The organism is Kitasatospora sp. MAA19 (assembly GCF_029894125.1).
Classification (GTDB): Bacteria; Actinomycetota; Actinomycetes; order Streptomycetales; family Streptomycetaceae; genus Kitasatospora.
The window spans coordinates 57672-170736 of sequence record NZ_JARXYZ010000008.1; the positions used below are offsets into that span (position 1 = coordinate 57672).

Here is a 113065-nt window from a genome sequence, read left to right on the forward strand (position 1 = left end):
TTCCTTGCGGGCGAGGTTCTGCCGCTTCTGCTCCTCGACGGCCTCGATCCGGGAGCGCTCGGCGCGGGCGAAGACGTAGTCGGAGTAGCCGCCCTCGTACTCGTGGACGGCGCCGCCCTGGACGTCCCACATCCGGGTGCAGACCTGGTCGAGGAACCAGCGGTCGTGGGTGACGCAGACCAGCGCGGAGCGGCGCTTCTGCAGGTGCTGGGCGAGCCAGTTGATGCCCTCGACGTCGAGGTGGTTGGTGGGCTCGTCGAGGACGATCAGGTCGGGCGAGCCGAGGAGCAGCTTGGCGAGGGCGATCCGGCGGCGCTCGCCACCGGAGAGCGGGCCGATGACGGTGTCGAGGCCGTCGGCGAAGCCGGGCAGGTCGAGGCCGCCGAAGAGGCCTTCGATGATGTCGCGGATGCGGGCGTCGCCGAGCCACTCGTGGTCGGCCCGGTCGGCGATCACCTCGTGCCGGATGGTGGCCTTGGGGTCGAGCGAGTCGTGCTGGGTGAGGATGGCCATCTCCACCCCGCCGGCGTGGGTGATCCGCCCGCCGTCCGGCTCCTCCAGCTTGGCGAGCATCCGGATCAGGGTGGTCTTGCCGTCGCCGTTGCGTCCGACGACACCGATCCGGTCACCCTCGCTGACACCGAGGCTGACCCCGTCCAGGAGGGCGCGGGTGCCGTAGACCTTCGTGACGGACTCGATGGTGGCGAGGTTGACGGCCACGTGTGCTGCGCTCCTGGGTTGGCGGTCTCGGGGCGGCCCGCCGCTCGCGGCCGGGCGCCCCTGTCGGGGACACCCCGATCTCCCCAGCCTAATGGGCCCGCCGAAGCGCCCTCACCGCCTGCACCGGCGGGGCCCCGGGCGCCCCCACCTGCGGGGGCCCAGCACCGGCGGGAGCCCCCACCTGCGGGGGCCCAGCACCGGCGGGGGCCCTGCACCGGCGGAGGAGCTACGGCACCAGCCCGGCCCCTGGCACCGGCCCGTACGTGGCGTGCGCGGTCCGGCAGGTGCCGGAGGCCCGCAGTGCCTCGGCGACGGCGGCCGCCGCGTCGGCGTCCTTGGCGAGGAACGCGCAGGTCGGCCCGGAGCCGGAGACCAGGGCGCCGAGCGCGCCGGCCTCGGTGCCGGCCCGCAGGGTGGCCGCGAGCGAGGGGCGCAGCGAGAGGGCGGCGGGCTGGAGGTCGTTGGTGAGGGCGGCGGCCAGGGCGACGGCGTCGCCGGCGGCGAGCGCGGCGAGCAGCTCCGGGTCGGCGTCGGGGGTGGGCACCTGCACCTCGCTGGAGCCGGTGCCGGCCTCCTCGCGCAGGCGGTCGCACTCGCGGAAGACGGCGGGGGTGGAGAGGCCGCCGTCGGCGACCGCGAACACCCAGTGGAAGGTGCCCTCGACGGTGAGCGGCTGCAGGATCTCGCCCCGGCCGCGGCCCAGCGCGACGCCACCGAGCAGGGCGAACGGCACGTCGGAGCCGAGTTCGGCGGCCAGCTCCAGGAGCGTGTCGAGGGGGGTGTCGAGCTGCCAGAGCGCGTCACAGGCGACCAGCGCGGCCGCCCCGTCGGCGCTGCCGCCGGCCATGCCGCCGGCGACCGGGATGGCCTTGGCGATGTGCAGGTGCACGCCGGGCTCGGCGATGCCGTGGTGGGCGGCGAGCAGGCGGGCGGCACGGGCGGCGAGGTTGCTCTCGTCGAGCGGTACGGCGTGGGCGTCCGGCCCGGTGCAGGACAGCGTGACGCCCTCCCCGGCCGTGGCCGTGACCTCGTCGCCGAGGGCGACGGCGAAGAACACGTTGGCCAGGTCGTGGAACCCGTCGGCACGCAGTCCGCCCACTCCGAGCTGGACGTTGACCTTGGCCGGAACCCGTACGGTGATCACTCGGACTCGACCTCGTCGCTCTGCTTCGGCCGGTGCCCGCCGGTCGCCTTGGGCTGGTGCCCGCCGGTCGCCTTGGGCTGGTGCCCGCCGGTCGCCTCCGGCCGGTGCCCGGCGGCCGCCTCGGGCTTGTGCTCGGCGATCGCGGCGAACTGCTCCACCGTCAGCATCTCGCCGCGCAGCTTGTGGTCGATCCCGGCGGCGGCGAGCGCCTGCTCGGCCCCGGCCGGGGAGCCGGCCCAGCCGGCCAGGGCGGCCCGCAGGGTCTTGCGCCGCTGGGCGAACGCGGCGTCGACGACGGCGAACACCTCCTGACGGCTGGCGGTGGTCTTCGGCGGCTCGCGGCGGATCAGCGAGACCAGCCCGGAGTCGACGTTCGGCGCGGGCCAGAACACGTTCCGCCCGATGGCGCCGGACCGCTTCACGTCGGCGTACCAGTTGGCCTTGACCGACGGGACGCCGTACACCTTGTTGCCGGGCTTGGCGGCGAGCCGGTCCGCGACCTCGCTCTGCACCATCACCAGGGTCCGCTCGATGCTGGGGAAGGTCGCCAGCATGTGCAGCAGGACGGGCACGGCCACGTTGTACGGGAGGTTGGCGACCAGCGCGGTGGGCGCCGGCCCGGGCAGCTCGGTGACCTCCATGGCGTCGCTGAACACCAGGTCGAAGGCGTCCGCCTTGCCGGGCAGCCGGGCGGCGACGGTGTCCGGCAGGTGCTGCGCGAGCACCGGGTCGATCTCGACCGCGGTCACGTGCCGCGCCACCTCCAGCAGCGCCAGCGTCAGCGACCCGAGCCCGGGCCCGACCTCGACCACGGAGTCCTCGGCCGTCACCCCACCCGCCCGGACGATCCGCCGCACGGTGTTGCCGTCGATGACGAAGTTCTGCCCGCGCTGCTTGGTCGGCTTCACGCCGAACGCGGCCGCCAGCTCCCGGATGTCGGCGGCGCCCAGCAGGTGGCTGTCAGAGGTGGGATCGGTGGTGCTCACGCGCCAAGGATACGGGCGCGGAAGCCACTCAGAGTTCGACGACCGCGGCGAGGTCGATCTCCACGGCGGGCACTCATGCTCACCAGCATCACAGCGCCACGAGAGTGCCGAACCGTTTCCCCGCGATCCGATGTCCGTTCGATCGACTCAGTACCCGAAGGCCCGCGCCGTGTTCGCGGCGATGGCGGCGGACAGCTCGCCCTCGGGCAGCCCCAGGGTGGCGGCCATCGACCGGACCGTGACCGGGATGAGGTACGGGGCGTTGGGGCGGCCCCGGTAAGGGTGGGGGGTGAGGAAGGGGGCGTCGGTCTCGACCAGGATCCGGTCGAGGGGGGTGACGGCGAGGGCGTCGCGCAGCGGCTGGTTGGCCTTGAAGGTGACCGGTCCCGCGAAGGACAGGTACCAGCCGTGCTCGGCGCAGACCTTGGCCATCTCGGCGTCGCCGGAGTAGCAGTGGAAGACGGTCCGCTCGGGGGCGCCTTCCGCCAGCAGCACGGCGATGACGTCCTCGTGGGCGTCGCGGTCGTGGATGACCAGCGCCTTGTCGTGCCGCTTGGCCATCTCGATGTGGCGGCGGAACGACTCCTTCTGGATCTCCACGCCCTCGGGCCCGGTGCGGAAGTAGTCGAGGCCGGTCTCGCCGACGGCGAGGACCTGCGGGAGGGCGGCGAGCCGGTCGATCTCGGCGAGGGCCTCGTCGAGCGCGGCGGCGCCGCCCGCGGCGCGCTGCCGGCCGGACCAGCCGTCGGGGTCGCCGAGGAAGATCCGCGGCGCCTCGTTGGGGTGCAGGGCGACGGCCGCGTGCACCTGCTCGTACTGGGCCGCCAGGTCGGCGGCCCAGCGCGAGCCGGGCACGTCGCAGCCCACCTGGACGACCGTGGTGACCCCGACCGAGGCGGCCCGGGCCAGGCCTTCGGCCGGGGTGCCGGACTGCATGTCGAGGTGGGTGTGCGAGTCCGCCACCGCCACCGCCAGGGGTTCCGGCAGCGGCGGCGGCGTGGCGCGATCGTCCTTGGGAGACATCAGGCGGCGGGCTTCTCTTCGAGGCGCGGGAACAGGATCTCGCCCTTGGTGACGGTGCTGCCGACGGGCAGTCGGCCCCAGTCGGCCGCGGTGGCGACGGTCTGCGCGGCGAGCGCGCCGAGACCGGCCTCGGCCCCGAGCGAGACCCACAGCTTCTCGGCGGTGGACGGCATCACCGGGTTGAGCAGGACGGCGGTGCCGCGCAGCGCCTCGGCGGCGGTGTAGAGGATGGTGGCGAGGCGGGCGCGCCCCTCCTCCGAGTCGTCCTTGGCGACCTTCCACGGCTCCTGCTCGGTGAGGTAGCCGTTGACCTGCTTGACGAACTCGAAGATCGCCGCGAGGCCGCCGGCGAAGTCCAGCTCCTCGCCGATCTTCCGGTCGGCGGTGGCGACGGCGGCGGCGAGGCCGTCGGCGACGGCCTGCTCGGCCTCGCCGTGGGCGGTCGCCTCCGGCAGCGCACCGTCGAAGTACTTGCCGACCATGGCGGCGACCCGGGAGGCCAGGTTGCCGAAGTCGTTGGCGAGTTCGGAGGTGTACCGGGCGGTGAAGTCCTCCCAGGAGAACGAGCCGTCGGTGCCGAACGGGATCGCCCGCAGGAAGTAGTAGCGGTAGGCGTCCACGCCGAAGTGCGAGGTGAGGTCGGTGGGCGCGATGCCGGTCAGGTTGGACTTGGACATCTTCTCGCCGCCGACCATCAGCCAGCCGTTGGCGACGACCCGCTTGGGCAGCGGCAGCCCGGCGGCCATCAGCATGGCGGGCCAGATGACGGCGTGGAAGCGGAGGATGTCCTTGCCGACGAGGTGAACGGAGGCGGGCCACAGCTCGGCGAAGCGCTCCGGGTCGCTGCCGTAGCCGGCCGCGGTGATGTAGTTCTGCAGCGCGTCCACCCACACGTAGAGGACGTGCTTCTCGTCCCAGGGCAGCGGGACGCCCCAGTTGAAGGTGGAGCGGGAGATGGAGAGGTCCTGCAGGCCCTGCTCGACGAAGCGCAGCACCTCGTTGCGGGCGGACTCGGGGGCGATGAAGCCGGGGTTCTCGGCGTAGAACTCCAGCAGCTTCTCGCCGTACGCGGAGAGGCGGAAGAAGTAGTTCTCCTCCTCCAGCCACTCGACGGGCTTCTTGTGGATGGCGCAGAGCTTCTCGTCCTCGGCGGCGCCGTCGAGCAGGTCGGCCGGGAGTTTGTACTCCTCGCAGCCGACGCAGTACGGGCCGGAGTAGCCGCCCTTGTAGATCTCACCCTTGTCGTACAGGTCCTGGACGAACTCCTGCACCCGGTCGGTGTGACGCTGCTGGGTGGTGCGGATGAAGTCGTCGTTGGCGATCTCCAGGTGCTCCCAGAGCGGCTTCCACGCCTCCTCGACCAGCTTGTCGCACCATTCCTGCGGGCTGACGCCGTTGGCCTCGGCGGTCCGCATGATCTTCTGACCGTGCTCGTCGGTGCCGGTCAGGTACCACACCTTCTCGCCGCGCTGGCGGTGCCAGCGGGTGAGGACGTCGCCCGCCACGGTGGTGTACGCGTGGCCCAGGTGCGGGCGATCGTTGACGTAGTAGATCGGGGTGGAAACGTAGTACGCCGGGGTGTTCGCCCCGGTGGTGCTGTGGTCTGCAGTGGCCGCCATGGTCGGAAAGCTTAGTCGGGCCCGAACGCACCCCTCCACCGCGTGACCGCCCGAGCGATCGCGTCACCGACCGGACACGGGTGCCCGTGCACGGACGGCGGGGGCCGCCCGCCGCACTGCTCGCGGCGGGCGGCCCCCGGGTGCGCTCCCGACGTCGACGGTCAGCCCAGCAGCCGCGACCAGAACCGGGCCCAGCGTCCGCGCGGCTTCACGGAGCCGTCCACCGGGGGCGCCCCGGCCGGCTCGGCGTGGGCCGGGTAGCCGGGGGCGTGGTGCCAGGACTGGTCGGCGGTGGCGACCCGGCCCTCGCGCATGATCCGGACGGTGTGTCCACCACACCCCGGGCAGGTCGGCTTGAGCAGCGGGGACGGTACCCGGACACCGTTGGCGTGGTACTCGAAGACGACGTGCCCGTCCTTGCCCACGTGGTGCTCGATGTCGTACGCCTGCTCCCAGCCGTACCCGCACTTCAGGCACGCGAAGGAGTAGGCCTCCCGTACGGTCTCGACGGGAGTGTGCGGCCTTCCGGCCAGGCCGGGGGCGCTCAGCGCGTTGCCACCGAGGGGGCTACCGATCATCTCGCTCATAGCCGTCTCCCAGCGCCCGCCGGGCGCTCGCCCGGCTGGGTCTTTCCATTCCAGGAAATGCCCGGACCGCCTCGGCCGATGCCCTGCTTGTGAAGACTTGGACGCGGATTGGGAAGCCCTATACGAAGGGCCTGGTCCGTTCCGGAAACCGCGGCCGAAGCTTCAGCTCCGTGGGCGTTTACCGGGGCCTTCTCTCCACGGTACGACTCCCCAGGAGTCCCGCAACCCCCCGGAGTACACCCCCGTTCCACGGCCCCGTCCGACCGCGCCCGGGGCTGTCTCCGAACCGGCCGAGCCCTGGTCAGAGCCCTGATCACGGCCCTGACCACGGCCCTGCGCGCCGCCCTACTTCGCAGCCTTCCCGGCCTCGCTCCCGGCCGCGCTCTTGGCCGCCACCACCGCGTCGAACACCTCCCGCTTCGGCAGCGACAGCTCCACCGCGACCGCCGCGATGGCCTCCTTGCGGCGCTCCCCGGCCTCCTCCCGGACGGCCACCAGCCGGGCCAGCTCGGCGGGGGTGAGCTCCTGCGGCGCGGCCGGCGGGGCACCCGCGACGACGACGGTGATCTCGCCCTTGACGCCCTCGGCCGCCCAGCTCGCCAGGTCGCCGAGCGGCCCGCGCTTCACCTCCTCGTACGTCTTGGTGAGCTCGCGGCAAACGGCCGCGGGCCGCTCGGCGCCGAACGCCTCGGCCATCGCGGCGAGCGCCTCGGCGATCCGGTGCGGCGCCTCGAAGAAGACCATGGTGCGCGGCTCGGCCGCGATCGAGGCGAGCTGCCGGGCCCGGTCGCCGGTCTTGCGCGGCAGGAAGCCCTCGAAGGTGAAGCGGTCGACGGGCAGGCCGGACAGCGCGAGCGCGGTGAGCACGGCGGACGGTCCGGGCACCGCGGTGACCTTGACGTCGGCGGCGACGGCGGCGGCGACCAGCCGGTAGCCGGGGTCGGAGACGGAGGGCATGCCGGCGTCGGTGACCAGCAGCACCCGGGCTCCGCCGAGCAGCGCCTCGACCAGTTCGGGGGTGCGGCCGACTTCGTTGCCCTCGAAGTAGGAGACCACCCGCCCGGCCGGGGTCACCCCGAGCGCCTGGGTGAGCCGGCGCAGCCGCCGGGTGTCCTCGGCGGCGATGACGTCCGCCGTGGCGAGTTCGGTGAGCAGCCGGGGCGGGGCGTCCGAGACGTCGCCGATGGGGGTGCCTGCGAGAACGAGTACTCCTGTCACGGGCCCCATCCTTGCAGCTACCGGCCGCCCGGGGCTTTTGGTGACGATTCGGGCAGCTTCCGAGGGAGCGCTCACACGTACGAAGAGCGCCCCTACGATGTGGCGGATGAACGGCGACACGGCGGCTCGGACGCCCACCGGTACAGACCACACCGCGCAGGATGGCGCCGGCGTGGCCGGCCTGCCGACCCCCGCCGTCCCTGGCCCCCGCCCGTCCGAGCCGGCTTCCCTGCCGTCCGAGCAGGCTGCACAGCCCTCCGACGAGGCCCCCCGGCGGCCGTCCGAGCAGGCTCCCCCGCCGTCCGAGCAGGCTTCGCGCAGCTGGCGGGAGCGGCTGGCCGGGTTCGGCTACGCCGCCCGCCCGACGGCCCCGCTGGCCGAGCGCCTGGTCCCGCCGATGCCGGACGGCCGCGGGGTGACCCCGGCGGTGGTGCCCCCGTCGCCGCTGTTGCTGCGGCTGGGCGTGTCCGTGCCGGCCGGCCTGTGGTCGTGGCTGTGCCGCTGGGCCGGCTGGCTGGGCCCGCTGGCGGTGGCGGTGTTCGCCGGGATCCTGCGGTTCACCAACCTCGGCCAGCCGCACGCGATCATCTTCGACGAGACGTACTACGCCAAGGACGCCTACGCGCTCTGGCACGGCGGCTACGAGATCAGCTGGCCGGACGGCGCCAACGACCAGATCATGACGCCGGGCGCGGCGGTCCCCTACCGCTCGGCGGCCTCCTACGTGGTCCACCCGCCGGTGGGCAAGTGGATCATCGGCGCGGGCGAGTGGCTGTTCGGCATGAACCCCTTCGGCTGGCGGTTCGCGGTGGCCCTGCTCGGCACGCTGTCGGTGCTGATGGTGGCCCGGATCGCCCGCCGGCTGTTCCGCTCGACCCTGCTGGGCTGCGTGGCCGGCCTGCTGCTCTCGGTGGACGGCCTGCACCTGGTGCTCAGCCGCGCCGCGCTGCTGGACCTGGTGGTGATGTTCTGGATCCTCGCCGCCTTCGGTTTCCTGCTGCTGGACCGCGACCGCACCCGGGGCCGGCTGGCGGCGAAGCTCGGCGGGGTGCCGGACGCGGTCCTGGCGCAGCGGATGAACCTGGGCTGGCGCCCGTACCGGATCGCGGCCGGCGTCTGCGTCGGCCTGACCTGCGCCACCAAGTGGAGCGGCCTGTACGTGGCGGCGGCCTTCGGCGTGCTGACGGTCCTGTGGGACGTCGGCGCCCGCCGCCTGGCCGGGGCCCCGCGCCCGTACCTGGCGACGCTCGCCCGGGACGTGGTGCCGGCCTTCGTGTCGATCGTGGTGGTGTCGCTGGTCGTCTACCTCACGTCCTGGTGGGGCTGGTTCGCCAGCAGCAACGCCCCCGGGCAGGGCGGCTGGGGCCGGGACTGGGCGGTCGGCCGCTCGACCGACTACCCGTGGATACCCGAGGGGCTGCGCGCCCTGTGGCACTACCACTCGACGGTCTACGACTTCCACACCCACCTGAGCGACCCGCACACCTACCAGTCGAACCCGTGGTCCTGGCTGGTGCTGGGCCGGCCGGTCTCGTTCTTCTACGAGTCCCCCAAGCAGGGCCAGAGCGGCTGCACGGCCGCCGAGTGCGCCCGCGAGGTGCTGGGCATCGGCACCCCGCTGCTGTGGTGGGCGGCCGTGGTGGCACTGGTGTACTGCCTGTGGCGCTGGGTGGCGCGGCGGGACTGGCGGGCCGGCGCGGTGCTGTGCGGCCTGGCCGCCAGCTACCTGCCGTGGTTCGCCTACCAGCAGCGCACGATCTTCCTCTTCTACGCGGTGGTGTTCGTCCCGTTCCTGGTGCTCGCGGTGACGATGCTGGTCGGCGCGCTGATCGGGCCGCCCGGCGCGTCCCGGGACCGCCGGATCATCGGCTCGGCGGCGGCCGGACTGCTGGTGCTGCTGATCGTGTGGAACTTCCTCTTCTTCTTCCCGCTGTTCACCGGGCAGACGATCCCGATGGACGACTGGCGCCAGCGGATGTGGTTCAACAGCTGGATCTGACGTCCACCGTCCATCCCCCAATCGTCCGTATGCGGTGCACGACACGTACCAGATCCGTCACAACTCCCGGGCGTTTCGTCGGCGCACCGATCGGCGCTGCCTAGGGTGGGGGGCGAATAGCGTTTCCGGCCCCGGTCGGTTGCGCCCGGCCGGCAGACCCATGGGGGAGCAGCACCATGCGCAGAGGCGCGAAGATCGGCATCATCACCGGCGTGTCCGTCGCGGTCCTCGCAGGCGGCGGCTACGGGGCGTACAGCCTGATGGGCGGCTCGGACTCCGGGACGTCCTCGGCGAAGAAGCCCCGCACGGTGGTCGCCGAACCGCCCTCGGCCGAGCAGGCGACCAACGGTGCGAAGGACTTCCTGGCGGCCTGGGCGGCCGGGGACCTGGACAAGGCGGCCTCGCTGACCGACGACCCCACCTCGGCCACCACCGCGCTGGCGGCCTTCCGGGACCAGGTCAAGCCGAGCGCGCTGACCCTGACCCCGGCCGGCCCGGCCACCCCGCAGGCCTTCGCCTCGGCCACCGGCACCCCCGCCCCGGCCGCCAAGCCCTCCGCCGGCGCCTCGGCCACGCCGTCGGCGGGCGCGACGCCCGGTGCCACCGACTCCCCGTCGGCCTCCGCCTCGGCCGGGCCCGCCGGCGTGCTGATGGGCTTCAAGGCGCGCGCCGAGTTCGCCGGCACCAACCGGGTCTGGGACTACAACGGCTTCCTGAACGTCGTGAAGATGAGCGACGACACCCCGGCCGTGCACTGGGCTCCGACGGTGATCCACCCGCACCTGTCCGGCAGCGAGACGATCGCCGTCCAGCAGGTCTTCGCCCCGCCGTCCAACGTGGTGGACCGCAACGGCAAGCCGCTGCAGGGCGCCTCGATCACCCCGGCGCTGCTGTCCACCCTGCAGGACAACGCCCACAAGCTGCTGCCGCCGGACCCGAACAAGGACCAGGACGCGGGCAGCGCGGTGGTGATCAGCGACCCGGCCGGCAAGACCGCCGCCGACAAGCTGTTCACGATCGTCGAGCCCAAGCCCGGCAAGCCGTTCAAGGTGACCATCGACAACAACGTCCAGGCCGCGGCCGAGAAGGCGATGACGGACCTGGGCGGCAAGTCCGGGTCGATCGTCGCGATCGAGCCGAGCACCGGCCAGGTGCTGGCCTTCGCCAACGCGCCGACCAACGGCCAGAACCGGGCCTTCACCGGCCTGCTCGCGCCGGGCTCGACGATGAAGATCGTCACCTCGACGGCGCTGCTGGAGGCCGGGGTCAACCCGGACACCGTGGTGGCCTGCCCGGAGAAGAGCAGCAACGCGCAGGCGATCCCGAACTCCTTCCCGGGCGCCTTCCCGAACAACACGCTGCAGCAGGACTTCATGGTGTCCTGCAACACGGCCTTCATCAACCAGGGCCTGACCAGCCTGAAGCCGAACACCCTGTCCAGCACCGCCAAGGACGTCTTCGGCCTCGGCCCGGAGTGGAAGACCGGCCTGCCGAACGCCGACGGCCGGGTGCCGGACCCGGGTGCCAACAAGGACGAGCAGGCGATGAACTACATCGGCCAGGGCAAGGTCCAGATGAACCCGCTGGCCATCGCCTCGGTCACCGCCACGGTGCAGAGCGGCGAGTTCAAGCAGCCGATCCTGGTCGCCGACCTGCCCCAGCAGAAGGCCGCCCGCAACCTCTCCCCCGACGTGGCGGGCAAGCTGAGGGCGATGATGGCGGCCACCGCGCAGGGCGGCACCGCCAAGGACGTGATGGCCGGGATCACCGACAACGCGGGCGCCAAGACCGGCTCCGCCGAGGTGGCCGGGGTGGCCGTGACCAACAGCTGGTTCACCGCCTACCGCGGCAACATCGCGGTCGCCGCCGAGGTGCAGGGCGGCGGCCACGGCGTGGACGCGGCCGGCCCCGCGGTCGCCGCCCTGCTCAAGGCGGCCGCCGGGCGCTGAGCACGGTCGTACGACACGGCCTTCGGACGGAGCCCGCTCAGCCTCGTGGCAGGGCGGGCTCCGCTCTGCCCGGCAGCCGGCGCGGCGGGATCGGGCGCCGGCTGCTCCAGCGCCGGGCCGCCAGCCGGGGCCAGATCACCAGGACGACCGGCAGCGCGAGGTAGCCGAACCGCCCGGCCGGGGCGAGCATGAACGCGATGGCCAGCCCGGCGGCCAGCAGGTCGGCGGCCGCGATCGCGGACACCGGCGGCCGGGCCAGCAGCCAGATGGCCACCCCGACCCCGCCCATGGTCATCAGCGCCAGCGAGATGGAGTGCCCGGTCGGCCCGAAGCCGGCCAGCACCTTGCCGGGCAGCGGGCTGCCGGCCGGGGTGTGGATGGCGGTGAGTCCGAGCGGGAAGCGCACCACCTGTTCGCGCAGCGCGTCCGCCCGGGTCAGCACGGAGGGCAGCAGCACGGCCAGGCCCGTGCCGAGCGCGATCAGCGTGGTCCGGGCGGCGGGCCGGCGACCGTACAGCCGCCACAGCAGCAGCGCGGCGACCGGCAGCGCCGGCCAGGACGTCCACTTGAGGGTGCAGGCGAGGGCGAGCACCAGTCCGGCGGCGACGGTGCGGTCCCGCTCCGCGAGCGCCATGGCGAGGCAGCAGAGACCGATCAGCGGCAGGTCCACCCCGCCGACCACCAGGGCCAGCGCGATCAGCGGCGAGGCGGTGAGCACGGCGAGCGGCAGCAGCGGGGCGCGGTCCCGGGACGGCCGCAGCAGCCGCCAGCTGGCCAGCAGGCAGGCGACGAAGGCCAGCGCGAACCAGATCCGGGCGTCCCCCGCGACCCGGGCGAAGGCGGTGCCGTCGCCGAGCAGTTGGCGCGGCATCCCGAACAGGGTCATGGCCGGCAGGTACGGGTTGTAGTCGGTGACCACCACCGGGTGCGGCAGGTACGGGCTGCCGGTGGTGAGCAGCAGGTGGGCCGAGCGTTCGACCACCATCACCTCGGACTGGTGGCGGCCCTGCAGGGCCAGCAGGGCGAGCGGCGCGAGGACGGCCCCGACGAGGGCGACCGCGGCGGCGGAGCGGGCCGCGAAGCGGCGCGGCAGGGTGAGGCAGAGCAGACCGGCCAGGGCGTAGGCGGGGGCCGCGACGAGGCCCCACAGCCGCTGGTTGGGCAGGTCGGAGACGAGCGGGAAGGCGGCCGCCCAGCCGGCCGCGACCAGGCAGCCGAGCAGTTGGACGGTGCGCATCGAGGCGAGTCCGGCGGGATTCAGCCGATCGGGCGTGGGCGGGAACGTGCTCTCGCCACGCTGGCGGGGGAACGGTCGGGTGGAGTAGCCGACGGGCGGCCGTCCGGGCTCGGACGGCGCCGCGGTGGAGGTCTGCGGGGCCGGCGTTCTGGAACGGCCGGTGAAGCGGCCGCGCGGGCGGGAGAAGCCGGGCGTGCGGGTGCTCACCATGGTGGAAGGTTATGGGTGGGGGCAAGGCCCTGTCGCCATGCCCTGGGACACGGTTCGGGAGCGGACACCCGAGGGGCCGCCGGGTGTCCCGCCCGGCGGCCCCGCGGGGCCGGATGTGCCCGGTTCAACCGGTCTTGCTGTCGGCGGCGTTGTCCGCCGCGGCGGCCTGCGGCTGCTCCAGCTTGGAGTGCTTGATGCTGTACCCGAAGTAGACGACCACGGCGACGGCGACGGCGATCCCGCCGGCCCGGAAGGTGTCGGCGTGCAGGCCGGTGATCAGGTAGACGCAGAAGGCGACGCTGAGCAGCGGCACGACCGGGTAGCCGGGGACCTTGAAGCCGCGCGGCAGGTCGGGCTGGGTGCGGCGCAGGATGATCACACCGATCGAGACGACCGAGAAGGCGATGAGCGTCCCGAGGCTGGTGATGTCGGCCAGGATGTTCAGCGGGGTGAACGCGGCCAGCGCACCGACGCCGAGGCCCACCACCAGGGTGTTCCAGACCGGGGTGCCGGTGCGCGGGGAGAGCTCGGCGAAGCGCTTGGGCAGCATGCCGTCGCGGCCCATCGAGTAGAGGATGCGGGTCTGGCCGTAGATCACCACGAGGGTGATGCTGAAGATCGAGATGATCGCGCCCATCGCGAAGACGATCGCGGGCCAGCTCTGGCCGGTGATGTCCTGCAGGATCTGGGCGAGGCCGGCCTCCTGGCCGTCGAACTTCTGCCACGGCTGGGCGCCGATGCCGGCCAGGGCGACCAGGATGTAGAGCAGGGTCACCACGACCAGCGAGATGATGATCGCCAGCGGCAGGGTGCGGCGCGGGTTCTTGACCTCCTCACCGGCGGTGGACACGGCGTCCAGGCCGATGAAGGAGAAGAAGATGCTGGAGGCGGCGACCTGCACGCCGCCGATGCCGAGCGGCATGAACGGGGTCAGGTTGCCGGAGTGGAAGCCGGTGAGCGCGATGCCGACGAACAGCAGCAGGATGAGGATCTTGATCGCGACCATGACCGCGTTGACCTTCACCGACTCGCTGACGCCGCGGATGAGCAGGACGCAGACCATGGCGACCAGCAGCAGCGCCGGCAGGTTGAACCAGTGGGTGCTGTCCGGAGCGCCGGAGAGCTGCTCGGGGATGGTGAAGCCGAAGGTCAGGTCGAGGAACTTGTTCAGGTACTCGGCCCAGCTCACCGCGATCGCGGAGGCGGAGACGCCGTACTCCATCAGCAGGCAGATGCCGACGCCGAACGCGACGCCCTCGCCGAGGGTCGCGTAGGCGTAGGAGTACGAGGAGCCGGAGACCGGGATCGCGGAGGCCATCTCGGCGTAGCAGAGCGCGGTGAGTCCGGCGGTGACCGCGGCGAGCACGAAGGACAGGATGACGGCCGGGCCGGCCGAGGGCACCGCGGTGCTGAGCACGAAGAAGATGCCGGTGCCGATGGTGGCGCCGATGCCGATCGAGGACAACTGCCAGAGGCCGATCGAGCGGCGCAGGTGGATGCCGGAGCGGCCGCCCTCCTCGGGCGCGCCGGCCGGAGGGCCGTCCCGGCCCTCGCTCTCGGCGATGAGGGACGAGACTGGCTTGCGGCGCAGCAGACGCGCACCGAGGGAGTTGCTGGCCAAAACTGCGGTCCTTCTGGGCGGGGGGAGGGTGTCCTGGCGGCCGGTCACTCGACGCGCCATGGGGTGCCATCGGGGACCAACCGAACAAAGATGGGACAGTACCCCGCGAAAGCACCAGTGTCGCAAACGAACAGTCCCGATCGGCGCATTGGACGAATTGGCGCATAAGGCTATACAAACCGGACACTTCGTAAACGGCGCATCTGCCATTCGGCGACTAAACGGCAGCTCAGCGGCGGTCGGCCGGTCAGCGGCCGAGCACCGCCCGCATCACCGAGCGGGCGATCGGCGCCGCCAGCCCGCCACCGGTGACGTCCGTGGCGTCACTGTCCGCGATCACCACGGCCACCGCCACCGGCGGCACCGCGTCGGAGCCGGCGGGCCCGGCCCAGGAGATGAACCAGGCGTACGGCGTCCCGCTGTTGCCCACCCCGTGCTGCGCGGTGCCGGTCTTCCCGCCGACCACCGCACCGCCGATCCGGGCGTTGCCGCCGGTGCCGTTCTCCACCACGTCGGTCATCAGCTGCTGGATCTGCCCGGCCACCGCCGGGGTCATCGCCTGCCGGTACACGGCGGGCTTGGTCAGCTGCACCGTGGTGCCGTCGCTCCTCGTCAGCTTGTCCACAAGCTGTGGACGCATCACCGTCCCGTTGTTCGCGACCCCGGCCGCGACCATCGCCATCACCAGCGGGGTGGCCGCGGTGTCGAACTGCCCGATCGAGGAGAGCGCGACCTGCGACTGGTTCATCTTCGTGTCGAAGTTGGACCGGGCCGGGCGCACCGGCATGTCCAGCCTGGCGTCGTTGAAGCCGAAGTTCTCGGCCATCGCCACCATCCGGTCCAGCCCGGTCTGCACCCCGAGGTAGCCCAGCACGCTGTTGCAGCTGTAGACCATCGCGGTGTCCAGCGACAGTTCGGGCTCGTCGCACGCCGAGCTGTCGTTGACCAGCGGCGTGGTCGTCCCGGGCAGCACGTACGGGTACGGCGCGGAGGTCGGCGCGTCGATGTCGGTCACCACCCCGTCCGCGAGCGCGGCCGCCGCCGTGACCACCTTGAAGGTCGAGCCCGGCGGGTAGGTCTGGCGCAGCGCCCGGTTGAGCATCGGCTGGTCGGTGTCGGCCTGCAGCCGGTTCCAGGCGGCCTGGTCGGCCGAGGAGGAGCCGGCGAAGCTGCCCGGGTCGTAGGACGGCGTGCTGGCCAGGGCCAGGATCCGGCCGGTGGCCGGTTCGATCGCGGCCACCGCGCCCTTCTGGCTGCCGAGCCCGCGCACCGCGGCCTCCTGGGCCGCCCGGTTCAGCGTGGTGTAGACGTCCCCGCCGGGGTTCTGCCTGCGGGCGACGGCGTCCCAGACCGCCCAGCCGGACAGCCGGCTGTCGGTGCCGGACAGCAGGTCGTCCTCGACCCCCTCCAGCTGGGTGTTGCCGTACGCCTGCGAGGCGAAGCCGGTGGCGGCCGCGTACATCGGGCCGTCGGTGTAGGTGCGCTTGTAGTCGTACCGGCCGCCGGTGGGCTCGGAGCCGGTCACGGTGTCCGCGCCGACCAGGATGTTGCCCCGCGGCTGCGAGTACCGCTCGATGGTGAGCCGCTGGTTGGCGGCGTTGTGGTCGAGGTCGTCGGACTGGAACACCTGCACCCGGGTGGCCTGGACGCACAGCGCCGCGATCAGCAGCAGGCAGAAGGTGCCCGCGCGGCGCCCGGTGACGGAGATGCCGGGCAGGCCCTGCGGCCCGTTGCCCCGGGGACGCGGACGGGGACGGTTGCGCGCCATCAGGACTCCTCCGACGCCAAGGGCGCCGGCCGGCGGGCGATGTCGCTCATCCGCACCAGCAGCGCCACGATGATCCAGTTGGTGACCACCGAGGAGCCGCCCTGGGCGACGAACGGCAGGGTCATCCCGGTCAGCGGGATGAGGCCGAGCACCCCGCCGGCCACCACGAACACCTGCAGGCCGACGATCGCGGCCAGCCCGATCGCCAGCAGCCGCCCGAACGGGTCGCGCAGCGCGATGCCCGTCCGGAACCCCCGGGAGACCAGCAGCGCGTACAGCAGGAACACCGCGATCAGCCCGGTCAGGCCGAGCTCCTCGCCGATGGTGGCGAGGATGAAGTCCGACTTGGCGGCGAAGCCGATCAGCACCGAGTGCCCGTTGCCGAGCCCGGTGCCCAGTTCCCCGCCCCAGGCGAAGGCGAACAGCGACTGGGCGATCTGGTTGGCGCCCTTGCCGGCCGCGATCGAGCCCAGCGGGTCCAGCCAGTCCGTCACCCGGCTGTGCACGTGCGGCGAGAGCCAGCCCACCGTGACCGCCCCGACCGCCGCCAGCACCAGCCCGATCGCGATCCAGCCGGTGCGCGCGGTGGCCACGTACAGCATCACCACGAACAGGCCGAAGAACAGCAGCGAGGTGCCGAGGTCCGTCTCCAGCACCAGGACGCCGACGAACGCGGCCCAGATCAGCAGCACCGGCCCGAGCACCCGGCCGCGCGGCAGCTGCCAGCGCCAGACCCGGCGGCCGGTGAGCGCCAGCGCGTCCCGGTGCACCGCCAGGTAGGCGGCGAAGAAGACGGCCAGCAGGACCTTGGCGAACTCCCCCGGCTGGAAGGACAGCGGCCCGATCACGATCCAGATCCGCGAGCCGTACACCGGTGGGAAGAAGATCGGCAGCACCAGCAGGACCAGCGCCACCAGAGCCCCGAGGTAGGCGTACCGCTGCAGCCGCCGGTGGTCGCGCACCAGCAGCACGACCAGGATGAACAGTGCCACCCCCAGGCTCGACCAGAGCAGCTGGGTGGAGGCCGCGCCGGCGCCCGAGGAGGCCCGGTCGAGCCGGTAGATCACCACCAGGCCGATCCCGTTGAGCAGCACCGCGATCGGCAGCAGCAGCGGGTCCGCGTACCGGGCCCGCCAGCGGACCACGGCGTGCGCCAGCAGGGCGAGCACGCCGAGCGCGGCACCGTACTGGGCCGCGTCGGCGGGCACCTTGCCGTCCAGGTTGACGCCGACCTCGACGTAGCCGAACACGGCGGTCAGCACGGCGGCCAGGACCAGCGCGAGCTCGGTGCCGCGCCTGGTCGGCACCGGCCGGCTCGGCCGGGCGGCGGCTCTCGTCACGGCGGGGGGTGTCGCCACGGACCGTCCTGGGGGTCGCGGGGTACCGGGAACGCCTCTCCGGAACGCTCTCCGGGGGTGCCGATCGGGGCGGACCGGCGGTACGGGGCCGGTCCGCCCCGACGTGAGCGGCTGTCGGGTGGTGCGGGGGTCAGGCGGAGGGGGGAGAGGCCTGCGCCCGGGACGCCTCGACGGTCGCCTTCAGCTCGGCCTCGGCGGCGGCGGACAGCGAGGTCTGGATGATCTGGCCGCCGTGGCGGGCCAGCGCCGGGACGACCTTGTCGGCGGTGGCCTTGCGGACCAGCAGGAAGACCGCCGCGGTGCCCGGCCGGAGGTGCTGCCCGACCTCGCGCATGAAGTCGTCGTCCACCCCGATGTCCGTGGAGGCGCCGACGGCGGCTCCGGTCGCGCCGCCGAGCGCCGCGCCGAGGAAGGGCATGAAGAACAGCAACCCGATGACGCCGCCCCACAGCGCGCCCGTCGCGGCGCCCGCGCCGGTGGTGCTGACCTGCTGGTGCAGCTTGATCCTGCCGTCGTCGCGGCGCTCCACGACGACCACGTCCTCCAGGTCGATCAGCTGCTGCTTCTGCAGGCCGATCGCTTCGTTGCGTACCGCCTGGGCGGTGGCGAGGTCCGGGTAGGCGATCGCGAAGAGGTTGCTCACTGCGGGTCCTTCCAACGAATCGGACGTGCCGGCCGGGTCCGGGCGCCGGTACGGCGGGCCCCCGCGCCCCGGTTCGTCACCCTAACGAGCTTTATCCATATTTATTCGCTCTTCGCTACGGTGTGTCCGCTATTGCCGGGAATCCTCCAGGCCTCCTACTCGGGCCGCCGACCGGCCAGCGCCGCCGTCCCGGCCACCGCCGCGGCCAGCAGGGCGGCGGCGAGCGGCAGTTCGCCCCACGGCACGGCCACCCGGCCGGTCCGGGCGGCGGAGACCAGGACGCGGACCGCCGCGTTGGCCGGGGAGGCGGGCGCCACCAGCGCCACCGTGGCGAGCGCCAGCGCCAGTGCGATGCCGTACTGCGGCCGCATCAGCACCGGCCGGTTGGCCGGCACCCCGGCCAGCACCCCCAGCAGCACGCACACCACCGCCGTCAGCAGCCCGGCCACCAGCGCCGATCCGGCCGGCGGCTGCCGCTCCACCCCCGGGTTGGCCACCGTCCCGCTCAGCCACCACAGCGCCGCCACCTCGGCCACCGCCAGCACCAGCCCGGCCGTCAGCGCCGCCAGCAGCGCGCCCAGGTGCACCCGCAGCGGCCCCGCCGCCGCCACCAGGCAGGCCCGCGCGGCCGGCGGCTCCGCACCGAGCACGCTGCGCACGTACCAGGCGCTCACCGGCAGCAGCACCGCCGCGCCGTAGCCGAGGTCGCCCAGCAGCGGGTTGCCCGCCGTCACACCCACCACCAGCAGCAACGCGTACGTCAGGAACGGCGGCAGCCAGGCGTGCGAGCGCACCAGCAGCTCCAGGTGGTACCGGGTCAGCGCCCCGACCTGCCTCATCGCTCCTCCTCCCGGCGCCGCACCGCCAGCACCCGGACGGCCGGGCGGCCGAGCAGCAACCGGCGCAGCAGCGCGTCCGAGTGCGCGGCCGGCACGGTCAGCCGCACGGCCGTGCCGGCCAGCGGGGTCGGCCGCGGCGCCCCGGGCAGCCGGGGCGGCAGCGGCGAGCCGCCCGGGACGTCCACCTCGATCTCCATCACCGGGCCGCCGCCGTCCGGCACGGGCTCCACCTGCTCGGCGGGCCGCAGCGCGCCGTCCGCGCCGACCCGGTAGGCCGCGCTGGTCAGCCCGGCCAGCCGGGCCGGGTCGTGGTCGACGAACAGCACCGTGCCACCGTCCGCCGCCCGCTCGGCGGCCGCCTCGTCCAGCACCGCCCTGGCCTCGGGGTCGAGCCCGGTCCAGGCCTCGTCCAGCAGCAGCACCCGGGCCTCGGCGAGCAGCGCCTGCGCGACCGCGACCTTCTGGCAGGTGCCCTTCGACAGCCGGCTCAGCGGTGTGCCCGCCCGGTCCGCGATGCCGAAGCGGTCCAGCCACTCCCCGGCCCGCCGCCGCGCCGACTCCGCCGACAGCCCGTGCACCCGGCCCACCCGCTGCAGGTACGAGGCGGCGTCGAACGGCAGCGCGGGCGGGAAGCGTTCGGGTACGTACGCGGCGGCGCCCGGGCGGACCACCCGCCCGGCGGTCGGCCGCTCGATCCCGGCCACCAGTCGCAGCAGCGTCGACTTGCCGCTCCCGTTCGCCCCGGCGATCCGCACCAACTCCCCCGGCCCGACGGCGAGATCGACCCCGCGCAGGATCCACCGCCCGCGCCGCCCGTACCGCTTGCCGACCGCCGCCAGCTCCATCCCGACCCCGCCCCCGTCCACTCCCACCCGGCTCGGCGAACCCGCACGGGTTCAGGCGAGTTCGCACGGAAGGCTATCCAGCACGGGTAGGGCCCGCGTAAATCCCGGCCGTCCCGCCCGGCTCCGACCGCCCGTCCACGCGCCGGAGTTCACGCCGGGGCGGGGTGGGGCACGATCCGGACTCGTTTGGCCATGGCGAACTGATGATCCCTAGGATCTCCCGGGTGACTACCGGACGACGACCAAAGACCAGGCTCGGCGGCCTGCTGGCCGCCCTGGCGATAACGGGCGCCTCGCTGCTCCTCGGCCTGCCCGCCCACGCCGACGAACCATCAGCCGGCGCCGCCGCCGCGCCCCAGGAGGCCCCCCGGGTCGACCTTGTCCTGGACGTCAGCGGCTCCATGAACGAGCGGGACATCCAGGGCAAGAGCCGCATCTCGGTGGCCCAGCAGTCGCTGAACGACGTGATCGACGCGCTGCCCGCGGAGACCGAGTTCGGCATCCGCACCCTGGGCGCGACCTACCCCGGCAACGACAAGAACCAGGGCTGCCAGGACACCAAGCAGCTGTTCCCGGTCGGCAAGACCAACAAGGTCGAGGCCAAGACGGCGGTCGCCACCCTGCGCCCCACCGGCTGGACCCCGATCGGCCTGGCCCTGCGCGGCGCGGCCCAGGACCTCGGCAAGGGCGAGACCACCCGCCGGGTGGTGCTGATCACCGACGGCGAGGACACCTGCACCCCGCCCGACCCCTGCGACGTGGCCCGCGAACTCGCCTCCCAGGGCATCCACCTGGTCGTCGACACCCTCGGCCTGGCCCACGACGACAAGACCCGTCAGCAGCTGCTCTGCATCGCCAACGCGACCGGCGGCACCTACACCGACGTCCGCACCCAGGAGCAGCTCACCGACAAGGTGAAGCAGCTGGTCGACCGCTCCAACGACACCTACGCGGTGACCCCGGTGAAGACCGTCGGCACCGACAAGTGCGAGAACGCCCCCGTCCTCGCCCCGGGCGTGTACAGCGACCGCGAGAAGTTCTCCGAGCACCGCGTCTACAAGGTCCCGGTCAAGTCCGGCCAGGAGCTGCGTGCCTCGGTCAGCGTGGGCCTGGACCGCGCGGTGGCCCGGGACTACGGCGTCCTGCTGCAGGCCACCAGCGCGACCGGCCAGGAGCTGGTCCGCGGTACCGACGCCGGCAGCAGCCGCACCGACGTGATCTCCACCGGCCTGCGCTGGTCCACCGGCGACTCCAAGGGCTACGTCACGGCCAGTCCGACCTCCTCGCCGAGCGCCAAGCCGGAGACGGCCGTCTGCCTGGTCGTCAGCAACTCGCTGGCCCCGCAGGCCGGTGTCCAGGCCGACCCGGGCCTGCCGCTGGAGCTGACCGTCGACCTGGCCACCGCCTCGTCCGCCCCCGAGGGCGCGGCGATGGGGCTGGGCCGCGGCTGGATCCTGCTGCTCACCCTCACCCTCGCCGGTCTGGTGTTCGGCCTGGTGTTCGGCTGGATCGCGCGCTGGCGGATCTCTGTCTGGCGGGAGAACTGACCATGCGTACGACCCTTCGCGGCGCCCTCGCCGCCCTCACCCTGCTGCCCGCCCTCGCGCTGGCCGCGCCGGCCGCCTCGGCCGCCTCGCCGTCCCCCTCGGCGAGCGCGAGCGGCACCCCGGCCCCGGCCACCAAGGCCGGCACGTCCTTCCTGACCGCGACCAACCTCTCCCCCGGCCAGGACGCCAACGTCGCCGCCTCCACCGGCGACTACCTGTACTGGGCGTTCGGCGCCTCGGAGGGCCAGACCCCGACGATCGGCCTGACCGTCAACCTGGCCCCCGCGACCGACCGGCACGGCCCGCAGACCTGGTCCGTCGAGGTCTTCGACGGGCTGCGCCGGCGCCAGTCCTGCACGGCCGGCACCCAGAACGCCACCGGCGACCAGAACACCGCCACGCTCGCGCTCAGCTGCACCCTGCGCGAGATCCGCTCCTGGGCCGAGCCGTGGTCCGGCGACCCGCTGCCCGGCACCTACTACGTGCGGCTCTCGGTCAGCGACGTCCCGCAGCCGGACCTCGGCCTCGCCACCTCCGTCCAGTTGCACGTCAGCGCCAAGGGCAACGCCGACAACGCGCAGCCGGAGGGCGGCGAGCTCAAGGCCCCGCTGGTCCCGCCGGCCGGCGGCGGCGCCAGCACCGCCAAGGCGGCCGCCCCGGTGGAGCCCGAGGAGCACTGGTACACCGGCTGGTTCTCCGGCTGGAACAGCCGCTGGTACTGGAGCATCGGCGGCGGCGCCCTGGCCGCCCTGGCGGGCGTCCTGGGCTACAACCTGACCCGGCACCCGCGCGGCCACCGCCCGGGCCGCTACGGCGCCGTCCCGCCGCAGTCCGGCGCCCCCCAGCCCGGCCCCTACGCCGGCTCCCAGCGCCCCTGACCCACCCCGCCCCACCCCGAGGGCCGGCCGGACTCGCTCCGGCCGGCCCTCGGCCGTTCCCGCCCCGGCCCCGCGGGCCTAGGCTCGAAGCATGGCCCCGCAGCCGGACGGCAGGATCGTGGTCGGCGTGGACGGCTCCCCGCCCTCCCGCGCCGCCGTCCGCTGGGCGGCCCGCCAGGCCGTCCTCACCGGCGGACCGCTGGAGGCGGTGGCCGTCTGGGACTTCCCCTGCCTCTACGGCGAGCACGGCCTCGTCCCGCCCGCCCTGGACGGCTTCGGGCGCGAGCACCGCGCGGCCGAGATCCTCGACGAGGCGCTGGCCTCCTGCGCCCCACCCGGCCCCCCGCCACCGCCCGGCCGCCCACCGTCCGTGCACCGCCGCCTCACGGCCGGCCCGCCCGGCCCCGCCCTGGTCGCCGCCGCGGCCGGCGCCGCCCTGCTCGTCCTCGGCAACCGCGGCCGCTCCACCCCGCCCGACGCCCCGCTCGGCACCGTCGCCCAGTACTGCCTCGACCACGCCCCCTGTCCGGTGGTGATCGTCCGCGACTGACCGTCAGTTCACCGCCCCACCCCGACCATGACGGCCATCACACGGCCAACTCCCGCGCCCCCGCACCGGATTGCCCCGGGCAACGCAGAAGCCCCGCCCGGTCTCACGACCGGGCGGGGCTTCTGTTGGGTGGAGCTGAGGGGATTCGAACCCCTGACCCCCTCGATGCGAACGAGGTGCGCTACCGGACTGCGCCACAGCCCCAACGAGAAGAAACTCTAGCACCTTTCGGAGGGGGTCCGTGACCACCCCCGGGGACGCGGTGCTGGTCGGGGGCCGGAGCTGTCACTCGTTGGCCGCGCGGGGGCGGCTCTCCGGGGCCAGGGGTTCGGCGTACTGGTCGAAGAGCGGGGTCTTGCGGGGAGACTCGGCGGGACGCCCTGCGGTCCAGGTGCCGGGGGCCGACAGGTCGAGGCCGCGCGAGACCCGGGGGGCGACCGGCGCGGTGACGTACGTCGGCAGCGGGACGGGCACCGGCTCCCAGGAGTCCGGGCCGGCCGCGCCGCGCTCGCGCATGCCGTCGACCCACTCCTCGTGCTCGGTCGCCTCGGCCACCGCGGAGGCGGACGGCGCGGAGACGGACGGGGCGGAGACGGACGGCGCGAAGACGGTGGCCTCGCCGGCGTCGGTGGCCAGCCGCAGGTGCGGACGGCGCCCGGCCCGCTCCCCGGCGCCCGGGGCCTGGGCCCGGACCTGAGCCTGGGCCTGCGCTTGGCCTTGGGCCTGGGTCTGGGTCTGGGTGGCGGGGGCCGCGACGGGGGCGCTCCGGGCCGCGGCACGCTGCTGCTCGCGCTTGCGCAGCCGCTCGGCCGCCTGGGCGGCCCGCGCGCGGTCGAGCTTCACCTCGTAGCGCTCGCGCTCCAGCTTGCGCAGGTGGCCGATGTAGAGCGTGAGGAGGATCGCCGGGACGGCCGGGACCCAGAGGAAGGCCAGTCCGGCCACCGCCGCGACCACGGCGCCGAGCGCGAAGGCCAGGAAGAGCAGGGTGACCATCCGGCGCCGACGGGCCAGCAGCCGGGCCCGGCGCTGCGCACCGCCGTGCGGTTCGGCCGGCGGACGCTCCCCCCGAACGTCCCGCTCGGGCGAGGGCTCGGCGACGGACGCCGGCTCGACGGCGGGGGGCTCGACGGGACGCGAAGGCTCGGCGGCGGACGGCTCGGCGGAGGGCGCGGAGTCCGCCGCGGGGTCGCCGACGGCGGCCTCGTCCCGTCCGGGAGTGCCGTCGCTGCCGTGCTCGTCTTCACGCGGTTCGTCGCCCAGGGCCCGGGCTGCCCGCCGCTCCAGCCCCGAACGCCCGGCCAGCAGGCGAATGGCGGTGCTGAAGCGTTCCGTCGGGCGCGCCTCGTTGAGTTCGTCCTGCCTGCGGAGCCACATCGGCACCAGATAGGCGGCCCAGGCCCCTACGATGACGGCGTAGATAAGGCCACTACTGCTCACGATTCACACCGTACGGGCGCCGGGAAGGCCTGGCAGCAATTTGGCTCGGCGTGTCGTGTGATCAAGCTGATTCTCCGACTATTTTGCCGGTATTTGTGCCAGTCCACCGCCACGCCGATGCCATATCGATATTTGTTTCGAACATATATTCAATTAGTTGACTCGCGGCCGGAACTGATCGCCCGCCAGCGTTCCAGCATCCCCTCCGGGACCTCCTCGGCGGTCAGCGCGTACACCAGGTGGTCCCGCCAGTCGCCGTCGATGTGGAGATAGCGTGGGCGGATTCCCTCCGAGCGGAAGCCGAGCTTTTCCACCACCCGGCGGCTCGGGGCGTTCTCCGGGCGGATGCAGACCTCGATCCGGTGCAGCCCGAGGGTGCGGAAACAGTGGTTGACCGAAAGCGCCACGGCGGTCGGCATGATGCCCCGGCCGGCCACCGCCTCGTCGATCCAGTACCCGACGTTCGCCGAGCACATCGAGCCCCAGGTGATGCCGCCGACGGTCAGCTGGCCGACCAGCTGCCCCTTGTGGAGCACGACGAAGGGCAGCATCCGCCCGGCCGAGGCCTCGCCGCGCAGGAAGCGGACCATCTGCCGGTACGTCGGGCGCGGCCCGGCGGCCTGCCCGGCCGGACCGGGCGGGACGGTCGCCTCCCAGCGGCGCAGCCAGTCCCGGTTGCGGCGGCTGACCTCCTGCCACTCACGCTGGTCGCGGGCCCGGATCGGGCGCAGCACGACCTCCCCCTCGTGGAGTTCGACCGGCCAGCCGGCGTTCAGTGCGCCCTCCCGGAAGCTGGGGCGTCCGGCCGGGGGTGGTCCCCGCCGCCGAGCTGGTCGACGGCGTGGGCGAGCAGCGGTTCGAGGACGGCCAGGCCGTCCCGGACGCCGCCGGTCGATCCCGGCAGGTTGACGATCAGGGTACGTCCGGCGAGGCCGGCCAGCCCCCGGGAGAGCGCCGAGGTCGGGACCTTCTCCCGGCCGTACGCGCGGATGGACTCGGCGATGCCGGGGACCTGCCGGTCGATCACCCGGGCGGTCATCTCGGGGGTGAGGTCCATCGGCGAGATGCCGGTGCCGCCGGTGGTGAGGACGACGTCGTAGCCGGCCGCGACGGCCTCGCGCAGGACGGCCTCCACCGGCTCGCCGTCCGGGACGACCCGGGGGCCGTCGGCGCTGAAGCCCATCGCGGTCAGGCCGGCCACCAGCAGCGGGCCGCCCTTGTCCTCGTAGACGCCGGCCGAGGCCCGGTTGGAGACCGTCACCGCGAGGGCCCTCACGCGCCGGCCTCCGGCGCGAACCAGTCACCGCTCTTGCCGCCGGTCTTGCTGAGCACCCGGACGGACTCGATGGTGGCGCCCTTGTCGACGGCCTTGACCATGTCGATCACCGTGAGGCCGGCCACCGCGACGGCGGTCAGCGCCTCCATCTCGACGCCGGTGCGGTCGGCGGTCTTCACGGTGGCGGTGATCTCGACGGCGTCGTCCACCACCGTGAGGTCGACCTTGACGCCGGAGACGGCGATCGGGTGGCAGAGCGGGACCAGCTCGGGGGTCTTCTTGGCGCCCATGATCCCGGCGATCCGGGCCACCGCGAGGGCGTCACCCTTGGGCACCCCCTCGCCGCGCAACAGCTCGACCACCGTCGGGGAGACCCGGACCCGGCCGGTCGCGACGGCGGTGCGCGCGGTGGTGGCCTTCTCGGAGACGTCGACCATCCGGGCCGCGCCCTGGTCGTCGACATGGGTGAGGCGGTCGCCAGGGGCAGGTGTCGTCACGGGTGGCTCCAGGGGCGCGCAGATCGAATACCGCGCTACCGTACAGCTCCCCCGGCCCGCCCCGTGGGAGGGGCCGGGTGGCAGGACGCGCCCCGCGGCCTCGTGCGACCGGGGTCAGGAGCCGAGCAGCACCACGTCGACCTCGCTGCCGGCGGACAGCGCGGTGACGTCCTCGGGGACGGTGATCAGGCAGTTCGCCCGGGCCAGGGCGCCGACCAGGTGCGACTCGGCGCCGCCCACCGGCTCGACGGTGCCGTCCGCCGCCGAGTAGCGCCCGCGCAGGAACTGCCGGCGGCCGGCCGGCGAGCGCAGTGCCGCCGGGCAGAGCGCCCGGACCACCGGGCGGTGGACGTCAGCGGCGCCGAGCATGGTGCGGATCACCGGGCGGACGAACAGCTCGAAGGAGATGTAGGCGCTGACCGGGTTGCCGGGCAGGGCGAGCAGCGGGACGCCGACCGCGCCGCCGATCCGGCCGAAGCCCTGCGGCTTGCCGGGCTGCATCCGCAGCCTGCGGAAGTCGACGCCGCCGTAGGACTCGAAGACCTCCTTGACCACGTCGTACGCGCCGACGCTGACCCCGCCGCTGGTGACGATCAGGTCGGCCCGGCCGAGCTGGTCCTCCAGGACGGCGCGCAGGCGCTCGGCCCGGTCCGGGACGGCGCCGACCCGGTAGGCGATGGCACCGGCCTCCTGGGCGGCCGCGGTGAGGGTGAAGCTGTTGGAGTCGGAGATCTGCCCGGGGCCGACCGGTTCGCCGGGCTGGACCAGCTCGCTGCCGGTGGAGAGCACCACGACCCGCGGGCGCGGGCGGACCTTCACGGTGCCGCGGCCGATCGCGGCGAGCAGGCCGAGCTGGGTCGGGCCGAGCCGGGTGCCGGCCTCCAGGACGGTGGCTCCGGCCGCGACGTCGCTGCCGCGGCGGCGGATGTGCGCGCCCTCGGCGACCGGGCGCAGGACGCGGACCTCCTCGTCCTCGACGGGCGCGGTCATCGCGTCGGCGGGCGCGCCGGTACCGGTGCCGCCGTCGGTCCATTCGACCGGGGCGACGGCCTGGGCGCCGGGTGGGACGGGGGCGCCGGTCATGATCCGGGCGGCCTGGCCGGGCCCGACCCGGGGCAGTTCGTCCGCGCCGGCGGCGATGTCGCCGACGACCGCGAGCACCGAGGGGTAGCGGTCGGTGGCGCCGGCCGTGTCGGCGGTGCGGACGGCGTAGCCGTCCATCGAGCTGTTGTCGAAGGGCGGCAGGTCGCCGTCGGCGCGGACGTCCTCGTCGAGCCGGCAGCCCTGGGCGTCGAGCAGTTGCAGCTCGATGGCGGGCAGCGGGCCGACCGCGGCCAGCACGTCGGCGAGGTGCTCGTCCACCGTCCAGAGGCGGGGGGCCGCCGGTGCCGGGTCCGCGGACCCGTCGCAGCAGGCTGCGGCGGACCCAGTGGTGTGTTCGGTGGACCCGGTCATCGGCGGCTCACTCTCTGTCGTCGTGTCAGTCCTGCAGCTCGGTGGCGACGAACTCCCGCAGCCAGGAGCGGAACTCCGGGCCCAGGTCCGCGCGCTCGGCGGCCAGCCGGACGATAGCGCGCAGGTAGTCCGCGCGGTCGCCGGTGTCGTAGCGGCGGCCCTTGAAGAGCACGCCGTGCACCTGGCCGCCGGCCTCCGGCTCGCGGGTGGTCAACTCACGCAGGGCGTCGGTGAGCTGGATCTCGCCGCCGCGGCCGGGCGGGGTCTCGCGCAGCACGTCGAAGACCAGCGGGTCGAGGACGTAGCGGCCGATGACGGCGTAGTTCGACGGGGCCTCGTGCGTCTCGGGCTTCTCGACCAGGTCGGTCACCTGGAAGACGTCCTCGCCGAAGCCGTTCGCCTTGACGGCGGCGCAGCCGTAGAGGTGGATCTGCGAGGGGTCGACCTCCATGAGGGCGACGACCGAGCCGCCGAGCTCCTGCTGCACCTCGATCATGCGGGAGAGCAGCGGGTCGCGCGGGTCGATCAGGTCGTCGCCGAGCAGGACGGCGAAGGGCTGGCCGGCCACGTGCTGCTCGGCGACCGAGACGGCGTGGCCGAGGCCCTTCGGGTCGCCCTGGCGGACGTAGTGCATGTTGGCCAGGTCGACGGACTCGCGGACCCGGCGCAGGCGGTCCTCGTCCCCCTTGCGGGAGAGCAGCTCCTCCAGCTCGTAGGCGCGGTCGAAGTGGTCCTCCAGCGCGCGCTTGTTACGGCCGGTGACCATCAGTATGTCGGACAGCCCGGCGGAAGCGGCCTCCTCGACGACGTACTGGATGGCCGGCTTGTCGACGACGGGCAGCATCTCCTTCGGAGTGGCCTTGGTTGCCGGCAGGAAGCGGGTGCCCAGTCCGGCCGCGGGTACCACAGCCTTGGTTACCGGGATTCGGGAGTTGGTCGTCGTCATGCGTTTACCTTACTCAGGCACGTTTTCGCCCGGCCGAGCGCGGTCGACGGCTATGACAGCACGTCGCGGGGCCCGGCCACGGTGGCAGGCGTATGGGAATCGACCGGCTGGGCGAGGGGGGCCCCTCCGGCACAGGGCGACACACTACCCGGCTTTCCCAAACGGTCACGCTCGGCTGTCGTCCGGTGCTCCGGAGGGCAGGCGGGCGGGGCGTTCAGCTCCGCCGCGGGCCGGTCCCCGGGGCACGGGCGGACCCGCCAGCAGTCGCCGCCGGCCGCCCTGGCCTCGGCGAGCGCGCGGTCGGCGGCGCGCAGCAGCACGGCGGCGTGGGTGCCGTCCTCGGGCAGCACGGCGATGCCGATCGCGGCGGTGAGTCCGTTGCCGTGGGCCGGGCGGGGCTCGCGCGGGCCGGAGGACCAGTCGAGCAGCAGGTGCCGGCGGACCGACCAGACCAGCCGTTCGGCGACCTGCGCGGCGCCCTCGGCGCCGGTGTCCGGCAGCACCACCAGGAACTCCTCCCCGCTGTACCGGCCGAGGGTGTCGGCCCGGCGGATCTCCATCGCCAGCCGCTGGGCGAGGTCGCGCAGTATCGTGCCGGCGCGGCCGCGCCCGTGCTCGGCGACGACCGCGTCGAAGCCGGCGATCTCCAGCAGCAGCACGGCCAGCGGGCGCGGTCCTTCGGGCTGGTCGGTCCGCTCGGCCCGGCGGGCGCGCTCGATCTCGCGGTCCAGGGTGAGCTGCAGGTGGCGGTAGTTCCACACGCCGGTGAGCGGGTCGCAGGAGGCGGTGCGCTCCAGGTCGGCGCAGTGCGCCTCCAGCTCGGCGATCCGCTCGCGCAGCCGGTCCTGCCGGGCGGCGGCTGCGGCACCGCCCCGGCGCAGCCGCAGCCCGAGCACGGTGGCGCCGGCCAGCGCGGGGGCGCTCAGCACGGCCAGGGCCTGGACCAGCAGCGGGGTGGACAATCGCGACGCCCTTTCGCGTGTCAGGCTCTGCGCGTCGACGACACCGGCCGGCGGCACAGAGTTGCGGAGGATCCGATGCACAACGAGAAGAGCGATCTGAGGACACGGCTGTTGACGGAGCGCCGCGCACTCTCCCCCGAGGGACGCGCGGAGGCGGCACGCGCGCTGGCCGGGCACGCCGGGGAGCTGGCGGCGCCGGGCACCACCGTGGCCGCGTACGTCTCGGTGGGCGCCGAGCCCGGGACCAGGCCGCTGCTGGACGCGCTGCGGGCGCGCGGGGTGCGGGTGCTGCTGCCGGTGCTGCTGCCCGACAACGACCTGGACTGGGCCGCGTACGAGGGTCCGCAGGCGCTGGCCCCGGCGGGGCGCGGGCTGCTGGAGCCGGTCGGCCCGCGGCTGGGCCCGGAGGCCGTCACGCAGGCCTCGGTGGTGCTGCTGCCGGGCCTGGCGGTGGACCGGCAGGGGCTGCGGCTGGGCCGCGGCGGCGGCAGTTACGACCGGGTGCTGGCCCGACTGGCGCGGGCGGGCGCACGGCCGGTGCTGGCGGTGCTGCTGTACGAGCACGAGCTGGTGGAGCAGGTGCCGGCCGAGCCGCACGACCGGCCGGTGGACCTGGCGGTCACGCCGTCCGGGCCGCAGCGGCTGGGGTGAGACGGCGGCGGCCCCACTCCGGGCAGGGAGCGGGGCCGCCGGGGTCGCGCGGGGTCAGCCGTTGGTGAGCACCAGTTTGTGCTTGGTGGCCTTCTCGACCGCGTCCGGCGTGTAGGCCCAGGTCAGCAGCTTGCCCTTGAGCCAGAGGTCGGTCTGGTCGTTGTAGTTGTCGTGGAAGGCGTGGCCGGAGGCGCCGCCGACGTTGATCCAGCGCGAGGAGTCGAGGTCGCTCAGGTCGACCACCATCCGCATCGACGGGATCCAGTCCACCTGGTAGCCGGCCGCCGCGTTCCAGCCGGCCGCGTCGACGGCCGCCGAGCCGCCGGAGAGCCGGTACGGGCCACGGTTGAGCAGCCGGTGGACCAGGCCGGAGGCGATCGAGGAGTCGTCCGTGCCGAGGGTCTGCTCGCGCAGGGTCAGCTTGTGCAGGCGGCCCCAGCTCCAGGTGGAGACGTCCTTGCTGAGCAGCGAGGTGAGGTCCTGCCGGGCGTTCTTCATCGCCTCCTTGAGCAGGTTGTTCAGGCCCTTCTGCTCCTTGTGGTCGGAGTCGATGTACGTCCACCAGGTGCTGTCGGGCTTGTCCAGCTGCTGGCGCACCACCTCGGTCCAGCGGTCGCCGCCGTCCGGCTGGGCCTTGCCCGGGTCGCGGGTGCCGCACTCGGTGACGATCCGGCTGGAGCTGTCCGGCTTGGTCGGGTCGTCCTGCTGGCGGACCAGCAGGCAGCTGTTCTTGGCCCGCAGGTCGGCCGGGAACTTCTGGCCGAAGGCGAGGTTGAGCAGCTGGCGCCAGACGCCGTTGTAGTAGGCGGCGGCGGCCGAATCGGCGTCCTGGTGGTAGTTCCAGTCCTTCAGCAGGTCCTGGGCCTCGCGCACGTACGGGTCGTCGATCTGCTGCTGGAGCAGCAGCGGGACGAGCGTCTTGGCCATGATGTTGGTGTTGTCCAGCTGCATGGTCTGCATGTCGTCCGGCGAGATCTTGCCGTTGTTCTTGAGCAGGCCCTCGATCTGGTCGGTGATCTCCTTGGCCCGGGTGCCGTACTCCCAGTCCTTGGTGAGCGGGTACTTGTAGCTCGGGTCCACCACGGCCTGGTTGGCGGTGACGATGTAGCCCGCGCTCGGGTCCAGGCTGTACGGCAGGGCGTTGAAGGGGATCGAGCCCTTCCACTGGTAGGAGGAGTCCCAGCCCGGAGCCGGGTAGGTGCCGTCGCCCTTGCTGCGGATCGGGATGTCGCCGGGGGCCTGGTAGCCGATGTGCTTGGCGTCGGCGTAGACCAGGTTCTGCGCGGGGACGGCGAAGTCCTTGGCGGCGTTGCGGAAGTCGTCCCAGTTGCGGGCCCGGTCCAGCTCGAACACCGCGTCCATGGTCTTGCCGGGGCTGAGCGCGGTCCACTGCAGGGCGACGCCGTAGCCGCCGGTGCCGCGGTCGGGGGCGGCAGTGCCGTTCGGGGCGTACTTGCCGACGTTCTGCTGTTCGGTGCTCTGGTCGGAGATGAGCGGGGCGCCGGTCTGGGTGGTGCGGACGGTGATGGTGCGGTCCTCGCCGCCGGCGACCTTGATGGTCTCCTTGCGGAGGTCGAACTTCACGTCCTTGCCGTCGACCTGGTAGGTGTCCGGACTGGTGACCTTCTCCAGGTAGAGGTCAGTGACGTCGGCGCCGAGGTTGGTGAAGCCCCAGGCGACGTCCTTGTTGTGGCCGATTATCACGCCGGGCATGCCCGCGAAGGTGAAGCCGGAGACGTCGTACTGGCAGGCCGGCGAGGTGGTGCGGCAGTGCAGGCCCATCTGGTACCAGACCGAGGGCAGGCCGGGGCCGAGGTGCGGGTCGTTGGCCAGCAGCGGCTTGCCGGTGGTGGTGTGGGTGCCGGCGACCACCCAGGAGTTGGAGCCGATGCCCTGGCCCGGGCGGCCGAGCATCTGCGGCAGGCCGTCGACCCGGTCGGTGAGGCCCTGCAGCAGCGCCTTGGTGGTGGCCGCGCCCTGGGTGGTGGCGGTGCCGGTGCCCGACTGGGGGGAGCCGTCGGCGGGGCGGTAGGTGTCGCCGGCCACCGTGCCGGTCTTCACGATCGTGCCGTTGCGGGCGTACGGGTACTCGGGGTACAGCTCGGCGATCTTGTCCGGGCCGAAGTCCTGGGCCAGCAGCGAGCGGTCGATCTCCTCCTGGAGGTTCCCGGAGAGGTTCCAGGCCATCGCCTTGAGCCAGGCCACCGAGTCGACCGGGCTCCACTGCTCGGGCTTGTAGTCGCCGTTGACGGTGCCGAGCAGGGCGTACTCCAGCGAGGCCTTCTCGCCGCCGGGGTGCTCGGCGAGCCAGGCGTTCACGCCGTCCGCGTAGGCCTGGAGGTTCTTCTTGGACTCGGGCGACAGCTTGGTGTCCCACTCCTTCTGCGCCACCTGGCGCCAGCCCATGGTGCGGATGAAGGCGTCGGTGTCGACCTGGCCGTCGCCGAACATCTCGGCCAGCCGGCCGGCGGTGATGTGCCGGCGGACATCCATCTCCCAGAAGCGATCCTGCGCCTGGACGTAGCCCTGGGCGCGGAAGAGGTCCTCGGAGGTGTCGGCGTAGAGCTGGGGGATGCCGTTGGCGTCCCGCTTGACGTCGACCGGCGCGCTCATGCCCGCCACCTTGACGCTGCCGTCGACCTCCGGGAAGGACGCGCGGACCGCGGTGACCCCGCGGTAGCCGCCGTAGCCGACGCCGGCCACCAGCAGCACGACCAGCATGATCACGATCAGACGGGCGCGCCGGAACTTCTTCGAGCGGGGCATCTGGGTCCTTGCGGTCCTGACTTCGGGGCGGGCGGGCGTGTCCAGGGCCGGGGGCCGTGGCAGGGCACCACATTAGGCCGAGTCGGCCGAGCGCCGTGCACGGGGGACGCTCACCGTGGGTTCGGGGGAGATCAACAAGGAGGCCCGGACGGGGCGGTGGGGGCCTGAGAGGACAAGGAAGCTAAAGATATGGCAAAATGTTAGACTGAGTAACGATCCGCAAGGGGAGCATTGACGCCTTCTTAACGGGTCACCCTCTTCAGCACCACCAGACACCCCGCCCGCCCCTGCCTGCCCGAGGTGCCACTGCGTGAACATCGACCACCTGAACCAGCTGCTCCTCGAGTTCTCCGTGATCCTGCTGGTCGCGGTGGTCGCCGTGCGGATCTCCACCCGATCAGGGCTACCCAGCCTGCTGATCTACCTCGGGATCGGCGTCGCGCTCGGCCAGAACGGCATCGGCGTCAACTTCAACAACGCCGAGCTGACCCAGGTCCTCGGCTACACGGCGCTCGTGGTGATCCTCGCCGAGGGCGGCCTCAAGACCAGCTGGCGCGAGGTCAGACCGGTGATGCCGGCCGCCACCGTGCTCGCCACCGTCGGCGTCGGGGTCAGCGTGTTCGTCACCGCGGCCGGCGCGCACTGGCTGGTCGGCCTGGACTGGCGGACCTCGATGCTGCTCGGCGCGATCGTCTCCTCGACCGACGCCGCCGCCGTCTTCTCCGTCCTGCGCATGGTCCCGCTGCCGCACCGGCTCACCGGCCTGCTGGAGGCCGAGTCCGGCTTCAACGACGCGCCCGTGGTCATCCTGGTCGTCGCCTTCGCCACCACCGGCGAGCTGGACTCCTGGTACGTCCTGGTCGGCACGATCGTCGCCGAGCTGGCGATCGGCGCGGCGATCGGCTTCGCGATCGGCAAGCTCGGCGCGTACGGGATCAAGCACGTCGCGCTGCCCTCCTCCGGCCTCTACCCGATCGCCGTGATGGCGCTGACCGTGCTCGCCTACGCGGGCGGCGCGCTGCTGCACGGCTCCGGCTTCCTCGCCGTCTACATCTGCGCGGTGGTCCTCGGGAACTCCAAGCTGCCGCACGGCCCGGCCGTCCGGGGCTTCGCCGACGGCCTGGCGTGGATCGGGCAGATCGGCATGTTCGTCCTGCTCGGCCTGCTCTGCACGCCCGAGACGATGGGCGACGCCGTGGTGCCCGCGCTGGTGATCGGCGGCGTGCTGGTCTTCCTGGCCCGGCCGCTGTCCGTGGTGTTCACCCTGACCCCGTTCAAGGTGCCGGGCCGGGAGCAGGCACTGCTCAGCTGGGCCGGGCTGCGCGGGGCGGTCCCCATCGTGCTGGCCACCATCCCGCTGGTGTCGGGCGCACCGAAGGCCCAGGACGTCTTCAACATCGTGTTCATCCTGGTCGTCGTCTTCACCCTGATCCAGGGCCCGACCCTGCCGTGGGTGGCCAAGCAGCTACGGATCGGCGAGGGCGCGATGGGCCAGGACCTGGACATCGAGTCCGCCCCGCTGGAGAAGCTGCACGGGCACCTGCTGTCGGTCACGCTCGCCCCGGGCTCGCGGATGTCCGGCGTGGAGGTCAGCGAGCTGCGACTGCCCAAGGGGGCCGCGGTCACCCTGGTGGTACGGGAGGGCAGCTCCTTCGTGCCGGACAAGGCGACGGTGCTGCGCGGCGGGGACGAGCTGCTGGTGGTCACCACGGACGAGGTCGGCGAGGCGGCCGAGCGGCGGCTGCGGGCCGTGGACAAGGGCGGCAAGCTCGCAGGGTGGCTGCACGGGCGGTGAGGCCCGTCGGCGCCGGGAGGTCCCGCCGTCCGGCGCCGGGAGGCTCGCCCCGTCGGCGCCGGAAGGCCTCATCCGCTGTTCACCTTCGATTGGCAGGACAAGGGCGGAGGCGCGCTGTCATGTCGGGGAAAGCGCGACAATCTACGCGCGTATATGTATGATGGTTTGATCACACCCAGCATCTGCATCTGCCTGACGCAGAGTTGGCGCGACCGCTCGGCGGCCGCGGTCCGGACCCCGGCCACCACGCCGGGCCGACCCGGTATCTACCCCGGTCGACGCGCGAGAGGACGACTCTCGGCGCCGTCGGGGCCACCCCATGCCCTGCCGCGCTACCAGGCAGCAGGAAGGACCGACCGTGACGGCCCGCCGAACGGTCGACAACCCCGCGGACAGCGCGACCCCGCGTGACACCGCCGACACCACCGCCGCTGACGCCGGCGCCACCACCGACACCACTGCCACCGCGCCCGCGCGCGTCGGCTACGGCACACTGCTGCGCACACCCGGCGTCTGGACGTTCCTGGCGCCGGCGTTCCTCGCGCGTTTGCCCTACGCGATGCTCAGCACCGGCATCCTGCTGCTCGTCAAGGAGACCCACGGCTCCTACGGCACGGCCAGCACGGTCGCGGCCGTGGCGGCCGTCGCCCAGGCCCTGATCGGCCCGCAGACCGGGCGGCTGGCCGACCGTTACGGCCAGGCCGCGGTGCTGGTGCCGGCCGTGATCGTGCACGCGCTCTCGGTCGGCGCGCTGATCGCGCTGGCACTCGGCCACGCACCGGCCTGGAGCCTGTTCCTGGCCGCCGTCCCGGCCGGTGCGAGCGTTCCGCAGATCGGCGCGATGGTCCGGGCCCGCTGGATCGCCAAGTTCACCGCGGACGGCGCCTCCGGCTCGTCCACGGCCAAGGTGAGCACCGCGTTCGCCTTCGAGTCCGTCACGGACGAGTTCACCTTCGTGATCGGCCCGATCCTGACCGCCGCCATCGCGACCACCATCAGCCCCTCGACCGGGCTGATCGTCGAGGCCGCGCTGACCGTCGTCGGCGGTCTGGCCTTCGCCGCCCAGCGGAACACCGCGCCCGCCCGCCAGGCCCACCGCCCCGGCGCCAAGCGCGCCTCCGCGCTCGCCTCGCCCGGCGTCCGGCTGCTGGCCGGGACGTTCCTCGGCGTCGGCGCCGTGTTCGGCGGCCTGCAGGTCTCGGTGTACGCCTTCGCCGACTCGGTCGGGCAGCACGGCGCCGGCGGCACCGTGTACGGGATCTTCGCGGGCGGCTCGATGGTGGCCGGCGTGCTGTACGGCGTGATCGCCTGGCGGCGGGTCGTGCAGCAGCGGATGATCATGAGCTACACCCTGCTGGTGCTGGGCTGCTCGACGCTGTGGGCGATGCCCAACCTGATCGCGCTCACCGTCGCCGGGCTGGTCTGCGGCCTGGCCATCGCGCCGACCCTGATCAGCGGCTACACCCTGGTCGAGACGCTCGTCGCGGACGGCGCCAAGACCGAGGCCTTCACCTGGCTGACCGGTGCCATCGGCCTCGGCCTGGCGGTCGGCTCGATGGCGGCCGGGCGGCTGATCGACGGCCACGGGCCGTCCGTCGGGTTCCTGGTGCCGCTGGCGGGCGCCGGCCTGGGCCTGGTCGCGCTGGTCTCGCTGCGGCACCTGCTGACCGCGTCGGGGCCGGCGAACGCGGCGGTCACGGCCTCGCCGGAGCGCGCCGCGGCGCCGCAGCTGGTGGGTGCGGCCAAGGGCTGAGCGGGCACGCGACGACGGTGGTGCCCGGGTGGGCCGGAGGGCCGCTCCCGGCTCGACCCCGGCTCATCTCACATCGGAGTCGCTGGACTGATTCAGCGGAATGCCGCATCATTGACCATCGTTAGCACTCATCAGGCGAGAGTGCCAGGAGGAAGACAAGTGCCCACGTACCAGTACCAGTGCACCGAGTGCGGCAACGGCCTGGAGGCGGTGCAGAAGTTCACCGACGAGGCGCTGACCACGTGCCCCGACTGCCAGGGACGGCTCCGCAAGGTCTTCTCGGCCGTGGGCGTCGTGTTCAAGGGCTCCGGCTTCTACCGGACCGACAGCCGCTCGTCCTCCAGCAGCACGGTGGGCACCGGCACCTCCGGCGGCGCCACGTCGTCGTCCAGCTCGACCCCGGCGTCGTCGCCCTCCACTTCTTCGAGCTCCTCCGGCTCCTCGACCTCTTCGAGCCCGGCTCCGGCCGCGAGCTGACCTCGCCGCCGGGCGCGGCGGGCGGCATTCGGCCCGGCCCGGGCGGCAGGTAGAGAGCATCGACAAGGCCCGTCGGCCCCGCACTTCGCGGGGCGGCGGGCCTTGTCGTCATCCCGGGCGGGCCGGAGTCCCTCGTGCGGGTGTACGAAGTTGTCCACAGGGTCGAGTTGTCCACAGGCTGCGGATAAGGGCTTTCCGGGACGGCGCGGGGCACGCATCGTGTGGGTCACCAGAGACCGACCGGCCCGGAAAGGGGCGGTCCCCGACGACCCCGGTGGTGACCATGACGTCCATGAGCCTCTCCGTCCCGCTGCCCGCCCCCACCGTGCCGCCCCGGCGGGAGGTGCCGCGCTTCCCTCCGATCCGGCGCGGGGCCGGCGGGTGGCACCGCTGGCGGCACGCCGTACGGCGGCGGGCCGGGGTGCCCTTGCTGGTGCTGCTCGCGGTGGCCGCAGCGCTCGCGGTCGGGCCCGCGCGGGCCGGGCTGCCGCCGCCCTCGGGCGGCGCGATGGGCCGGACGGGTTGTCAATCCGGCTCCATCGAAGATCATCCGTGACCAGGAAACGACTTCGTCGTTCACGGCGGCATGAAAGGCTTCAAGGAATTCCTGCTGCGTGGAAACGTCGTCGAACTCGCCGTCGCGGTCGTCATCGGTGCGGCCTTCACCACCATCGTCAACGCCTTCGTCAAGGGCGTGATCAATCCGATCGTCGGTGTCTTCGGGACGAAGGACCTGGCGTCCTACAGTTCCTGCCTCAAGGGGCCCTGCGAGGCGAGCGCCACCGGCGAGGTCACGTCCGGAATCCTCATCCTGTGGGGATCGGTGCTCAGTGCCGCCCTGCAGTTCCTGATCACCGCGGCCGTCGTCTACTTCGTCCTGATCGTGCCCATGAACAAGCTGGCCGCCAGAAGGAAGAGCCCCCTCGAAGAGACGGCGGAGGCCGAGGCCAACGAGATCCAACTGCTCACCGAGATCCGCGACGCGCTGGTCACGCCGCAGCGCTGAGCACGTTCCCGTTCAGTCCCCGTGGTGCGGCGGGCGCTGGCTCAGGTACCAGTCCAGCCCCCGCCCACCGCTCTCCCCCGCTCCGGGGCGCTCGCCCCAGCCGGTGTCGGTGTCGTCCCGGGACGGCTGGTCCAGCGGGTCCCGGAAGACCAGCCGGGCCTTCGGCGCCGCCGGCTGCTCACCCTGCCCCTGCTGCTCCTGCTGCTGTGCCTGCGGCCGCTCCCGGCCCTGTCCCTGCTCGCTCACCCTGCTCACTCCGCTGTTCGCCCGGATCGTCCTGTCCCCCCTCCAGCCTATGAGCCCTGCGGCGTCCAGCCTATGAGCCCCGTGGCGCACCACGAGCCCCGGTGCGGAGCGCTCCGCATCAGGGCGCGGGTGACGGCCTCAAGCGGCCGGCCGTGACGCCACCTCACGGGCGGCCGCCCGGAGCGCCTCGCAGGCCCGCAGGCACTCCCTCGGACGAGTCCCCCGGGCGGCCCCTCAGGCGGCCTCGAAGCCCGCGTGGTCGGCGATCTTCTTCAGCTCGGCCAGCGCGTGCTTCTCGATCTGGCGGATCCGCTCGCGGGTGAGGCCGTGCTGCTTGCCCACCTCGGTGAGGGTGCGCTCGCGGCCGTCCTCCATCCCGTAGCGGGAGCGGATGATCGAGGCCGTACGGTCGTCCAGCCGCCCGATCAGGTCGTCCAGCTCCTCACGGCGGAGCATGACCATCACGGCGTCCTCGGGGGACGTCGCCCCGGTGTCCTCGACCAGGTCGCCGAACTGGGTCTCGCCCTCGTCGTCGACCGCCATGTTGAGGCTGACCGGATCCCGGGCCCAGTCCAGCACGTCCTTGATCCGGGCCTCGGTGGTGTCCAACTCGGCCGCGATCTCGGCCGGCTCGGCCTCGCGGCCCAGCTCCTTGGACTTCTCCCGCTGCACCCGCCGGATCCGCCCCAGCTCCTCGACCAGGTGCACGGGCAGCCGGATGGTGCGGGACTGGTCGGCGATCGACCGGGTGATCGCCTGCCGGATCCACCAGGTGGCATAGGTGGAGAACTTGAAACCCTTGGCGTAGTCGAACTTCTCGACGGCGCGCACCAGACCCGCGTTGCCCTCCTGGATGAGGTCCAGGAGCGGGAGGCCGCTGCGCGGGTACCGGCGGGCGACCGCCACCACGAGCCGGAGGTTGGAGCGGATGAAGACGTCCTTGGCGCGCTCGGCGTCCTCGGCTATCGCCTCCAGTTCCTCGCGGGTGACACCGTCGGGGAACTCGCCCTCCGCCAGCAGGTGCTGGGCGTACACGCCGGCCTCGATCCGCAGCGAGAGCTCGACCTCCTCGGCGGCATCGAGCAGGGGTGTCCTGGCGATCTCGTCGAGGTACATGCCGACCAGGTCACGGTCGGCCTCGAAGTTGGTCGGGCGGGCCGCGCGAGTCCGGTCGGCCCTGTCGCGAACGACGGCACGGGTGGCCATGCTTGCTCCCTTTGCTGGAATTGCCGAGGTCTGCCTGCCTGCCCCCCGAGAGGGCAAGAAGTGCGGGCCCCTCGGGGCTCACACGTAACGATCCAACGAACAGAATCCGGACAACATTCCCAAGTCACTCAGATTCTTCCCGACTATGCAGTATCCTGCCGGTTTTCACTCCGGATATGGACACTGGGTGACCTACCGAGCACTTTCAGTGCCAATTCCCCGACCACTTCGGAGCGTTTCCTTCACTTGCCGCACACGCGTCCGCCGCCGCACTGGATGAACCCGCGAACGAACGCGCGCGTTCCCGCGCGCCCCCGGCGCCCGCCCGCGCCCGCACCCCGGCGCACGCAGGTTCTCCCCACAAACGATGCCGAATCGCTATCACTCCGGCTCCCGATCGACCCGGGACACTGGGAAGGTGTCAGCCATGCACCTGACCAACAGCTCGCCCTCCATCACTGCGCGTCACCGCCGCCTTCTGCGGGATTCGGCGCTCGCGGTGGTCTGTGCCGTGCTGTTCGGCCTCCTGGCCGCACTGGTGACCCGGCACTGGCACCCGCTGGAACAGCTCGACCAGAGCTGGATCGGCGAACTGCACACCTTCGCCCGGCAGCACCGGATCTGGACCGCCTCGGTGCAGACGCTCTCCGACATCGGCGGCACGGTCACGATGCGTACACTGCTCGGCATCGCGGCCGTCTGGCTCTGGCTGATCGGCGCCCGGGTGCTGGCCGGCTGGGTGGCCGCCCAGACCCTGGTCGGCTGGGGCGCTCTGTGGGCGCTGAAGCTGGCCATCGGCCGCCAGCGCCCCTCCTTCACCGACCCGGTCTCGCACGCCGGCGGCCCGGCCTTCCCCTCCGGGCACGCCATGGCCTCGGCGATCACCTGCGCGGTGCTGGTCGGCCTGGTCTGGTACCGGGTCCACCGACGCGGCCGGATCGCCGCCTGCGCGGTGGCCACGGCGACGGTGCTGACCATCGGTTGGACCCGGATCGCCCTCGGGGTCCACTGGCCGAGCGACGTGCTCGCCGGCTGGCTGGCCGCCGGGATGGTGCTGGGCGCCGTCACCGCCGTCGTCGAACTCTGGCGGCCGGGCGCGCTGGCCCGTGACGTACGGCGGGTCAACTGGCGCACCAGACCCAGGGTTCAGCGGATCACCGTGCCGTCGGTCCGGTCGTCGCGCGGCACCGAGCCGCTGGGCGACACCGCCACCGACCACCCGGACGAGGCCGTCCACTGAGGTCCTCCGCGGCCGCCGGGAGCCGTCCGATAGCGTGACGGCCATGCCTCTCACCACGGCTCCCGCCGCCGCCCGTTACCCCGAGCGCCCGCTGCGGATCGCCACCGTCCAGGCCCAGGCCGTGGCCGGCGACGTGGCCGCCAACGCCGCCCAGGCCGCCGAGTTGATCCGCGAGGCCGCCGAGGCCGACGCCCGCCTGGTGCTGTTCGCCGAGAAGTTCCTCTCCGGCTACGAGCCCGAGCTGATCCGCACCGACCCGCTCAAGTGCGCCGTCCAGCCCGGCGATCCGCGCCTCGCACCGATCGCCGAAGCCTGCCGCGAGACCGGCACCGCCGCGATCGTCGGCGCCGCCGTACAGGACGGCGACGACCTGCGCGTCTCCGCCCTCGTCCTCGGCCCGGACGGCGGCTTCGTCACCCGCTACGACAAGCAGTACCTGTTCAAGACCGAACGCGCCTACTACCGCCCCGGGACGGCCGGTTGCACCCTGGAGCTGGACGGCTGGCGGCTCGGCCTCGGCATCTGCTACGACTCGGGCTTCCCCGAGCACGCCCGCGCCGCCGCACTCGACGGCTGCCACGCCTACCTGGTCGGCGCGCTGTTCAGCATGGGCCACGGCCACCACGAGTCCCGCACCTGGTTCCCGGCCCGCGCGCTCGACAACACCCTCTACACGGTGCTCGCCAACCACATCGGTCACACCGGCGGCTGGCACACCTGTGGCGGCAGCGCGGTGTGGGCCCCGGACGGACGCCTGCTCGCCGAGGCGGGCGAGGACCGGCGCGAACTCGTCGTCGTCGACCTCGACCCGGCCGTGCTGCGCACCGCCCGGGAGACCGAGACCCTGCTCGCCGACCTGGCCGAGGCCGGCGCCCGCCCGGTCGCCCCGCGCACGCGCTTCACCCTGGGCTGAACCATCCGACCTCCGGCCCGGCCGCTCCTCCGCACCCGGAAGCTGATCTTCGCCGGCGTGTCCCTGGAGGTCTGCGCGGCCCTGCCCGCCCTCTCCGCACCCGAGGCCGCCCCCGTGTACGCCGCACCGGACATGCCGTTCGCGGTCCTGGCGGGTCAGATCTCGGCCGCCTACCAGCGGTAGCACACAGCCCGCGACGCACAGGACCAACCAGACAGCGGCCGAGCCGCTTGACACCGGAGAAGAGTGGACGGATGAACACCCACACACAGCAGACCGACGCCCCCGGATTCCGCCTCGACGCGTATCTCGCGCGCATCGGGCATCCGGGACCGGTCGGTGCCGACCTCGAGACGCTGTGCAGCGTGCACCGGGCCCATGTCATGTCGATCCCGTTCGAGAACCTCGACCCGGTGCGCGGCATCGTGCCGTCCCTGGCCCTCGACGACCTCCAGAAGAAGCTCGTCGAGGACCGCCGGGGCGGCTACTGCTACGAGCAGAACCTCCTGCTGGCCGCCGCCCTGCGGGCGACCGGCCTGACGCTCCGCTACCTGACCGGCCGGGTCGTCCTGGGCACCGGCGATCCCGCGACCCGCCCCCGCACGCACATGGCCCTCCTGGTGGACGTGCCCGGCCGTCCCGCCCCCTACCTCGCCGACGTCGGCTTCGGCGCGATCGGCGCGCTCACCCGGCCCGTCCCGCTCACCCCCGACGCGGAGCACTGGGCCGACAACCGCGGCCACCGCCTGCTGCGCACCGGCGACGACCGGGCCGGGCGACTGGAGACCTGGACCCTGCAAGCGCACGGCCCCGACGGCTGGGCCTCCCAGTACGCCTTCACCACCGAACCGGCCGAGCACTCCGACATCACCGTGGCCAACTGGTACATCGCCACCTACCCCAACTCCCCCTTCCACAGCCGCATCCAGGTCCAGCGCACCAGCCCCGACGCGCACCGGTCACTCAGCGGCGAGGAGCTGACCGTGACCCGCGCGGACGGCACCACCGTCACGCGCACCCTCGCCGACGACGAGATCCAGCAGATCCTCGTGGCGGAGATGGGGCTTCCGCACTCAGGGGTGTTGCACGATCCGGCGAGCGGGCGTGCAGGTTCGATGTGATGGCCCGGCATCCGATTGCGCCGGAGCGCCGACGGTCCGGCTATCTCGGCGGCCGCGCAAAACCCTTCGAGGGTCCGACCACCCGGAAGCTGCCCACCACGCCGTGGAGCACCGAGATGCCCTCGATGGGCGGCGGGATCACGCCGTCGCTGGACCCGCCCGGCCCGACGGTGGCGATGGGGGCGCCGCTGTCGCAGACCGCGCCGGGGTAGAGCTCGACGGTGCGGCGGCTGTCGTTGCGGATGTTCAGGCTCTTGGCGCCCAGGCCGCTGATCACGGTGATGCAGTCGCCCGGGTAGGCGGAGTACGACCTCTCGTTGATGCGGACCCTGCCCTGCTCGGGGAACCTTCGGCCCCCGTCACCCCTGCTCTCGTACCCGTCGCCCTTGTCATCCCATCCGAGGATGCCGTCGGAGAGCGCCTCGACCAAAGCGTCCGGCTGCTGTGCCGAAGCCGGTTGAGCCATCGGCCGGGAGGCCGCCGCCGAGGCGTAGGTGATGCCGGTCGCGGCCAGGGCCGCGGCCGCCGCGATGGCCGCGGTGACCGCCGCGGAGCAGGTCATCGTCATGCAACTTCTCCCGTCTCGGAGAGGCCGACCGGGCAGCCGGCGCACGACTGAACGTACTGACCGCCCCCGCGACCTCCATGGCAGACATATCGAATGATTGGCTTCAAAGAGCCGAACGGGGTACCCGCCACACCCGCGCGCCGTCGGACCCGGAGGGGTGGCGAATGACCACGATAGGTGAACCGCAGACAGGTTGACGGTCCGACTAGCCCTTAAGGGTGATCATCTGACATATCCTCACTCCTTCGGCCCCCGGCGGACCGCTCCCGCACCGGCCCTGCGGCGGATCGCACGCATCGGGCCCGCAGCCGCTCCGGGGAGCGCGAGCTGCGGGCCGGCCGGGAAAAGACCTACCAGGGCCCGGTGACCGGAGCCCTGGCAGCGTCTGCGCATCGTGTTGGATCTATCGGATACTGGTCGGGAGGGCGCCCCGCCCGGTGGCGGGGGCCGGACTGGAGCCCCGAGCTGACCCCTCGGGGCTCCACGTCATTCAGTCGACGCAGCTGGCCAGTCGACTCAGCGGTAGTGCTCGACCACGCGGAAGCTGCCCACGACGCCGTCCTTGACCCGGATGCCCTTGGTGTGGTGGACCTTCACGCCGTCGCTGGTGCTGCGCGGCCCGACGGTGGCGATGGGGGCGCCGTTGTCGCAGACCGCCCCGCGGAACACCTCGACGGTCTTGTGGCTGTCGTTGCGGATGTTCAGGGTCTTGGCACCCAGGCCGCTGACCACGGTGATGCAGCCGCCCGAGTGCGCGGAGTAGGTCCGCTCGTTGATGTGGATGCGGCCCTCCTCGTGGCGCTTCTCGCCGTGCCCCTCGTTGCGCCCCTCGTTGCGCCCCTCGTTGCCCTTCCCGCCGGCGGCGCCGCCGTCGGCGGGCAGCTCGGCCGGAGCAGCGACCTGCTGCCCACCACCGGCGGGGAGCTGGGCGGGAGCGGCAGCCACCTGGGGAGCGGCAGCCACCTGCCGCACGGAAGCCTGCGGGGCCATCGGCTCGGAGGCAGCCGACGCGTACGTCACGCCGGTCACGGCCAGGGCCGCGACTCCGATGGCGGCGGCGGTGGCGGCAACGCGGTTGATCTTCATGGAACTTCTCCTACATTTCAGGTGATGTGTCGACTGAGCAGCCGACCCGAGATTGAACGTACTTACCGCCCCAATCGGTGTCATTTCGGGCATATCGAAAGAGGGCCAAACGGGGTGCATCGGCCCGTCACATCGACCCCCGGACCGGGCCGCAACTCCATCAAGTCGCGTGAAAAAAAGGCCAGTTGACGAACACTGGGGCCATTAGTGTGATTATCTGACGCAGGCCCATCCCTTTGGCGGCAGGACGCCCGGCGCCGCCGACGCGACGAGACGGGTCGACCCCGCCCACGACAAGGCCGCCGCCGCGCCGGCAGCCACGGAAGCGGCCTTCGAGCGCCACGTCGTCCGCCCGGCGGGGCCCGGCGGGGCCCGGCGGGGCCCGGCGGGGCCGAGGAGGACGGGGACCTGCGGGGGGGGCGACCTACGGCCGGCGGGGCTGCCGGGAGCGCCCGCCATCGGGCCGACCCCGTCGGCCGGGGTGACGAAGCCCGCCGCGCCGCCGGAACCTCGCCGGATGCGGATCGCGGCCGGGCGCACTGCGCCGGGCCGGCCTGATCCACTGCGGGGATCACCGACCGTCGGCCCCGGCCTGCGCCGCTCGACCCCGCAGGCCGCCTTAGGCGTGAACACCGCATCGAGGCATGCCGGTTGGGATATCCGGGGCCGATGGCACCCGGCCGAGGAAACCGACCCCAGGTGCCCCGTGCCCTGCCGCGAGGCAGTGGCGGCCGCTGCGCGGTGCCGGTCACCGAACATCCGACGCCGGGCTCGTCGCCTCGATCGGCACCGCAGAGGCCTGGCCGATGCCGTCGGCGCCGACGAGGGTGCCAACGGCCACCCGGGACGGGCAGGTGATCCGCCCGGCGGCGGGTCGTCGGCTCGTGGACGGGCGGCCGCCCCTGCCCAGCCGGCCGCGCCGGAGCACGCCGCCCTGCCCACGGCGGCCCGACCCCCGCCGAATCCGCGCCGGAAGCCGCAGGGGCCCCTCGCCGACTCCGGCGAGGGGCCCCTGACCTGCAGGTTCTCTGTGCCCCAGGCAGGATTCGAACCTGCGACACCGGCTTTAGGAGAGCCGTGCTCTATCCCCTGAGCTACTGAGGCGGGGCTTGTCCGAAACCCTGCGCGGAACTCGCGTGAGCGAGCCGGTCGCAAGGCTGCCGACAAGGCGGTGAGCATCGGGACGGCGGGGAGGCCTGCGTTCGCCTGTTGGGCGTACTGAGACGCCCGCCTGGACGCTCGATCCACAGAGTACCGGATCGGGGATCTGGCGGGCGCTGAGGTTGTGAGGCCGGCCGATCCGGGCCGGTCAGCCGGTGAGCGGGAACGCGGCGAGTTCCTCCGTGGGCGGGCGGAAGCAGCAGCCGGCACCGGGCCCGTGTCTCGGGGTCGGGGTCGGGGTCGGGGTCGACCGTTCCGGCGGGCGGCTCGGGATCGGTCCATGCGGGCAGCGGTCGCGCCGCACTCGCCGTTCACCGCGAGTGCGGCCGACGGAGGCCACGCTCAGCTGCGGGAGACGACCATCTGGGCGCCGCCGTCCTTCATGCCGGCGATGGCGGCCTTCTGCCCGCCGGAGGAGGTGTTCCACCCTCCCTGCCAACTTCCGGAGGCATAAAGGGCGTTGTGGTACACCATGCCATCGTCGCCCACCGCTGTGAGCTGCGCGTCGCCGTTCGGCATGCCGGCGATCGCCTCGGCCCGGGCCGCGAACCGCGCCGAGCCGGCGTAGCCGTCCAGCGGACTGAAGGACGTCCGGTTCCCGTCCACCAGGCGCGTCGCGTGGAAGAGGTCGCCGGCCTTGCTCACCGGCACGGTCGGCGACGGGTACGGGTCGGCGTGGTCGGTGCTCAGGCCGGCGCCGCCTGTCGCCCAGGCTGGCTGGCTGTAGGAAGCCGGCTCCAACAGGCCTGGTGGCGAGGGTGGCGGTTGGGGGTGCGGGTGCCGACGGGGGGTCAGGGGAGGTCCAGTAGCCTGCCGGGAAGTGTTCGACCCGCCCTGTCCCGCCGCGCGAAGGAGACGAAGGACCCGATGAGACCTGCTGGGCACCCGGTGGTGCGACTGCTGGGGCAGGTGTGGGTGTGGCCCGCGGTGGTGATGCTGGCGGTGGGCGGGTACCGGCTGGGGACGCCGGAGCTGTGGCGGGACGAGATGGCGACCTGGACGGCGGCCACCCGGTCGCTGGGCGACCTGCTGAGCCTGCTGCAGCACATAGACGCCAGCAACGGCGCGTACTACCTGCTGATGCACGGCTGGACCGCGGTGTTCGGCGACTCCGTGATGGCGCTGCGAATACCGTCCGTGCTGGCGATGGCGGGGGCGGCCGCGTTCGTGGCGCTGACCGCCGAGCGGCTGTTCGGCAACCGGGTGGCGGCGGTCGGCGCGGGGCTGCTGTTCGCGGTGCCGCCGGAGGTGTCCCGGTACGCGCAGGAGGCGCGCGCGTACGCGCTGGTGACCTGCGCGATCGCGGCGGCCACCTGGTTCCTGCTGCGGGCGCTGGAGCGGCCGACGTGGCGGCGGTGGGCGCCGTACTGCGCGGCGATGGCGGTGGCCGGCGCCGGGCACCTGATCTCGTTCAGCACGGTGGCCGGGCAGGTCCCGCTGGTGCTGCTGCACCTGTGGCGCACGCGCGGGGCGGTGGAGCGGCGGCTGCTGTGGCAGTACCCGGTGGCGGTGGGGGTGGCGGCACTGCCGGTGCTGCCGGTGGTGCTGCTGGGCAGCCGGCAGTCGGACCGACAGCTGGGCTGGATCGATACGCCGTCCCTCTGGGACCTGAGGCACTTCGGCGAGCACCTGTTCGGCTCGGATCAGGCCTTCCACGCCTTCGCCCTGCTGGCGCTGCCGGCGCTGCTGCTGCCGGGTCGGCGGGTGCAGGCCTGGCAGGCGCTGATGCTCGCGGAGCTGCCGGTGGTGGGCGTGTGGGTGGTGTCGCAGGGCGGCACCTCGTACTTCATAGAGCGGTACCTGCTGTTCACGGTGCCCGCGTGGGCGGTGCTGGCCGGGGGCGGGGTCGGCGCGGTGTACGGCGTGGCGGCGGCCTGGGCGAAACGTTTCCGTGCCTCGGGACCGGCCCGGGCGGCGGCGGGGCTGCTGGCGCTGGGGCTGCTCGCCGTCCCGGCCGTGGCGGCGCTGCCGGAGCAGCCCGCGGTGCGCTACGTGGGCTCGCACAACGACTCGGAGGAGCCGTTCCGGGCGGCGGCCGGGGTGATCGCGGCCGGCTACCGGTCCGGGGACGGGATGGCGGCCCCACTGGGCAACCAGGCCTGGGCGATGGTGTGGCCGGGCGTCAGCTACTACCTGCCGGAGGACGTCCGCCCGTACCCGGTCTTCGTCGCGCAGAGTGCCGATGACGCGGAGGACCTGTCACCGGCGCCGTGCCCGCAGCCGGAGTCCTGCCTGGGGCAGGGGGAACGGATCTGGCTCCTGGTCCTCGGGGACATCGAGGACCCGCTGACCGCCATGCCGGAGGAGCAGGCGCAGGCACTCCGCACGCGGTACGGGACGCCCGACCAGGTGACGCCGCTCGGCGGGCTCACGGTCGCGCTGCTCGACCGCGACAACTGACGCGGGGCCCGGAGAACGGCGACGGACGGGCCCGGAGAACGACGGAGGGGGAGCCGGGCGAACCGGCTCCCCCTCCGTCGTTGCGGGTTCAGAGCGTGCGGGTCAGCCGGGACTGGATGGACGGCGGGTTCAGGTCGGACTGAAGGGCCACCGGGACCGTCGCCCGGTTCTCGCCCTCGCCCACCCACAGCGTGCCGACCTCCTGGCCGGCCTTCGCGGTGTGGCCGAGCTTCGCCGCGTCCAGGCTGAGCGTGCCGGTGACGCCGGGGAAACCGGCCACCACGAGGTCCTTGGTCGCGACGACCGGGACCTTGCCGCCGAGACCGTCCTCGACGGAGCCGACGACGTCGCCCTTCTTGGCGAGGGTCTGGCCGGTCAGGCCGTTCTGCGCGGCCTGGATCTGCTTGCCGCTGACCTTCAGCACCGTCGGGAGGATGCCGTCGGCGGGGGCCGAGGAGGTGGCCTGCTGCCCCAGGGTGACACCCAGGATCAGCCGCTTCACACCGCCGATCTCCTTGTAGGCGGCCCACATCAGGCAGCCGCCGGCCGGAGTGCTGGAGCCGGTCTTGACCCCGATGATCCCGGCCTTCGGGTTGATCAGGGTGTTGGTGTTGAAGACCTTCTGGGTGCCGAGGGTGGTGTCCGGGGTGGAGACGATCTGGCGGAAGATCTCGTCCTGCATGACCTGCTCGGCCAGCTTCAGCTGGTCCTTGGCGGTGCTCTTGGTGTCCGCGTTGAAGCCGGCCGGGTCCGCGTACGTGGTGTTGCCCATCCCGAACTTGGCCGCGGTCTCGTTCATCAGCTTGACGAACGCCTCCTCGGAGCCGGAGTGGAAGCGGGCGAGCAGCCGGGCCACGTTGTTGGCCGACGGCAGCATCAGCATCTCCAGCGCCTGGTACTCGGTGAGCACCTGGTTCTCGGTGAGCGGCACCTTCGACTCGTCGACGTTGCCGGACTCCTGCGCGGCCTGCTTGTCGACGGTGATCTTCGGGCCGCTCTCCCCCTTCTTCAGCGGGAACTTCTGCAGGATCAGGTAGGCGTTCATCACCTTGGTGACGCTGGCGATCGAGGCCGGCGTCTCCGGGCCGGAGCTGCCCAGGCTGCCCACGCCGACCACCTCGGCCGCGGACTGGCCCTTGGCCGGCCAGGCGAGGTCGAGCTGGTCACCGCCGAAGCTGAAGCCGCTCGCGGCGGTCAGCCGCACCTTGGCGTCCGGCAGCGGGCGCAGCAACTGGGCCACCACCGCCGCGCCGAGCACCACGGCCAGGAAGACCGTCCAGATGGTGACCCGCTTGAGCGCGCGGCGCAGCGGTGAGACCGGGCGGGCGTTGAGGGTCGCCAGGACATCCATCGCCTCGGCGGTGTTCTCCGGCGAGGTCAGCGGCTCCGGGGCGGGCAGCGGCTCGGGCTTCGGCAGCGGCGGGACGGGCGGCACCGGCCGCGGGTCGGGGGTGGGCAGCGGCTCGGGGGCCGGGGCGGGGCCGGGCTCGGGCACGGGGGCCGGCTTCGGCAGCGGCTCCGGGCCCGGCTGCGGCTCGGGTTCGGGGATGGGCTTGGGCGCCGGGTGCGGCTCGGGCACCGGATCCGGGACGGGGGACGGCTCGGGCACCGGGCTCGGCACCGGGGGCTCGGGAACGGTACCGGCCGCGGGGGCGGCGGGGGCGCGCAGCGGCCCGAGCTTCTCCAGCTTCTCGGACGCGACCGACTTCACCGGCTTCACCGGCGCGGGGTCCTCGGCAGCCGAATCGGCCTCAGCCGACCCGTCCGACTCGGCGGACTCGGCGGGGGCGGCGGGGACGGCGGGGGCGGCGGGGGCGGCGGACTCGGCCGCGGCCTCCTTCGGCGCGTCAGTCTTCGGTGCGTCAGTCCCGAGCGCGTCGGCCTCCGGCACATCCGCCCCGGGCTCGTCGGACTCGGGCTCGTCGGACTCGGGCTCGTCGGACTCGGGCTCGTCGGACTCAGGCACGTCCGCCTCGCGTGCGTCGCCCTCGGCGGGCGCGGACGCCCCCGGCGTGTCGCCCTCGGCCGCGCTCTTCCCACCGGCCGCCGCCGTGCTCTCCGCCGCACCCTTCCCCGCGACTGCCGCGCCCTCCGCGGCCGTCCGCATAGCGAGACGCGGGTCGGCGCCGACGGGCCGCTCGGGCACTGCGTCCGCGGCGGCGGAAGCCTCCGCAGTCTCTGCGACCTCCGCTGCATCCTCGGAATTCCTGGCAGCGGCGGGCTTCGTCAGCTCCTCGGGCAGCCGCAGCGCGGTGGTCGCGCTGTCCACCGGCAGCCGCAGCATCGTGGTCTTGCTGTCCACATCCCGGACACGGAGCTGTACGGTCGAGCCGCGCTTGGCCCCCTTCTCCGGCGCGTCGCCGGGGGCGGCATCGGCCTCCGGGCCCGCGGTGCCGTCGGGGTCCGCACCGGCACCGGCGGCCGTCCCGGTCCGTTCGCGTTCGCGCTCCTGCGCCCGCTCGCCGTCCCTCAGCACCCTGTCGGGGGACTCGCCCACGTATCCCAGCCTCCTCAACGCCCGGCGGGGCACCGGCAGACCCGATTTCGGGAAGCCGACGCCCCGCCCCGTGTACCTGTACAGTCTCCGCCACCGACGGCCGATCCGGCCGCGCACACCCCGCCCGACCGGCGCTTATTGCCGTCGCACGGCCGCGCTGCGGCCCGTTCACCGGTCAGACGCCCGGCCCACCGCCCCTGGTTCCCCGCCTTCACCGCAAGGTCACGATTCGGAGGCGTACTCGACAAGCCCGTGTGAGAGGCGTCACCCTGTCTCTCATCCACGCGGGGAGGCTTGGATGGGCAAGAGCCGCAGAACTGTTCCCGAGGAACTCTTGCTGCTCGCTTTGGACCCGACCACGGGTACCACGGCGCAGCCGCAGACCCTCGACCTCGGACTCGCCGGGGCGCAGCTCGTCGAGCTGTCCCTGGCCGGACGGATCGTACCGGAGGGAGACCGGATCGCTGTCGTGCTCGCACGGCCGACCGGCGACCCGACTCTGGACCACGCACTGGAACTGCTGCGCCGACGCGGCAGTCCGGTCCGCGCGGCGCACTGGATCGGCGGGCCCCGACTGGGGCTGCGGCAGACCTACCTGGCGCACTTGGAGCGCTGCGGCATGGTCACGGCCGTGCCGGGCCAGGTGTGCGGGGTGCTGCCGACGACCCGCTACCAGGCGTCGGACGACTGCACCAACGCCGCGATCAAACAGCGGCTGGACACCGCCATCCGCACCGGCGTGCCGCCGGACCCGCGGACGGCGGCGCTGGCGGCCCTGGCCCACTCGGTGGGCCTGGGCAAGCACCTGTACCCGGGCAACGAGGGCCGGTCCTCACGGTCGCGGTTGCGCGACCTGATCCGGTACGACCCGCTGGGCGGGATGGTCGCGCACGCCGTGATGGACGTGCAGAACGGCCTGCCGGCGCAGCAGAACCGTTCACCCCAGGGGTCCGCGACCGGCGCCTCCGGCACCGGCCGCTCCGGCGCCCGTGCGGCGGGCCGGGGTTCCGGGCGGGTCGCCGCCTCACGGGTCGGCGTCCGCTGACCGGGGCCGCCCCGGCGCACGGAACGCCGTCCCGAACCCCGTACCGACCGCCGTGCGGCACGCACGGCCCGTACGGCACGCACGGCCTGCATGACGCACACGGCCTGCACGGCACGCCTGGCGACACGCCCGACGGCGCGCGCCACCTCGCTCACGCCGCCCGACGGCGCTGAGCGACCCGACGCACCACCAACGCACCAGCCGGCACGACGTGCACCACCCGCACCACCCGCACCACCAGAAGCACGGAGGGGCGGTCGCCCCGCGACGGAAGTCGCCCGGCGACCGCCCCTCTGCCGTCCCCGAGGACCCGCCGAGGCCCGCCCGGGGAACCCGGCGGACCCTGTCCTCGCATGTGCCACCGGCACCTGCACCGCCGGGGAGCGCAACTCACAGCACGTACCGGTACGAGCCGCTGAGCCGCATTACCACCTGGGGACCTTCGGCGTCTCACAGAAGTGCTTTTCCGACGATCTGTTCTACTGCGCTCCTGTGATTCCCTGACGCCGACCTGGCCCAAGATGACATGCTGCTCCAAGTCAGGGGGGTTGGTCCCAATGTCCGAAGTGTTCCGAGGGCTGCCGTTCCAACGATCACCAGAGGTCCGGCCGGAGGTCGACGTGTCCGCCAACATCAATCCCACCGTGCGCCGCCGGCGCCTCGGCTCGGAGCTGCGCAAGCTCCGCGAAGGCCTCGGGATGACCGCGGAGGAGGTGGCCGGCCGGCTGATGGTCTCCCAGTCGAAGATCAGCCGACTGGAGAACGGCCGCCGCAGCATCAGCCAGCGCGACGTGCGCGACCTCTGCGACGTCTACCTCGTGAACGACGAGCAGCTGCGCGCCAGCCTCATGGAGATGGCCAAGGAGTCGCGCCAGCGCGGCTGGTGGCACGACTTCAACGACATGCCGACCCCGTACAGCGTCTACATCGGGCTGGAGGCCGAAGCCTCCTCGATCCGCGCGTACGAGTCCTCGTTCGTCCCGGGCCTGCTGCAGACCGAGCAGTACGCGCAGGCCGTCGTCGAGGGCACCCAGCCGGACACCGACGCGCTCGCCGTGCAGCGCCGGGTGCAGGTCCGGATGAAGCGCCAGGACCGCATCCAGGGCGAGAACCAGCTGGGCAGCCTGTGGACCGTCATAGACGAGGCGGTGCTGCGCCGCGAGGTCGGCAGCCGCGAGGTGATGGCCCAGCAGCTGAAGCACATGATGGAGCTGAGCCAGCGGCCGAACATCACGATCCAGGTGATCCCGTTCTCGGCCGGTGCCCACCCCGGCATGACCGGGACATTCTCCCTGCTGGAGTTCCCCGAGTCAGCCGATTCCACGGTTGTCTACTTCGAAGGGGTGACGAGCGATCTCTACCTGGAGAAGGACGCGGACGTGCGCCGCTATACCGGTCTGTACGACTACCTGAGGGCGGCAGCGCTCGGCGTGGCGGAGAGCCGGACACTGATAGCTGAGATTGAAGAGGGATACCACTGATGAGCACCACCTCCGAGCACGGAACCCGCTGGCGCAAGAGCAGTCACAGCGGCGGCAACGGCGCTTGTGTGGAGATCGCCAGGCCGGCCGCCGGGGCGGTGGCGGTACGGGACTCGAAGGACCCTCAGGGACCGCAGCTCCGCTTCTCCGCCGAGGCCTGGAACGCGTTCGCGAGCGCCACGGCCGCGGGGGCGTTCGGCGGCCCCTGATCCGGCCCCTCGTCAGGCCCCGATCCAGCCCCCGGTCCGGCCCCCCGATCCGGTCCCTCAGCAAGGCCGCGGGACCCCGATCCGGCTCCGTGCTCGGTCCAGTTGCCCGTAGCGGTGGCCGTCGCCCTCTCCGGCGGCGGCCGACGCTACGGGCAACTGTCGTTCGCACCGCTCCCGTTCGGCGCACCACCTGATGGTCTCAGCGCACCACCGGGTACCGGCCGGACCAGATCAGCCCCTCCGGGGTCCGCGGGTCGTGCAGTTCGGCGCCGTGCATCAGCTCCAGCACGAAGTCGTCGGCCAGTTCGAGGATCGCGCCGCGCCCCTCCAGCCCGGCCACCAGCCCGGACGGCAGCGCGGTGTCACCGTGCAGCACCCCGAGCAGGTTCCCGCAGATCGCGCCGGTGGAGTCGCTGTCCCCGGAGTGGTTGACCGCGAGCAGCAGGCCCGAGCGCACGTCGTGCGCGACGAGTGCGCAGTAGACCCCGATCGCCAGTGCCTCCTCGGCGACCCAGCCCTCCCCCAGCGCCTCGACCCGGTCGGCGGACGGCTCGCCGGCCCGGACGGCGTCCAGCGCGGCCCGCAGCGCGGCGGTGGTCTCCTCGTGCGCCTGCCGCTCGGAGAGCAGGGCCAGGGCGAGGTGGACGCCCTCCTCCAGGGTGCCGCCGCGGGCCACGCTGTGGACGATCACCGCGAACGCGCCGGCCGCGAGGTAGCCGGTCGGGTGGCCGTGGGTGAGCACCGCGCACTCCACCGCGAGTTGGAACACCAGGCCCGGCTCCCAGGTGGTGAGCAGCCCGAACGGCGCCGCCCGCACCACCGTGCCGCAGGCCTTGGAGTGCGGGTTCTTGGGCCGCTCCAGGGTGCCGAGACGCTCGCCCTCGGCACCGGAGAGGCCGGACAGGCAGCCCTGGCCGGGGGCGCGCTGGGCGTACAGCCACTCCTCGCGGCCGAGCCAGCCGAGGTCGGGGCGGCGCTCGTCGGGGCCCCAGTCGCGCTGGCTGGCGGCCCAGCGCAGGTAGGCCAGGTGCAGGTCGGTGGGCGGGTGCCAGCTGCCGGTGTCGCGCCGGATGTGGGCGCGGATCAGGCCGTCGACGGTGAACAGGGTGAGCTGGGTGTCGTCGGTGACGGCGCCGGTGCGCCCGTACGCGGGGACGTACCCGGTGACGCCCTGCGGGCCGTGCTGGGCGCGGATCTTCTCCAGCGGCTCGAACTCGACGCCGGCACCGAGCGCGTCGCCGATGGCACCGCCGAGCAGACAGCCCCGCACCCGGCTGCGGAAGTCCTGCTGCTGGGCGCGTGACCACAGTGGCATCACGACGGGGCGCCTTTCCTCGGGGCAGGGGGCCGCGCGACGCTCGGCCGGTCGCGCGCCCTGGCACTGTATTCGAAGGTTCGAACGTATCGACGAGCCACCTCGAACACCAGCACTTCAACACACTGTTGCAACCCCGCCGTCCGGCGCCCCGGGCGGCCACGCCGCCGGGATCAGTCCACGACCGGCAGCAGCTCCGGCAGGTGCCCGTCCGAGGCCAGCGCCGCCGCCCGGCGCTCGGCCGGCACCTCGCCGTAGGTGGTGGTGCGCTGGCGGTGCGGGCGGCCCGCCGCCTCGGCGATCGCCTGGAGGTCCCGCACCGACTTGTAACTCCCGTACGCCGAACCGGCCATCCGCGAGATGGTCTCCTCCATCAGCGTGCCGCCCAGGTCGTTGGCGCCCGAGCGGAGCATCTCGGCGGCGCCCTCCGCGCCCAGCTTGACCCAGCTGGTCTGGATGTTGGGGATGTGCGGGTGCAGCAGCAGCCGGGCCATCGCGACCACCGCGCGGTTGTCCCGGGCGGTCGGGCCGGGCCGGGCGATGCCGGCCAGGTAGACCGGCGCGTTGGTGTGGATGAACGGCAGGGTCACGAACTCGGTGAAGCCACCGGTGCGCTGCTGGATCCCGGCGAGCAGCCGCAGGTGCCCGAGCCAGTGCGCCGGGGTGTCCACGTGCCCGTACATCATCGTGGACGAGGAGCGGATGCCCAGCTCGTGCGCGGTGGTGACCACCTCGACCCAGGTGGCGGCCGGCAGCTTGCCCTTGGTGAGCACCCAGCGGACCTCGTCGTCCAGGATCTCGGCGGCGGTGCCCGGGATGCTGTCCAGGCCGTTCTCCTTGGCCCGCTGGAGCCAGTCGCGGATGGACAGGCCGGTGCGGGTCGCGCCGTTGACCACCTCCATCGGGGAGAAGGCGTGCACGTGGATGCCGGGCACCCGCTCCTTCACCGCGCGGGCGATGTCGAAGTAGGCGGTGCCGGGCAGGTCCGGGTGGATTCCGCCCTGCATGCAGACCTCGGTGGCGCCCACCTCCCAGGCCTGCGCGGCGCGGTCGGCGACCTGCTGCAGCGACAGGGTGTAGGCGTCGGCGTCGGTGCGGCGCTGGGCGAAGGCGCAGAAGCGGCAGCCGGTGTAGCAGACGTTGGTGAAGTTGATGTTCCGGGTGACGCAGTAGGTGACGTCCTCCCCGACGGCGTCCCGGCGGACGTCGTCGGCGATCCGGCAGAGCGCGTCCAGAGCCGGGCCGTCCGCGTGGAACAGCGCCAGCGCCTGGTCGTCGGTCAGCCGCGTCGGGTCGTCGGCGGCCACCGCCAGGGCCTCGCGCAGGTCGCCCGCGAGCCGCTCCGGCGCGCCGGCGGCGAGCACCTGCTCGCGCAGCACCTCCCAGTCGCCGTAGACGTCCTCGAAGTCGGCCCGGCGGTCGCCGGTGCGCCCCTCGGTGTCGATGGTGGCGTGCAGGTCGGTCCGCCCGTACGCGTCGGGCAGGTCCTCGGGCTCCTGCCAGGGCAGGCCGCGGACCACCGCGTCCGGGTTCGCCAGCCCGGTCTGCGGGTCGGCCAGGGCGCGCACGTGCGGCAGCACCCGCGGGTCCAGCCAGGGCTCGCCGCGCCGCACGTACTCGGGGTAGACGGCCAGGCGCTCGCGCAGCTCGAAGCCGGCCGCCGCAGAGCGCTCGGCGAGCCGCTCGATCTGCGGCCACGGGCGCTCGGGGTTGACGTGGTCGGGGGTCAGCGGGGAGACGCCGCCCCAGTCGTCGACGCCGGCCGCGATCAGCCGCCCGTACTCACCGTCCACCAGGTTCGGCGGCGCCTGCAGGCAGGCGGCCGGGCCCATCAGGTGCCGGGCCACCGCCACGGTGGCGACCAGCTCGTCCAGTTCGGCGTCGGGCATGCCGCGCATCGCCGTGTCCGGCTTGGCGCGGAAGTTCTGCAGGATCAGCTCCTGGACGCCGTGGTAGGCGCGGGAGACCTTGCGCAGCGCGAACAGCGACTCGGCGCGCTCCTGGTAGGTCTCGCCGATGCCGATCAGCAGGCCGCTGGTGAACGGGACGGAGCTGCGCCCGGCGTCCTCCAGCACCCGTAGCCGGACGGCCGGCTCCTTGTCCGGCGAGCCGAAGTGCGGGCCGCCGGGCTCGCTCCACAGCCGGGTGGCGGTGGTCTCCAGCATCATGCCCATCGAGGCGGAGACGGGCTTGAGCCGCTGGAAGTCCGTCCAGCTCAGCACCCCGGGGTTGAGGTGCGGGAGCAGGCCGGTCTCCTCCAGGATCCGGATCGACATCGCCCGCACGTAGGCGATGGTGTCGTCGTAGCCGTGCGCGTCGAGCCACTCGCGGGCCTCGGGCCAGCGGTCCTCCGGCTTGTCGCCGAGGGTGATCAGGGCTTCCTTGCAGCCGAGTTCGGCGCCGCGCCGGGCGACGTCCAGCACCTCGTCGGGGGACATGAACATCCCGTGGCCGGCGCGGCGCAGCTTGCCGGGGACGGTGACGAAGGTGCAGTAGTGGCACTTGTCGCGGCAGAGCCGGGTGAGCGGGATGAAGACGCTCTTGGAGTAGGTGATGACGCCGGGCCGCCCGGCCGCCGCCAGCCCGGCGTCTCGGACCCGGGCGGCGCCGGCACAGAGGTCGCTCAGGTCCTCGCCTCTGGCCTGGAGCAGCACGGCGGCCTCGGTCACGTCGAGGGCGACGCCGTCCCGGGCGCGGCGCAGGGCGCGCCGCATCGCGTTAGCGGTCGGGGGGGTGCTTGCGTCCATGGCGGTTCCGTCCATGGCGCGACCCTACGCCAGGTGTCGTACGTTCGGAGGAGTCAACCCTGAGGCCTTCTCAGGGTCGGTGTACCCGGGAGGTTTACCCCGAACTGGCCCTGCAGGGCGATGACGGGGGCGGTCGGCGGGCCTCTAATGGAGGAGCACAGCCAATCGCTCGTGTTCACAGAGGAGTTGAGGACGCCATGACCATTGACACGGCGGCGGGGGACAGCGTGGACGGCGGTGTGCCGTACCGTTCGCGACGGCGCACCCTGGTACGGGCCGGGGTGCCGCTGGCGGTGGCCGCGGTGATCGCCACCGGGATCGGGCTGGTGCCCGCGCTGGCGGCCGACTCCCCGCCCGACCTTCCGACCCTGACGGCCGAGCAGGTGGTGGCCAAGGCGCTCGGCTCCGACGCGCAGAGCCTCTCCGGCACGGTGTCCGTCTCCACCGACCTCGGCCTGCCCAGCCAGCTGCTCGGCGCCGCGGCCGGCGGGCTCGGCGCGGCGGCCGGCCGCGGCGGGGGCCAGGACGGCGGCTCCTCGGCGGCGGACCCGCAGTCCAAGCTGCTCGGCCTGCTCGGCGGCGACCAGACCCTGCGGGTCGCGGTGGACGGCCCGGACCGCCAGCGGGTGGACCTGCTGGAGAACATGGCCGGCTACACCGTCGTCCACAACGGCGACCAGGCCTGGGCCTGGGACAGCTCGACCAACACCGCCGTGCACCTGACCGGCCCGGCGGCGGCCGCCGCCCAGCACACCGGCAAGCACCCGGGCGCTCCGCTGACCGGGGTGCCGACGACCCCGCAGGAGGCCGCCCGGCAGTTCCTGGACGCGAGCGCGGGCACCACCTCGGTCACCGTGGCGGGCACCGCCAACGTGGCCGGGCAGAAGGCGTACCAGCTGAGCGTCAAGCCCACCCAGTCCGGTTCGACCGTCGCCGAGGTCCGGATCGCGGTCGCCGCCGACAACGGGGTGCCGCTCTCGGTCGTGGTCAAGGGCGTCGACGCTTCCACCGTCCTGGACGTGCACTTCACCGACGTGTCCTTCGCCAAGCCGGCCGGCAAGACCTTCGACTTCACCGTGCCCAAGGGCGCCAAGGTGACGGAGCAGAAGGCGGACGGCGCCGCGGGACGGCACGACGCGGCGGGGCAGGACGCGGCCGGCCAGGGCGCACCGGGCAAGGGCCAGGCGGGCAAGGGCCAGGCGGGCACGGGAGCGGACGGCCGGGGCCACGACGGCGTGAACGTGATCGGCGAGGGCTGGACGACCGTGGTCTCGGCGCAGCTGCCCGCCGGCACCGTCGGCGCACCGCAGGACGGCGGGAAGAGCGGCAAGCACGGCGGCCGGGGCCAGGCCCTGAACCCGCAGGCGCTGCTGAAGTCGCTCGGCAAGCCGGTCGGCGGCGGCACGCTGATCAGCACCAAGGTGGTGAACGTCCTGGTCACCGACGACGGCCGGGTCTTCGCCGGCGCGGTGACCCTGCCGGTGCTGCAGCACGCCGCCGGGGTGAACTGACGGATGACCAAGGCTCCCGTAACGGGGGACGTTACGGAGTCGGCCGGGGGTCCGGGCGCCGAGCAGCGCCCGGCCCCCGCGCCTTCCACCACCACCTCCCCCTCCTCCCCCTCCCCTGCCTCCGTTGTTTCCGGCACCGACGACGTGATCAGGACCCGCGGCCTGACCAAGCGCTTCCGGGGCGGCCAGCTCGCCGTGGACGGCCTGGACCTGAGCGTGCCGCGCGGCTCCGTCTTCGGCTTCCTCGGCCCGAACGGCTCCGGCAAGACCACCACCATCCGGATGCTGATGGGCCTGATCTCCCCCACCTCCGGCGTGGCCACCGTCCTCGGCGAGCCGATGCCGCAGTCCGTCGCCGGCGTGCTGCCCCGGGTGGGCGCGCTGATCGAGGGCCCGGCGCTGTACGGCTTCCTCTCCGGGCGGGACAACCTGATCCGGTTCGACGCCGCCGATCCGACCGCCGACCCCCGCACCCGGCGCCACCGCGTCGAGACGGCGCTGGAGCGGGTCGGGCTGAGCGCGGCGGCGGGCAAGAAGGCCCGCGCCTACTCGCTGGGCATGAAGCAGCGGCTCGGCCTGGCCTCGGCGCTGCTGCAGCCGCGCGAGCTGCTGGTGCTGGACGAGCCCACCAACGGGCTGGACCCGCAGGGCATGCGTGAGATCCGGGCGCTGGTGCGGGAGGTCGCGGGGGAGGGCACCACGGTGTTCCTCTCCTCGCACCTGCTGGACGAGATCGAGCAGGTCTGCTCGCACGCGGCGGTGATGTCCCGGGGCCGGCTGGTGGTGCAGGGCACCGTCGCCGAGCTGGCCGCCCGGGCGCAGGGCCGGCTGGTGGTCCGCACACCGGACGTCGCCCAGGCCGTGGAGGTGCTGGCGGCCCACCAGGTCGGTTCGCTGCTGCCCGGCGACGGGCGGGTGGACGGCGAGCTCGGCGCGCTCGGGTCGTCGGCCGGCACGTCGGGCGGCACGTCGGGCGGCACGTCGGGCGGCACGTCGGGCGGCACGTCGGGCGGCACGTCGGCCGAGGAGGCGCTGCCGAAGCTGTGCGCGGCGCTGGTCGAGGCCGGCGTGCGGGTGCACGGGTTCGGGCTGGAGCGGGGCACGTTGGAGGACGCCTTCGTGGCGCTGACCGGGGAGGGCTTCGATGTCGCAGGCTGAGACGGCGGGGCCCGCGGCACCGCCCGTCCGGATCGGGCGGCGGCCGCAGACGGCGGCCGGGTTCCTGGCGCTGTTCCGCAACGAGCTGCACCTGACCTTCCGCCGGATGCGCACCAAGGTGCTGCTGGGGATCCTGGCGGTGCTGCCGATCCTGATCGGCGTGGTCGTCAAGCTCAACACGGACAGCCCGCACGAGGGCGGCGGCGGCGTGAACTTCATCGCGCAGACCACCCAGAACGGCCTGTTCCTGGTGTTCACCGCGCTCGCGGTCGCGCTGCCGGTGTTCCTGCCGATGACGGTCGGCGTGGTCGCCGGGGACTCGGTCGCCGGCGAGGCGGCCACCGGGACGCTGCGCTACCTGCTGGTCGCGCCGGCCGGACGGACCAGGCTGCTGGCCGCCAAGTTCACCGCCGGGCTGGTGTTCTGCCTGGCCGCCACCGCGGCGGTCGCGGCGGCGGCGCTGGCCACCGGCGCCGCGCTGTTCCCGCTCGGCGAGGTGACGCTGATCTCCGGGGACACCATCGGCTTCGGCGACGCGCTGTTGCGGGCGGTCCTGGTGGCCGGGGTGGTGGCGGCCTCGCTGGCCGGGCTGGTGGCCATCGGGCTGTTCGTCTCCACGCTCACCGGCAGCGGCATCGCGGCGATGGCCGCGACCGTCGGGCTGGTGATCACCGTGCAGATCCTGGACGCCTTCCCGCAGCTGGACGCCGTCCGGCCGTTCCTGTTCACCCACTACTGGCTCAGCTTCGCGGACCTGCTGCGCCAGCCGATGTACTGGGACGGCGTGTGGAAGGACCTCGGCCTGCAGGCCGCCTACGTCGCCGTGTTCGGCGCGGCGGCCTGGTCCCGCTTCGCCAGCCGGGACATCAGCGCCTGACCGCCGCCTCGGCGGGGGCGGGCTGCGGCACGGCCGCGGCCCGCCCCGCGCGGTCGGCCCGCAGCTGGCGCAGCGCGTCCCAGGTGAGCACCACGAGGGCCGCCCAGACCAGGGCGAACCCGGCCCAGCGGGAGGGCGGCATCGACTCGTGGAACACCGCCACGCCGATCAGGAACTGGAACACCGGCGCCAGGTACTGCAGCAGCCCGAGCACGGTCAGCGGCACCCGCACGGCCGCCGCGCCGAAGAACAGCAGCGGGATCGCCGTGACCACCCCGCTGATCATCAGCAGCCCGGAGTGCCCCCAGCCGTACGAGCCGGCCACCGTGTGCCCGAAGGTGCCGCGCCCGCTGACCTCCAGGTAGACCAGGTAGCCGAGCGCGAACGGGAACATGAAGGCGCTCTCCGCCGCCAGGCTCTCCAGCCCGCTCAGCCCGACCTTCTTCTTCAGCAGGCCGTACGTGGCGAAGGACAGCGCCAGGGTGAGCGCGATCCACGGCAGCCGCCCGTACGCGACGCTCAGCACCACGACGGCGGCCGCGCCGATGCCGACCGCCGTCCACTGCGCCACGCGCAGCCGCTCCTTGAGCATCAGGACGCCGAAGGCGATGGTGACCAGCGGGTTGATGAAGTAGCCGAGGCTGGTCTCGACCACGTGCCCGGCGTTGACGCCCCAGATGTAGACGCCCCAGTTGATCGAGATCACCACGGCCGCGCCGGCCAGCATGGCGACCCGGCGGGGCTGGCGCAGCAGCGGGCGTATCCAGCCCCAGTGCCGCTGGGCGACCAGCAGCAGCACCACGGCGACCAGGGACCAGACCATCCGGTTGGCCAGGATGTCGTCGGCGGCGCCGGGCTCCAGCAGTGGCCAGAACAGGGGGAAGAGGCCCCAGATTCCGTAGGCCGCGAAGCCGTACCAGAGGCCTCGGCCGCTGTCCTGCTGGGTTGTCTCTGGCATGGCCGCCTGCCCTCCGCGCGCGTGTGTCGAGGTGACGGTAGCGGGCGGAAGGGCAGGCTGTCATCTCCGTTTCCGCATTTTGGTCATGACATCGCTGACCTGGGGAAACCTCGGGCCCCGGGCGTCGGGCCCCGAGGCGTCCGGGGAGACGTCGGGCCTTGGCGTCCTGGGCGTCAGACCGCGAGCGCGGCGCGGACCGACCGCGCGTGGTCAGCGGCGCCCGCGCGTGACCGGCGCCGTCAGCCCTGCCCGCGCGTGACCAGCGCCGCCAGGCCGTCCAGGATGCGGGCCAGGCCGAAGGCGTACGCGTGGTCCGGGTCGTACGCGCCGCCGTGGGCCTCGCCGGCGGCGGCGCCCACCCGGGCGGCGACCGGGTAGCGCTCGGCGTCGAAGACCTTGGCGAGCAGGTCGGCGTTGGCGGCCCACCACTGCGCGTCGGTCATCGCGCTGTCCTGCCGGGCGGCGCGCTCGTCGGCGGCCATCCGGGCGCAGGTCTGGACGAAGCCGAGCAGGTGGGTGAGCGCGGCGTCCAGCTCGACGTCGGGCAGGCCGGTGCCCTCGAAGGCGCGCAGCTCGTACTCGTACTTGGCCATCAGGCCCGGGCCGAGCGGCGGCCGGCTGGTGGAGACGGCCGCGACCCAGGGGTGGGCGCGGTAGAGCGCCCGGTTGTCGTCGGCGACGGCGGTGACCCTGGCCCGCCAGCCGTCGCCGGCGGGGGTGCTGCGGGGCATCGCCGCGTAGGCCGTGTCCAGCATCAGGTCGAGCAGTTCGGCCTTGCCGGGGACGTAGGTGTACAGCGCCATCGGGGACAGCCCCAGCTCCTGCGCCACCCGGCGCATGGTGACGGCCTCCACGCCCTCGGCGTCGGCGAGGGCGATGGCCGCGGCGGCGATCTCACCGGTCGACCGGGCCTGCTTCGGGCCGCGCCGCCCGGGCTTCTCCTCGGCGGTCAGCCCCCAGAGCAGGGCGAGGGTGCTCGCCGGGTCTCCTGCGCTGCTGCGGTCCGTGGCCATGGGGGGATCTTTTCACGGGCCGCCCGGCTACCGTCTCCCCATGACCAGCGCCCCGACCAGCAGCCCGGACCCGGCCGGCCCCGTGCCGCTCCCGGGCACCGACACCCGCGAGGCCGTCCGACCCCGCGTCACCTGCCGCCGCTGCCACCGCCCGCTGCACGACCCGGAGTCGCGGATCCTCCGGCTCGGCCCGGAGTGCCGTGATCCGGCGGAGCGGGTCGCGCGCTTCGACGTCGACCAGGATCCGCTGCCGGGCGTCGGCTAGGGCGTCCGGCCCTAGGACTGCGGGCCGCGCCCGAAGAGGCGGCGGAGGAAGCCGGGGCGGGGTTCCGGCTGCCGCTCCTCGGCCGGCTCCTCACGTTCCGCACTGTCCTCGGCCTCCTCCGCCCCCGCGGCCTCCCGGGTCTCCTGGGCCTCGACCCGCTCGATCAGCCGCCGGGCCAGGTCGGCGTCGCCCTCGGGCAGCCAGGGTGCGGCGAGCGCCAGCGCGGCCAGCGACCGCAGGACGGTCACCACCCGGGTGCGGCGCGCCCGGGCGCTGTAGTGCAGGCGCTGCCGGAGCCGCTCGGCGATGTCGGCGCGGGTCTCGGGGTGCGTCCAGCCGATCGCGACGAGGGCGAAGCCGGCCGCCTCGACCACCCAGTCCTCGGGCCCGAGCAGCAGGTCGACCAGCACGCGGCGGCGGTCGGAGTCCTCCCACGGCTGGTCGGTGCGGTGGTGCGCGATGCCGAGGCAGGCGAAGACCTGGACGGCCCGCACCCACAGTTCGGGCTGGTGGGCGAGCAGGGCCCGGCCGAGCTCGTCCTCCCGGGGCATCGGCGGGTGGACGAGCGTGCCGAGCAGGTCGTCCAGCGGCAGCCCGGCCAGCCGGACGGCGTGGTCGTAGGCGGCGGGGACGGTCGGCCAGACGATCTCGGCGGTGGACCGGACGAGTTCGGCGCTCTCCGGCGCGGGCGGGGCGACGGCCGGGCGCGGGTCGGTGCCGTCCCAGGCCCAGATCCGGGTGGTGGGTTCGACCAGCGGAAGCCGGGGGTCGGGCTCGGCGACCGACTGGTAGTCGACGGTGGCGAGCGGCAGCGCGAGGCGGACGGCCAGCAGCGAGCTGGGCGGCTCGACGGCGGAGGCCCTGCACCCGATCTCGCTGTCGCGGGTGGTGCCGGGGGCGGCGAGCACCTGGTGCAGCACGTTGACGGTCGCCTCGGTGGCGCCGGAGACCATGCCGAGCCAGGGCTCCCGGTGGCTGAGCCGCTCCAGCAGGTCCTGGGCGTACTCGTGGTCGGGGTGGGCGCGGTGGTGGTCGGCCAGGGCGAGCAGGTGGGCGGGGTCGCCGTCGACGGCGTGGCGCAGGCCGTACCGGGCGGGGGCCGCCTTGGGGTGGTCGGGTTCGGTGGCGAGCACGCGGTCCAGCCAGGGCAGGCCGTCGGCGGGGCGGCCGAGGGTGCCGTACAGCTCGGCGACGTCGACGGCGAGGTAGCTGCTGGTGTTGTCCCGCTCCGGTTCGACCCGGGCCAGTTCGGCCTCCCAGACGGCGAGCGCCCGTTCGGGCCGGCCGTGGGCGCGCAGGGCGTTGCCGAGCATCACGGAGGGCATGTAGCCGGGGGCCAAGCGGTGGGCCAGTTCGGCGAGTTCGACGGCGCGGGCGGTGGCACCGAGGCGGCGGGTGAGGCCGGAGGCCATCGCCAGCAGCAACGCGTGGTCGCCGTGGCGGGCCACCACGGCCTGCACGAAGCCGTCGAACGGCTGGACGGCGGCGGCGAGTTCGGCCGGTAGCGGGTCGGGCAGCCCGCCGGTCGCCCGGGCCACCGCCTGGGCGACGGCGTCCGGGTCGACGAGGGCGGGCAGGTCCTCGCGGGCGAGCCAGGCGGTGTGCGCCCAGGGTCTCGCGGGCTCGTACTGGATCGCGGAGGCGAGCAGGCCGACGGCGGTGTCCCAGTCCCCGGCGGCGGCCTCGACGTGGGCCCGGCAGGCGACGGTGCCCAGGTAGACCTGGCCGTCCAGCGGGAACAGCTCGCGGGCCGCGGCCGGCCCTCCGGCGGCGGCGCACAACTCGGCCAGCGCCTCGTGCAGTTCGGGCAGCTGGGGGTCGGCGAGGATCGCGTCGGCCAGGTGGTCGGCGGCGTGCGGGAGGTCCCCGGAGTCGATCGCCAGCCGGGCCACCGCCACCTCGCCCTCCGCCGCGAGCCGCTCGTCGCCTTCGTCGTCGGTCTGGCCCATGTGTTCGTCCCCCGCTCGCGGTGTCTCCGATGTGCGCGGATGAGGTTATCCCGCGTATACGACGACCGGATGATCACCCTGTCGGCGTGTCGGACGAGCTGGAGATGGCCTGAATCCCTCTCACCTCCTCGATCGGATACGACCCGAACGAGTGGTTTGGGCACCGGCGAACCGCTTGCTCTGAAATGCGCCCACCACGATGGACCCCGGCGCTTCGCCCCCGAAGCAACCCGCCCCGATTCCGAGCGAGTAGTGACGATGAAGCTCTCCCGCACCCTGTCCGCAGTGGCCTCGGCCGCCGTCCTGAGCACCATCGCCCTGACCGGGCAGGCCACGCCGGCGACCGCCGCCGGCTCGTTCGTGGTCAGCGAGTCCCAGTTCAACCAGATGTTCCCGAGCCGGAACGCCTTCTACACCTACCAGGGCCTGGTCGACGCCCTCAGCGCCTATCCGAAGTTCACCACCACCGGCAACGACGCCACCCGCAAGCGCGAGGCGGCGGCGTTCCTCGCCAACGTCAGCCACGAGACCGGCGGGCTGAAGTACGTCGTCGAGCAGAACACCGCCAACTACAGCCACTACTGCGACGCCTCCCAGCCGTACGGCTGTCCGGCCGGCCAGGCCGCCTACTACGGGCGCGGGCCGCTGCAGATCAGCTGGAACTTCAACTACAAGGCCGCCGGCGACGCCCTGCACATCGACCTGCTGCACGACCCCTACCAGGTCGAGCGGAACTCCGCCGTCTCCTGGAAGACCGCCCTCTGGTTCTGGGACACCCAGAGCGGCGCCGGGTCGATGACCCCGCACGACGCCATCGTCAACAACAAGGGCTTCGGCGAGACCATCCGCAGCATCAACGGCGCGCTGGAGTGCGACGGCAAGAACCCGGACGAGCGCAACGACCGCATCAACCTGTACAAGAAGTTCGTCGGTGTCCTCGGCACCGACGTCGGCGGCGGCAACATCTCCTGCTGACCCGTCCGACGGTGCGCAGGAAGTCGGCCCGGCCGACGTCCTGCGCACAGCTGTGTGGCGGGACCGCCGCTTCGGCGGGGGGCGTCGGTGATGGGTGTGCGGCGGATGACGGGGGCGAGGGGAGGGCGTCACCCTTCGCCGTGATCAACATACGGCCCGGTGGGGGGCTTGCGGCAAGGCCCCGGTCGTGCCGCAGAATCTCCGGGTCGGCCACTCGCCCGACGAACCGTCAGATCTCCTCGTTGCCTACGGAAGCACTTCGCGATGCCACCTGTTCCCGCCGACCCGACCGTGATCCATCCGATGCCCGAGCAGCCGCGGGTGGTGCTGCTGAAACCGCTGGTCACCTCGCCGCTGATCGAGGTCGGAGAGTTCACCTACTACGACGATCCCGATGACCCGACCGCCTTCGAGACCCGCAACGTGCTGTACCACTACGGGCCGGAGAAGCTGGTCATCGGGAAGTTCTGCGCGCTGGGCACGGGCGTGCGGTTCATCATGAACGGCGCCAACCACCGCATGGACGGCCCCTCGACGTTCCCGTTCCCGATCATGGGCGGCTCCTGGGCCGAGCACTTCGACCTCGTCACCGGCCTGACCGGACGGGGCGACACGGTGGTGGGCAACGACGTCTGGTTCGGCTACGGGGCCATGGTGATGCCCGGCGTCCGCATCGGTCACGGGGCGATCATCGCCTCCGGCTCCGTCGTCGTCGACGACGTCCCCGACTACGGCATCGTGGGCGGCAACCCCGCCCGTCTCATCCGCCGCCGCTACGGCGATGCGGACGTCGACCGCCTCCTGGCCCTGGCCTGGTGGGACTGGCCGCTCCAGCGGATCACCGAACACATCCGCACGATCATGTCCGGCAGCGTCGACGACCTGGCGAAGGCGGCGGCCGCCCGGGCGGCGGAGTAGCGTCCCAAGACCCGCCGCCGGGCGGCAGGACTCCGAGCCGAGCCGAGCGGCGGCGTGGCGCAGGAAGTCGGCCCAGCCGACGTCCTGCGCCACCGGGGGCTCAGCGCTTGGGGGCGGTGAGGCGGGTGCCGGACCAGTCCTTGGCGACGCTGACCGACCTGGCCTGGGACAGGCCCGCGGTCTGGGCGGCGTCGCTGATGTCGCTGGGCTCGATGTAGCCGTCCCGGCCGGCCTTCGGGGTGAGTAGCCAGATCGTGCCGCCTTCTTCGAGGAGGCCGATGGCGTCCACCAGGGCGTCGGTGAGGTCCCCGTCCTCGTCGCGGAACCAGAGCAGGACGACGTTGGCCACGTCGTCGTAGTCCTCGTCGACGAGGTCCTGGCCGATGACCGACTCGATGCCCTCGCGAAGGTCCTGGTCGACATCGTCGTCGTAGCCGATCTCCTGGACGACCTGGCCGGGCTCGAACCCGAGCCGGGCCGCCGGGTTGGTGCGCTCTGTCGTCATGACGGTCTTCCCTTGGGTCGGAGGCGCCTGCCGCCTCGCTCACGGGTAGCCAATCAGACACGTACGGTGGCGAGCCGGAACACGCCCGGCCGTTGACGCAGGTCAGACCTCGCGGCAGGAGACGACCGTGGAGGCGCTGACGGTGAGCAGGAGCTGTGTGCAGCCGGTGGCGTCGGCCCGGGCGATGGTGGCACCCAGGTCGCCGGGCGGCAGCGTGAAGGCGTGCGGGCGGAGGTCGGCGTCGTGGGCCACGACGGTGCCGTTCTCCACGTAGAGCATCAGGTATTCGGCGACGTCGGACACGTCGGCTCCCCTCCCCCGGGATGGCTGGCGTTCGGCCCTGCCCACGCTAGGGGCCGCGCGGGGCCCGGCCGGCGGCATTCACCGGGCACCACCCCCACGGGTGAATCCCACCGAGGGCGTGCAGGGGTTGAGGCGGGCCGGGTGGCCCGTGGAGTTGCGGCCGGCGGCCTCGCGGTAGGCGATCCGCTGGACGGCGGCGAGCAGGCGGTAGAGGTTGAGGGCGGCGTCGGACTCGTCGGCGGCGAAGCCCAGGTGGTAGATGACGGCTTCGAGTTCACGCCAGTCGAAGTCATCGGGGACGGGCGGGGCGGTGCCGGGGAGGAGGGCGTTGAAGGCGGTCGCGACGGCGTAGTGGGTCGCGGCGAGGGCGTTGGCCAGGGGGTCCGGTGCAGGGCAGGGGTCGGGGTCGGGCATGGGGCCGGGCATGTCAGGGGTCCTCCTCGTCGGGCTTTGCAACGTTGAGTGCGGTGATGACACCCAGGACGACGGTGGCGATCGCCAGGGCGAGGAGGACAGCGAAGGCCGCCGCGATCAGAAATCGCACGAGGCGTCTCGTTCGGCGTCGAGGAGCAGGTTCAGGAGGTTGAGGAGGGTCGACGCGGGCGCGGTGTTGAAGCGGACGAGCACGCGGCCGTCGATGGTCGTGTCGGTGGTGGCGGAGGGCCAGACCAGGCCGAACCGGCGGCCCCGCTCGTGGACTTCGGCGAGGAGCGTACGGATCTGGGCCTCGGTGTAGTGGCGAATCCGGGGGTCCGTGGGCTTCATGGGGTGGCGGCGGTTCATCATCAGGCGGCGTCCAGCTGCAGCTCGAACCAGACGGCCTTGCCCTGCTTGCGCAGGTCGGTGCCGAAGCGGTGGGTGAGGGAACGGACAAGGTGCAGGCCTCGGCCGGAGAGCGCGTAGGGGTCGGCGGGGGCGCGCGGCTCGGGCGGGAGGGTCTGGCTGTCGTCGCAGACCGAGACACGGAGCCTGCGGTCCAGGAGGGCGACGACGACGAGGGGCGCGGGGCTTCCGGCGTGCTTCCACGCGTTGAAGAAGAGTTCGTGGAGGGCGAGTTCGGCGTCGGAGATGGTGGAGGGCGGCCACCCGGCGGAGGTGAGGAGGTCGCACAGCTCGGTGCGGGCGGCGGTCCAGTCGGGAGGGTTGAAGGCACACATGAGAAGCCCCAGGAAAGAGGAGGGGGGAACCACTGACGATCCGTCATGTGATCGGTGCAACACTGAGAGTAGGGCCTCATGGCTCACGCGTGCAACCTCATCGCGAAGAAGGCCCACCCAGCTTGGATAAGCTCACTCGTGTGGGTGGAGACTGGCCCGACACGGAAGGAACCCCCCTTGGCGCTCAGGACCCAAATCAGCGAACGGCAGCGGCGATTCGGCGCTGAGCTGAGGCGGCTACGCGAGGCCGCAGGCCTGGCGGTCAAGGATGCCGGCGCCCTCATCGGCATCCTCGGCCCGCAGCTCAGCCACATCGAGGCCGCGCGCACGGCACTCGACTCGGAACGGCTCGCAGTTCTGCTTGATGGCTACGGGTGCACGGATAACACCTATGCCGAGCTGCTGCAGGGTCTCGGCGCCAGCAACGGCAAGGGCTGGTGGAGCAAGTACAAGAGCAAGGTGCCAGACCTCTCGCTCGATCTGGCAGAGGTCGAAGACCGCGCAACCCGTCTCGACAACTACGAGACTCTCTACATCCCCGGACTACTCCAACTGCCCCAATATGCCGAGGCCCTCTACAACGGAGGCACCAGGAACGGGAAGTGGGACACGACAACGCAGGTTCAGTTCCGCATGGACCGGCAACGGATCCTGACTGACGAGAAGCAGCGACAGTTCCGCTTCGTTATCCACGAGGCCGCGCTACGCATGCGATTCGCCGGAGATGAGGTCATGCGAGCCCAACTCGTGCATCTGCTTGAGATTGCCGAGCTTCCCAACGTCGACATGCAGGTGCTGCCGTTCACCGCTCCGAAGCATGCACCCTTCTCGCGCTCTTTCCTGCTCTGTGATCCCAGCTGCCGAGAACTCGCAACCGTCATTCTGGATGGTCCGAAGAGGGCCGAGCATATTGGCGACCCTGTTGAGCTGGCGGCCTACGGCCAGATGTTCCAGCAGCTCAGCGCACACGCTTTGCCGAGAGCGGATCGGGAAACGGCGCTGCGCGGACTCCCCAACCGCGAGTCGTGGGGAGTCCTGCATCATCTTCTCTATCTACTCCAGTCGTGAAAGGCGCACGATGTCCAACTTCTCCTGGCAGAAGTCGTCATACAGCAATGCCGAGGGAGGCAATAACTGCCTTGAGCTTGCCGCTAGCGCCGACGACATCCGCCACCTCCGCGAATCCGACGACCCCTCCATCGTCATCACCACCACCGCCACCAAGCTCCGCGCCTTCATCCTCGGCGCCAAGGCCGGCGAGTTCGACCACCTCCTCTGACCCCCTCCCCGCCCGCTCGTTGGAGCCCAACGAGCGGGCGGGGCGCTGCCGCCTCGTCCGCCCATGAGCTAAGCGGTTGTCTCACGTGGCACGTTTCGCGAGCTTCTTGTAGCAGGTCAGGGCGGCGGCCAGGCCGAGGAAGGCGAGGAAGTGCGAGCCCTTTCGTTCGTATCGGACGGTGAGGCGGCGGTAGCCGAAGAGCCAGGCGATCGACCGTTCGATCTTCCGGCGGTGCCGACCGAGGCGTTCGCCGGACTCGATGCCGGGCCGCGCGATGCGCGCGACGAGCCCGCGCTCGCGCAGCCAGGCCAGATGTTCGGCGGAGAAGTACGCCTTGTCCGCGCGGAGTTCGACGGGTCGGCGCCGCCGTGGTCCCCGGCGGGACCGGACGGCGGGTATGCCGCGGATGAGCGGCTTGAGGGCGAGGCTGTCGTGCATGTTCGCGCCGTACACGGCGACGGCAAGCGGGATGCCCTGGGCATCGGACAACACGTGCAGCTTGCTGCCCTTCTTGCCGCGATCGACCGGGTTCGGCCCGGTCAGCGATCCCCCCTTTTGGCGCGAACGGAGGCCGCGTCGACGATCGCCGAGGTCCAGTCCACCTCTCCGCGGGCCCCGAGTTCGTCCAGCACCGCCCGGTGCAGCCGACGCCACAGGCCGGCCTCGGGTCCATACCGTGAAGCGACGATGCGCGGTGGCGGGCGACGTGCCGAACGTCGGCGGCAGATGCCGCCAGGCACAGCCGCTGGTCAGCGCGTACACCACTGCCGTGAACACGGCCCGCTCGTCACACGGAGCGGTCCCACCACCTTGCGGACGAGCAGCGAACGACGGCAGCAACCGGGCGGCCAGCTCCCAGAGTTCATCAGGAACCAGACGCTTCGATAGATCAGCACCCACGACCGGCATCATGCCGCACGAACATCAAGTCACGTGAGACGACCTCTAAGCCTTGATTGGTGCGGCCGACCTGGCGGCCTGCTCGATCTTCGCGCAGTACGCTGCACGGGCTTGCTCGTCGATCTGCTTCTCGTGTTCGGCGCGCAACCCGGTCCGGCCGTCGAGGCCCTCGCGCAGGATATCGGCGTGCCCGGCATGCCGGATGGACTCGCCGAGGACATGGACCATGACGGCGAACAGGTTCGTGTCGGCATGAGGCTCCGGCCACCACGGCACGTGGCCGGGGGCGTCGAGGGGAAGCTCGTTGATCGTCGCGTCCGAGTGTTCCCACGTGCGCCGGTAGAACCCGATGATCTGATCGCGGGTCTCGTCCTCGGTCGCCCACAGATCGCTGCCGTTGGAGTCCTGCCACCGGGGCAGCGGTTCCGGGGCAGGGCGGTCGAAGACCTCGCCGAAGTACCTGGCCTCGACGGTGGCCACGTGTTTGACCAGGCCGAGGAGGTTGGTCCCGGTCGCTGTCAAAGGCCGGCGGGCGTCGTATTCGGACAAGCCGTCGAGTTTCCAGAGCAGCGCCTTGCGGTCCCGCCGCAGTCTCCCGTGCAGGTTGTCTTTCGCGAATTCATCGATCATGCGGTATCAGCCTGCCATGGGCTGCTCGTGGTCTCAAGATCCCGTACGTGGTCCGCAACGACTGGCAGAGCCGAGGCCTGGCCATGGCCACCGCCCTGACCTCCTACAAGAAGCTCGCGAAACTTGCCACGTGAGACGACCTCTAAGCCGGGTGCGTGCGGTCCCCGATGCGCGGGAGATCGTCGAGGTGCTCGCGTGCCCACGCGCAGGCAACGTCCATCGGGCCGAGCAGCGACCGCCCGAGCTCGGTGAGGGCGTACTCCACTCGCGGCGGGTTCTCGTCGTACGCGGTCCGGGTCAGCCAACCGTCGCGCTCCATCGCACGCAGCGTCTCGGTCAGCACCTTCGGGGCGACCCCTTTGAGCGGCACCTTCAACTCGGTGAACCGGCGCGGGCCGTCCTCAAGGCAGCGCAGGATCATGCCGCTCCACTTGTCGCCGACCCGGATCGGCATGCGGTGGCTGCAAAACGGGTCGAACAGGTCGGCGTTCAGGGGCGCGCTCATACCCCGACGATAGAGCCGGTTCCGTTGCAGTAACCGGCCACCTCCCGCCTACCGTCTCGCACACCAGGCCCGAACGGGCAATCCAGAGGAGGACCCATGAGCAGGATCGTGATCTTCGGGGCGGGCGGACGCGTGGGCCGCGCGGCAGTGGCTGAAGCCGTACGGCGCGGACACTCGGTGACCGCAGTGGTGCGGGACCCCGGCAAGTACGCGGAGCTTGGCACTTCGGATGCTGTCACCGTGGTACGGGGCGACGCGACCGACGCCGAGTCGGTGGCCGTGGTCGCGGCGGGGCACGATGCCGCCGTGAATGCCTCGGCCCGGTTGGACCTGCCCGCCGAGGAGTACTTCACGGCGGCCGCGCGGGCTCTGGTCGACGGGCTCGGGCGGACGGGGGTGAAGCGGCTCCTGGTCCTGGGCATCGCGACGACGCTGGAAACCTCGCCAGGCGTGCGGGTGATGGACGATCCGCAGTTCCCCGACGAGTACCGGCTGTTCTCCCAGGGGCACGTGGCGGAGTTCGAGCTGCTGCGGACGGCCGCGACCGAGCTCGACTGGCTGATGGTGGTCCCCCCGCTGGACCTGAACGCGCAGGCCGAGGCCACCGGGCACTACACGAGCGCGGTCGGTGCCGTGGTGGGGCAGGGGCGCATCTCGCACCAGGACCTCGCGGTGGCACTGCTGGACGAGATCGAGACGCCGAAGCATCGCGGGGTGCAGTGGGCGGTTTCGCACTGACGGCGTGACCGGCATGGTGGGCAGGACGGCGGATCAACGGGGGCGTTCATCGTTTGTCTACCGCCTTGGTCCATGGTCAGTTCCACGGGGCGCCCCGAACGTTCACGGGCGCGAACATGGATGAGGAAGGCACACGGGGATGAAGGCAATACGGCACATGGCGCTGGCCGCAGCAACCGGCGCACTGGCCCTGGCCGGGACGATGGCGACGGCGGGCACCGCGCAGGCCGCGTACGACCCGACCAGCCACAGCATCTGGGACGACGAGCCGCTCTACGCGGGCTGGCACGTCGACTCGTACACCACCCGGCTGATCATGCAGGCGGACGGCGACCTGGTCATCTACCAGGACTTCAACACCGCCAGTCCGAAGGTCCCGTTCAGGTCCGGTACCACGAACTGCGGCTACAAGACCGTCATGCAGTCCGACGGGAACCTCGTCGTCTACTCCGCCTCCGGCGGCGTCTGCTGGGCCCTCGGCACGGACGGCCACCCGCACGCCAAGCTGGTGGTGAACGACTCGGGCGCCGTCGGCGTCACCTGGGGCAGCGGTCGGCTCCCCAGGGCCAACACGGGCGACCCCTACTCGCGCTTCCTGTCGTCGGACCTGTACTGACGGGCACCGCCCGCTCCGGCGTGACCTCGCGCATCGTGGCCCCGACCGGCGGTTCTCCGTCGGCCGGGGCCACACGCGCGCGCCCGCACCCCCGTGCCCACCCCTCACCCCCGCTCGGCGAGCCACCTGACCAGGTCGGCCACCGACCACTGCGGCCGGGCCGCGAGCCGCGTCGCCGCCGTCCGCAGCAGGACGGGCAGGTAGCCGCAGATCTCGGCCAGCTCGGCCGCCGGGCCCGGCTCCCGGCGGATCCGGTCGGCGCCGACGATCCGGGCCAGCAGCTCCTGCGCATCGTGCTGCTCCAGCGGCCCCAGCGCCACCCTCACCGCGTCCCCCGGCAGGACCCCCGGCTCCGCCCCCGCGACGACGGCCGCGCAGCCAGCCACCGCCGGCAGCAGCGGCGCCACCTCGCCGACCCCGTCGAGCACGACCAGCACCCGCCGCCCGTCCAGCGCGGACCGGTAGCGCGCGGACATCTCCTCGACCGTCGCCCCGTACGGGGGCCGCTCCCCCAGCGCCCGCAGGAACGCCGCCAGCGCGGCACCCGGGTCCGCCGCCCCTCCCGCCGCGTACAGCTGCCCGTCCGGAAAGGCGTCCTGAACGGCATGCGCCACATGCACCGCGAGCGCCGAAGTGCCGCTGCCGGCCGGACCGGACAGCCCCAGCACCGGTGCGGCGCCACCGACCCCCGGCTCCCGCAGCACCCGCCCGGCCTGCCGCAGCTGCGCCGAGCGCCCCACCAGGTCGGGGATGTCCGGCGGCAGCTGGCAGGGCCGGGGCGGCCGGCGCGGCGGCACCGGGACGTCCGGCGCCGCCAGCGAAGCGTCCCCCCGCCGGATGCGGGCGTGCAGGTCCACCACCGCCGGCGCCGGTTCGAGCCCCAGCTCCCGGTCCAGCCGCGCGCGCAGCGCCTCGAAGGCGGCCAGCGCCTCGGCCGTCCGCCCACAGCGGTGCAGGGCCAGCAGGTACAGGCGCTGCACCTCCTCGTCGCGCGGGTGCTCGGCGGCCAGCGCGTCCAGCGCGGACAGCGCCTCGGCGTGCCGGCCGAGCGCGAGGTCGAGGTCGTGCAGCACCTTCACCGCCGCGTGGCGCCCGGCGGCCAGCCGCTCCCGGGCGCGTTCGGCGAAGCCGCCGGGCACGCCGTCCAGCGCACGCCCCCGCCACACCGCGAGCGCCCCGGCGAGCAGTTCACGGGCCCGCGCCGGGTCGTCGTGGCGCAGCGTGGCCGCCTCGCCCACCCCGGCCTCGTAGCGGAACAGGTCGACGGCGGCACGCTCCACCGCCAGCCGGTAGCCACCGGCCGTGGCGACCAGCAGTCCGGGGGTGTCGAGGGCGCGGCGCAGCCGGTGGGCGTGGGTGCCGATCTGGCCGACCGGGTCCTTGGGCCAGCGGCCGTCGTCCTCGCCCCACAGGCCCTCGACCAGTCGCTCCGTGGGCACGAGTTGGCCGGGGGCGAGCAGCAGGGCGGCGAGGACGGCGCGCTGCTGCGGCCGGCCCAGGTCGATCTCGCGGCCGTCGCACGAGGCGCGCAGCGCTCCCAACACACGGAAATCGAGCCCCATGTCCCCATCCCCGAAGCCATGAGTTTCAGTACACAATCTGTGGCAGATCATAGGTGCCCGGATCGTGGGGGCGTCACCGTCCGTACGGAAGTGGCGTGATCCGGACACACGGCGACATTCGGGGACGGGACATGGTTGACATGGGGGAATCCGGGCTGCGGTTCGGACTGCTGGGACCACTGCGGGCCTGGTACGGGGAGCGGGAGATCGAGCTGGGCCGACCGCAGCAGCGGGCCGTCCTGGCGGTGCTGCTGAGCGCCGCCGGACGGACGGTGGCGACGCCAGTGCTGGTGGAAGGGGTGTGGGGCGGAGCCGCGCCGGCCGATCCGCGCAAGGCCGTCCAGGTGGCCGTCTCCCGGCTGCGCGTGGCGTTCAAGCCGTACACGGGGCCGGATCCGGAGCGGATGCCGCTGGTGCGGGTCGGCGACGGGTACGCGCTGCGGGTGCCCGGGGCGGAGGTGGACTCGGCCCGCTGGGAGGCGCTGCTGGCCGAGGCCGGACGGCTGCGCGACCGGCAGGCGCCCCCGGCGGAGGTCCGGGAGGTGCTGCAGGCGGCGCAGCGGCTGTGGGTCGGCGAGCCGCTGGCCGGGCTGCCCGGGCCGCACGCCGAGGCCGTCCGGGCCGTCCTCACCGAGCAGCGACTTTCCGCCAAGGAGGCGCAGCTGGAGCTTGACGCGGAGATCGGCGACCGCACCGGCCTGACGGCGGAGGCCGCCGCGCTGGCCCTGGAGCACCCGGGCCGGCCCCGGCTGACCGCCGCCCTGATGCGCGCCCTCTACCAGGCGGGCCGCAAGGCCGAGGCGCTCGCCGTGTACGAGGACGCCCGCCGCTGGCTGCCGCCGGGCGAGGACGGCCCGGCCGCGCTGCAGCTGCGGATCCTGCGCGAGGACCCGGCGCTGCTGCCCGCCTCCGCCGCCGCCACCCGCGCCGAACCCGCCGCCGGCTGGCAGCCGCCCGACCAACTGCCCTCCGGTCTGGCCGACTTCACCGGCCGCACCGAGGAGGTCGAGACGCTCGTGGACCGCCTCGCCGGCGCCGGCGGGCGGGCCGTGGTGGTCTCCGCGCTGGACGGCATGGGCGGGGTCGGCAAGACCACGCTGGCCGTGCACGTCGCCCGGCAGGTGCCCGAGCGCTACCCCGACGGGCGGCTCTTCGCGGACCTGCGCGGCGCCGACCGGACGCCCCCGGCCCCGGGCGCGGTACTCGCCGGCTTCCTGCGCGCCCTCGGCGTGGCCGCCGAGGAGATCCCGCCGGACACCGGGGAGCGCTCCGCCCTCTACCGCTCGGCGCTGGCCGGGCGGCGGGTCCTCGTCGTCCTCGACAACGCCGCCACCCTCGACCAGGTCGAGCCGCTGCTGCCCGGCTCGTCCGGCTGCGCCGTCCTCGTCACCAGCCGCGTCCGGCTGGCCGGCCTCGCCGGGGCGCACCACCTGCGCCTGGACACCCTGCCGCCCGGGCAGGCACTGGAACTGCTGACCCGGATCGTCGGCGCCGAGCGCGTCGCCGCCGAACCCGCGGCCGCCGAGGAGGTCGTCCGGGCCTGCGGGCTGCTGCCGCTCGCGGTCCGGATCGCCGCCTCGCGGCTGACCGCCGACCCCGCGCTCACCCTGGCGGCGCTCGCCGAGGGGCTGCGCCAGGAGCACCGGCTGGCCGAACTGAGCGACGGCGAACGGACGGTGGAGGCCACCTTCGCCCTCTCCTACCACCGCCTCGACGCCGAGACGGCCCGCGCCTTCCGCCTGCTGTCCCTGCCCGACGCCCCCGACATCCCGCTGCCCTGCGCCGCCGCACTGCTCGACCGCACCGAGACCGAGGCCGACGAACTCCTCGAAGCCCTCGTCGACCTCAACCTGCTGCACTCCCCCGGCTTCGGCCGCTACGGCTTCCACGACCTGGTCCGCGACTACGCGCGCGGCCGGCTCGCCACCGAGGAACCCGCCGCCGAGCGCACCGCCGCCGCCGACCGGCTGGTCGACTACTGCCTGGCCACCGCCCGCAACGCCGACCTCGCCGCCCGCAAGGCCGACCCGGTCGAGCTCAGCCTGCTCGGCGCGACCGTCCGCTCCCCGGGCCGGACGCTGCCGGACGGGCCGGCCGCGGTGCGCTGGATGCGCGAACAGGCCGGCGTGCACGCCGCCGCCATCGCCCTGAGCTGCGCGGACCCGGCGCTGCCGCTCGACCGGGCGGCCGAACTCGCCGACCGGATGAGCGCGGTGCTCGCCGAACGCACCCAGACCAGCGACATCGCCGACCTCGCCGACCGCATCGCCCGGGAGGCCGCCGCCCGCGACGACCACGGCCCGCTCGCCCTCGCCCGCTACGTGCGCGGCAGCATGCTCTGGCACATCAACCGCTACGCCGAGTCCGAGCAGGAGATCCGCCAGGCGGTGGCCCTGTGCGACGGCGACGACGCCCTCGGCGGCGGGGGCCCCACCCTCCGCGTCCTCGCCAAGGCCCTGCTCACCCTCGGCGGCAACGCCCGCATCCGCGGCCGCTACGCCGACGCCGCCGAGCACGCCGGCCGCGCCGCCGACCTGTTCCACCGCCTCGGCGCCGAACGCTCCGAGGGCAGCGCGCTCGGCGAGTTCGCGTTCAGCTGCGCCCACACCGGCCGGCTCGCCGAGGCCCGGGACGCGGCCGAGCGCTGCGCCCGCCTGATGAGCGGCTCCGGTCCGGTGTCCGCCGCCACCGGCCGCTACTACCTGGCCCGGGTGCTGCGGCTGTGCGGCGACCCGGAGGCGGCGCTCGCCCACGCGCTCGGCGCCCGGGACGAGTTCGCCGCGCTCCAGGTGACGGTGTTCGAGGCGGCGGCCGGCGACCTCGCCGCCCGGATCCACGCCGAGGCCGGCCGCTGGCTGCTCGCCGCCGACGCCGCCGAGGCGGCGCTGCCGCTCGCCCGCCGCACCAGCGCCGTCCTGGAGGCCGCACTGCTGCGCACCCTGGGCACCGCGCTCACCGGCCTCGGCCGCCCCCGCCAGGCCCGGGCCTGCCTGGCCGACGCGCTGGAGGTGTACGAGCGGCTCGGGCTCGGCGAGGACGCCGACCGGACCAGGACGCTGCTGGAGGCCCTGCCGCAGCCCTGACGCCGTCGTTCCGGGCCAGGCGTGCACCAAGCGTTGACGGCTTGTCTACCGCGGTCCGCGACCTTCTCTCCCGTCAGGTCGCGAACCGCGGCCGTGCGAAGGAGAACCCAGATGAGAGCCCTCACCCGTACCCGCAGGATCCTCGCCGGACTCGGCGCCGCCACGGCCGTCGCGGGGGCGGTCGTGGTCGTCGCCCCGGCCGCGCACGCCGCCGGCTGCGAGCTGCCGCCGAACGTGGCGACCTTCACCTCCGTCTACAACGGCGCCGGCGGCGCCCTCGACCTGCCGTCCGACGACGAGGCCAACGGCCGGCGGGTCGGCGTCTACACCGCCAACCAGAGCCCCGCGCAGACCTGGTCCTTCTGGGGCTACTGCGACGGCACCACCGCCATCTCCCACGGGAGCAAGGTCGTCGACCTCGACACCGGCTCGGGCGCCGTCCAGCTCTGGGACACCCCCGGCGGCCTGGACGGTCTCAACCGCCCGGCCGGCGACTGGATGGCGGCCAATCAGAAGTGGCGCCGGACCGCCGAGGACCGCGGCTGGTACCTGATCCAGAACGCGGCCACCGGCCAGTGCCTCAAGTCCAACGGCGTCGCCCAGTACACCTCGGTGACCGCCTGCGACGGCAACGACCCGGCCCAGCGCTGGCGGCTCGGCTGATCCACGGCCCCCGACCCCGGTCCGCTCGTCGGCGCCGACGAGCGGACCGGCCCTCCACCGGCCGCGCCCCCGACGCTGTGTCACAGTCCCGTATCCGTCGTCACGGTGGCACGTGGGACTCGTCACGGCAGGGTCAAGAGGCCGCCAAAAAGTGGTGCCGGACCCCCGCCCTACGCTAGGAACATCCCTCGGAAGGGCCGCCCGTCCGGCGGCCCGAAGATACGGGGGACACCACATGAAGCTCATCGGCACGAGCAAGAACGCGGCGGTACTGGCCGGACTGGTCGCGGTCGGCGCGCTCACCCTGACCGCCTGCAACGACGACGCGGCGTCGTCCGACACGGCGAAGACCCCGCCGCCGGCGACCACCGCGCCCACCACTGCGGCCGCCGCGCCGACCAGCCCGGCCACCACCCCGGCCGCGCCCACCACCCCCGCCGCCCCGGCCACCACCCCGGCGGCCGGCGCGCCCCCGGCAGCCGGCGGCGGGGCGACCGCGGCGCCCGGGACGACCGTCAAGCTCGGCGAGGCCGTCCAGCTGCCGTTCACCTCGGGCAGCACCAAGGGCACCATCTCACTGGCCGTCACCTCGATCGAGCAGGGCGACCCGGGCGACCTCACCGCCCTCAAGCTCGGCGACAAGGCGAAGGGCCTGGTGCCGTACTACATCCACTACAAGATCACCAACGCCGGCACCACCGACCTGTCGTACACCAGCGTCGGCCACATGAAGGGCCTGCTCGCGGACGGCACCGAGGCGCAGGACCTGCTGATCATCGGCAGCTTCGCCAAGTGCCCGAGCAGCTCGCTGCCGACGGGCTTCACCAACGGCCAGTCCGCCACCGCCTGTGCGGTGGCGCTCTCCCCGGCAGCCTCGAAGGTCGCGGGCGCCGAGTACTGGGGCGAGCCGTACACCATCGGCAAGGGCATCGACTGGAAGTGATCCGCACGGACGCCGGGCGGGAAGGGCGGCCGCACGCCGCCTTCCCGCCCGGCGTCCGGGTTCACCCGGCCGCCGCCCTCGGGCGCCCGGAAATCGGAGGCGTGGACCACCCTCACCCTGATAGACAATGTGACATGCTACAGGGCTCCCACATCACCCTCCGTGCCCGGCGACAGGACGACATCCCCGTCCTCCAGTCCGAGCTGTACGACGACGTCGCCACCCGCACCCGCGCCGACAACCGGCCGTGGCGCCCCCTCCCGCCCGACTCCCCGCACTCCCCCTACACCGTCACCGCACCGACCGACGACGCCGCCTGCTTCTCCGTCACCGAACAGGCCACCGGCGAACTCGCGGGCGAGGCGCTGCTCTGGGGCATCGACACCCACAACCGCTGCGCCCACCTCGGCCTCGCGCTGCGCCCCGCGCACCGCGGCCGCGGCCTCGCCACCGACACCCTGCGCACCCTCTGCCGCTACGGCTTCCGAACGCTCGGCCTCCAGCGGCTCCAACTGGAGACGCTCGCCGACAACGCGCCGATGCTGGGAGCCGCCCGCCGCGCCGGCTTCACCGTCGAGGGCACCCTGCGCGCCTGCCACTGGACCGACGAGGGCTTCGCGGACCAGACCGTCCTCGGCCTGCTCGCCCACGAATGGACGCCCTGACCCGGCCGACCTCCCCGGCGTCCGGGTTCACCCGGCCGCCGGCGCCCGGTAGATCCGCAGGAAGGCGTCGACGCCTTCCTGCGCGATCCGCACGACGTCCTCGTCCGTCACCGGGAGCGCGCCCCAGAACGAGCGCTCGGCGACGCCGTGGAAGGTCAGCAGGGTGAACCGCTCGGCGGCCTGCGCGGGGTCGTCGACGGCCAGCAGCCCCCGGCCCGCGATCGCCTCGAAGTGCTCCGCGAGGTCGCGGTGGGAGGCGATCGGGCCGGCCTCCAGCCACGCCTCCAGGACGTCGGCCGGGATGTTGGCCACCTCGGCGCGGATGGCCCGGCCGAGCGCGCCGTGGTCCCCCGCCGACAGGACGGCCCGGGCCCGCTCGACCGCGAAGTCGGTGAGGTCCTGGCGCAGGTCCACCACCCGGTCGAGGTGCTTCTCCATCAACTCCCGGATGGCCTCGGTCAGTTCGGCCGAGTTCAGGAGCGCGACGGAGAGGAAGAGGGTCTCCTTGTCGGCGAAGTGGTTGTAGACCGTCCGCTTGGACACCCCGGCCTCCGCGGCGATCGCGTCCATGCTGGCCCGGACGTAGCCCTCGCGCCCGAACACCGCCGTCGCGGCCCGCGTGATCGCCTTGCGCTTCTCCGGCCGCCCCGCTCCGCCCGTCGTCGCCACGGCGCCACTTCCCATCTGCTGAAACCGTCGAAAACTACCCGGTGTAGTCTATCCCGGGCCCGTCGGACCCGAGCTTGCCATCGAACAAGGGTGCTCTATGCTGCCTACAACCTCTACACCCGTGTAGAGGGAATTCAACAGCACGCCTGCCCCCGACCGGAAAGCCGATGCCGCGCGCGGGAACCGGCCGGCCGAACACCAGCGTCCAGTAGTGGCAGCGCATCCGCTCTTCACACGACGACCGGGCGCGGGCGCCACAGTGGCGCGCAAGCACGGGAACACCGGGGGTGAGTGCGTGGCGGGGCGGCGAGGACGGACGTCCGAGCAGGAGACACGACGGCGGGCGAACAAGCCCCCCGCGCGGACCCTCCCCGGCGGAGCGGCCCTGCCCGCAGCACTGGCCGTCGGGCTGCCCGCCGTGGGCGCCGGGATAGACGAGCTCTCCGGCCCCGGCATGGGGCTGGCCTTCGCGGTGGGCGCGGTGTTCGGAACCGGCCTGTCGGCCGCCCTCAGCAGCCGCAACGGCTGGTGGTGGGTCGTAGCATCCTCGCCGCTGCTGGTCCTGGGGGTGACGGCCGGCGCCGAACTGCTGGCCAACGGCGACGCCTACCAGGGCAAGAGCCTGGCCACCGGCTCCGCGAAGTGGGTGGTCCACGGCTTTCCCGTGATGGCCGCGGCCGCCGCAGTGGCCGCGCTGGTGATCGTGGTCCGGCTGGTCCGGGACCGGAGGAGGGACCATGGCTGAGAACCCGGAGACCCGCAAGACCGGCCGCGCCGCCGCCACGGCGGCCCGCAGGCGCTCCCCGCTGCTGATCGCGGGCCGCACGGTCGCCTGCTCGGTCGCGCTCGCGGTGTTCGCCGCCAGCGGGGTGGTCTGGTACGAGTACCGGACCCTCACCGACGGGATGACCACGTCCAACGTCATCGCCGAGACGAAGAAGGACGCGCCCAAGCACCTGGACAACTCGGTCAACCTGCTGCTGATCGGCCTCGACAGCCGCAAGAACATGGACGGCACCGACCTGCCGCCGGAGTTCGTCCAGGACGAGCTGCACGCCGGGCACAGCTCCGACATCGGCGGCTACAACACCAACTCCCTGATCCTGCTGCACATCCCCGCCGGCGGCGGCAAGGTGCAGGCCGTCTCCATCCCCCGCGACGACTACGTCATGACGTACGGCGCCGACGGCAAGCAGGCCGGCATGCGCAAGATCAAGGAGGCCTACGGCGAGGCCAAGGACAAGGCCACCCCGGCCCTCCAGGCCAAGGGGCTCAAGGGCGCGGACCTGGAGAAGGCCGGCCGCGACGCCGGCCGCGCGGCCACCATCCAGACCGTGCAGAAGTTCCTCGACCAGCCCATCGACCACATAGCCGAGGTCAACCTCATGGGCTTCTACGACATCGCCAAGGCGGTCGAGCCGATCGAGGTCTGCCTCACCCACGACACCAAGGACCCGGCCATGGAGGGCCAGGGCTCCGGCGCCGACTTCCACAAGGGCGTCAACAAGCTCAACGCCTCCCAGGCGCTCGCCTTCGTCCGCCAGCGCCACAACCTGGACGGCCCGGACGGCAACAGCGGTGACTTCGCCCGCACCCACCGCCAGCAGGCCTTCATCTCCTCCGTCGTGCACAAGCTCAAGCAGGACGGCATCGTCAGCGACCTCGGCAAGCTGCAGAAGCTGTTCGGCGTCGTCCAGAAGGACCTCGTCATCGACAACGAGTGGAACGTCCTCGACTTCGCCCAGCAGGCCCCGAACCTGACCGGCGGCAACGTCGAGTTCAACACCCTGACCTTCGACGACTTCGGCAAGCGCAACGGCCAGGACGTCAACCTCGTCACCCCGGCGAAGGTCCAGAAGGTCGTCAAGCAGATCTTCGGCTACGCCGACTCCGCCCCGGCCACCCCCGACGCGGCGGGCGACCCGACCACTCCGCCGGCCGCCACCCCCACCCCGACCCCGACGCCCACCAAGGCCGCCACCCCCGCCACGGTGGACGTCTACAACGCCTCCACCGCCGCCGGGGTCTCCTCCACCGCCGAGTCCAAGGCCCTGGTCGCGATGGGCTTCAAGGCCGGCCGGACCGGCGGCTCCGCCTCCAAGTCGAAGACCAGCACGGTGATCTACGGCAAGGGCGCCAAGGACGCGGCCGACCAGATCGCCGCCCGCTACGGCGTCACCGCCACCGAGTCCGCCTCGGCCTCCGCCGACCGCGTGATCGTCACCCTCGGCACCGCCTTCACCGGGCCCGCCGACGACAAGACCGCCGCCCCGAGCACCGGCGCCACCCAGGGCCCGGCCGACCCGACCGCCAACCTGCCCGTGCAGGGCCCCTCGGTCGACGCCCAGAGCGACGGCGGCATCCCCTGCGTCTACTGACGCGCCCCCGCACCACCGTTCGAGGGAGGCTCCTGCCCGGGGGCCTCCCTCGCGCCTTTCCCGCACCGGCCCCCCGGACCCGGGCCGACCCCTGGCAAGATTCTCCGTACTATGTATAGTGTACTGCGTACGGGATAGCCGTGCGCGCCGCCCGCCGAGAGGACCCCACCATGCGGATCACCGCCTCCGCCGTCTCCCTGACCGTCGAGGACGTCACCGCCTCCGCCGCCTTCCTCCAGCGGCACTTCGGCTACACCGAGGAGATGTCCGCCGACGGCTTCGTCTCGCTCAAGCACCCGGGCGCCGGGGTCAACGTCGTCTACCTGCGGCGCGGCCTCGAGGTGCTGCCCGAGAGCCACCGCGACCGGATCGCGGACGGGGTGATCCTGGCGTTCGTCGTCGCGGACGTCGCCGGCGAGGAGCGGCGGCTGCGCGGCGAAGGGGTCGAGGCCACCCTGCCGCTGCGCGAGGAGCCGTGGGGGGAGAAGCTGTTCCAGGTCACCGACCCGAACGGGGTCGTGATCGAGCTGGTCGAGTGGGTCAAGCAGTAGCCGGGCGGCCAACCGGCGGCGCCCCCTCGGCCGATGGCCGAGGGGGCGCCGCACGTACCGGACCGGGCCGGTCAGTCCACCGTCCAGGTGTCGTTGCCCGCGAGCAGCGTGGCCAGGTCGCCCGGCCCGCGGTGCGCGGCGGCGGTGGCCAGCTGGCTCGCCATCAGCTCGCCGTAGACGGGCCGCCGCACGTCGCGCAGGACACCGATCGGGGTGTGGTGCAGGGTGTCGGCGTCGGCGATCCGGGAGAGCGCGAAGGCCGTCGCCGGGCTGGCCGCGTGGGCGTCGTGGACCAGCACGTCCGCCTCGTTGTCCGCCGTCACCGGGGCGGTGAACAGCTCGCCGTCCGGGCCGCGGAAGACGCCGCCGGCGAGGTCGGTGCCGTAGCGGATCGGCTGCCCGTGCTCCAGCCGGATCAGCGCCTCGTCCCGGGTGCCGGGCTCCTTCAACGCCTCGAACGCGCCGTCGTTGAAGATGTTGCAGTTCTGGTAGATCTCCACCAGCGCGGTGCCCTCGTGCGCGGCCGCCGCCCGCAGCACCGACTGCAGGTGCTGGCGGTCCGAGTCGATCGTCCGGGCGACGAAGGACGCCTCGGCGCCGATCGCCAGCGACAGCGGGTTGAACGGCGCGTCCAGCGAGCCCATCGGCGTCGACTTGGTGATCTTCCCCAGCTCGCTGGTCGGCGAGTACTGGCCCTTGGTCAGGCCGTAGATCCGGTTGTTGAACAGCAGGATCTTCAGGTTGACGTTGCGCCGCAGCGCGTGGATCAGGTGGTTGCCGCCGATGGACAGCGCGTCGCCGTCCCCGGTCACCACCCACACGCTCAGGTCCTGCCGCGCGGAGGCCAGGCCGGTCGCGATCGCCGGCGCCCGCCCGTGGATCGAGTGCACCCCGTAGGTGTTCATGTAGTACGGGAAGCGCGAGGAGCAGCCGATCCCGGAGACGAACACGGTGTTCTCGCGCTTGATGCCGAGCTCCGGCATGAAGCCCTGCACCGCCGCCAGGACCGCGTAGTCCCCGCAGCCGGGGCACCAGCGCACCTCCTGGTCGGTCTTGAAGTCCCGTGCGCTCTGCGGCCCTTCGGCCTTGGGCACCAGGTGCAGGGACGGGAAGCCGCTCTCGCTCATCGGTGGTCCTCCTCGTCCAGGGTGCCGATCGCCGCCGACAACACGTCCGCCAACTGTGCCGCCTTGAACGGCAGTCCGCGCACCTGGTTGTAGGACTCCGCGTCCACCAGGTACTTCGCCCGCAGCAGCAGCGCGAGCTGGCCGAGGTTCATCTCGGGCACGACGACCTTCTCGTAGCTCCGGAGCACCGCGCCCAGGTTGGCCGGGAAGGGGTTCAGGTTGCGCAGGTGTGCCTGGGCCACCTCCCCGCCGTCCGCCCGGACCCGCCGCACGGCCGCGGTGATCGGCCCGTACGTCGAGCCCCAGCCGAGCACCAGGACCCGCGCCTCGCCGCTCGGGTCGTCGACCTCGACCTCGGGGACGGCGATCCCGTCCACCTTCGCCTGCCGGGTGCGGACCATGAAGTCGTGGTTCGCCGGGTCGTAGGAGATGTTCCCCGTCCCGTCCTGCTTCTCGATCCCGCCGATCCGGTGCTCCAGCCCGGGCGTGCCGGGCAGCGCCCACGGCCTGGCCAGGGTCTTCGGATCCCGCAGGTACGGCCAGAACGCGCCGTCCTCACGGTTCGGGCCGGTCGCGAAGTCCGGGTCGATCTCCGGGAGTCCGTCCACCTCGGGGATCCGCCACGGCTCCGAACCGTTCGCCAGGTAGCCGTCCGAGAGCAGGAACACCGGTGTCCGGTACGTCACCGCGATCCGGGCCGCCTCCAGCGCCGCGTCGAAGCACTCCGCCGGCGTCGCCGGGGCGACGATCGGCACCGGCGCCTCGCCGTTGCGCCCGAACATCGCCTGCAGCAGGTCCGCCTGCTCCGTCTTGGTCGGCAGACCGGTGGACGGGCCGCCGCGCTGGATGTCCACGATCAGCAGCGGCAGTTCCAGCGACACCGCCAGGCCGATCGTCTCGCTCTTCAGCGCCACCCCGGGGCCCGAGGTCGTGGTCACCCCGAGCGCGCCGCCGAAGGCCGCGCCCAGTGCGGCACCGATCCCGGCGATCTCGTCCTCCGCCTGGAAGGTGCGCACCCCGAAGTTCTTGTGCCGGCTCAGCTCGTGCAGGATGTCCGAGGCTGGCGTGATCGGGTACGAGCCCAGGTACAGCGGCAGCCCGGAGCGCTCCGCGGCGGCGATCAGGCCGTAGGAGAGCGCCAGGTTCCCCGAGATGTTGCGGTAGCGCCCGGCCGGGAGCTTCGCCGGCGGCACCTCGTAGGAGACCGCGAAGGTCTCCGTCGTCTCCCCGAAGTTCCAGCCCGCCTTGAACGCGCTGATGTTCGCCTCCGCGATCTGCGGCTTCTTCGCGAACTTGCTGCGCAGGAAGGTCTCCGTCCCGCGGGTGGGGCGGTGGTACATCCAGGACAGCAGCCCCAGGGCGAACATGTTCTTGGCCCGCTCGGCGTCCTTGCGCGCCAGCCCGCTGTCCTTCAGCGCCTCCAGGGTCAGCGTCGTCAGCGGCACCTTGTGCAGGTGGTAGGCCTCCAATGAGCCGTCCGCCAGCGGATCCGCCGCGTACCCGACCTTCGTCAGCGCCCGCTTGGTGAACTCGTCCGTGTTCACGATGATCTCCGCGCCGCGCGGCAGATCCGCCAGATTCGCCTTCAGTGCCGCCGGGTTCATCGCCACCAGCACGTTCGGCGCGTCCCCCGGGGTGAGGATGTCGTGGTCCGCGAAGTGCAGTTGGAAGCTCGACACCCCCGGCAGCGTCCCGGCGGGCGCCCGGATCTCGGCCGGGAAGTTCGGCAGCGTGGAGAGGTCGTTGCCGAACGACGCCGTCTCCGAGGTGAACCGGTCACCGGTGAGCTGCATCCCGTCACCCGAGTCGCCGGCGAAACGGATGATCACCCGGTCGAGTCGGCGAATGGGCTTGCTCCGCCTCGGTGGTGAGCCGCCCGGGGCGGCGGGGCCGGCGGGCACGGCCGCGCCGGGGCGTCCGTCACCGCTCCCGGGACGGCTCTCGTCGCCGTCCGGGCCGTCCACTGCCTCTGACTGATCGACCTGACTGGTCACTGCCGCGGACCTCCTCGTGGGCACACCACCGCGGGCGCGACCCCGTGCCCCGTCCGCTTGGTGCACCTCCCGCATCCTATGCGGGTGAACTCGACCCCGGATGGAAGTGGCGCACGAATCGCACCGGTCCGCGCCCGGGCCGCACAGCAGGTACAACGTCCGGCCGCCGGAGATCATTCCGCGTCCGGCGGCCGCCCTCGATCCGACGGGTTTTCGCCCGACGACGGGTCGGGGCTACGAGTTGAGGTAGGTGAGCACCGCGAGCACCCGGCGGTGGTCCTCCGGGCTCTGTGCCAGGCCCAGCTTCAGGAAGATGTTGCTGACGTGCTTCTCCACCGCGCCGTCCGAGACCACCAGTTGCCTGGCCACCGCGCTGTTGGTACGGCCCTCCGCCATCAGCCCGAGCACCTCCCGCTCCCGCGGCGTGAGGTTGGCCAGCACGTCGCCCTTGCGGCTGCGGCTGAGCAGCTGCTGCACCACCTCGGGGTCCAGCGCGGTGCCGCCCTCGGCGACCCGGACCACCGCGTCCGCGAACTCGCGCACCTCGGCGACCCGGTCCTTCAGCAGGTAGCCGACGCCCCGGGTGGAGCCGGCCAGCAGCTCGGAGGCGTACCGCTCCTCCACGAACTGCGACAGCACCAGCACGCCCAGGCCCGGGTAGTGGCCGCGCAGCTCGACGCAGGCGCGCAGCCCCTCGTCGGTGTGGGTGGGCGGCATCCGCACGTCGGAGACCACGACGTCCGGCAGCTCGCCGGCCGCGGCCAGGTCGTGGATGGTCTTCAGCAGTGCCGCGCCGTCCCCGACCCCCGCGACGACCTCCAGGCCCCGGTCGGTGAGCAGCCGGGTCAGGCCCTCCCGCAGCAGTACGGAGTCCTCGGCGATGACGACGCGGCGCATGGTGACCTTCCCGGCAGGTGAGCTGACACGGCCAGTCTCCCCCATCCGCGCGGCCGCCCGCTGGGGGGTTCGCGGCTCCCGCGCCCCGCTCGCCGCCCCGGTCACATGGTCCGCATCGCCACCGAGTCGCAGAGCGCCTCCAGGGCCGCCTTCGCCGGGCAGTCCGGCAGCGGGGCGAGCAGCGCCCGGGCGTCCTCGCCCTGGCGCAGCGTCTCGCGGCGGGCGCGCTCCAGCGCCGGGTGGCGGCGCAGCAGGTGCAGCGCCTCGGCGTGCAGCTCGTCGTCGGCGAGGTCCTGGGTGAGCAGTTCGCGCAGCCGGGTGTCGGCCGGGTCGGCGGGGTCGGCCGGCATCTGCTGGAGCAGCAGGGTCGGCAGCGTCGGCACGCCCTCGCGCAGGTCGGTGCCGGGGGTCTTGCCGGACTCGTGGCCGTCGCTGGCGATGTCCAGCACGTCGTCGGCCAGCTGGAAGGCGATGCCGATCCGCTCGCCGAACTCGCTGAGGGTCTCCACCATCCACGGCTCGGCGCCGGCCATCTGCGCTCCTATCCGGCAGGAGACGGCGATCAGCGAACCGGTCTTGCCGGACAGCACGTCGAGGTAGTGCAGCAGCGGGTCGCCGTCCGGGCCGGGGCCGCGGGTCTCCAGGATCTGACCGGTGACCAGCCGCTCGAAGGCGTCGGCCTGCATCCGGACCGCCTCGGGGCCGAGGTCGGCGAGCACCTGGGAGGCGCGGGAGAACAGGAAGTCGCCGGTGAGGATGGCCACCGAGTTGTCCCAGCGGGAGTTGGCGCTGGGGGCGCCGCGGCGCACCAGGGCCTCGTCCATGACGTCGTCGTGGTACAGGGTGGCCAGGTGGGTCAGCTCGACGACGACGGCCGCCGGCACCACGCCGGGCGCGCCCGGGTCGCCGAACTGGGCGGCCAGCAGCAGGAGCAGCGGGCGGAAGCGCTTGCCGCCAGCCTCGATGAGGTGACTGGCGGTGATGGTGATGAACGGGACGTCGCTCTTGACGGCGTCGGCGAGTGCCGTCTCCACCGCGTCCAGTCCGGCCTGGACGTCCCGGGTCAGGTCGCGGTCCTGCACGCTGAGCCCGAAGGGTCCCACGACGGTCACGAAGACCACTCCTCTGTCCCTGGTCGATCTAGCGGCCTGGTCCCTGAGTGCCGCCGCTGGCCATACAGGCAGGGTATCCGGTCACGAGTGGATCACTGCACGGGCGTGCGGATCCTGTCATGATCGGGCTGGATGCCCTGGTCAGGGCGGCTGTGGGGGCAGTACTGCGGTGGGGGCGAATTCAGCTGTGGAACACGGGCCGAAGCCGGCCCGCCGACCGGTCGGCGGCACACGCGCGTCCGGGCCGCGCGCGGAGGGCGCGGCCCGGACGGTTCCGGGGCGGCGGCGCCGCCCCGGCGGCGGTCAGCGGACGAACAGCGCGGCCTTCGACGCCAGGTCCAGGAAGTACTGCGGCAGCAGGCCGAGACCCAGCGTGACCAGCACCCCCGCCCCGATCGCGGTCGCCGTGAAGGCGCTCGGGATCGCCACCGTCGGGCCGCCCGGCTTCGGGTCGGAGAAGAACATCAGCACGATGACCCGGATGTAGAAGAACGCGGCCACCGCCGAGCTCAGCACACCGACCACCACCAGCGGTGTGGCCCCGCCGGCCGCCGCCGCCTGGAACACCGCGAACTTCCCGGTGAACCCGGAGGTCAGCGGGATCCCGGCGAAGGCCAGCAGGAACAGCGCGAACACCGCCGCCACCAGCGGCGAGCGCCGGCCCAGCCCGGCCCAGCTGGACAGGTGGGTGGCCTCGCCCTTGGAGTCGCGCACCAGGGTGACCACGGCGAAGGCGCCGAGCGTCACGAAGGAGTACGACAGCAGGTAGAACAGCACCGAGGACAGGCCCTGCTTGTTGGTGGCGATCACCCCGGTGAGGATGAACCCGGCGTGCGCGATCGAGGAGTAGGCCAGCAGCCGCTTCACGTCCTGCTGGGTCACCGCCAGCACCGCGCCCACCACCATGGTGAGGATCGCCACCCCCCACAGCACCGGCCGCCAGTCCAGTCGCAGGCCCGGGAAGGCCACGTAGAACAGCCGCAGGAACGCCCCGAACGCCGCGACCTTCGTCGCCGCCGCCATGAAACCCGTCACCGGGGTCGGCGCGCCCTGGTACACGTCCGGGATCCAGGAGTGGAAGGGCACCGCGCCGACCTTGAACAGCAGGCCGACCGCGAGCATCGCCAGGCCGATCAGCAGCAGCGCGTCGTTCTGGGTGGTGCTCAGCAGCGCCGGGGTGGTCATCGCCTTGCCGGAGATCACGTCCGAGATGTCACCGAGCTTCACGCTGCCCGCGTAGCCGTACAGCAGCGCCGTGCCGAACAGGAAGAACGCCGAGGCGAAGGCGCCCAGCAGGAAGTACTTGACCGCCGCCTCCTGGGAGAGCAGCCGGCGGCGCCGGGCCAGGGCGCAGAGCAGGTACAGCGGGAGGGAGAAGACCTCCAGCGCCACGAACATGGTCAGCAGGTCGTTGGCGGCGGGGAACAGCAGCATGCCGCCGACCGCGAACATGGTGAGCGGGAAGACCTCGCTGGTGGCGAAGCCGGCCCGGAGCGCGGCCCGCTCCTGCTCGCCGCCGGGGGTGGCGGCGGCCTGGGCGGCGAACGCGTCGGCCGGCAGGCCGCCCGCCTTGGGCTCCAGCTTCCGCTCGGCGTAGGTGAGCACGGCCACCACGGCGGCCAGCAGGATCACGCCCTGCAGGAACAGCGCCGGGCCGTCCAGCGCGACCGACTCCATGGCCAGCAGGTCGACCTTGGTGGAGCCGTAGCCCTGCGCGGCCAGCACCACCACGGCGACGAAGGAACCGATCAGCCCGGCCAGGGCGAGCGACACCTGGGTCCAGTGCCGGTACCGGCGGGGCACGAAGGCCTCCACCAGGATGCCGGCCACGGCGGCGCCGAACACCACCAGCATCGGGGAGAGCTGGCCGTACTCGATGTGCGGCGCCGGGATGCTGGGGGTGCTGCCGCCGGCGGCGGCGAGCATGCCGGTGGTGCTCACTTCTGCTCACCTCCTGAGGTGGCGGCGACCGGGTGGGCCGGCGCCGGGTCGGTCTCGTGGACCTGCGAGAGCGTCGCGTTCACCGAGGGGTTGACCAGGTCGGTGAGCGGCTTGGGGTAGACGCCGAGCAGGATGGTCAGCGCCACCAGCGGGGCGACCACGGCGAGTTCGCGGACCTTGAGGTCGGGCATCGTGCTGACCTCGGCCTTCACCGGGCCGGTCATGGTGCGCTGGTACAGCAGCAGGGCGTACAGCGCGGCCAGCACGATGCCGAAGGTCGCCACGATGCCGATCGCCGGGTAGCGGGTGAACGTGCCCACCAGCACCAGGAACTCGCTGACGAACGGCGCCAGCCCCGGCAGCGACAGGGTGGCCAGGCCACCGACCAGGAACGTCCCGGCGAGCACCGGGGCGACCTTCTGCACGCCGCCGTAGTCGGCGATCAGCCGCGAGCCGCGACGGGAGATCAGGAAGCCCGCCACCAGCATCCACGCGGCGGTGGAGATGCCGTGGTTGACCATGTAGAGGGTGGCTCCGCTCTGACCCTGGCTGGTCAGCGCGAAGATGCCCATGATGATGAAGCCGAAGTGCGAGATCGAGGCGTAGGCGACCAGCCGCTTGATGTCCTTCTGACCGACCGCCAGCAGCGCGCCGTAGATGATCCCGATCACCGAGAGGACCAGGATCGCCGGGGCGAAGGTCTTCGAGGCATCCGGGAACAGGCCGAGGCAGAAGCGCAGCATCGCGAAGGTGCCGACCTTGTCCACCACGGCGGTGATCAGCACGGCGGTGCCAGCGGTGGCCTCGCCCATCGCGTTCGGCAGCCAGGTGTGCAGCGGCCACAGCGGGGCCTTCACCGCGAAGGCGAAGAAGAAGCCCAGGAACAGCGCCTTCTCGGCGGTGCCGGTCAGCTGCAGCTTGCCGTCGGCGATCGCCGAGGTGAGGGTCTGCAGGTCGAAGGTGCCCAGGCCCTGGTCCTGCGCGATCACGTACAGGCCGATCACGGCGGCCAGCATCACCAGGCCGCCGAGCAGGTTGTAGAGCAGGAATTTCACGGCCGCGTACGAGCGCTGGCGCGCCGCCTCGGGGCCGCCGGCCCGGTCGCCGAAGCCGCCGATCAGGAAGTACATCGGGATCAGCATGGCTTCGAAGAACACGTAGAACAGGAAGACGTCGGTGGCGTAGAAGGAGACGATCACCATCGCCTCCACCGCCAGGATCAGGGCGAAGAAGCCCTGGGTGCGGCGCCGGTTCTCGAACGTCCCGTCGGGCGCGACCGGGGCCGGGTCGGCGTCGTGCCAGGAGGCCAGCATCACCACCGGCACCAGGACGGCGGTGAGCAGGGCGAGGACGGCGCCGATGCCGTCCACGCCGAGCGAGAAGGTGATCCCGAAGGAGCGGATCCAGCTGTACGACTCGGTCAGCTGGTAGCGGGCGCCGTGCGGGTCGAACCGCGTCGCCACCACGGCGGCCAGCACCAGGGTGACGGCCGAGACGCCCAGGGCGACGGCCTTGGTGGTCGAGCGCCGGGCCTCGGTCGACCCGGCGGGCAGGGCGGCGGTCAGCACCGCGCCGGCCGCCGGGACGGCACAGGTGACGGTCAGCAGCGCACTCATGCCAGACCTCCCCGACGGATTTCGTGATCCCTATCCATCAGACGGACCTCATCAGGAGAGTCGTGGCGACCAGCACCAGCGTGCCGCCGAACATGGAGAGCGCGTACGAGCGGACGAAGCCGTTCTGGACCCTGCGCAGCCGACCGGAGATGCCGCCGATGGTGGCGGCCAGACCGTTGACGAAGCCGTCCAGGCCGCGGCTGTCGAAGTAGACCAGCGCCGCGGTGAGCGCCGAGCCCGGGCGGACCAGGACGGCGTGGTTGAAGTCGTCCTGGAGCAGGTCGCGGCGGGCGGCCCGGGTGAGCGGGGAGCCGACCGGCGGCACCACGGGGACGGCGGAGCGCCCGTACATCAGGTACGAGACGGCGACGCCGGCCAGCATGCAGGCCGTGGTGAGCAGGGTGACCACCAGCGGGGCGAGCGGCGAGTCGCCCTCGGAATGGCCGGTGACCGGCTCCAGCCAGGTCAGGAACGAGCCGTTGTAGGCGAACAGCCCGCCCGCGAAGACCGAGCCGAAGGCCAGCAGGACCATCGGGATCGTCATGGTCTTCGGCGACTCGTGCGGGTGCGGGGCGTTGCCGTCGGCGTCGGGCTGCCAGCGCTTCTCGCCGAAGAAGGTCAGGAGCATCACCCGGGTCATGTAGAACGCGGTGACGGCGGCGCCGACCAGCGCGCACAGGCCGAGGATCCAGCCCTCGGTGCCGCCCTTGGCGAAGGCCGCCTCGATGATCTTGTCCTTGGAGAAGAAGCCGGACAGGCCGGGGAAGCCGATGATCGCCAGGTAGCCGAGGCCGAAGGTGACGAAGGTGACCGGCATGTGCTTGCGCAGGCCACCGTAGTGACGCATGTCCACCTCGTCGTTCATGCCGTGCATGACCGACCCGGCGCCGAGGAACAGCCCGGCCTTGAAGAAGCCGTGCGTCACCAGGTGCATGATCGCGAAGGCGTAGCCGATCGGGCCGAGCCCGGCCGCCAGCACCATGTAGCCGATCTGCGACATGGTCGACCCGGCCAGCGCCTTCTTGATGTCGTCCTTGGCGCAACCGACGATCGCACCGAACAGCAGCGTGACCGCGCCGACCACCACCACGGCGGTCTGCGCGTCCGGCGCCAGGTCGAAGATCGCGGACGAGCGGGTGATCAGGTAGACGCCAGCGGTCACCATGGTGGCCGCGTGGATCAGCGCCGACACCGGGGTCGGGCCCTCCATGGCGTCGCCGAGCCAGGACTGCAGCGGCACCTGCGCGGACTTGCCGCAGGCCGCCAGCAGCAGCATCAGGCCGATCGCCGTCAGCTTGCCCTCGCTCGCCTGGGCCGCCCCGCCGACGGTGCCCGCCGAACCGAGGATGGGTTCGAAGGAGAAGGAGCCGAACTCGACGAACATCAGCATGATCGCGATCGACAGGCCCATGTCGCCGACCCGGTTGACGATGAAGGCCTTCTTCGCCGCCGTCGCCGCGCTCGGCTTGTGCTGCCAGAAGCCGATCAGCAGGTACGAGGCGAGGCCCACGCCCTCCCAACCGAAGTACAGCAGCAGGTAGTTGTCGGCGACCACCAGCAGCAGCATGGCGGCCAGGAACAGGTTCAGGTACGCGAAGAAGCGGCGTCGGCGCTCGTCGTGCGCCATGTAGCCCACCGAGTACAGGTGGATCAGCGTGCCGACGCCGGTGATCAACAGGACGAAGGTCATCGACAACTGGTCGAGCCGGAACGAGATGTCGGCCTGGAAGCCGTTCACCGGGATCCAGCTGAACAGGTGCTTGGTGATGGCCCGGTGCTCGGCCTCGCGGCCCAGCATGTCCGAGAACAGCGCCAGGCCGAAGCCGAACGAGAGCGCCGCGAGGGCGGTGGCCAGCCAGTGGCCGAAGCGGTCCAGTGCCCGGCCGCCGAGCAGGAGCAGGGCGGCGCCGGCCAGCGGGGCCGCCACCAGCAGCGGAATGAGAGAGTTCACCGAGGCCCTCCGCCTACAGCTTCATCAGATTGCTGTCGTCGACCGAAGCGGAGTGCCTGGTCCGGAAGATGGAGACGATGATGGCGAGGCCGACCACGACCTCGGCCGCCGCGACCACCATCGTGAAGAACGCGATGATCTGGCCGTCCAGGGTGCCGTGCAGCCGGGAGAAGGTCACCAGGGCGAGGTTCGAGGCGTTCAGCATCAGCTCCACGCACATGAACAGCACGATCGCGTTGCGCCGGATGAGCACCCCGGCGGCCCCGATGGTGAACAACAGGGCGGAGAGGTACAGGTAGTTGACCGGGTTCACTCCGCGCCCTCCTGGTCGGCCTTCGGAACGTCCGTCTGCGCGTCCGGCTGCTGGGCCGGCACCGGCTCCAGGGACTTGCGCGGCCCGGCGACCGTCGGCCGCTCGGACGACGGCCGGCCCAGCCAGTCGGCCGTGGTGTTCTCCAGCTCGGCCATCCGCCGCAGCATCTCCTGGCTGACGTCCCGGATCTGGCCGCGCTCGCGCAGCGTCTCCATCACCGAGTCCTCCGCGATCGTGCCGTCCGGCAGCAGCGCCGGGATGTCCACCGCGTTGTGCCGCGCGTACACGCCCGGCGCCGGCAGCGGCGGCAGCTGGATGTTGTCCTTGACCCGCTGCGCGGCCAGCTCGCGCTGCGTCTTCGGGGCCTTCACGTGCTCGCGGTGGGTCAGCACCATCGCGCCGATCGCCGCGGTGATCAGCAGCGCGCCGGTGACCTCGAAGGCCCACACGTAGCGGGTGAAGATCAGCCGGGCCAGGCCCGGCACGTTGCCCTCGGCGTTCGCCTCGGACAGGCCGGTGAAGTGGTTCAGCCTGGCGTCGGCGATCCCGGCGATCAGCAGCACGCCGAAGCCCAGCCCGCACAGCACCGCGGCGAACCGCTGGCCCTTCAGCTGCTCCTTCAAGGAGTCCTCGCTGGTGACGCCGACCAGCATCACCACGAACAGGAAGAGCATCATGATCGCGCCGGTGTAGACGACGATCTGCACCACGCCCAGGAACACCGCGCCCTGGGCCATGTAACAGACCGCCAGCGCCAGCATCGTGGCGGCCAGGCACAACGCGCTGTGCACGGCCTTGCGCATCAGCACCATGCCGAGCGCGCCGCCGACCGCGACCACCGCGAGCACCCAGAACTGGACGGCCTCCCCGAGGGAGGTCGTCCCGGTGGCGGCCAGGTTCAGGGCAGTCACTGCTGGACCTCCCTCTCCCGGTCGGTGCGCTCCTGCTGGACCGTCCCGGGCGCCGCCGCGGTGATCTCGCCCCGGTAGTACGCGCCCTCGTCGGCGCCCGGGAAGATCGTGTGCGGGGAGTCCACCATGCCCTCGGACAGGCCCACCAGCAGTTGCTCCTTGGTGAAGATCAGGTCCTTGCGCGAGGAGTCGGCCAGCTCGTACTCGTTGGTCATGGTGAGCGCCCGGGTCGGGCAGGCCTCGATACACAGCCCGCACAGGATGCAGCGGGCGTAGTTGATCTGGTAGACCGCGCCGTAGCGCTCGCCGGGCGAGTAGCGCTCCTCGTCCCGGTTGTCGGCGCCCTCCACGTAGATGGCGTCGGCCGGGCAGGCCCACGCGCACAGCTCGCAGCCGACGCACTTCTCCAGGCCGTCCGGGTGCCGGTTCAGCTGGTGGCGGCCGTGGAAGCGCGGAGCGGTGGGCTTCTTCTGCTCCGGGTACTGCTCGGTGAGCCGCTTCTTGAACATGGCCTTGAAGGTCACGCCGAAGCCGGCGGCCGGGCCGAGGATCGACGGCTTGTCGGGCCGCTCGGCCCGGTCCGTCTGGTCGGACGACATCTCGGTTCAGCTCCCTTCGGAATGGTCGGCCCCGTTGAGGGCGTCCTGGAGTTGCTTCGGGGCACGGCTGCGCCGGCGCGGCACCGGCGGGAGCTCCTGGCCGGGCAGCGGCGGCACCGGGTAGCCGCCCGCCATCGGATCGAACCCGCCCTCGGGAGACTCGGGTTCGGGCTCGGACTCGGGGGCCTTCTTCAGGAAGTCCCGCAGCAGGGCGAGCAGCAGGATCACCCCGACCGGGGCACCGACGTACAGCACCACCTCGCCGAAGCCGTAGCCCTCGTTGCGCAGCGCCCGCACGCTGGCGATCAGCACCAGCCACACCAGCGAGACCGGGATCAGCACCTTCCAGCCCAGCTTCATGAACTGGTCGTAGCGGAACCGGGGCAGCGTGCCGCGCAGCCAGATGAAGAAGAACAGCAGCAGCTGGATCTTCAGCGTGATCCACAGCATCGGCCACCAGCCGTGGTTGGCGCCCGCCCAGAAGGTCGACACCGGCCACGGGGCCCGCCAGCCGCCCAGGAACAGGGTGGAGGCGACGGCCGAGACGGTCACCATGTTGACGTACTCGGCCAGCATGAACATCGCGAACTTCAGCGAGGAGTACTCGGTGTTGAAGCCGCCGACCAGCTCGCCCTCGGCCTCCGGGAGGTCGAACGGCGCCCGGTTGGTCTCGCCGACCATCGCGACGATGTAGACGATGAACGACACCGGCAGCAGCGCCGCGAACCAGGTCGGCTGCTGGTGCGCCACGATCTCCGAGGTCGACATCGACCCCGAGTAGATGAACACCGCCGCGAACGACAGGCCCATCGCGATCTCGTAGCTGATCATCTGCGCGGCCGAGCGCACCCCGCCCAGCAGCGGGTACGTCGAACCGGACGACCAGCCGGCCAGCACGATGCCGTAGATGCCGATCGAGGCCGTCGCCAGGATGTACAGCAGCGCCACCGGGAAGTCGGTCAGCTGCATCGCCGTCCGGGTGCCGAAGATCGACACCTCGTTGCCGGCCGGGCCGAACGGGATCACCGCGAAGGCCATGAACGCCGGGATGGCGCAGACGATCGGGGCCAGGATGTAGACCACCTTGTCCGCACCCTTGACCACCAGGTCTTCCTTGAGCGCCAGCTTCACGCCGTCCGCCAGGGACTGCAGCATCCCCCAGGGGCCGTGCCGGTTCGGCCCGATGCGCAACTGCATCCAGGCCACCACCTTGCGCTCCCAGACGATCGCGATCAGCACCGTCAGGACCAGGAAGCCGAAGCAGAACACCGCCTTCAGCAGCACCAGCCACCACGGGTCCTGGCCGAAGAAGTGGAGCGTCTCGTACGGCTGCGGAGTCATCGGTCCTCCCCTTCGCTGCCCGCGTCGTCGGCCTGGGCGCCGGCCGGGGCCCCGGTCTCGGCCGAGGTCTTGGCGGGCGGTTCGGCCGCCGCCGCGGCGATCGTGACCAGGTGGCCGACGGTGGTGCCGAGCGCGCGCTGGGCGCCGCCCGGTGTGGAGTTGAGCGGGATCCAGACCGTGCGGTCCGGGATCGAGTCGGTGACCTCCAGCGGCAGGGTCAGCGAGCCCGCCGGGCCGGTCAGCCGCAGCGCCGCACCCGCCTCGGCGCCGGCCTGCCCGGCACCGATCTCCTTCGCGGTGACCGGCGAGACCCGGGCCACCGCCCGGTGCCGGGTGCCCGCCAGGTGCGGATCGCCCTGCTGCAGCGTGCCGTTGTCCAGCAGCTGACGCCAACCCGCCAGCACCGCCTGGCCGGTGGCCGGGCGGGGCAGCAGGCCGGGGTGCGCGGCCGGGTCGGCGGACCGGTCACCCGTCCACGGGGTGAAGTGGTCCAGCTCCAGCCGGGCCGCCCGGACGTCCGGCAGGCCGAGCCGGTGGCCCAGCGCGTCCGCCAGCATGGTCAGCACCCGCAGGTCCGAGTACAGGTGGCGGCCCATCTGCTGGTCGGGCTTGAGCGCCGCCTCGAACATCCGCACCCGGCCCTCCCAGTCCAGGAAGGTGCCGGCCTTCTCCGCCACCGCCGCCACCGGCAGCACCACGTCGGCGCGCGCCGTCACCGCGGAGGGCCGCAGCTCCAGCGACACCACGAACGGCACCGCCGCCAGCGCCTCGTCGGCCAGCGCCGGATCCGGCAGGTCGTCCGGGTCGACGCCGCCGACCAGCAGCGCGTCCAGGTCGCCGTGCGCGGCCGCCGCGAGAATCTGGTCGGTGTCCCGGCCCAGCCGGGACGGCAGCTCCGCCACGCCCCACAGCGCGGCGGCCTCCGCCCGGGCCGCCGGGGCCGCCACCGGACGGCCGCCCGGCAGCAGCCCCGGCAGCGCACCCGCCTCGACCGCGCCCCGCTCACCGGCCCGGCGCGGCACCCAGGCCAGCCGCGCGCCGGTCGCGTGCGCCAGCCGCAGCAGCGCCGTCAGCGCGCCCGGGGTGGCGGCCAGCCGCTCGCCCGCCAGGATCACCGCGCCCGGGCTGCGCAGCAGCTCCGCGGCCCGCCCGGCCTCGTCGTTCAGCGGCTCGTCGGCGGCCAGCGCGGCGAACCACTCCGCCTCCGTGCCCGGGGCGGCCGGCAGCAGCGTGCCGTTCAGCTTGGCCAGGCCCCGGGAGGCGAACGCCGCCACCGAGTACACCTTCAGGCCCCGGTCGCGGGCGGCCTTGCGCAGCCGCAGGAAGACGATCGGCGACTCCTCCTCCGGCTCGAAGCCCGCCAGCAGCACCGCCGGCGCCTGCTCCAGCTGCTCGTAGGTCAGGCCCTCGCCGTCCACGTCCACCCCGCGCCCGGCGACGGCCGCGGCCAGGAAGTCCGCCTCCTCGCCGCTGTGCGGGCGGGCCCGGAAGTCCACGTCGTTGGTGCCGAGCACCACCCGCGCGAACTTGGCGTACGCGTAGGCGTCCTCGACGGTCACCCGTCCGCCGGTCAGCACCCCGGTCCGGGCGCCGCGCAGACCCTCGGCCGCCCGGGCCAGCGCCTCCGGCCAGGAGGCGGGCACCAGTTCGCCGTCCACCCGCACCAGCGGGGTGGTGATCCGGTCCCGCTGCTGGGCGTAGCGGAACGCGAACCGCCCCTTGTCGCAGTTCCACTCCTCGTTGACCGCCGGGTCCTCACCCGCCAGCCGGCGCAGCACCTTGCCGCGCCGGTGGTCGGTGCGCTGGGCGCAGCCGGCGGAGCAGTGCTCGCACACGCTGGGCGAGGAGACCAGGTCGAACGGGCGCGAGCGGAAACGATAAGCCGCCGACGTCAGCGCACCCACCGGGCAGATCTGGATGGTGTTCCCGGAGAAGTACGAGTCGAGCGGCTCGGCGTCCCCGATGCCGACCTGCTGCAGCGCCCCGCGCTCCAGCAGGTCGATGAACGGGTCCCCGGCGATCTGCTGCGAGAAGCGGGTGCAGCGCGCGCACAGCACGCAGCGCTCCCGGTCCAGCAGCACCTGCGTACTGAGCGGGATCGGCTTCTCGTAGGTGCGCTTCATCCCCTCGAAGCGGCTGTCGGCGTCGCCGGTGGACATCGCCTGGTTCTGCAGCGGACACTCGCCGCCCTTGTCGCAGACCGGGCAGTCCAGCGGGTGGTTGATCAGCAGCAGCTCCATCACGCCGCGCTGCGCCTTCTCGGCCACCGGCGAGCTCACCTGCGTGCGCACCACCATGCCCTCGGCGACCGGGATGGTGCACGAGGCGACGGGCTTGCGCTGCCCCTCGATCTCGACGATGCACTGCCGGCAGGCGCCGGCCGGGTCGAGCAGCGGGTGGTCGCAGAAGCGCGGGATCTGGGTGCCGATCTGTTCGGCGGCCCGGATCACCAACGTCCCCTTGGGGACCTGCACTTCGACGCCGTCGATGGTGAGCGTGACCAGTTCGACCGCGGCCTTGTCGCCCGTGGAGGTGGATGGCTCTGTGATCGTCACGCGTGCACCTCCCTTTCGGTGGCGGACTGGTGGCCGGGGCGGGGGCCGTCGGCCCAGACGGTGGAGGCGGCCGGGTCGAACGGGCAGCGGCGCTCGGCCAGGTGCTGCTCGTACTCGGCCCGGAAGTACTGGAGGGAGGAGACGATCGGGCTGGCGGCACCGTCACCCAGTGCGCAGAAGGACTTGCCGTTGATGTTGTCGGCGATGTCGAGGAGTTTCTCCAGATCCCCCTCGACGCCCTCGCCCGCCTCGATCCGCTTGAGCAGCTGGACCAGCCAGTAGGTGCCCTCGCGGCAGGGGGTGCACTTGCCGCAGGACTCGTGGGCGTAGAACTCCGTCCAGCGGGTGACCGCCCGCACCACGCAGGTGGTCTCGTCGAAGACCTGCAGCGCCTTGGTGCCGAGCATCGAGCCGGCCGCGGCGACGCCCTCGTAGTCCAGCGGGACGTCCAGGTACTCGTCGGTGAACATCGGGGTGGACGAGCCGCCCGGGGTCCAGAACTTCAGCCGGTGGCCGGACCGGACGCCGCCGCTCATGTCCAGCAGCTGGCGCAGCGTGATGCCCAGCGGCGCCTCGTACTGGCCGGGGTTGGTGACGTGGCCGGAGAGCGAGTAGAGCGTGAAGCCGGGGGACTTCTCGGTGCCCAGGCCCTTGAACCACTCCTTGCCGCGGGCCAGGATCGGCGGCACCGAGGCGATCGACTCCACGTTGTTGACCACCGTCGGGCACGCGTACAGGCCGGCGATCGCCGGGAACGGCGGGCGCAGCCGGGGCTGGCCTCGGCGGCCCTCCAGCGAGTCCAGCAGCGCCGTCTCCTCGCCGCAGATGTAGGCGCCGGCGCCGGCGTGCACGGTGATGTCGAGGTTCGCGCCCGAGCCGAGGATGTCCCGGCCCAGCAGCCCGGCCTGGTACGCCTCGGCGACGGCCGCGTGCAGGCGGCGCAGCACCGGGACGACCTCGCCGCGCAGGTAGATGAACGCGTGGTCGCAGCGGATCGCGTAGGAGGCGATGATCATGCCCTCGATCAGCGCGTGCGGGTTGGCGAACAGCAGCGGGATGTCCTTGCAGGTGCCCGGCTCGGACTCGTCCGCGTTGACCACCAGGTAGTGCGGCTTGCCGTCGTTCTGCGGGATGAACTGCCACTTCATCCCGGTGGGGAAGCCGGCGCCGCCGCGGCCGCGCAGCCCGGCGTCCTTGACCAGGGCGATCACGTCGTCCGGCGGCATGGCCAGGGCCGCCTTGAGGCCCTCGTAGCCCTGGTGGCGACGGTAGGTGGCGAGCGTCCAGGGGCGGCTGTCGTCCCAGGAGGCCGACAGGACGGGGGTGAGCAGCTTCTCGGCCGGCTCGGCGGAGGTCATCACGCTTCGGTCCCTTCGTGACCGGTTCCCTCGTGGCGGGGAGCGACGACCCGGGTGCCGCCGGTGCCGGGCAGCGCCTCGCCCTTGGCCAGCCGCAGGCCGGCCAGCGAGGGCGCGCCGCCGGCACCGGACTCGTCGTTGGCGCCCGGGCGCTCGTCGGGGAAGCCGGCCAGGATCCGGGCGGTCTCCTTGAAGTCGCACAGCCGGGCGCCGCGGGTCGGCCGGACCTCGCGGCCGGCCCGCAGGTCGTCCACCAGCTGCCGGGCGCTGTCCGGGGTCTGGTCGTCGAAGAACTCCCAGTTGACCATCACCACGGGGGCGTAGTCGCAGGCCGCGTTGCACTCGATGTGCTCGATCGAGATCTCGCCGTCCTCGGTGGTCTCGTTGTTGCGCACGCCGAGGTGCTGCTGGAGCTCGGCGAAGATCTGGTCGCCGCCGAGCACCGCGCACAGGGTGTTGGTGCAGACCCCGACGTGGTACTTACCGGCCGGGCGCCGCCGGTACATGGTGTAGAAGGTGGCGACCGCAGTGACCTCGGCGGTGGTGAGGTCCAACTGCTCGGCGCAGAACCGGATGCCGGTCGGGCTGACGAAGCCCTCCTCGGCCTGCACCAGGTGCAGCAGCGGCAGCAGCGCCGACCGGGCCTGCGGGTAGCGGGAGATCAGCTCGGCGGCGTCGGCGGCCAGCCGGGCGTGCACCTCCTCGGGGTACGGTGTGGCCGGCAGCGCCGGCATCCCCAACTGGACGTCTGTCACCGGTCCACGCCTCCCATCACCGGGTCGATCCCGGCCACCGCGACGATCACGTCGGCGACCTGGCCGCCCTCGCACATCGCCGCCATCGTCTGCAGATTGGTGAACGACGGATCCCGGAAGTGGACCCGGTACGGGCGCGTCCCGCCGTCGCTGACCACGTGCACGCCCAGCTCGCCCTTGGGCGACTCGACCGCCGCGTACGCCTGGCCGACCGGGACCCGGAAGCCCTCGGTGACCAGCTTGAAGTGGTGGATCAGGGCCTCCATCGAGGTGCCCATGATCTTGCGGATGTGGTCGAGCGAGTTGCCCATCCCGTCGGGGCCGACGGAGAGTTGGGCGGGCCAGGCGATCTTCTTGTCGGCCACCATGACCGGGCCCGGGCGTAGCCGGTCCAGGCACTGCTCGACGATCCGCAGCGACTGCCGCATCTCCTCCAGACGGATCAGGAAGCGGCCGTAGGAGTCGGCGCTGTCGGCGGTCACGACCTCGAAGTCGTAGTCCTCGTAGCCGCAGTACGGGTCGGTCTTGCGCAGGTCGTGCGGCAGGCCGGTGGCGCGCAGGATCGGGCCGGTGGCGCCGAGGGCCAGGCAGCCGGGCAGGTCGAGGAAGCCGACGTCGACCAGGCGGGCCTTGAACACCGGGTTGCCGGTGGCGAGTTTGTCGTACTCGTGCATCCGGGAGCGGAGCGTCTTCACGCACTCGCGGATCTGGTCGACGGCGCCGGGCGGGAGGTCCTGGGCGAGTCCGCCGGGGCGCACGTACGCGTGGTTCATGCGCAGGCCGGTGACCAGCTCGAAGACGTCCAGGATCAGCTCGCGGTCGCGGAAGCCGTAGATCATCAGGGTGGTGGAGCCGATCTCCATGCCACCGGTGGCCAGGCAGACCAGGTGCGAGGCGATCCGGTTGAGCTCCATCATCAGGACCCGGATGACGTTGGCCCGGTCCGGGACGTCGCCGGTGATGCCGAGCAGCTTCTCCACGGCCAGGCAGTACGCGGTCTCGTTGAACAGCGGGGTCAGGTAGTCCATCCGGGTCACGAAGGTGGTGCCCTGGACCCAGTTGCGGAACTCCATGTTCTTCTCGATGCCGGTGTGGAGGTAGCCGATGCCGCAGCGGGCCTCCTTCACCGTCTCGCCGTCGATCTCCAGGATCAGCCGCAGCACGCCGTGGGTGGACGGGTGCTGGGGGCCCATGTTGACGATGATGCGCTCGTCGTCGGCCCGGCCGACCGCCTCGACCACCTCGCCCCAGTCGCCGCCGGTGACCGTGAAGACCCGGCCCTCGGTGGTGTCCCGGGCCTCCGCCCGCTCGGCCTCCGCCTGCTCGGCCCCTGTCCGCTCGGCGTCTGTCCGCTCGGTCTCTTCGTGATGCTGAGTAGTCATCAGCTGTACGACCTCCGCTGGTCGGGTGCCGGGATCTGGGCGCCCTTGTACTCGACGGGGATGCCGCCGAGCGGGTAGTCCTTGCGCTGCGGGTGGCCCAGCCAGTCGTCCGGCATCATGATCCGGGTGAGCGCCGGGTGGCCGTCGAAGACCAGGCCGAAGAAGTCGTAGGCCTCGCGCTCGTGCCAGTCGTTGGTCGGGTAGACGCTCACCACCGAGGGGATCCGCGGGTCGGCGTCCGGCGCGGTGACCTCCACCCGGATCAGCCGTCCGTGGGTGATCGAGCGCAGGTGGTAGACCGCGTGCAGTTCGCGGCCCTGGTCGGCGGGGTAGTGCACGCCGCTCACGCCCAGGCACAGCTCGAAGCGCAGCGCCGGGTCGTCGCGCAGGGTGCGGGCGGTCCTGAGCAGGTGGGCGCGGTCAATGTGGAAGGTGAGCTCGCCGCGGTCGACGACGGTCTTCTCGATCACCTCGGCCGGGTCCAGGCCCTGCTCCTCCAGGGCGCCCTCCAGCTCGTCGGCGACCTCGTCGAACCAGCCGCCGTACGGCCGGGCGCTCGGGCCGGGCAGCACGATCGGCGCGGCCAGGCCGCCGAAGCCGGAGGTGTCGCCGCTGCCCTGGGCGCCGAACATGCCCTGCCGGCGGCCGACCACCTCGACCGGGATCTCGCGGACCGGCCGCTCGGGGACCGACTCCTCGCCGCGGGTCTCGGGTAGCTGTTCGCTCATCGCAGCTGCCCCCGCATCTCGCTGACCGGGGTGGCCCGGAGGGCGAGCGCCTCGCCGAGCTCCTCGGCCCGGCGCCGGTTCGCGCCCAGCGGCTCGTGCTGGATCTTGTCGTGCAGCTTCAGGATGGCGTCCATCAGCATCTCCGGGCGGGGCGGGCAGCCGGGCAGGTAGATGTCCACCGGGACGATGTGGTCGACGCCCTGCACGATCGCGTAGTTGTTGAACATCCCGCCCGAGGAGGCGCAGACGCCCATCGAGATGACCCACTTCGGGTTGGCCATCTGGTCGTACACCTGGCGCAGCACCGGGGCCATCTTTTGGCTCACCCGCCCCGCCACGATCATCAGATCGGCCTGCCGGGGGGAGCCCCGGAACACCTCCATGCCGAACCGGGCCAGGTCGTAGCGGCCGGCGCCGGTGGTCATCATCTCGATCGCGCAGCAGGCCAGACCGAAGGTGGCCGGGAAGAGTGACGCCTTGCGCACCCAGCCGGCGGCCGTCTCCACGGTCGTGAGCAGAAAGCCGCTCGGCAGCTTCTCCTCGATTCCCATCAGATCCCTCTCAATGCCCTCAAGAAGCCCTCAAGTCCTGTGGTGCGGCCGGCCCGTTCGGGCTTGTCCGCTCGTTCACAAAGGCGGCGGCCACCCCGCGTTCAGTCCCACTCCAGACCGCCGCGGCGCCACACGTAGGCGTACGCGACGAAGACGGTGGCGATGAACAGGAGCATCTCGACCAACCCGAAGATCCCCAGGGCGTCGAAGGTCACCGCCCAGGGGTAGAGAAAGACGATCTCGATGTCGAAGACGATGAAGAGCATCGCCGTCAGGTAGTACTTGATCGGGAACCGACCGCCGCCCACGGGCTGCGGGGTCGGCTCGATGCCGCACTCGTACGCCTCCAACTTGGCCCGGTTGTAGCGCTTGGGGCCGGTGAGTGAGGCCATCACGACGGAGCCGACCGCGAACGCCGCCGCGATGGCACCGAGTACGAGGATCGGCGCGTAGGCATTCATAGCCCCCGCTCCCTCCGTCCAGTCGTCCTTGACTGCAGATCGGAACCGGCGGGTCACGCTGAGGTGAACCCGCGTTCCGGTTCCCGGGATCCACCTCATGTGAGGCAGTTCACAAAGCCTGGAACGAGCGCATCCTATGCCCGTCGGCTTGTGATCTGCGACACGCAGTTCAACGTCATCTTTGTGATCTACGACACGATGAGAACCGTGTCGAATATGAACATGCCCATAATTGTCAACGCAAAGAAGTCAAATGGTCACAACCGGTCGCATTTACTTGTGAAGCGGCTGGTCAGAGCCGCGCTCTTATATCAACTATGCTTCGCCGGGAGCAAATTTTCTGGCGTCATGTTGACGTGTTATAGCGGCTCACCCTGAGGGGTGGCGCGGTTCCGAACGCCCGCTTGACCCTTCGTTCACAAGCGCGCGAGGTGCTGCTCGGAGGGGGTCTCCCCCCTCCCCCTCCCCCTCCCCACCCCCCACCCGCCACCCGCCGCCCGCCGCCCGCCGCCCGCCCGACCTTCTCCGGTGCTGGGTCATGCCTGACCCAGGGCGGGGCGCCCCGATCTCCGTGCGCTGGGGCCGGTTACCGGCTACCAGCCGCCTTCTCCCAGACCCAGGCCGCGATGCCCACCCGGTTACGGGCACCGAGCTTGCGCTGGACGTTGGCGAGGTGGTTCTTCACCGTCCCCGGTGAGATGAACAGCCCCGCTCCGATCTCGGCGTTCGTCGCGCCGTCCGCCACCAGTTCGGCGATCTCCCTTTCTCGCGCGGTCAGCTCCTCAACCGGGCCGGCCTTCAGCGGCGCCGGTGCCACAGGTCCGGCGCCGGTCCTCCGGTCGCCCGCCGGCGCCGCCATGTGCCGCAGCAACCTGACGGTGACCTGCGGGCTGATCAACGCGTCCCCCGCCATCGCCGCGCGGACCGCCTCGACCAGCAGCACCGGCCCAGAACGCTTCAGCAGGAACCCGGCCGCACCGTGCCACAGGGCCGTGTGCACGTACTCGTCCAGGTCGAAGGTGGTCACCACGATCACCTTGCACTCCCCGGCCAACTGTCTTGTGACCTCCAGACCGTCGAGCCGTGGCATCCGGATGTCCGCGAGCACGACGTCCGGTCGAAGCCGTCGGGCCTCCTCCACCGCTGCGACTCCGTCCGCTGCCTCCGCCACCACGGCCATGTCCGGCTGGACGTCCAAGATCATCCGGAACGCGCTGCGGACATCCGCCTGGTCGTCGGCGACCAGGATCCGAATCGGGCCCGTGCTGCCCCTCATCTCCACCCTTCCCCTGTGCTGGTCCTCACCGGACCGGTCTCCCCTGCATCTCCCGTTCCTCCCCTGCCTCCTCCACCCGCTGCGCTTCTCGCGTCTCGTTTCCCTCCTGCCGCTCCAACGGCAGCCTCACCGTCACCTGCCAGGCATCCTGGCCGTCCGCACCCGCTGCCAACGTGCCCCCGAGCGCCTCCACCCGGGCCGCCAGCCCCGGTAGTCCGCTGCCGCCGCCCCGGCGCGGGCGCCCACCTACACCAGGGGCGAGGCCGTCATTCACCACCAGCAACTCCAGCCACCCGCCGGTGCAGCGCGCCCTGACCTCGACCTGCCGTACGCCCGGGGCGTGACGCCGGACGTTGGTCAGGGCCTCGACAACGACCCGGTGAACCGTGCCCTCCACCTCCCGAGGTACTGGCTCCTCCGGGAGCTCCAGCCGGACCTCGGCGGCGCCCGAGGCGGTGAACCGCTCGACCAACTCGACGAGTTCGGCCAGCCCCTGCTGCGGTCCGCGCCCAGTCCCCTCCTCTGTGCGCAGCAGTTGAACCGTCCGGTCCAGCGAGGCCAGGGCCCGCTGCCCGGCCTGCTCTATCCGCTCGAACATCTCGACCGCCCGGGCCGGGTCGATGGCTGCCAGATAGGCCCCGGCCTGGGCCTGGGCGACCATGCCGCTGACGTCATGCGCCACGAAGTCGTGCAGGTCGTGGGCCAGTTCGAGCCGCTGGGCACGCCGTGCCTCGGCGACCGCCCTGTGCCGCCCCGCGTCCAGGCCGCGCAGATAAAGCCCGATCAGAACGGCCGGCAGGGCCAGCATCGACCCGAAACCGAAGAGGGTGAGCACGTCTCCGGGCCCGTCGATCGCCTGGAAGCGGGACGGCCAGAGCGCGACCGCACCACAGGCCGTCCAGGCCGCCGCCGCGCACCGCGGGCCGTCCTCCGCGCGCAGCAGGAGGACCACCGCCAGCAGCAGCGCGGCCAGTTCGGCCAGGCCGAGCACCCCGGGCCATCGGTCCGACTCCGTCCAGCGGCCGGCGAGCCAGACGGCGATCGTGACCGCCGACGACATCGCCCCGACCGCCGCGGTCGCGACCGCGGCCCCTCGGCGCCTGCGCGCCATGGGCACCAGCAGGAGGGTGGCCGGAACGACCACCGCCAGCAGCTGACTCATCGCCATCTCCTCCTTTCGACTGCCGCCACGTTACGACGGGTCGCCGACTGCTCGCTTGTGCCGATCGGCATATTTCAGAGGCCTGTTGAGCAGGGAGAACAGCCCGATCGGCAGCTGTCGCGGATCGGCCGCAGCGGTCAGGCTTGAGCCATCGAAGCGGCCGGATGGGCCGACCGCGAAGGGAGTTCACCCCCATGTCGAAGATCATGATCAAGGCCCGGACCACCACTCGTCCGACCCCCTCGGCCGTCCCGGCCGTCCCGCCCGCGCCGCGATGGGCCGAGCTCGCCGCCAGGGCCACCGTCCTGACGACCGTGCCCTCGGGGCTGTGGCGGATCGCGTTCGGCTTCGGCGTCCCGGTCGGTTTCACTGGCGCCACGGCCGCGCGGTACGCCGAGCACCAGCCGGGCTGGGGCACGGTCTACGTCGTGGTGCTGAGCGCCCTGGCCGAGGCGTTGGCCTTCCTGACCGTCGGGCTGGTCCGGCCCTGGGGGCGGGTGGCGCCTCGCTGGATCCCGCTGATCGGCGGCCGGGCGGTCCGGCCGCTCGCGGCGATCGTTCCGGCCGCACTGGGCTCGGCGATTCTGACCACGCTCGGGATAGCCGCGCTGACCGGCGGCTGGAGCCGGAACATGGCGGAGGCGGACTCCCCGCACGGCATCGCCGGCCTGGTGATGACCCTCGCCTACCTGCCGCTGGTCGCCTGGGGTCCGCTGCTCGGCGTGGTCACCGTCGACTACGCCCGACGCACCCTGCGGCGCAGGTGACCACCGTGGCGTGTCACGCCGGGGCGGGCTCCGACTCCCGGTCCGCGGCTTCGGCCTCGGCCTCGGCCTGGCACGGAGCCGGGGCGGTGCGGCGGCCCCACTCGGTCGCGACCAGCACCAGGGCTCCGCCGACCAGGGCGAGCGGGCCCATCCGGTTCCCGGCGATGGTGATGCCGAAGACGGCAGCCCACAGCGGCTCGGTGCCGAGCAGCAGGCTCACCCGGGACGGCGAGGTGGCGCGGACGGCCCACATCTGGACGAAGAAGGCGAACAGCGTGCAGAACAGGGACAGATGCAGCAGCCAGGCCCACTGGCCGGGCCCATACGAGCTGGCGAGAGTCCACGGCGACGGCCCCACGACCGCCGCGACGACCGCGAACACGGCGGTGGCAACAGCGAGTTGGACCCAGGTCAGAGCAAGCATGCCGGTGTCGCGGACGGCCCGGACGCGGGCCGTCGCCAGGACGAAGGCCGAACGGACCAGGGCGGCACCCAGGACCAGCAGGTCCCCGAGGGAAGGAGGACGCAGCCCGCCGTCCCCGGTGAGCAGGGCGACGCCGAGCACGGCCAGCCCCGCGGCCGCGAGGAAGGCCCGCGGCGGCGCCGTCCGGCCGAGGGCGCTCTCGCCGAGCGGTGTGAACACCATCGCCAGGCTGATGATCAGCCCCGCATTGGTGGCGGAGGTGTGCACGGCGCCGTAGGTCTCCAGCAGGAAGATCCCGCTGAGCACCAGCCCCAGCGCGCCGCCGCCGAGCCACTCGGCACGGCTCAGCCGCCGGAGCGCCGGCCAGGCGACCGCCCCCAGCAGCGGCAGCACCAGCCGGAACCGCAGGACCAGCATCGCCACGGCCGTCCCGGGCCCTGCCACCCGCTGGACGGCGAGGAAGCTCGATCCCCACACCACCGCCACGAGCAGGACCGGCAGATCGCGAAGGACCGAGGAGGACGAGGACATGGACAACGGGGCACGCATGGGTCAGATCCCTCCGAGCGTACGGAACCGGCGGGCGCGAGTACCGTACGGCGTCGGACGGACCCTGGAGCCGGGCGGAAGGCCCGGCTGTCGACGGGGCGGAGCGTGGAGCAGGAGGGCGCCATCTTCGCGCACCGGCCCGTCCGCGATCAATGCCCTTCCGGGTCCGGCGGTCAGCCGCCGAGCAGGCCGTTCGCCGCAGCGATCTCCTCGATGTCCGCCGGGGTCCCGGACATGATGGCGCGGACGTGCTCGGTGACGAGTTCCACCGGCCAGTCCCACCAGGCCGCGCGGAGCAGTCGCTCGACGTCGGCGTCCTCGAAGCGGCGCCGGATCGGGCGGGCAGGGTTGCCACCGACGATGGTGTACGGATCGACGTCGGCGGAGACCATCGCGCCGGCCGCAATGATCGCGCCGTCGCCGATCCGGACACCGGGCAGGACGGTGGCGCCGTGGCCGAACCAGACGTCGTTGCCGATCACGGTGTCGCCCCGGCTGGGCAGGCCCGTGACGATGTCGAGGGTCCGCTCGGTCCAGTCGCCGCCGAACATCGTGAACGGGAAGGTGGACACACCGATGCTCGGGTGGGCGGCGCCGGCCATCAGGAAGCGGGTCCCGGTGGCGATCGCGCAGTACTTGCCGATCACCAGCCGCTCGGGCCCGTAGGCGTAGAGGACGTTGCGCTGCTCGAAGCGGGTGGCCCCGTCGGGGTCGTCGAAGTAGGTGTACGCGCCGACCTCGATCCGCGGGTCGGTGACGAGCGGGCGCAGCAGGACCACCCGGTCGTGGCCGGCGAGCGGGTGCAGGGCGGTGGGATCGGGAATGGCGGTGGCGGTCATGCGGACTCCTCTCGTAACGCGACTAAAGTCGCATTACGATGAGCATGGCACGGCCACCTCGCCACAGCAAGCATTAATGCGACTGGAGTCGACTTTGAACGGGAACACTTCCGCGAACACCTCCGAGAACGCCCGCACGCACACCTTCGAAAACCCCCACCCCGAGCCCCGCACCCCGACCCCGCGCCCCGGCGGCCGCAGCGCCCGGGTCAGGGCAGAGGTGGTCGCCGCCACCCTCGCCGAGGTCGCCGAGAAGGGGTACGACGGCCTCACCGTCGAGGCGGTCGCGACCCGCTCCGGCGTCCACAAGGCGACGTTGTACCGGCGGTGGACCGGGGTGGACGGCTTGGTCGCGGACGCCCTGACCGCCTCGGCCGACCAGTCCTGGCCGCTGCCCGATACCGGCGACCTCCGCGAGGACCTGCGCCGGATCACCCGGGAGGTGTTCACCGTCTTCACCGATCCCGACCTGGGCGCCACCCCCACCGCGCTGATCCTCGCCGCCCAGCGCTCCGACGCCGGCGCGGCCGCCCTGCGCGCCTTCTTCACCGCCCGTCACCGCCAGGCCGCCGAGGTGTCCGAACGAGCGGTCGCCCGCGGCGAGTTGCCCGCCGGGACGGACGGCGCCGAGGTAGTCCGGGCCGCCACCGCCCCGCTCTACTACCGACTGTTCGTCACCGGCGAGCCGCTGGACGCCCACACCGCCGAACGCGCCGCCGACGCCGCCGCGCTGGCCGCCCGCGCCGGACTCTTCACCACCGCACCGCCCGCCGACCCCGCACCGACCGCCAACCCCGCACCGACCGCCAACCCCGGCCCCCGGAAAGCCTCCTGACGCTCCCGCCCCTCCGCCCGCCCGATGGAACCCGATCCCCACCGCCCCCTACCGGATCGCCGCCCCGGCGTGGATGATGGCGCCATGCCAACCCCGCCGTCCACCACCCCTCGGAAGGCAAGTCACGTGAAGCGCGCACCCTGGGCGGCCCTGCTCGCCGTCGCCACCGTCCTCCCGCTCACGGCGAGCGCCGGCACCGCCGTCGCGGACACCCCGCCCCCCGCGCCCGCCTGCACCTACACCCCCGCGGTGCCGGCCGACAACTTCAAGGGCATCCCGGTCTTCGACGCCAAGAAGGCCGCCCAGCCCTACCGCGCCACCCTGCGCACCAGCCAGGGCGCGATCACCTTCCAGGCGTTGACCGACAAGGCACCCTGCACCACCTTCTCGTTCCGCTTCCTCGCCGAGCACGACTACTTCGACCGCAGCCACTGCCACCGCCTCACCACCCAGCGGCTCTACGTCCTGCAGTGCGGCGACCCGACCGGCACCGGCAGCGGCGGCCCCGGCTACTCCTTCCCGGACGAGAACCTGACCGGCGCCACCTACCCGGCCGGGACCGTGGCGATGGCCAACGCCGGTCCGAACACCAACGGCAGCCAGTTCTTCTTCGTCTGGAAGGACACCAAGCTCTCCCCCGCCTACACCCCGTTCGGCCGGGTCACGGCGGGCCTGGACGTGCTGCAGAAGATCGCCGCCGGCGGCGAGGACGACCAGAACAACCCCGGCGACGGCTTCCCCAACCTCCCCGTGAACATCCGCCACGTGAAGATCAGCACCCACTGACCGAAGGCCCACCCCGTCGGCCGGGCTCCCGCGCCCACTGACCGGCCGACCGCCGCCCGCCGCTGCTCCCGTACGGTGACAGCACCAACGACACCGCACGGGAGCAGCGCACATGGACAGCCGGATCTGGGAGAGCGTCGACCACCTGGTCGCGTGGCTCGACGAGGAGAGCACGCAGTCGCCCCGGGAGAAACGCCTGCTGCGGATCCTCAAGCTCTCCGAGGAGGTCGGCGAGGTCGGCGCCGCGGTGATCGGCGCCACCGGCCAGAACCCGCGCAAGGGCGTCACCCACAGCTGGGAGGACGTCCAGCACGAGCTCTGCGACGTCGTCTTCTCCGCCCTCGTCGCCCTCCGGACGCTCACCCCCGACGCGGCCCGGGTCTTCGCCGACCGCCTCGCCTACGTCGAACAGCGCTCCGCCGCCTCCCGCCACCCCGTGGACCGGGAGCGGAAGACGGCGGAGGAAAAGGAGGAGACAGAGAAGACGAAGGAGACGGAGCAGAAGCCCTAGGCGTTCGGCGCGACCTTCGCGAGGCCGTTGATGATGCGGTCCATCGCGTCGCCGCCCTGCGGGTCGGTGAGGTTGGCGAGCATCTTGAGGGTGAAGCGCATCAGCATCGGGTGGGTGAGGCCCCGCTGGGTGGCGAGCTGCATCACCTTGGGGTTGCCGATGAGCTTCACGAAGGCGCGGCCCATCGTGTAGTAGCCGCCGTAGACGTCCTTGAGGATGCGCGGGTAGCCCTGCAGGGCGCGCTCGCGTCCGGTCGCGGTGACCCGGGCGTGGGCCTGGACGATGACGCCGGCGACGATCTGACCGGATTCCATCGCGTAGGCGATGCCCTCGCCGTTGAACGGGTTGACCATGCCGCCCGCGTCGCCGACGAGCAGCAGGCCGCGGGTGTAGTGCGGCTGCCGGTTGAAGGCCATCGGCAGCGCGGCGCCGCGGATCGGGTCGGTCATGTTCTCGGGGGTGTAGCCCCACTCCTCCGGCATGCCGGCGCACCAGGCCTTGAGCACCTCGCGCCAGTCGAGTTCGCCGAACGCGGGCGAGGAGTTGAGGATGCCGA

106 protein-coding genes and 2 tRNA genes (2 of these 108 only partly in view) are annotated in these 113065 nt (G+C 72.6%); 40 read left to right on the top strand and 68 right to left on the bottom strand.

The features are described 5' to 3' along the window. From P3T27_RS14940 to rsmI, 7 genes are all read right to left on the bottom strand, one after another. Nucleotides 1-720, bottom strand: the start of a protein-coding gene (locus P3T27_RS14940; RefSeq protein ID WP_280678432.1) for an ABC-F family ATP-binding cassette domain-containing protein. It extends 1146 nt beyond the left edge of the window; the window shows 720 of its 1866 coding nt (coding positions 1-720); it begins with the start codon at nucleotides 718-720; the stop codon falls past the left edge of the window. A gap of 226 nt (nucleotides 721-946) precedes the next feature. Next, a complete protein-coding gene (locus P3T27_RS14945) occupies nucleotides 947-1864 on the bottom strand; it encodes a 4-(cytidine 5'-diphospho)-2-C-methyl-D-erythritol kinase (protein ID WP_280678434.1) in 918 nt (305 codons plus the stop codon). Further along, nucleotides 1861-2850 (bottom strand): 16S rRNA (adenine(1518)-N(6)/adenine(1519)-N(6))-dimethyltransferase RsmA, encoded by a 990-nt coding sequence (gene rsmA / locus P3T27_RS14950; RefSeq protein WP_280678436.1) that lies wholly within the window; start codon nucleotides 2848-2850, stop codon nucleotides 1861-1863. Before rsmA ends, P3T27_RS14945 begins: the two co-directional genes overlap by 4 nt. A 147-nt stretch (nucleotides 2851-2997) precedes the next feature. Beyond that, nucleotides 2998-3873: a TatD family hydrolase gene (locus tag P3T27_RS14955; protein WP_280678438.1), complete on the bottom strand. Its 876-nt coding sequence runs from the start codon at nucleotides 3871-3873 to the stop codon at nucleotides 2998-3000. Continuing rightward, nucleotides 3873-5492: a methionine--tRNA ligase gene (gene metG / locus P3T27_RS14960; protein WP_280678440.1), complete on the bottom strand. Its 1620-nt coding sequence runs from the start codon at nucleotides 5490-5492 to the stop codon at nucleotides 3873-3875. Before metG ends, P3T27_RS14955 begins: the two co-directional genes overlap by 1 nt. Before the next feature lie 161 nt (nucleotides 5493-5653). After that, nucleotides 5654-6079, bottom strand: a complete 426-nt coding sequence (locus tag P3T27_RS14965) for a hypothetical protein (protein ID WP_280678442.1) — start codon at nucleotides 6077-6079, stop codon at nucleotides 5654-5656. A gap of 345 nt (nucleotides 6080-6424) precedes the next feature. Continuing rightward, nucleotides 6425-7297, bottom strand: coding sequence for a 16S rRNA (cytidine(1402)-2'-O)-methyltransferase (rsmI, locus tag P3T27_RS14970; protein ID WP_280678445.1), 873 nt, complete (start codon nucleotides 7295-7297; stop codon nucleotides 6425-6427). Between the two features lie 106 nt (nucleotides 7298-7403). On the opposite strand from rsmI, the gene P3T27_RS14975 reads away from it, so the two are divergent. Both P3T27_RS14975 and P3T27_RS14980 read left to right on the top strand, forming a co-directional pair. Next, nucleotides 7404-9296: a phospholipid carrier-dependent glycosyltransferase gene (locus P3T27_RS14975; RefSeq protein WP_280678447.1), complete on the top strand. Its 1893-nt coding sequence runs from the start codon at nucleotides 7404-7406 to the stop codon at nucleotides 9294-9296. A gap of 176 nt (nucleotides 9297-9472) precedes the next feature. Next, nucleotides 9473-11245, top strand: coding sequence for a penicillin-binding transpeptidase domain-containing protein (locus P3T27_RS14980; RefSeq protein WP_280678449.1), 1773 nt, complete (start codon nucleotides 9473-9475; stop codon nucleotides 11243-11245). 37 nt (nucleotides 11246-11282) lie between these two features. On the opposite strand, the gene P3T27_RS14985 is transcribed toward P3T27_RS14980, so the two are convergent. The 7 genes from P3T27_RS14985 to P3T27_RS15015 form a co-directional block, all read right to left on the bottom strand. Then, nucleotides 11283-12692, bottom strand: coding sequence for a glycosyltransferase 87 family protein (locus P3T27_RS14985; protein ID WP_280678451.1), 1410 nt, complete (start codon nucleotides 12690-12692; stop codon nucleotides 11283-11285). Nucleotides 12693-12816: 124 nt separating this feature from the next. Continuing rightward, nucleotides 12817-14313, bottom strand: a complete 1497-nt coding sequence (locus tag P3T27_RS14990; RefSeq protein ID WP_348534100.1) for an amino acid permease — start codon at nucleotides 14311-14313, stop codon at nucleotides 12817-12819. Between the two features lie 247 nt (nucleotides 14314-14560). Further along, nucleotides 14561-16081, bottom strand: coding sequence for a penicillin-binding transpeptidase domain-containing protein (locus P3T27_RS14995; protein ID WP_280678455.1), 1521 nt, complete (start codon nucleotides 16079-16081; stop codon nucleotides 14561-14563). Further along, nucleotides 16081-17421: an FtsW/RodA/SpoVE family cell cycle protein gene (locus P3T27_RS15000; protein WP_280678457.1), complete on the bottom strand. Its 1341-nt coding sequence runs from the start codon at nucleotides 17419-17421 to the stop codon at nucleotides 16081-16083. The genes P3T27_RS14995 and P3T27_RS15000 overlap by 1 nt, the downstream gene beginning before the upstream one ends. Nucleotides 17422-17569: 148 nt before the next feature. Then, the gene (locus P3T27_RS15005) at nucleotides 17570-18082 is read right to left on the bottom strand and encodes a DUF1269 domain-containing protein (protein WP_280678459.1); all 513 of its coding nucleotides are present in this window, start codon (nucleotides 18080-18082) and stop codon (nucleotides 17570-17572) included. Between the two features lie 155 nt (nucleotides 18083-18237). After that, a complete protein-coding gene (locus tag P3T27_RS15010) occupies nucleotides 18238-18921 on the bottom strand; it encodes an ABC transporter (RefSeq protein ID WP_280678461.1) in 684 nt (227 codons plus the stop codon). Continuing rightward, a complete protein-coding gene (locus P3T27_RS15015) occupies nucleotides 18918-19766 on the bottom strand; it encodes an ABC transporter ATP-binding protein (protein WP_280678836.1) in 849 nt (282 codons plus the stop codon). The genes P3T27_RS15010 and P3T27_RS15015 overlap by 4 nt, the downstream gene beginning before the upstream one ends. 224 nt (nucleotides 19767-19990) lie before the next feature. Here P3T27_RS15015 and P3T27_RS15020 point away from each other — a divergent pair, with 224 nt between their 5' ends. The 3 genes from P3T27_RS15020 (at nucleotide 19991) to P3T27_RS15030 (ending at nucleotide 22741) form a co-directional block, all read left to right on the top strand. Beyond that, nucleotides 19991-21313 (top strand): VWA domain-containing protein, encoded by a 1323-nt coding sequence (locus P3T27_RS15020; protein WP_280678463.1) that lies wholly within the window; start codon nucleotides 19991-19993, stop codon nucleotides 21311-21313. A 2-nt stretch (nucleotides 21314-21315) separates the two neighbouring features. Further along, nucleotides 21316-22191: a peptidase gene (locus P3T27_RS15025; protein ID WP_280678465.1), complete on the top strand. Its 876-nt coding sequence runs from the start codon at nucleotides 21316-21318 to the stop codon at nucleotides 22189-22191. A gap of 91 nt (nucleotides 22192-22282) precedes the next feature. Then, complete coding sequence (locus P3T27_RS15030; RefSeq protein WP_280678467.1) at nucleotides 22283-22741, top strand: universal stress protein; 459 nt, start codon at nucleotides 22283-22285, stop codon at nucleotides 22739-22741. 130 nt (nucleotides 22742-22871) lie between these two features. On the opposite strand, the gene P3T27_RS15035 is transcribed toward P3T27_RS15030, so the two are convergent. The 8 genes from P3T27_RS15035 to P3T27_RS15070 all read right to left on the bottom strand — a co-directional run bounded on the left by P3T27_RS15035 (nucleotide 22872) and on the right by P3T27_RS15070 (nucleotide 29314). Further along, nucleotides 22872-22945: transfer RNA gene (locus P3T27_RS15035), tRNA-Ala, on the bottom strand. Nucleotides 22946-23026: 81 nt separating this feature from the next. Next, a complete protein-coding gene (glpR, locus tag P3T27_RS15040; protein ID WP_280678469.1) occupies nucleotides 23027-24178 on the bottom strand; it encodes a gephyrin-like molybdotransferase receptor GlpR in 1152 nt (383 codons plus the stop codon). 149 nt (nucleotides 24179-24327) lie between these two features. Further along, nucleotides 24328-24954 (bottom strand): GNAT family protein, encoded by a 627-nt coding sequence (locus P3T27_RS15045; protein WP_280678838.1) that lies wholly within the window; start codon nucleotides 24952-24954, stop codon nucleotides 24328-24330. Further along, the gene (locus P3T27_RS15050) at nucleotides 24951-25454 is read right to left on the bottom strand and encodes a MogA/MoaB family molybdenum cofactor biosynthesis protein (protein ID WP_280678471.1); all 504 of its coding nucleotides are present in this window, start codon (nucleotides 25452-25454) and stop codon (nucleotides 24951-24953) included. The genes P3T27_RS15045 and P3T27_RS15050 overlap by 4 nt, the downstream gene beginning before the upstream one ends. Then, complete coding sequence (moaC, locus tag P3T27_RS15055) at nucleotides 25451-25951, bottom strand: cyclic pyranopterin monophosphate synthase MoaC (RefSeq protein WP_280678473.1); 501 nt, start codon at nucleotides 25949-25951, stop codon at nucleotides 25451-25453. The genes P3T27_RS15050 and moaC overlap by 4 nt, the downstream gene beginning before the upstream one ends. A gap of 114 nt (nucleotides 25952-26065) precedes the next feature. Continuing rightward, a complete protein-coding gene (gene glp / locus P3T27_RS15060) occupies nucleotides 26066-27406 on the bottom strand; it encodes a gephyrin-like molybdotransferase Glp (protein ID WP_280678475.1) in 1341 nt (446 codons plus the stop codon). Nucleotides 27407-27431: 25 nt separating this feature from the next. Next, the gene (galU, locus tag P3T27_RS15065) at nucleotides 27432-28352 is read right to left on the bottom strand and encodes a UTP--glucose-1-phosphate uridylyltransferase GalU (protein WP_280678477.1); all 921 of its coding nucleotides are present in this window, start codon (nucleotides 28350-28352) and stop codon (nucleotides 27432-27434) included. Between the two features lie 50 nt (nucleotides 28353-28402). After that, nucleotides 28403-29314 (bottom strand): GGDEF domain-containing protein, encoded by a 912-nt coding sequence (locus P3T27_RS15070; RefSeq protein WP_280678479.1) that lies wholly within the window; start codon nucleotides 29312-29314, stop codon nucleotides 28403-28405. Nucleotides 29315-29389: 75 nt separating this feature from the next. Between P3T27_RS15070 and P3T27_RS15075 the strand changes: the two genes are divergently transcribed. Continuing rightward, a complete protein-coding gene (locus P3T27_RS15075) occupies nucleotides 29390-29965 on the top strand; it encodes a 5-formyltetrahydrofolate cyclo-ligase (RefSeq protein WP_280678481.1) in 576 nt (191 codons plus the stop codon). 54 nt (nucleotides 29966-30019) lie between these two features. Here the strand turns inward: P3T27_RS15075 and P3T27_RS15080 are convergent, their stop codons facing one another. Continuing rightward, nucleotides 30020-32731, bottom strand: coding sequence for a penicillin acylase family protein (locus tag P3T27_RS15080; RefSeq protein ID WP_280678483.1), 2712 nt, complete (start codon nucleotides 32729-32731; stop codon nucleotides 30020-30022). A 310-nt stretch (nucleotides 32732-33041) separates the two neighbouring features. On the opposite strand from P3T27_RS15080, the gene P3T27_RS15085 reads away from it, so the two are divergent. The 5 genes from P3T27_RS15085 to mscL all read left to right on the top strand — a co-directional run bounded on the left by P3T27_RS15085 (nucleotide 33042) and on the right by mscL (nucleotide 37762). Continuing rightward, the gene (locus tag P3T27_RS15085; protein ID WP_280678485.1) at nucleotides 33042-34526 is read left to right on the top strand and encodes a potassium/proton antiporter; all 1485 of its coding nucleotides are present in this window, start codon (nucleotides 33042-33044) and stop codon (nucleotides 34524-34526) included. Nucleotides 34527-34884: 358 nt separating this feature from the next. Beyond that, nucleotides 34885-36279, top strand: coding sequence for an MFS transporter (locus P3T27_RS15090; RefSeq protein WP_280678487.1), 1395 nt, complete (start codon nucleotides 34885-34887; stop codon nucleotides 36277-36279). Between the two features lie 159 nt (nucleotides 36280-36438). Then, nucleotides 36439-36756, top strand: a complete 318-nt coding sequence (locus P3T27_RS15095; protein WP_280678489.1) for an FmdB family zinc ribbon protein — start codon at nucleotides 36439-36441, stop codon at nucleotides 36754-36756. A gap of 292 nt (nucleotides 36757-37048) precedes the next feature. After that, nucleotides 37049-37312, top strand: a complete 264-nt coding sequence (locus tag P3T27_RS15100) for a hypothetical protein (RefSeq protein ID WP_280678492.1) — start codon at nucleotides 37049-37051, stop codon at nucleotides 37310-37312. A 30-nt stretch (nucleotides 37313-37342) separates the two neighbouring features. Then, nucleotides 37343-37762 (top strand): large conductance mechanosensitive channel protein MscL, encoded by a 420-nt coding sequence (gene mscL / locus P3T27_RS15105; protein ID WP_280678494.1) that lies wholly within the window; start codon nucleotides 37343-37345, stop codon nucleotides 37760-37762. A 12-nt stretch (nucleotides 37763-37774) separates the two neighbouring features. Here the strand turns inward: mscL and P3T27_RS15110 are convergent, their stop codons facing one another. Together P3T27_RS15110 and P3T27_RS15115 are read right to left on the bottom strand one after the other, a co-directional pair. Next, nucleotides 37775-38008, bottom strand: coding sequence for a hypothetical protein (locus tag P3T27_RS15110; protein ID WP_280678496.1), 234 nt, complete (start codon nucleotides 38006-38008; stop codon nucleotides 37775-37777). 234 nt (nucleotides 38009-38242) lie between these two features. Further along, nucleotides 38243-39214: a sigma-70 family RNA polymerase sigma factor gene (locus tag P3T27_RS15115; protein WP_280678498.1), complete on the bottom strand. Its 972-nt coding sequence runs from the start codon at nucleotides 39212-39214 to the stop codon at nucleotides 38243-38245. 427 nt (nucleotides 39215-39641) lie between these two features. Here P3T27_RS15115 and P3T27_RS15120 point away from each other — a divergent pair, with 427 nt between their 5' ends. The 4 genes from P3T27_RS15120 to P3T27_RS15135 all read left to right on the top strand — a co-directional run bounded on the left by P3T27_RS15120 (nucleotide 39642) and on the right by P3T27_RS15135 (nucleotide 42488). Then, entirely contained in the window at nucleotides 39642-40454 is an 813-nt protein-coding gene (locus P3T27_RS15120; RefSeq protein WP_280678500.1) for a phosphatase PAP2 family protein, read from the top strand. Between the two features lie 43 nt (nucleotides 40455-40497). Continuing rightward, nucleotides 40498-41367 carry a carbon-nitrogen hydrolase family protein gene (locus tag P3T27_RS15125; protein WP_280678502.1) on the top strand — a complete coding sequence of 290 codons (870 nt, stop codon included), beginning with the start codon at nucleotides 40498-40500 and terminating at the stop codon, nucleotides 41365-41367. Nucleotides 41368-41424: 57 nt separating this feature from the next. Further along, nucleotides 41425-41550 carry a hypothetical protein gene (locus P3T27_RS15130; protein WP_280678504.1) on the top strand — a complete coding sequence of 42 codons (126 nt, stop codon included), beginning with the start codon at nucleotides 41425-41427 and terminating at the stop codon, nucleotides 41548-41550. A 71-nt stretch (nucleotides 41551-41621) separates the two neighbouring features. Next, entirely contained in the window at nucleotides 41622-42488 is an 867-nt protein-coding gene (locus tag P3T27_RS15135) for an arylamine N-acetyltransferase (RefSeq protein ID WP_280678506.1), read from the top strand. 40 nt (nucleotides 42489-42528) lie between these two features. Here P3T27_RS15135 and P3T27_RS15140 read toward each other — a convergent pair whose 3' ends face one another. The 4 genes from P3T27_RS15140 to P3T27_RS15155 all read right to left on the bottom strand — a co-directional run bounded on the left by P3T27_RS15140 (nucleotide 42529) and on the right by P3T27_RS15155 (nucleotide 46044). Beyond that, entirely contained in the window at nucleotides 42529-43056 is a 528-nt protein-coding gene (locus P3T27_RS15140) for a hypothetical protein (RefSeq protein WP_280678508.1), read from the bottom strand. 516 nt (nucleotides 43057-43572) lie between these two features. Then, nucleotides 43573-44142: a hypothetical protein gene (locus P3T27_RS15145; RefSeq protein WP_280678510.1), complete on the bottom strand. Its 570-nt coding sequence runs from the start codon at nucleotides 44140-44142 to the stop codon at nucleotides 43573-43575. A 1031-nt stretch (nucleotides 44143-45173) separates the two neighbouring features. After that, nucleotides 45174-45246 (bottom strand) — tRNA-Arg (locus tag P3T27_RS15150). A gap of 399 nt (nucleotides 45247-45645) precedes the next feature. After that, entirely contained in the window at nucleotides 45646-46044 is a 399-nt protein-coding gene (locus P3T27_RS15155) for a hypothetical protein (RefSeq protein WP_280678511.1), read from the bottom strand. A 126-nt stretch (nucleotides 46045-46170) separates the two neighbouring features. Between P3T27_RS15155 and P3T27_RS15160 the strand changes: the two genes are divergently transcribed. Further along, complete coding sequence (locus tag P3T27_RS15160) at nucleotides 46171-47703, top strand: glycosyltransferase family 39 protein (RefSeq protein WP_280678513.1); 1533 nt, start codon at nucleotides 46171-46173, stop codon at nucleotides 47701-47703. 88 nt (nucleotides 47704-47791) lie between these two features. Here P3T27_RS15160 and P3T27_RS15165 read toward each other — a convergent pair whose 3' ends face one another. Then, nucleotides 47792-50200, bottom strand: coding sequence for a D-alanyl-D-alanine carboxypeptidase (locus P3T27_RS15165; RefSeq protein WP_280678515.1), 2409 nt, complete (start codon nucleotides 50198-50200; stop codon nucleotides 47792-47794). 298 nt (nucleotides 50201-50498) lie between these two features. On the opposite strand from P3T27_RS15165, the gene P3T27_RS15170 reads away from it, so the two are divergent. From P3T27_RS15170 to P3T27_RS15180, 3 genes are all read left to right on the top strand, one after another. Beyond that, the gene (locus P3T27_RS15170; protein ID WP_280678517.1) at nucleotides 50499-51245 is read left to right on the top strand and encodes a GPP34 family phosphoprotein; all 747 of its coding nucleotides are present in this window, start codon (nucleotides 50499-50501) and stop codon (nucleotides 51243-51245) included. Between the two features lie 620 nt (nucleotides 51246-51865). After that, nucleotides 51866-52726, top strand: a complete 861-nt coding sequence (locus P3T27_RS15175) for a helix-turn-helix transcriptional regulator (protein WP_280678519.1) — start codon at nucleotides 51866-51868, stop codon at nucleotides 52724-52726. Continuing rightward, nucleotides 52726-52935 carry a DUF397 domain-containing protein gene (locus P3T27_RS15180; protein WP_280678521.1) on the top strand — a complete coding sequence of 70 codons (210 nt, stop codon included), beginning with the start codon at nucleotides 52726-52728 and terminating at the stop codon, nucleotides 52933-52935. Before P3T27_RS15175 ends, P3T27_RS15180 begins: the two co-directional genes overlap by 1 nt. A 199-nt stretch (nucleotides 52936-53134) precedes the next feature. On the opposite strand, the gene P3T27_RS15185 is transcribed toward P3T27_RS15180, so the two are convergent. Beyond that, entirely contained in the window at nucleotides 53135-54250 is a 1116-nt protein-coding gene (locus P3T27_RS15185) for an ADP-ribosylglycohydrolase family protein (protein ID WP_280678527.1), read from the bottom strand. 173 nt (nucleotides 54251-54423) lie between these two features. Beyond that, nucleotides 54424-56997, bottom strand: coding sequence for a bifunctional FO biosynthesis protein CofGH (locus P3T27_RS15190; RefSeq protein ID WP_280678529.1), 2574 nt, complete (start codon nucleotides 56995-56997; stop codon nucleotides 54424-54426). 197 nt (nucleotides 56998-57194) lie between these two features. Here P3T27_RS15190 and P3T27_RS15195 point away from each other — a divergent pair, with 197 nt between their 5' ends. Genes P3T27_RS15195 through P3T27_RS15205 form a run of 3 tightly spaced genes read left to right on the top strand, consistent with a single transcriptional unit; the run spans nucleotide 57195 to nucleotide 60543 of the window. After that, nucleotides 57195-58508: a DUF2092 domain-containing protein gene (locus P3T27_RS15195; protein WP_280678531.1), complete on the top strand. Its 1314-nt coding sequence runs from the start codon at nucleotides 57195-57197 to the stop codon at nucleotides 58506-58508. Nucleotides 58509-58511: 3 nt separating this feature from the next. Next, nucleotides 58512-59666, top strand: a complete 1155-nt coding sequence (locus P3T27_RS15200) for an ABC transporter ATP-binding protein (RefSeq protein ID WP_280678533.1) — start codon at nucleotides 58512-58514, stop codon at nucleotides 59664-59666. Beyond that, the gene (locus P3T27_RS15205) at nucleotides 59653-60543 is read left to right on the top strand and encodes an ABC transporter permease (RefSeq protein WP_280678535.1); all 891 of its coding nucleotides are present in this window, start codon (nucleotides 59653-59655) and stop codon (nucleotides 60541-60543) included. Before P3T27_RS15200 ends, P3T27_RS15205 begins: the two co-directional genes overlap by 14 nt. Here the strand turns inward: P3T27_RS15205 and rarD are convergent. Both rarD and P3T27_RS15215 read right to left on the bottom strand, forming a co-directional pair. Next, complete coding sequence (gene rarD, locus P3T27_RS15210) at nucleotides 60533-61501, bottom strand: EamA family transporter RarD (RefSeq protein WP_280678537.1); 969 nt, start codon at nucleotides 61499-61501, stop codon at nucleotides 60533-60535. The two genes, P3T27_RS15205 and rarD, sit on opposite strands and share 11 nt — an antisense overlap. A 239-nt stretch (nucleotides 61502-61740) precedes the next feature. Next, nucleotides 61741-62514, bottom strand: a complete 774-nt coding sequence (locus P3T27_RS15215; RefSeq protein ID WP_280678539.1) for a TetR/AcrR family transcriptional regulator C-terminal domain-containing protein — start codon at nucleotides 62512-62514, stop codon at nucleotides 61741-61743. Between the two features lie 40 nt (nucleotides 62515-62554). Between P3T27_RS15215 and P3T27_RS15220 the strand changes: the two genes are divergently transcribed. After that, complete coding sequence (locus P3T27_RS15220) at nucleotides 62555-62779, top strand: DUF6011 domain-containing protein (RefSeq protein ID WP_280678541.1); 225 nt, start codon at nucleotides 62555-62557, stop codon at nucleotides 62777-62779. A gap of 11 nt (nucleotides 62780-62790) precedes the next feature. On the opposite strand, the gene P3T27_RS15225 is transcribed toward P3T27_RS15220, so the two are convergent. After that, nucleotides 62791-64728 (bottom strand): hypothetical protein, encoded by a 1938-nt coding sequence (locus P3T27_RS15225; RefSeq protein WP_280678543.1) that lies wholly within the window; start codon nucleotides 64726-64728, stop codon nucleotides 62791-62793. 258 nt (nucleotides 64729-64986) lie between these two features. Between P3T27_RS15225 and P3T27_RS15230 the strand changes: the two genes are divergently transcribed. Next, nucleotides 64987-65703 carry a chitinase gene (locus P3T27_RS15230; protein WP_280678545.1) on the top strand — a complete coding sequence of 239 codons (717 nt, stop codon included), beginning with the start codon at nucleotides 64987-64989 and terminating at the stop codon, nucleotides 65701-65703. 264 nt (nucleotides 65704-65967) lie between these two features. Continuing rightward, entirely contained in the window at nucleotides 65968-66621 is a 654-nt protein-coding gene (locus P3T27_RS15235) for a CatB-related O-acetyltransferase (RefSeq protein WP_280678547.1), read from the top strand. Between the two features lie 100 nt (nucleotides 66622-66721). Here the strand turns inward: P3T27_RS15235 and P3T27_RS15240 are convergent, their stop codons facing one another. The 5 genes from P3T27_RS15240 to P3T27_RS15260 all read right to left on the bottom strand — a co-directional run bounded on the left by P3T27_RS15240 (nucleotide 66722) and on the right by P3T27_RS15260 (nucleotide 68586). Further along, a complete protein-coding gene (locus tag P3T27_RS15240; protein WP_280678549.1) occupies nucleotides 66722-67126 on the bottom strand; it encodes a DUF3052 domain-containing protein in 405 nt (134 codons plus the stop codon). A gap of 102 nt (nucleotides 67127-67228) precedes the next feature. Then, on the bottom strand, nucleotides 67229-67429 hold the full coding sequence (locus P3T27_RS15245; protein ID WP_280678551.1) for a hypothetical protein: 201 nt from the start codon (nucleotides 67427-67429) through the stop codon (nucleotides 67229-67231). Nucleotides 67430-67507: 78 nt separating this feature from the next. Next, nucleotides 67508-67855, bottom strand: coding sequence for a hypothetical protein (locus P3T27_RS15250; protein WP_280678553.1), 348 nt, complete (start codon nucleotides 67853-67855; stop codon nucleotides 67508-67510). Nucleotides 67856-67960: 105 nt separating this feature from the next. After that, nucleotides 67961-68194: a hypothetical protein gene (locus tag P3T27_RS15255; protein WP_280678555.1), complete on the bottom strand. Its 234-nt coding sequence runs from the start codon at nucleotides 68192-68194 to the stop codon at nucleotides 67961-67963. Nucleotides 68195-68214: 20 nt separating this feature from the next. Further along, complete coding sequence (locus P3T27_RS15260) at nucleotides 68215-68586, bottom strand: ATP-binding protein (protein ID WP_280678557.1); 372 nt, start codon at nucleotides 68584-68586, stop codon at nucleotides 68215-68217. Between the two features lie 177 nt (nucleotides 68587-68763). Here P3T27_RS15260 and P3T27_RS15265 point away from each other — a divergent pair, with 177 nt between their 5' ends. Further along, on the top strand, nucleotides 68764-69654 hold the full coding sequence (locus P3T27_RS15265) for a helix-turn-helix transcriptional regulator (RefSeq protein ID WP_280678559.1): 891 nt from the start codon (nucleotides 68764-68766) through the stop codon (nucleotides 69652-69654). Between the two features lie 10 nt (nucleotides 69655-69664). Beyond that, complete coding sequence (locus tag P3T27_RS15270; protein WP_280678561.1) at nucleotides 69665-69865, top strand: DUF397 domain-containing protein; 201 nt, start codon at nucleotides 69665-69667, stop codon at nucleotides 69863-69865. 81 nt (nucleotides 69866-69946) lie between these two features. Here P3T27_RS15270 and P3T27_RS15275 read toward each other — a convergent pair whose 3' ends face one another. From P3T27_RS15275 to P3T27_RS15285, 3 genes are all read right to left on the bottom strand, one after another. Continuing rightward, a complete protein-coding gene (locus P3T27_RS15275) occupies nucleotides 69947-70765 on the bottom strand; it encodes an IS5 family transposase (protein WP_280678563.1) in 819 nt (272 codons plus the stop codon). Nucleotides 70766-70810: 45 nt separating this feature from the next. Further along, nucleotides 70811-71395: a DinB family protein gene (locus P3T27_RS15280; protein ID WP_280678565.1), complete on the bottom strand. Its 585-nt coding sequence runs from the start codon at nucleotides 71393-71395 to the stop codon at nucleotides 70811-70813. A gap of 142 nt (nucleotides 71396-71537) precedes the next feature. Then, nucleotides 71538-71900 carry a helix-turn-helix domain-containing protein gene (locus P3T27_RS15285; protein WP_280678567.1) on the bottom strand — a complete coding sequence of 121 codons (363 nt, stop codon included), beginning with the start codon at nucleotides 71898-71900 and terminating at the stop codon, nucleotides 71538-71540. Nucleotides 71901-71996: 96 nt separating this feature from the next. Here P3T27_RS15285 and P3T27_RS15290 point away from each other — a divergent pair, with 96 nt between their 5' ends. Together P3T27_RS15290 and P3T27_RS15295 are read left to right on the top strand one after the other, a co-directional pair. Then, nucleotides 71997-72638: an NAD(P)H-binding protein gene (locus tag P3T27_RS15290; protein WP_280678569.1), complete on the top strand. Its 642-nt coding sequence runs from the start codon at nucleotides 71997-71999 to the stop codon at nucleotides 72636-72638. Nucleotides 72639-72777: 139 nt separating this feature from the next. Further along, nucleotides 72778-73254 carry a hypothetical protein gene (locus P3T27_RS15295; protein WP_280678571.1) on the top strand — a complete coding sequence of 159 codons (477 nt, stop codon included), beginning with the start codon at nucleotides 72778-72780 and terminating at the stop codon, nucleotides 73252-73254. A gap of 104 nt (nucleotides 73255-73358) precedes the next feature. Here the strand turns inward: P3T27_RS15295 and P3T27_RS15300 are convergent, their stop codons facing one another. Further along, a complete protein-coding gene (locus P3T27_RS15300) occupies nucleotides 73359-74816 on the bottom strand; it encodes a BTAD domain-containing putative transcriptional regulator (protein ID WP_280678573.1) in 1458 nt (485 codons plus the stop codon). A gap of 131 nt (nucleotides 74817-74947) precedes the next feature. Between P3T27_RS15300 and P3T27_RS15305 the strand changes: the two genes are divergently transcribed. The 4 genes from P3T27_RS15305 (at nucleotide 74948) to P3T27_RS15320 (ending at nucleotide 80170) form a co-directional block, all read left to right on the top strand. Beyond that, complete coding sequence (locus P3T27_RS15305) at nucleotides 74948-77899, top strand: BTAD domain-containing putative transcriptional regulator (RefSeq protein ID WP_280678574.1); 2952 nt, start codon at nucleotides 74948-74950, stop codon at nucleotides 77897-77899. A gap of 111 nt (nucleotides 77900-78010) precedes the next feature. Next, on the top strand, nucleotides 78011-78562 hold the full coding sequence (locus P3T27_RS15310; RefSeq protein ID WP_280678576.1) for an RICIN domain-containing protein: 552 nt from the start codon (nucleotides 78011-78013) through the stop codon (nucleotides 78560-78562). 235 nt (nucleotides 78563-78797) lie between these two features. Further along, nucleotides 78798-79505 (top strand): hypothetical protein, encoded by a 708-nt coding sequence (locus P3T27_RS15315; protein WP_280678578.1) that lies wholly within the window; start codon nucleotides 78798-78800, stop codon nucleotides 79503-79505. A gap of 134 nt (nucleotides 79506-79639) precedes the next feature. Further along, nucleotides 79640-80170 (top strand): GNAT family protein, encoded by a 531-nt coding sequence (locus tag P3T27_RS15320; RefSeq protein WP_280678579.1) that lies wholly within the window; start codon nucleotides 79640-79642, stop codon nucleotides 80168-80170. 27 nt (nucleotides 80171-80197) lie between these two features. Here the strand turns inward: P3T27_RS15320 and P3T27_RS15325 are convergent, their stop codons facing one another. Then, entirely contained in the window at nucleotides 80198-80839 is a 642-nt protein-coding gene (locus tag P3T27_RS15325; protein WP_280678581.1) for a TetR/AcrR family transcriptional regulator, read from the bottom strand. Nucleotides 80840-81134: 295 nt separating this feature from the next. Here P3T27_RS15325 and P3T27_RS41000 point away from each other — a divergent pair, with 295 nt between their 5' ends. The 3 genes from P3T27_RS41000 to P3T27_RS15340 all read left to right on the top strand — a co-directional run bounded on the left by P3T27_RS41000 (nucleotide 81135) and on the right by P3T27_RS15340 (nucleotide 83768). Continuing rightward, entirely contained in the window at nucleotides 81135-81584 is a 450-nt protein-coding gene (locus P3T27_RS41000) for a DUF6542 domain-containing protein (RefSeq protein WP_348534104.1), read from the top strand. Next, nucleotides 81577-83217, top strand: a complete 1641-nt coding sequence (locus P3T27_RS15335; RefSeq protein ID WP_280678584.1) for an LCP family protein — start codon at nucleotides 81577-81579, stop codon at nucleotides 83215-83217. Before P3T27_RS41000 ends, P3T27_RS15335 begins: the two co-directional genes overlap by 8 nt. A gap of 170 nt (nucleotides 83218-83387) precedes the next feature. Continuing rightward, on the top strand, nucleotides 83388-83768 hold the full coding sequence (locus tag P3T27_RS15340; protein ID WP_280678585.1) for a VOC family protein: 381 nt from the start codon (nucleotides 83388-83390) through the stop codon (nucleotides 83766-83768). Between the two features lie 71 nt (nucleotides 83769-83839). Here P3T27_RS15340 and P3T27_RS15345 read toward each other — a convergent pair whose 3' ends face one another. The 20 genes from P3T27_RS15345 to P3T27_RS15440 all read right to left on the bottom strand — a co-directional run bounded on the left by P3T27_RS15345 (nucleotide 83840) and on the right by P3T27_RS15440 (nucleotide 107798). Then, the gene (locus P3T27_RS15345; protein ID WP_280678586.1) at nucleotides 83840-84895 is read right to left on the bottom strand and encodes a 2-oxoacid:ferredoxin oxidoreductase subunit beta; all 1056 of its coding nucleotides are present in this window, start codon (nucleotides 84893-84895) and stop codon (nucleotides 83840-83842) included. After that, nucleotides 84892-86796, bottom strand: coding sequence for a 2-oxoacid:acceptor oxidoreductase subunit alpha (locus P3T27_RS15350; RefSeq protein ID WP_280678839.1), 1905 nt, complete (start codon nucleotides 86794-86796; stop codon nucleotides 84892-84894). Before P3T27_RS15350 ends, P3T27_RS15345 begins: the two co-directional genes overlap by 4 nt. A gap of 327 nt (nucleotides 86797-87123) precedes the next feature. Then, on the bottom strand, nucleotides 87124-87786 hold the full coding sequence (locus P3T27_RS15355) for a response regulator transcription factor (RefSeq protein WP_280678587.1): 663 nt from the start codon (nucleotides 87784-87786) through the stop codon (nucleotides 87124-87126). A gap of 101 nt (nucleotides 87787-87887) precedes the next feature. Then, nucleotides 87888-88898 carry a polyprenyl synthetase family protein gene (locus P3T27_RS15360; protein WP_280678589.1) on the bottom strand — a complete coding sequence of 337 codons (1011 nt, stop codon included), beginning with the start codon at nucleotides 88896-88898 and terminating at the stop codon, nucleotides 87888-87890. A 303-nt stretch (nucleotides 88899-89201) separates the two neighbouring features. After that, nucleotides 89202-90824 (bottom strand): NADH-quinone oxidoreductase subunit NuoN, encoded by a 1623-nt coding sequence (nuoN, locus tag P3T27_RS15365; protein ID WP_280678841.1) that lies wholly within the window; start codon nucleotides 90822-90824, stop codon nucleotides 89202-89204. A gap of 11 nt (nucleotides 90825-90835) precedes the next feature. Further along, nucleotides 90836-92455 carry an NADH-quinone oxidoreductase subunit M gene (locus P3T27_RS15370; protein WP_280678591.1) on the bottom strand — a complete coding sequence of 540 codons (1620 nt, stop codon included), beginning with the start codon at nucleotides 92453-92455 and terminating at the stop codon, nucleotides 90836-90838. 37 nt (nucleotides 92456-92492) lie between these two features. Continuing rightward, complete coding sequence (gene nuoL / locus P3T27_RS15375; RefSeq protein ID WP_280678593.1) at nucleotides 92493-94406, bottom strand: NADH-quinone oxidoreductase subunit L; 1914 nt, start codon at nucleotides 94404-94406, stop codon at nucleotides 92493-92495. A 13-nt stretch (nucleotides 94407-94419) separates the two neighbouring features. After that, on the bottom strand, nucleotides 94420-94719 hold the full coding sequence (gene nuoK, locus P3T27_RS15380; protein ID WP_195911268.1) for an NADH-quinone oxidoreductase subunit NuoK: 300 nt from the start codon (nucleotides 94717-94719) through the stop codon (nucleotides 94420-94422). After that, entirely contained in the window at nucleotides 94716-95621 is a 906-nt protein-coding gene (locus P3T27_RS15385; protein ID WP_280678843.1) for an NADH-quinone oxidoreductase subunit J, read from the bottom strand. Before P3T27_RS15385 ends, nuoK begins: the two co-directional genes overlap by 4 nt. A 5-nt stretch (nucleotides 95622-95626) precedes the next feature. After that, nucleotides 95627-96229 carry an NADH-quinone oxidoreductase subunit NuoI gene (nuoI, locus tag P3T27_RS15390; protein ID WP_280678596.1) on the bottom strand — a complete coding sequence of 201 codons (603 nt, stop codon included), beginning with the start codon at nucleotides 96227-96229 and terminating at the stop codon, nucleotides 95627-95629. A 6-nt stretch (nucleotides 96230-96235) separates the two neighbouring features. After that, nucleotides 96236-97570, bottom strand: a complete 1335-nt coding sequence (gene nuoH, locus P3T27_RS15395) for an NADH-quinone oxidoreductase subunit NuoH (protein WP_280678598.1) — start codon at nucleotides 97568-97570, stop codon at nucleotides 96236-96238. Then, complete coding sequence (locus P3T27_RS15400; RefSeq protein ID WP_280678600.1) at nucleotides 97567-100125, bottom strand: NADH-quinone oxidoreductase subunit G; 2559 nt, start codon at nucleotides 100123-100125, stop codon at nucleotides 97567-97569. The genes nuoH and P3T27_RS15400 overlap by 4 nt, the downstream gene beginning before the upstream one ends. Next, a complete protein-coding gene (nuoF, locus tag P3T27_RS15405) occupies nucleotides 100122-101483 on the bottom strand; it encodes an NADH-quinone oxidoreductase subunit NuoF (protein ID WP_280678602.1) in 1362 nt (453 codons plus the stop codon). Before nuoF ends, P3T27_RS15400 begins: the two co-directional genes overlap by 4 nt. Further along, a complete protein-coding gene (nuoE, locus tag P3T27_RS15410) occupies nucleotides 101483-102238 on the bottom strand; it encodes an NADH-quinone oxidoreductase subunit NuoE (protein ID WP_348534101.1) in 756 nt (251 codons plus the stop codon). Before nuoE ends, nuoF begins: the two co-directional genes overlap by 1 nt. After that, nucleotides 102235-103620: an NADH-quinone oxidoreductase subunit D gene (locus P3T27_RS15415; protein ID WP_280678604.1), complete on the bottom strand. Its 1386-nt coding sequence runs from the start codon at nucleotides 103618-103620 to the stop codon at nucleotides 102235-102237. Before P3T27_RS15415 ends, nuoE begins: the two co-directional genes overlap by 4 nt. Then, a complete protein-coding gene (locus tag P3T27_RS15420; protein ID WP_280678606.1) occupies nucleotides 103620-104348 on the bottom strand; it encodes an NADH-quinone oxidoreductase subunit C in 729 nt (242 codons plus the stop codon). The genes P3T27_RS15415 and P3T27_RS15420 overlap by 1 nt, the downstream gene beginning before the upstream one ends. Further along, complete coding sequence (locus P3T27_RS15425) at nucleotides 104345-104899, bottom strand: NADH-quinone oxidoreductase subunit B family protein (protein WP_280678608.1); 555 nt, start codon at nucleotides 104897-104899, stop codon at nucleotides 104345-104347. Before P3T27_RS15425 ends, P3T27_RS15420 begins: the two co-directional genes overlap by 4 nt. 101 nt (nucleotides 104900-105000) lie before the next feature. Continuing rightward, nucleotides 105001-105360 carry an NADH-quinone oxidoreductase subunit A gene (locus tag P3T27_RS15430; protein WP_030060100.1) on the bottom strand — a complete coding sequence of 120 codons (360 nt, stop codon included), beginning with the start codon at nucleotides 105358-105360 and terminating at the stop codon, nucleotides 105001-105003. Nucleotides 105361-105946: 586 nt separating this feature from the next. Continuing rightward, nucleotides 105947-106636, bottom strand: a complete 690-nt coding sequence (locus P3T27_RS15435) for a response regulator transcription factor (protein ID WP_280678610.1) — start codon at nucleotides 106634-106636, stop codon at nucleotides 105947-105949. A 25-nt stretch (nucleotides 106637-106661) separates the two neighbouring features. Further along, nucleotides 106662-107798 (bottom strand): histidine kinase, encoded by a 1137-nt coding sequence (locus P3T27_RS15440; protein WP_280678612.1) that lies wholly within the window; start codon nucleotides 107796-107798, stop codon nucleotides 106662-106664. Nucleotides 107799-107992: 194 nt separating this feature from the next. Here P3T27_RS15440 and P3T27_RS15445 point away from each other — a divergent pair, with 194 nt between their 5' ends. Further along, complete coding sequence (locus tag P3T27_RS15445; RefSeq protein ID WP_280678614.1) at nucleotides 107993-108565, top strand: hypothetical protein; 573 nt, start codon at nucleotides 107993-107995, stop codon at nucleotides 108563-108565. A 13-nt stretch (nucleotides 108566-108578) separates the two neighbouring features. On the opposite strand, the gene P3T27_RS15450 is transcribed toward P3T27_RS15445, so the two are convergent. Both P3T27_RS15450 and P3T27_RS15455 read right to left on the bottom strand, forming a co-directional pair. Then, a complete protein-coding gene (locus tag P3T27_RS15450; RefSeq protein ID WP_280678616.1) occupies nucleotides 108579-109538 on the bottom strand; it encodes a DMT family transporter in 960 nt (319 codons plus the stop codon). Nucleotides 109539-109711: 173 nt separating this feature from the next. Beyond that, nucleotides 109712-110377: a CatB-related O-acetyltransferase gene (locus tag P3T27_RS15455; protein WP_280678618.1), complete on the bottom strand. Its 666-nt coding sequence runs from the start codon at nucleotides 110375-110377 to the stop codon at nucleotides 109712-109714. Between the two features lie 94 nt (nucleotides 110378-110471). Here P3T27_RS15455 and P3T27_RS15460 point away from each other — a divergent pair, with 94 nt between their 5' ends. The 3 genes from P3T27_RS15460 (at nucleotide 110472) to P3T27_RS15470 (ending at nucleotide 112509) form a co-directional block, all read left to right on the top strand. Next, nucleotides 110472-111212 carry a TetR/AcrR family transcriptional regulator gene (locus tag P3T27_RS15460; protein ID WP_280678620.1) on the top strand — a complete coding sequence of 247 codons (741 nt, stop codon included), beginning with the start codon at nucleotides 110472-110474 and terminating at the stop codon, nucleotides 111210-111212. Between the two features lie 126 nt (nucleotides 111213-111338). Beyond that, the gene (locus P3T27_RS15465; protein WP_280678622.1) at nucleotides 111339-111998 is read left to right on the top strand and encodes a peptidylprolyl isomerase; all 660 of its coding nucleotides are present in this window, start codon (nucleotides 111339-111341) and stop codon (nucleotides 111996-111998) included. A 112-nt stretch (nucleotides 111999-112110) separates the two neighbouring features. Then, nucleotides 112111-112509 carry a MazG-like family protein gene (locus P3T27_RS15470; protein WP_280678624.1) on the top strand — a complete coding sequence of 133 codons (399 nt, stop codon included), beginning with the start codon at nucleotides 112111-112113 and terminating at the stop codon, nucleotides 112507-112509. Here the strand turns inward: P3T27_RS15470 and P3T27_RS15475 are convergent. Further along, nucleotides 112506-113065 carry the 3' end of a geranylgeranyl reductase family protein gene (locus tag P3T27_RS15475; protein WP_280678847.1) on the bottom strand. The gene runs 730 nt beyond the window's last position, so only the last 560 of its 1290 coding nucleotides appear in the window; its start codon lies off the right edge, out of view; its stop codon occupies nucleotides 112506-112508. The two genes, P3T27_RS15470 and P3T27_RS15475, sit on opposite strands and share 4 nt — an antisense overlap.

Coding starts and splice junctions, on each gene's coding strand:
- P3T27_RS15215 (WP_280678539.1), bottom strand. CDS start 62,514: ATGGCCACGGACCGCAGCAGCGCAGGAGACCCGGCGAGCACCCTCGCC.
- P3T27_RS15235 (WP_280678547.1), top strand. CDS start 65,968: ATGCCACCTGTTCCCGCCGACCCGACCGTGATCCATCCGATGCCCGAG.
- P3T27_RS15115 (WP_280678498.1), bottom strand. CDS start 39,214: ATGGCCACCCGTGCCGTCGTTCGCGACAGGGCCGACCGGACTCGCGCG.
- P3T27_RS15240 (WP_280678549.1), bottom strand. CDS start 67,126: ATGACGACAGAGCGCACCAACCCGGCGGCCCGGCTCGGGTTCGAGCCC.
- P3T27_RS15270 (WP_280678561.1), top strand. CDS start 69,665: ATGTCCAACTTCTCCTGGCAGAAGTCGTCATACAGCAATGCCGAGGGA.
- P3T27_RS14995 (WP_280678455.1), bottom strand. CDS start 16,081: ATGGCGCGCAACCGTCCCCGTCCGCGTCCCCGGGGCAACGGGCCGCAG.
- P3T27_RS15425 (WP_280678608.1), bottom strand. CDS start 104,899: ATGGGAATCGAGGAGAAGCTGCCGAGCGGCTTTCTGCTCACGACCGTG.
- P3T27_RS15180 (WP_280678521.1), top strand. CDS start 52,726: ATGAGCACCACCTCCGAGCACGGAACCCGCTGGCGCAAGAGCAGTCAC.
- P3T27_RS15355 (WP_280678587.1), bottom strand. CDS start 87,786: ATGCGCCGCGTCGTCATCGCCGAGGACTCCGTACTGCTGCGGGAGGGC.
- P3T27_RS14985 (WP_280678451.1), bottom strand. CDS start 12,692: ATGGTGAGCACCCGCACGCCCGGCTTCTCCCGCCCGCGCGGCCGCTTC.
- nuoI (WP_280678596.1), bottom strand. CDS start 96,229: ATGTCGTCCGACCAGACGGACCGGGCCGAGCGGCCCGACAAGCCGTCG.
- P3T27_RS15015 (WP_280678836.1), bottom strand. CDS start 19,766: ATGGAGCTGGCGGCGGTCGGCAAGCGGTACGGGCGGCGCGGGCGGTGG.
- P3T27_RS15190 (WP_280678529.1), bottom strand. CDS start 56,997: ATGGACGCAAGCACCCCCCCGACCGCTAACGCGATGCGGCGCGCCCTG.
- P3T27_RS15435 (WP_280678610.1), bottom strand. CDS start 106,636: ATGAGGGGCAGCACGGGCCCGATTCGGATCCTGGTCGCCGACGACCAG.
- P3T27_RS14975 (WP_280678447.1), top strand. CDS start 7,404: ATGAACGGCGACACGGCGGCTCGGACGCCCACCGGTACAGACCACACC.
- P3T27_RS15195 (WP_280678531.1), top strand. CDS start 57,195: ATGACCATTGACACGGCGGCGGGGGACAGCGTGGACGGCGGTGTGCCG.
- P3T27_RS15285 (WP_280678567.1), bottom strand. CDS start 71,900: ATGAGCGCGCCCCTGAACGCCGACCTGTTCGACCCGTTTTGCAGCCAC.
- P3T27_RS15080 (WP_280678483.1), bottom strand. CDS start 32,731: ATGCCCCGCTCGAAGAAGTTCCGGCGCGCCCGTCTGATCGTGATCATG.
- P3T27_RS15205 (WP_280678535.1), top strand. CDS start 59,653: ATGTCGCAGGCTGAGACGGCGGGGCCCGCGGCACCGCCCGTCCGGATC.
- P3T27_RS15420 (WP_280678606.1), bottom strand. CDS start 104,348: ATGAGCGAACAGCTACCCGAGACCCGCGGCGAGGAGTCGGTCCCCGAG.
- P3T27_RS15220 (WP_280678541.1), top strand. CDS start 62,555: ATGACCAGCGCCCCGACCAGCAGCCCGGACCCGGCCGGCCCCGTGCCG.
- P3T27_RS15415 (WP_280678604.1), bottom strand. CDS start 103,620: ATGACTACTCAGCATCACGAAGAGACCGAGCGGACAGACGCCGAGCGG.
- P3T27_RS15370 (WP_280678591.1), bottom strand. CDS start 92,455: ATGAGTGCGCTGCTGACCGTCACCTGTGCCGTCCCGGCGGCCGGCGCG.
- P3T27_RS15025 (WP_280678465.1), top strand. CDS start 21,316: ATGCGTACGACCCTTCGCGGCGCCCTCGCCGCCCTCACCCTGCTGCCC.
- P3T27_RS15010 (WP_280678461.1), bottom strand. CDS start 18,921: ATGAGGCAGGTCGGGGCGCTGACCCGGTACCACCTGGAGCTGCTGGTG.
- P3T27_RS15200 (WP_280678533.1), top strand. CDS start 58,512: ATGACCAAGGCTCCCGTAACGGGGGACGTTACGGAGTCGGCCGGGGGT.
- metG (WP_280678440.1), bottom strand. CDS start 5,492: ATGGCGGCCACTGCAGACCACAGCACCACCGGGGCGAACACCCCGGCG.
- P3T27_RS15250 (WP_280678553.1), bottom strand. CDS start 67,855: ATGCCCGGCCCCATGCCCGACCCCGACCCCTGCCCTGCACCGGACCCC.
- P3T27_RS15340 (WP_280678585.1), top strand. CDS start 83,388: ATGCGGATCACCGCCTCCGCCGTCTCCCTGACCGTCGAGGACGTCACC.
- P3T27_RS15320 (WP_280678579.1), top strand. CDS start 79,640: ATGCTACAGGGCTCCCACATCACCCTCCGTGCCCGGCGACAGGACGAC.
- P3T27_RS15345 (WP_280678586.1), bottom strand. CDS start 84,895: ATGAGCGAGAGCGGCTTCCCGTCCCTGCACCTGGTGCCCAAGGCCGAA.
- P3T27_RS15145 (WP_280678510.1), bottom strand. CDS start 44,142: ATGAAGATCAACCGCGTTGCCGCCACCGCCGCCGCCATCGGAGTCGCG.
- P3T27_RS15280 (WP_280678565.1), bottom strand. CDS start 71,395: ATGATCGATGAATTCGCGAAAGACAACCTGCACGGGAGACTGCGGCGG.
- P3T27_RS15430 (WP_030060100.1), bottom strand. CDS start 105,360: ATGAATGCCTACGCGCCGATCCTCGTACTCGGTGCCATCGCGGCGGCG.
- P3T27_RS15125 (WP_280678502.1), top strand. CDS start 40,498: ATGCCTCTCACCACGGCTCCCGCCGCCGCCCGTTACCCCGAGCGCCCG.
- mscL (WP_280678494.1), top strand. CDS start 37,343: ATGAAAGGCTTCAAGGAATTCCTGCTGCGTGGAAACGTCGTCGAACTC.
- P3T27_RS15230 (WP_280678545.1), top strand. CDS start 64,987: ATGAAGCTCTCCCGCACCCTGTCCGCAGTGGCCTCGGCCGCCGTCCTG.
- galU (WP_280678477.1), bottom strand. CDS start 28,352: ATGACGACGACCAACTCCCGAATCCCGGTAACCAAGGCTGTGGTACCC.
- nuoF (WP_280678602.1), bottom strand. CDS start 101,483: ATGACCTCCGCCGAGCCGGCCGAGAAGCTGCTCACCCCCGTCCTGTCG.
- P3T27_RS14955 (WP_280678438.1), bottom strand. CDS start 3,873: ATGTCTCCCAAGGACGATCGCGCCACGCCGCCGCCGCTGCCGGAACCC.
- P3T27_RS15450 (WP_280678616.1), bottom strand. CDS start 109,538: ATGCGTGCCCCGTTGTCCATGTCCTCGTCCTCCTCGGTCCTTCGCGAT.
- P3T27_RS15260 (WP_280678557.1), bottom strand. CDS start 68,586: ATGTGTGCCTTCAACCCTCCCGACTGGACCGCCGCCCGCACCGAGCTG.
- P3T27_RS15225 (WP_280678543.1), bottom strand. CDS start 64,728: ATGGGCCAGACCGACGACGAAGGCGACGAGCGGCTCGCGGCGGAGGGC.
- P3T27_RS15160 (WP_280678513.1), top strand. CDS start 46,171: ATGAGACCTGCTGGGCACCCGGTGGTGCGACTGCTGGGGCAGGTGTGG.
- P3T27_RS15290 (WP_280678569.1), top strand. CDS start 71,997: ATGAGCAGGATCGTGATCTTCGGGGCGGGCGGACGCGTGGGCCGCGCG.
- P3T27_RS15440 (WP_280678612.1), bottom strand. CDS start 107,798: ATGAGTCAGCTGCTGGCGGTGGTCGTTCCGGCCACCCTCCTGCTGGTG.
- glp (WP_280678475.1), bottom strand. CDS start 27,406: ATGACCGGGTCCACCGAACACACCACTGGGTCCGCCGCAGCCTGCTGC.
- P3T27_RS15140 (WP_280678508.1), bottom strand. CDS start 43,056: ATGACGATGACCTGCTCCGCGGCGGTCACCGCGGCCATCGCGGCGGCC.
- P3T27_RS15255 (WP_280678555.1), bottom strand. CDS start 68,194: ATGAAGCCCACGGACCCCCGGATTCGCCACTACACCGAGGCCCAGATC.
- P3T27_RS15185 (WP_280678527.1), bottom strand. CDS start 54,250: ATGCCACTGTGGTCACGCGCCCAGCAGCAGGACTTCCGCAGCCGGGTG.
- P3T27_RS14965 (WP_280678442.1), bottom strand. CDS start 6,079: ATGAGCGAGATGATCGGTAGCCCCCTCGGTGGCAACGCGCTGAGCGCC.
- rarD (WP_280678537.1), bottom strand. CDS start 61,501: ATGCCAGAGACAACCCAGCAGGACAGCGGCCGAGGCCTCTGGTACGGC.
- P3T27_RS15300 (WP_280678573.1), bottom strand. CDS start 74,816: ATGGGGCTCGATTTCCGTGTGTTGGGAGCGCTGCGCGCCTCGTGCGAC.
- P3T27_RS15135 (WP_280678506.1), top strand. CDS start 41,622: ATGAACACCCACACACAGCAGACCGACGCCCCCGGATTCCGCCTCGAC.
- P3T27_RS15120 (WP_280678500.1), top strand. CDS start 39,642: ATGCACCTGACCAACAGCTCGCCCTCCATCACTGCGCGTCACCGCCGC.
- P3T27_RS14980 (WP_280678449.1), top strand. CDS start 9,473: ATGCGCAGAGGCGCGAAGATCGGCATCATCACCGGCGTGTCCGTCGCG.
- P3T27_RS15075 (WP_280678481.1), top strand. CDS start 29,390: ATGCACAACGAGAAGAGCGATCTGAGGACACGGCTGTTGACGGAGCGC.
- P3T27_RS15030 (WP_280678467.1), top strand. CDS start 22,283: ATGGCCCCGCAGCCGGACGGCAGGATCGTGGTCGGCGTGGACGGCTCC.
- P3T27_RS15305 (WP_280678574.1), top strand. CDS start 74,948: ATGGTTGACATGGGGGAATCCGGGCTGCGGTTCGGACTGCTGGGACCA.
- P3T27_RS15310 (WP_280678576.1), top strand. CDS start 78,011: ATGAGAGCCCTCACCCGTACCCGCAGGATCCTCGCCGGACTCGGCGCC.
- P3T27_RS15470 (WP_280678624.1), top strand. CDS start 112,111: ATGGACAGCCGGATCTGGGAGAGCGTCGACCACCTGGTCGCGTGGCTC.
- P3T27_RS15335 (WP_280678584.1), top strand. CDS start 81,577: ATGGCTGAGAACCCGGAGACCCGCAAGACCGGCCGCGCCGCCGCCACG.
- P3T27_RS15445 (WP_280678614.1), top strand. CDS start 107,993: ATGTCGAAGATCATGATCAAGGCCCGGACCACCACTCGTCCGACCCCC.
- P3T27_RS15315 (WP_280678578.1), top strand. CDS start 78,798: ATGAAGCTCATCGGCACGAGCAAGAACGCGGCGGTACTGGCCGGACTG.
- P3T27_RS15100 (WP_280678492.1), top strand. CDS start 37,049: ATGAGCCTCTCCGTCCCGCTGCCCGCCCCCACCGTGCCGCCCCGGCGG.
- P3T27_RS15170 (WP_280678517.1), top strand. CDS start 50,499: ATGGGCAAGAGCCGCAGAACTGTTCCCGAGGAACTCTTGCTGCTCGCT.
- nuoH (WP_280678598.1), bottom strand. CDS start 97,570: ATGACTCCGCAGCCGTACGAGACGCTCCACTTCTTCGGCCAGGACCCG.
- nuoN (WP_280678841.1), bottom strand. CDS start 90,824: ATGCTCGCCGCCGCCGGCGGCAGCACCCCCAGCATCCCGGCGCCGCAC.
- P3T27_RS15295 (WP_280678571.1), top strand. CDS start 72,778: ATGAAGGCAATACGGCACATGGCGCTGGCCGCAGCAACCGGCGCACTG.
- P3T27_RS15455 (WP_280678618.1), bottom strand. CDS start 110,377: ATGACCGCCACCGCCATTCCCGATCCCACCGCCCTGCACCCGCTCGCC.